Origin of the sequence: Pseudomonas sp. NFACC13-1 (assembly GCF_900104425.1) — a bacterium.
GTDB lineage: Bacteria > Pseudomonadota > Gammaproteobacteria > Pseudomonadales > Pseudomonadaceae > Aquipseudomonas > Aquipseudomonas fluorescens_AA.
In genome coordinates this window covers 1-113,353 of the sequence record NZ_FMXV01000007.1, presented here as the reverse complement: position 1 = coordinate 113,353, position 113,353 = coordinate 1, and the positions used below count along the sequence as shown (strand labels likewise).

Genomic DNA, 113,353 nt, shown 5'->3' with positions numbered 1-113,353 from the left:
ATAAATCCCCTCGCCACAGGTTCTGTGTGGGACCGGCTATCTTTTACTGACCGACATTGAGGCCATCCTGCCGCCGTTTTCTTGCCCGCAGATTTCCGGAATATTGCCCGCTGGCAACTTTATTACCGGGTTGAAATATATGACGCGGGCCTTGGATTGACCCTAGTATCCGCTCCTGTATTCATTACCCTGCGTGCCCGCCGTGAGCCATTTATTACTGGTGGACGATGACCTCGAAGTCCTCGCCCTCTTGCGCAAGTTCCTCGAACAACATGGCTACAGCGTGGATGTGGCCGCCGACGGCAACGCCCTGTGGCAGGCGGTGGAGCGCCGGGTACCAGACCTGATCATCCTCGACGTCATGTTGCCGGGCGACAACGGGCTGGTGCTGTGCCAACGGCTGCGGGCCGAGCACACGGTCGGCATCATCATGCTCACCGCCATGGGCGAGTTGAGTGATCGCGTCGTCGGCCTGGAGCTGGGGGCGGACGATTACCTGACCAAGCCCTTCGATGCGCGGGAGCTGTTGGCCCGGGTGCGTGCCGTGCTGCGGCGCACCGGTGAAGCCAGGGCCGCGTCGAGCGACGCCTCCCGGCCCATCCTGGAGTTCGAAAACTGGCAACTGGACGTCACCCGCCGCGAGCTGCGCTCACCGGACAAGGTCATGATCCCGCTGTCCACCGGCGAGTTCGAACTGCTGCTGGTGTTTGCCGAACACCCGCGCCGGGTGCTGACTCGCCAACAGTTGCTGGACCTGGCCCGCGGCGAAACCTTCGAGGCGTTCGACCGCAGCATCGACGTCCAGGTCAGCCGCCTGCGGCGCAAATTGGAGACCGACATCACCGGTGCATCGATGATCCGCACGGTGCGCAACAGCGGCTACCTCTTCAGCCCTCACGTGGTGAAACGATGAAACCCTCGCGCTCGAGCGCTCAACGTCCACGGGACACGGTGGCGCGCTGGATCGCCCTGACCACCATGATCGCCATGCTGACCTTGCTGGCCCTCAACGAACTGTTCAGCCTGCTGGCCGGTGCCTGGGCGCGCCCTCCCCTCATGGAAACCGGCCTGATGGAAAGGGCCGCCGCCATCACCCGCATCATCGACTCCGTCGCCCCCGCACAACGCCCCGCGATTGCCGCGGCCGCCAGCGACCAGGCGTTCGACGCGCACTGGTTGCAGCGGCATGAAGAGGCGCGCTTGCCGGTGATCGACGACCCGGAGTTCAGTGAGGGTTCGGTGCTCCTGCGCCAGCAATTGGGCCGGCCGGACGCCAGGATCGAGGCCTACGAACCGGGCGACTGGCCGGCCGGCCAACCGGATGCGCGCTACGCGGTGATCATCGAACTGACCGACCATTCGTGGGTGATCTTCTCCGTGCCGTCGCGCAGTTGGGGGCTGAGCGAATGGGCGCGCAACGGGATCATCATCGCGCTGATTCTGCTCTCGACCTTGATCGTCGCGCTGATCGCCACCCGGCACCTGGCCGCACCGCTGGAACGCTTCGCCGAAGGCGCCCGACGCTTTGGCGTCGATCACCAGGCGCCACCGATTCCGGTCATCGGCCCCCACGAAATCCGCCAGGCGATCCTCGCGTTCAACGCCATGCAGGCCCAGCTCAAGCACTTCCTGCAGGACCGCACCCAGATGCTCGCCGCCATCTCCCATGACTTGCGCGCGCCGCTGACCCGCATGCGCCTGCGCGGGGAGTTCATCGAGGATGCCGAGCAGCAATCGCGTTTGTTCAGGGACGTGGACGAAATGCAGGCGATGGTCAACTCGGCCCTGGAGTTCTTTCGCGACGATGCCCGGCTTGAACATGCCACCGCGTTCGACCTGGCCGAGCTGCTGCACACCCTCGTCGATGATCTCAAGGACGCCGGCACGGAGGTTGGGTTCGAAGGCACCCAGCGCTTGGTGTATGTCGGTCGGCCCATCGGCATCAAGCGTGCCTTGGTCAACCTGATCGACAATGCGATCAAATATGGCGGCGAGCCGACGGTTCGACTCGAAGCCGACGCCCACCGTGTGGACATCCGCATCCTGGACCGAGGACCTGGCATCGCCGCCCAATACCTTGAGCAAGTCTTCACGCCGTTCTTTCGCATCGAAGGTTCTCGCAACAAGCACACCGGCGGCGTCGGGCTCGGCCTGTCGGCGGCCCGGGCGACGGTGCTGGAGCATGGCGGGACGCTGACCCTGCGCAATCGCAAGGGTGGCGGATTGGAGGCCAGGGTCTCGCTGCCGCTTGACTGAAAGTCCCGATGTGTCGATCCGCGCTAAACAATCGGCGCCTTCCTCGGTAGGATGTCCGGCCTTTCCGGCCTCTCCCCTGTCCCGGGAAGGCGCTCTTGTTTGTATCGCTCGACCCAGTGCCATCGTTCGCGCCCACGACAGACAAGAATCGACGGAGCCAAACCAAGGAGTTCACCGATGATTCTTATCATTTACGCGCACCCCTACCCCGACCAGTCGCGGGTCAATCAGCAGATGCTCAAGCGAGCATCGAGCCACCCGGACGTGGTCATACGTTCGCTCTATGCGCTTTATCCCGACTTCGATATCGACGTCGAGGCGGAACAGCGCGCGGTGGAACAAGCAGAGCTTGTCGTCCTCCAGCACCCGATGTACTGGTACAGCTCCCCGCCCTTGCTGAAACTGTGGATCGATAAAGTCTTCACCCACGGCTGGGCCTATGGCAAAGGCACCACGGTTCTCAAGGACAAGCGCCTGCTGTGGGCCGTGACCACCGGCGGCGATCAGGCGCATTTCCAGATCGGCGACTACCCGGGTTTTGCCGCGCTGGCCCAACCCCTCCACGCCACGGCCATCTATTGCGGCATGCGCTGGCTGGAACCGGTCGTCGTGCATGGCGCCTATGCCGCCGAAGCGGATGCCCAACACGCCCAGATCGAACACTATGCCGCTCGCCTGGCCGCCTGGAAGGAAGATTGAAGTGGAAACTCACAGCCTGATTGAAATGCTCATCTACCTGGCCTCGGCGACGCTGATCGTACCGATTGCCGTTCGATTCGGCCTGGGCCCGGTGTTGGGTTATCTATTGGCCGGGTGCATCATCGGCCCGTGGGGGCTGAAGCTGATTACCGACGTCAAGGCCATCCTGGAGTTCGCTGAAATCGGCGTAGTGCTGATGCTTTTCATCATCGGCCTCGAGCTCGACCCCAAACGGCTCTGGGCCCTGCGCCGGATGGTGTTTGGTGGCGGTGCCCTGCAGATGCTCGCTTGTGGCACTGCCATTGGCTTGTTCTGCACGGCCTTGGGCCTGAATTGGACGGCAGCGTTGCTGGTCGGCCTGACCCTGAGCCTGTCCTCCACGGCCATTGCCATGCAGGCCATGAGCGAACGCAACCTGACCGCCACCGCGGTCGGGCGCAGCAGCTTTGCCGTGCTGCTGTTCCAGGACATCGCGGCGATTCCGCTGGTGGCGATGATCCCGTTGTTGTCGGCCCACGGTGATACACCTTCGGGCACCGCGCTGTTGCTATCAATTGGCAAAATCGTCGCCGCCATCGCCATCGTCGTGCTGTTGGGGCGCTACGTGACGCGACCGCTGCTGCGCTTCGCCGCACGCTCAGGCTTGCGGGAGATTTTCAGTGCCGTCGCGCTTTTTCTGGTGTTCGGCTTCGGCTTTCTGCTGGAGGAAGCTGGCCTGTCGATGGCCATGGGCGCGTTCCTCGCCGGGGTGCTGCTCGCCAGCTCCGAATACCGACATGCCCTGGAGAGCGACATCGAGCCCTTCAAGGGCCTGCTGTTGGGTCTGTTTTTCATCGGCGTCGGCATGTCGATCGATTTCGGCACCCTGGTCGACGCACCGCTGAAAGTCATCACCCTGACCCTGGGTTTCATCCTGATCAAGCTGCTGGTGATCAAGATGGCGGGCCGCTTCCTCAACGTCCCCGCCGGCCAGCGCTCCTGGCAGGCGGTGTTGCTGGGCCAGGGCAGCGAGTTCGCCTTCGTGGTGTTTGGCGCGGCGACCGTGGCCGGCATCCTGACCGATCAATGGGGCAAGAGCCTGACCCTGGCGGTGGCCTTGTCCATGTGCCTGACGCCCTTGTTGATCCTGCTGCTGGATCGCTTCGAGTCCGTCACCCGGAAAAACAAACGCGAATCCGACCTCGTCGACCAGCAGACCCCACGGGTGATCATCGCCGGGTTCGGCCGCTTCGGGCAGATCGCCGGACGCCTGCTGATGTCCTGCGGCGTCGACGTGGTGGTACTGGATCACGACCCTGACAACATCGAGACGCTACGCAAGTTCGGGGTGAAAGTCTTTTATGGCGATGCCACGCGCCTCGACTTGCTGCATGCGGCCGGCGCGGCCCAAGCGGTGGTGTTGATCAACGCGATCGACAACCAGGAAGACAACCTGACGCTGACCCGGCTGGCCCAGGAGCACTTCCCCGCCTTGCAACTGATCGTGCGGGCGCGGGACATGAGCCACCTCATCACCCTGCGGCAGATGGGTGTGGAGGCGGCCGAGCGGGAAACCTTCGAGAGTGCGCTGGCATTGGGTCGCAGTGCGCTGGAGCACATGGGGGTCGGGGCTTACGAAGCGCGTGAACGGGCGGATCAGTTCCGGCGGCTGAACCTCAAGATGCTGGCGGAGATCGTCGCCCAGCCGGAAGACGACCTCACGTTCCGCCACGACGCCTACCGACGCGCCAATGCGCTGCTCACGGAGATGTTCAACGAAGACCGTGCCCACCCCGTCGACAGCTGGCCGGAACACCATCGCAACGAAACCGACAAGACGCCGGATTGACCGGCGTCATACGCGCCCGAACTTGCGCCGGTATCCCGCCGGCGTCAGCCCGGTCAGCGCCGTTGCTGGCGAGACGCTGGTCTTTCAGGCCACTAAACCAACGCGTCCAGCTCGGCAATCATCGGCGCGGGGATCTTCAGCTCACTCGCCGTGAGGTTTTCCCGCAGGTGCGCCAGGGACGACGTGCCGGGAATCAGCAGCAGGTTCGGCGCACGTTGCAGCAACCACGCCAGGGCCACGCACAGCGGTGACGCCTGCAAGCGCGCCGCCACGCTGGAAAGGGTTTGCGACTGCAACGGTGTGAAGCCGCCCAAGGGGAAGAACGGCACATAGGCGATGCCCTGCCGGCCCAGGTCGGCGATGAGGTGTTCGTCGTCGCGATGGGTCAGGTTGTAGTGGTTCTGCACGCAGACCACCTTGGCAATGCCCTGGGCCTGCTTGACCTGCGTGGCCGTGACGTTGCTCAGGCCCAGGTGACGGATAAGGCCCTGGCTCTGCAGCTGCGCCAGTGTCGTGAACGATTCTTCGATGGAGTCTTCCGTGGGCGAATGCATATCGCCCCATACCCGCAGGTTGACCACGTCCAGGACCTCCACCCCCAGGTTGCGCAGATTGTCGTGGACCGCCCGGGTCAGCTCGGCGGGGCTGTGGGCCGGGTTCCAGGATGCATCGGCACCGCGCACGGCACCGACCTTGGTCACGATGACCAGGTCCTGGGCATAAGGGTGCAGCGCTTCGCGGATCAGTTGGTTGGTGACATGGGGCCCGTAGAAATCGGCGGTGTCGATGTGGTTGACCCCGCTCGCCAAGGCTTCGCGCAGCACGGCGATGGCGGCCGCCGGGTCTTTGGGCGGGCCGAAGACCTGGGGCCCCGCCAACTGCATCGCACCGTAGCCCATGCGATTGACCGTGCGATCGCCCAGTAAAAAGCTGCCTGCCTTGCTTGCAATGTTCATCTCGTCGCCCTCGGATCAATGTGAGTGGGCCGACTATAGGCGTTGACCATTCCCTTGATAATCAGGTGCAATCAGCACGGGTTGTACGGCGGAGAGAACAATGGCGACGGACATTCAAGACTTGCTGGCCTTTGTGGCCGTGGTCAATGCGAAGGGCTTCCGTGAAGGCGCGCGGCTGAGCGGCAAGTCCGCGTCGAGCCTCAGCGATGCCGTACGCCGAATGGAAAGCCGGCTCGGCGTGCGCCTGCTCAACCGCACCACCCGCAGCGTGGTACCGACCGAGGCCGGTGCCCGGTTGATGGAGCGCATCGTCCCGGCCCTGGGCGAGGTCGAGGCGGCGATGGACGTGGTCAACGACTTTCGCGACCGTCCTTCGGGCACCCTCAGGCTGAACGTACCGGTCAGCGCGGCCCGGCTGGTGTTGCCGGCGATCATCACGCCGTTCCTGAACAGCTATCCCGACATTCGCCTGGAAGTGGTTACCGAAGAGAGCTTCGTCGACATGCTCGCGGCCGGCTGTGACGCGGGCATTCGCTACGACGAACGCCTTGAGCAGGACATGATCGCCATCCCCATCGGCCCCCGCTTCCAGCGCTTCGCCACGGCCGCCGCACCGGCGTACCTCGATGCCCGGGGCAGGCCGGAACATCCCAGAGACCTGCTGGAACACGCGTGCCTGCGGGGCAAGTTCCCCAGCGGCGCCATGCCGTTGTGGGAGTATGAACGTGACGGCGAAACCATTAGCGTCGACCCGAGCGGCCCGTTGATCACGCGCATTGGCGGTGCGGTTGACCTGTCGGTGCAAGCCGCTGTAGACGGTCTGGGCATCGTCTACCTGTTCGAAGATTGGCTGCGACCGTACCTGGACAGCGGTGTCCTCGAACCGGTGCTCGAACCCTGGTGGCAGCGCTTCACCGGGCCCTTCCTCTACTACCCCGGTCGTCGCTACCTGCCCTCGCCGTTGCGGGCGTTCGTGGACTTCATCAATGCACAACGGTATGGGAGCGAGCTTGGGCGCGATGGCGTCAGCACAGCCAACACCCCCGCAAGCTGATACACCGCTATCGCGAGCAAGCTCGCTCCCACCGGGGGTCGGCTGTGTACCCGAAAATCCCGACCCACCCCACATCCATTGTGGGCGAGCTTGCTCGCGATGGTGCTCCCTCATCGTCCGCTCGTCTCCCCGCCGTGAGGATTTTCGAACCAAGCCATTCGCTACGCCTCGGACCTACATGACACCGCTGAAAGCCACGCTGACGCGCTTCGACGTCACGGCTTGAACAACGGGTATATCAAGGCTTCTTTGCGATTCACTGCCGGGAGTTTTCGTTATGTGTGACGGTCTTGTTCAACACGGTTCTTCAAAAGACTCCCTGGCGTATTTCGCCCAGCGGGACACGTCCGGCAGCCGTTTCGGTACCCGCGTGACACCCTTGGACCTGTACGTAACGACGCCGCCCAAGGCCCAAGAGCGGCACAGCCTGATCAAGCCAAACATGCAGGTCAGCGCCATTCGCCGTCGCCGTGGGCACTTGGAGTGCATCAAGGTTCGCTGGGGCTGGTCGCCGATCTGGTCGGTGGGAACGATGCCGCCGCTGACGCACCTGCCCTTGCATCTGGTCATGCGCTCCAAAGTCTTCGATTCCATCAAGCACGAAGGCCGCGTACTGGTCGCCGTGGAAGGCTGGTATGAGGCGCAAGCCCCGGCCTCGCCCTCCCAGGCGCAACGCCTCATCTACACGACCACCCGGCAGTCGACCCCGATCTTCCTGGCCGCCCTGGCCCAGGCCAGCGAGACGCCGTTTGGCTGTGACGGCCTGGCCCTGGTGACGTATGGCGACATCGCCAACCAGCAGCAGCGGGTACTGGCCTTCAGCGCCGAAGATGCACTCGATTGGCTGGAGCCCGAGCTGGGATGGGAGCAGGCACAACAACTGGCCGCACGCCTGAACGGCGCGCAACCGACCCTTGAACCGGCGCTGACAGCCCAACGGCCAGCCCAGGGCGGACGTTGATTCGGGGGCCCGCGGCGGCGCAGTCCTATAGGCGCATCAGCGCCGTCAGACTCGACAGTGGCTTCGCCGTGGCCGACGTGGCCCTGTGTGGCATCACGACGCTGGAGGCCGACATCAGACGCGGGTGCAAAGCGATGGGCTGGGAGCGTGCGGATAAAGGAATGCAGGAACGACGCAGCAAGGGACGGTAAACTGCGGCGGTTATTTTTCTTTTCCAGCATGAGGCTTTGCATGAGCAACCCAGACATCACGTTTATTCCAGATCCGGATGCGGACGCCATTTCCTCCGACGTCGCCGGTTTCGGCGGCCTGCTGGTTTCCACGCAAATCCCCACCCACGCCGACGGCAGCCTGGAACTGGGTGACATCACCCGGCAGAGTGAATGCACACTGCAAGCCCTCAAGAAGGCCCTGGAGGGCGCCGGCAGTTCCATGGACCGGGTCCTGCATCTGACCATCTACCTGACCGACATGGCTGACCGCGCCGCGTTCAACGAGGTCTACAAACGCTTCTTCGCCAAGCCTTGGCCGGTGCGTGCGGCGGTGGGTGTGGCGGCGCTGGCGGTTGAAGGCATGAAAGTGGAAGTGACCGCGATGGCGGCGAAGGGCTGAACGAGCGCCTTGCACCTTTGTAGCGCTGCACCGCTTTTGTGGCGAGGGAGCTTGCTCCCTGCCACAAAAGCCGCTCGAACATGCCCCAAATGCGCGATTGCCACGCAAATCGTCATTTTCGCACCTAGCCCGTTCCCTGCATGGGGTCTAGAGTGCGCCGTTTTCCCTCTTCACGGCCCTGCTTATGAATCTCTGGTTCCGACTGTTGCTGATGCTGTTCCGCCGCCCGTGGCGCAAGCCGGCGGCGCCCTTGGGCACCACGGTGGTGCGCATGCGGGTATGGCCGCTGGACCTGGACTTCAATCGCCACGTCACCAACGGACGCTACTTCACGTTGGCCGATGTGGGACGCATGGATTACGTGCTGCGCAGCGGCGCCTACAAAGTGGCGTTACGCAACCGGGCGGTGCCGATCGTGGGGGATGTCTGGGGCAAGTTCAGGCGGGAATTGAAACTGTTCGAGATGTTCGAGGTGCACACCCGCCTGCTCGGCTGGGACGAAAAATGGACGTTCATGGAGCACCGTTTCATCAGCCAGGGACGTGTGGTCGGGGTGGTGATCATGCGCGGCCTGTTCCGCTCGGCCAAAGGCACGATCGCACCGGCTGAGTTCATCCGCGAGCTGGGCCTGGCCGAACAATCGCCCGCCATGCCCGACTGGCTGGTCGCCTGGTCGCAAAACTGCGATGACTTGAGCCTCGGGCTTCGCCTGGAGGAAGGTGAGCGTTGATCCGCGCTAGCCACAGGTGCTTTGTCAACCCAGCGGATTGCTGGCGAACCGCGCGTTGGACAACGTCGAAGCACACCCGTCGACATAGCGCATCCCCCTGAGCAGGAACATAGGCAAAAAATGTGGGAGCGAGCTTGCTCGCGATAGCGGTGCTTCAGCCAATCAGCACGCAACTGACCCACCGCTATCGCGAGCAAGTTCGCTCCCACACTTAATAACCAGAGCCATAAGGTCCCAATCCCCTTCCCCAATCCCCGCCTATACTTTTCTGCCAATCCCCCCTGGGGCCTGCACTTCCAACAATAAAAAGCAGAGGTGGAACATGGTCTGGCAACAAGTCTACGATCCCTTCGGTAATGCGGTGCTGTCCACGCTCCTGGCGGCGGTTCCGGTGGTGGTGATGCTGGCGTCCCTGGCGTTTTTTCATGTCAAGGCACACCTGGCGGCCTTGCTGGCCCTGGCCTCGGCCTTGCTGATCGCGATTTTCGCCTTCGGCATGCCCGCTGGCATGGCCGGTTCGGCGGCGCTGTATGGCGCGGCCAACGGCCTGCTGCCCATCGGCTGGATCGTGCTCAACATCATTTTCCTGCACCGGCTGACCACCGAGAACGGTTCGTTCAAGGTCCTGCAGGACTCCCTCGCGCGCATCACCGACGACCGGCGCTTGCAACTGCTGTTGATCGCCTTTTGCTTCGGCGCGTTTTTCGAGGGCGCGGCGGGCTTCGGCACGCCGGTGGCGGTGACCGGCGCGATCCTGATCGGGCTGGGGTTTTCCCCCTTGGCCGCCTCGGGTCTGGCGCTGATCGCCAACACCGCGCCCGTGGCCTTCGGCGCCCTGGGCACGCCCATCATCACCTTGGCCAAAGTCACCGGGCTGGATGAAATGGAGCTGTCGATGATGGTCGGTCGGCAGTTGCCGTTTTTCTCGGTACTGGTGCCGTTCTGGTTGATCTGGGCTTTCGCCGGCTGGCGCAAGATGCTGGAAGTCTGGCCGGCGATCCTGGTGGCCGGAGTCAGCTTCGCCATCCCGCAGTTCCTGGTGTCGAACTACCACGGGCCGATGCTGGTGGACGTCATCGCCGCGCTGATTTCCATGGCCTGTCTCACCGGTTTCCTCAAGGTCTGGAAACCGGCCACGGTGCACACCTCCGCCGCGTTGTCCGGGCGGGTCGACGACTCGAAGATCGACGCCAGCGAGAATGAAAAACCCACCGCCAGCGCGGCGTTTTCCAACGAGGCCCGCCCCGCCGTGGGACGGGCCTGGATGCCGTGGATCATCCTCACGGTGTTCGTGTTCGCCTGGGGCACCCAGAGCTTCAAGAACCTGTTCGACACCCGTCCGGCGCTGGACCCGCAGACCCAATCAGCCAAGCTTGATCCCCAAGGCAAGCCGATGCGCGAGGCCAATCCGATCTTCTCGCCCCTGGTGACCTTCGGCACCATTCACCAGCAGATCGAAAAAGTCCCGCCCGTGGTGCCCCAGCCTAAAACCGAGGAAGCGGTCTACAAGTTCAACTGGTTCACCGCCACGGGCAGCGGCATTTTCCTGGCAGCGATTCTCGGTGGCTTGCTGATGGGCTATTCCATTCCACAACTGCTGCATCACTACCTGCGAACGCTCTGGGTGGTGCGCTACTCGCTGATCACCATCGTCGCGATGTTGGCCCTGGGGTTCCTCACGCGGTATTCGGGCCTGGACGCGACCATGGGCCTGGCCTTCGCCGCCACGGGCATTTTCTACCCCATGTTCGGCACCCTGCTGGGCTGGCTCGGGGTGGCGCTGACCGGCTCGGATACGGCCTCCAACGTGTTGTTCGGCGGCTTGCAACGGGTCACGTCCGAGCAATTGGGCATCAGCCCGGTGTTGATGGCCGCGGCCAACAGTTCCGGTGGGGTGATGGGCAAGATGGTCGACGCCCAGTCGATCGTGGTCGCCTCCACCGCGACCCGTTGGTACGGTCACGAAGGCGAAATCCTGCGCTACGTGTTTTTCCACTCGGTGGTGCTGGCGATTCTGGTGGGCGGGCTGGTGACGTTGCAGGCGTATGTGGCGCCGTTCACGCATATGGTGGTGGGAGGAGGTTGATTGAAGGCTTGTGTGGCGAGGAAGCTTGCTCCCACCGGGCCCGTAGGAGCTGACGAGTGAAGCGAGGCTGCGATCTTTGCGCTGACACTTGAGTCCCCAGCGAAAAATCAAAAGATCGCAGCCTTCGGCAGCTCCTACGGCGCTTACCTGCTGCTTCAAAGGTAAGCTCGCCCACTTTAGAGCTGGGTGTTACTGAACGCTTTTCAGCTTGACCACATCACCGGACACCGAGGTGGTGTAGCCGGTCAGGACCCAGGCCCAGAACCAGTTTTCCTGGACTTGAGTGTTGATCATGGCGTCGCCGCCCTTGGCCTTGATCGCCGCGGTCTGGGCGCGCACGAAACGGTTGTTCTGCTGGATCGGGATCAGGCCGAACAGCAGCAGGCCGGTGGCCTTGGCTTCACTGTGGCCGACAACGGTGTACTGGGTGCTGTCGTATTGCTGGGTTTTCATCGGGGTGCCGGTGCAACCCGCCAGGGCCAGGCCGAACAGTGCGCAGGCGACAACTTTGCTGATGTGGTTCATTTAACGCTCCATGGGAAGACGCCCGGGATCCGTCTCTCGGGCGGCGCGTACTCTAACCGATCAGCCATGAATTGACACACCATAATCCGCCCAATTCAGTGCCTGAAAGGCTCGCCGCAGAGCCATCCGTCAGGTGCGCCTCCAGCGAAACAGACCCTTGTCGATAACATGAAAACTGCGCCACGGAAGGCAGTTTCTGTCTTGACGGCCGCCAGGTAGCGGCCGGTCCCGTTGGAGGGTTTTATCGTGATTGACCTGACTGTCTGGAACATTACCCTGCCGGTGCAAACGCCGGCGCAGGTCGTGGCGACCAAAGCCATGCCGGCGCTGAAAAACAAGTATTTCGACAATGACGGCCAGCGGATCGTCTTCTGGGCGCCGGTCACCGGTTCCCATACCGGTAAAAGCGAATACCCGCGATCCGAGCTGCGGGAAACCAGCAAGGACGGCAAACTGCGCAACTGGCGCTATAACAGCGGCACCAATGCCCTCAAGGGCACCCTGGCGGTGAACCAGGTACCTTCCGAAGGTCGGGTGGTGGTGGCGCAGATCCACGCCAAGGATGCACCGACGCCGTTGTTGAAACTGGTGTACCGCTACGCCAAGGGCACCGGCAATATCGACGTGGAATACCGGGTCAAGCCCAAGGACCAGAAAAGCCCGGTGATCTACACCGTGCCAAACGTACCGTTGAACAAGGCCTTCTCCTATTCGCTGCAAATGGACAAGCAAGGCCTGCTCTCGGTGCTGATCGGCAGCACAGGCAAACAGGTGAAGTTGGACCCGTCCTGGTACGGCTATGACTTCTATTTCAAGGCCGGCGTCTACACCCTGGACAACGTCGGTTATGCCAGCGAAGGTGGGAAAGTGACCTACACCAAACTGGACGTCAGCCACAAATGACTGACGCCCAACCCTGCTTCAGGCCTTTGACGGCGCAACGAGCGCCTGCTGGCCACGGAAGGTAAACAGGAAGCAGACCAACACCAGTAGCGCGAAACCGGCTGGGAACAGCCAGATGCTCTGCCAGTCATGACCGCCCGCCACGACAAAGTGATCGGTCACCTGCCCCGCCACCCAGAAGCCGATCAGCATCCCCACGCCATAGGTCGCCAGGGTAATCAGGCCCTGGGCCGAGCTGCGAAAGCGCTCCGGTGCCTTGGCGTCGGTGTAGATCTGCCCCGAGACAAAAAAGAAGTCGTAGCAAACGCCGTGCAAGGCAATGCCGGTGAACAGCATGAACGCCAGGTCGCCGTTATTGCCGTAGGCGAACAACACGTAGCGCAGCGCCCACGCCAACATGCCCACCAACAGTGCCAGCTTGATGCCGAAGCGCTGGATGAACAGCGGCAACAGCAGCATGAACAACACTTCCGAGACCTGCCCGATGGCCATCTTCGCCGTTGGGTTGGTCATCCCGGTTTCGGCCAGGAACGGGTTGGCATTCTGGTAATAGAACGCCAGGGGAATGCAGATCAGGATCGAGGCGATGAAGAACACCAAGTAGCTGCGATCTTTCAACAGGCCCAACGCGTCCAGCCCCAGCAGTTGCTTGACGCCGCCCGCGCTGGCCTGTTCCCTGAGCGGCGCCGTGGCCGGCAGCGAGAAGCTGTAGAGCCCCAAGACCAAGGACGCGATGGCCGCCATCAGGAACGTATTGCGCAAGGCGCCTGCCGAGATCGCTTCGCGCGAATCCCAGGCGAACACGAAGCTGATCACCACGCCCGCGACGATCCAGCCAAGGGTGCCCCACACCCGGATGCGGGAGAACTCCAGCGCCGGATCGCGCATCTGCCGGAACGCCACGGAATTGACCAGGGCCAGCGTCGGCATGTAGACCACCATGTACACCAGTACGTATGGGTAGAACATGCTGAAATCCGCCGCCGAATACAGTTGATACAGCAATACCGCGCCGAGCAGGTGCAACACCGCCAGGATCCGTTCGGCGTTGAAAAAGCGGTCGGCGATCAGGCCGATGACGAACGGCGCAATGATCGCCCCCCACGATTGCGTGGAGAACGCCATGCCGATCTGCCCACCGCTGGCGCCCAGCGTGCTGGACAGGAAGGTGCCGAGGGTGACGAACCAGCCACCCCAGATAAAGAACTGCAGGAACATCATCACGCTGAGGCGTGCATTCATCGTGGTCATGAGCGTCACCGTTTTATTGTTGTTCTTGTGGAAATGGCGTTTTGCAGAGCTCCTGTGGCGAGGGGATTTATCCCCGCTGGGCTGCGAAGCAGCCCCAAAAAACAGTCGACTCAATCAACCTGGGCGAACCGGGATGCCAGGGTTTAGGACTGCTTCGCAGCCCAACGGGGATAAATCCCCTCGCCACAGGGTTATGTCATTGGCATTGGGGGCAAGCCCAACAACCGCCGGTTGGAGTCCTCATCCGCCGTGACGCTGGCGAAATCGTCGAACGCCTTGCCGGTCTTGCTGATCATGTGCCGCTGGATGAACGCCGCCCCTTCTGCGGCGCCCTGTTGCGAATCCTTCAGGCAACATTCCCATTCCAGGACCGCCCAACCGCTGAAATCGTATTGGGTCAGCTTGCTGAAGATCGATTTGAAATCGATCTGGCCATCGCCCAGCGAACGGAACCGCCCGGGACGATCGACCCAGCCCTGGTAGCCGCCGTACACCCCGGATCGGGCATCGGGGCGGAACTCGGCGTCCTTGACGTGGAACATGCGGATCCGTGCGTGGTAACGGTCGATGAAGCCCAGGTAGTCCATCTGTTGCAGCAGCAGATGACTGGGGTCGTAGAGAATCGCCGCCCGCGGGTGATGATCGACCGCCTCCAGGAAACGTTCGAACGAGGCACCGTCGTGGAGGTCTTCGCCGGGGTGGATTTCGTAGCACAGGTCCACCCCCGCCGCGTCGAAGGCATCGAGAATCGGCAACCAGCGCCGAGCCAGTTCGGCGAAACCCTGCTCCACCAGGCCCGCCGGTCGCTGCGGCCAGGGGTAGAAATACGGCCACAGCAGCGCGCCGGAAAACGTCGCATGGGCCTTGAGACCCAACCTCTGGCTGGCGCGGGCGGCCAGCTTGAGTTGCTCGATCGCCCACTCGGTCCGTGCCTGGGGCTGGCCGCGCAAATGGGCTGGGGCGAAATCATCGAACAGCGCGTCGAACGCCGGGTGCACCGCCACCAACTGGCCTTGCAGATGCGTCGATAATTCGCTGATCTCGACACCGGCCTGGGCACAGGTGGCCTTGAGCTCATCGCAATAGGCCTGGCTCTCGGCGGCCCGGGCCAGGTCTATGTATTGGGTGCCCGATGTCGGCAGCTGAATGGCCTTGTAGCCTTGTGAAGCGGCCCACTGGGCGATGTTGGCCAGGGTGTCGAACGGGACTTCGGCGGACATGAACTGCGCCAGGAAAATGCCCGGGCCGCGCAGGCCGCTCGGTGTCTTGTCGAGGGTATTCACAACAGGGATGCTCCGGTTTGCACGGCGGTCCATTTCGCCTCGCCACGGTGATTGAGAATGGCGGCCTCGATGAATGCCATGCCACGCAAGCCGATCTCGATGCCGGGTACGCCCGGGGCGTCGGGGCCTTCGACATGGCTGCGAATGGCGTGGGCGAAATCGCCGTAGAGGTTGGCCATGGCTTCCAGGTAGCCTTCGGGATGCCCGGCCGGCAGACGCATGCGCCGCGTGGCCGCCTCGCACAGCCACGGCTGGCCGAGGCCACTACGCAGGGTGCGCAACGGCTGGTCGAAGGCGCGATGGATCAGGCTCGCCGGCTCTTCCTGGCGCCACTCCAAGGCGCCCTTGTCGCCATAGACGCGAATCTTCAGCGGGTTCTCTTCGCCGGTGCAGACCTGGCTGGCGATCAACACGCCGCTGGCGCCACCCGCCATCTTGAACAGCATCGCCGCATCGTCATCCAGTTGCCGCCCCGGAATGTGCGTGCCCAACGCAGCACATAGTTGCTGGATCGGTTGGTCCGCGACGAACTCGGCCAGGGAAAACGCATGGGTACCAATGTCGCCGATGCAACCGCCCAGGCCGGACTGGTCGGGATCGTCGCGCCACTCGGCCTGTTTATTGCCCTTGGCGGCGACATCCTGGCTGAGCCAGCCTTGGGGGTACTCGACCAGCACTTTGCGCACCTGGCCGATCACGCCCGAGCGCACCATGTCCCGGGCCTGCCACACCATGGGATAGCCCAGGTAGGTGTGGGCCAGGCCATAGAGGCAACGGCTGCCGTGCAGCACCTCGCGCAGGTCCAGCAATTGCTTGAGGTCCAGCGCGGCGGGCTTCTCGCTGAACACATGGAAACCGGCTTTCAAGGCCTGGCTGGCGATGGGTGCATGAAGATGATTGGGGGTGACGATGACCAGCAACTCCATGCGCTGATCAAGCGGCAGCAGTGCTTCGGTGTCGAGCATTTGCTGCCAGTCGTGATAACAACGGGATGCGACCAGGCCCAGGGCCGTGCCCGTCTGCCGAGTGTTGTGCGGGTCGCGGCTGAACGCGCCGCACACCAGTTCGAAACCGCCGTCCAGGCCCGCGGCCTGACGGTGAGCCTGGCCGATGAAAGCGCCCTCTCCACCGCCGACGAAGCCCATTCTTATTTTCGGTGCTACAGGATTCATCGCGATTCTCTTCCTGTCAGGATGATAATGTAACCGGTTACATCATGGCGGAAATCTAGGCTCAGTTTCCCCGCGTGTCAAACCCACAGGGTCACCCTGGAATATTTGTGAGGCGCTCAACCTGCGGTAAGCTCCCCACCGTACCCCCTGTTCCCGAGGTGATTTTGTCCAACATTCGTGAGGTGGCCCGGCTGGCGGGTGTTTCGGTGGCCACGGTGTCCAGAACCCTGAAATCGCCCGAGCGGGTACTCCCCGAAACACGGGACAAGGTCAACGCGGCAGTGGAACAGGCCGGCTATCGGCCCAACCTGATGGCGGTGCAGTTTCGCTCCCGCCGGACCGGCAACCTGGTGATCCTGGTGCCGGCCATCGCCAACACGTTTTTCGCCCGGGTCATCAGTGGCGCGCAACAGGCGGCGCAGGCGGCGGGTTATCGATTGCTGTTGTGCGACACCCAGGGTCGGGCGCAGATCGAGCGGGAATTCGCCGCCCTGGTCTACGCCCACCAGGCCGACGGGGTGATCCAGTTGCGTGCCAGCGATCCGTTCGAATCGATGCCCACTGGCGCCGACAGCCTGCCGCTGGTCAACGCCTGCGAAGTGGTCAAGAACGCCCCCTACCCGACCATCAGTCTCGACAACCGCGCCGCCGCCCAGGCCATGACCGAGCACCTGATCGGCCTCGGCCATCGCCGCATCGGCATCATCAAGGGACCACGCAGCAGCCCCCTGACCCTGGACCGCGTGGCCGGCTACCAGGATGCCCTGCACCAGGCCGGCATCGCCGTCGACCCCAGCCTGATCTGCCATGGCGACTTCACCTTGAAGGCCGGTGACGACGGTGCCGGCGCGATGCTGGCGTTGGCCGATCGCCCCAGTGCGCTGTTCTGTGAAAACGACGAAATGGCCATCGGCGCGCTCAGGCGCATCAAGCGAATGGGCTTGCGAGTGCCCGAGGACATTTCCCTGGTGGGCTTTGACGACATCCCGTTCGCCGCCTACTGCGACCCGCCCCTGACGACCATTTCGCAGCCTGCCGAGATGTTTGGGCAAAAAGCGGTGCAGATGCTGATTGCCCTGATCGAGAAAAAGCCGATTGCCGAACGGCATGTGGTGTTGCCGTTTGAGTTGACGGTGCGGGGCAGTACAGCCCCTTTGGCATGACAAGGAACCTGTGGCGAGGGGATTTATCCCCGCTGGCCGCGAAGCGGCCCTAAAGCCTGGCATCTCGTGCATCAGGCTCATGAGGTTGACTGAGCTCAGGGCTGCTTCGCAGCCCAGCGGGGATAAATCCCCTCGCCACAATGGTCAACAGGCTGAAGATCAGTTGTTGCATCAGGCAAACGTCGCCCCCCGCGTATTCACGAACAGCGAATACAACGAGTGGCTGCCGGCCATGAACAACCGATTGCCTTCCCGGCCGCCGAAGCAGACGTTGGGGCAACGCTCCGGCAGGGAGATGTGCCCGATGGCCTTGCCTTCGGGGTTGAACACCCTTACGCCGTCGAGTTTTTCCAGGTCGGCCTTGGGGTCGCCATTGCCGCCCCAGCCGCACCAGAGGTTGCCGCTTTCATCGCACTTGATCCCATCGATCGCCGCGTAATCCAGGCCTTCGATGTGCTTGCGCCGCTCGCCCAGGGTGCCGTCGTCCTTGACGGTAATGGCCCAGATCAAGCGGTTGGGCTTGGCCCGGCCTTCGACCACATAGAGGATTTTTTCGTCCGGGGAAAAACACAACCCGTTCGGCCCCGCCAGGTCGTCGATCACCCGGCTGACCTTGCCGGTTTCGCCGTCGATGCGGTACACCGCGTGGGGCTGGACGGGCGTGACTTTGTGCCCCTCGTAGTTGTTGCCGGTCTGGAACGGTGGGTCGGTGAACCAGACCGAACCGTCCCGCTTGCAGACGATGTCGTTGGGCGAGTTGAAAGGCTTGCCCTCGAAACTGTCCGCCAGCACGGTGAGGGTGCCGTTGTGTTCGGTGCGGGTGATGCGCCGGCCTTCGCTGGAGGTGGTGGAGCCTTCGCACACCAGCAGCCGCCCCTGGCGATCGCGGCACATGCCGTTGGAGAAATTGGCATTTTCTCGGTACACCGACAGCCCGCCGGTGATTTCATCCCAGCGCACGATGCGGTTGTTGGGAATGTCACTGACCAGCAGGTAACGCCCGTCACCGACCCACACGGGCCCTTCTGCCCAACGCAGGCCGGTGGCGAGCTTCTCCACGCTGGCGTTGAAGATGCGCAAGTCCATGAAGCTGGGGTCAAGAATGTTGATCAGCGGGTCTGGGTAACGCTGGCTCAAGGGCTCGGCCTGGGCGAGCCCGGGCAGGTTGCCAAGGGTGGCGGCGGCGGCCGAGACCACCAGGGATTTTTTCAGGAACACTCGGCGGCCCTGATCGGCGGCGGTTGCAGATTGCGAAACATCCATCGTGCGTCTCCGTTAATTATTATTGGACGGGACGACAGTTTTACTCCGTGATAAGACATCGTACAAGTATATGAAAAGGCTCATTCATACAGTCGATCAGTCCGGGTGCAGCGGTATACGCACTGTAAAGGTCGTGCCGACTCGCGCCTTCGAGTGAACCTCGATGGTGCCCTCATGGGCCGATACGATCGCCGAGGCGATGTGCAGGCCCAGCCCGAGCCCGGCCGTGGAACCGTACTGCATCTCCCCGCTGCGCAGATGCCGGATCATCGGGTTGAAAATGCTGGCCATGGCATCTTTCTCGATGGGCTTGCCCTGGTTGTTGATCGCGATCGCTGCCACATCCTCTTCAGCGCTCATCGAAACGGTAATTGGCGTGCCTTCGGTGCCATGCTGCACGGCGTTGCCAATCAGGTTGGCGAAGACCTGCTCCATTCGGGCCTGATCGAACAGCCCCTCCAGGGCACCGGTCGCTTCAAAGATAATTTCGCTTTCCGGGTGATAGGCCCGCGCCTCCTCCACCATGCCTTCGCAGGCCGCCACCAGATCGCCGTTGAAGCGTCGCACCGGAATGCCGGAGCCGAGTTGGGTACGGGTGAAATCCAGCAGATCGCCGACGATTTTGTTGGCCCGCTTGACGCTGGTGTAGATGCGCGAAGTGATCTTGGTGGCTTTGGCGGGCAGGTCCACCGCCCGCAGCAGCACTTCGGAACTCAGCAGGATCGCACCCAAGGGGCTGCGCAGGTCGTGCCCGAGAATCCCGAGAAAGATGTTGCGCGACGCATCCACCGCCCCGGAGTAGCTGACGACAGACTCGGCCAAGGCCTGGTCCACGGCTTCGTTGAATCGAATCAGATCGTCCATGACTTGCTTGTGGTCCAACTGCGTGTGCGGCATCCAGAGCATAAGCACGCTGGTGCGCAGGGCCCGGTATTCGGAGACCATTTGCTCCACGGTAAAACCCGAAGACTGGCGGATGACCGCATGGGTTTCGGCGGCGGTTTCGACATCGGTCGCTGGCGCCTCCCCATGGGATTTGGCAATCGCCTCCTTGCGCGTTTGCGAGGTACGCAGGTCGGCGGCGATGGTGCGCAACATCTGTTCGGCATGGTCGCGCAGGGCAATGGAATCCATGCCAATGGACGCGGGGGTGATGGTTTTGGCGAAGTCTTCCCACGCCTGAAGAATCGGCTCGATATTGTCGAGAATGAAATCAGCCAGGCGCATGAGTTGTTCCGCAAGGAGGGCAAGGCTGTAAACGACACAGCGGCAAGATTGTTGTACAGCAAAGCGCCGGACAATGTGCGAGGCATACGCTGTGGCGAGGGAGCGTGCTCCCGCTTGGGTGCGAAGCGCTCATAAAAAAGGGCTGCTACGCAGCCCAGCGGGAGCAAGCTCCCTCGCCACAGGTTTTCCGACGGTCTCTTGAGTGGGCCTTGTCTGTTACCACCCCATGGGGTAAAAAGCCTCTAGTTGTACGACAACCTATAACTAAAAATAACCGCTCCGAGGCCTTTGGCCTTGGCGGCCGCCTTCGAGACACCTGCCATGACCCGTTCCACTGCCACACCTGATACCCCGGCGCCGTTACCCCGCCATCTCGCGGTGCTCGTCCTGCTGTGCATGGGCTGTGCCTTCGCCGGCAACCACGTCGCTGCCCGGGCCGCCTTCGACGACGGAGCCGGTGTGCTGCTGGCGATCCTGCTGCGCTCGGGTGGGACGCTGCTGGTATTGGCGGCGATGGTGCTCTGGCAACGCCAGCGTCTGCGCCTGCCGCCCGGTGCGTGGCGTTGGCAGTTGGCCCTGGGGTTGTTGATCGGCGCCCAGAGCCTGTGCCTTTACTCCGCCGTGGCGCGCGTGCCAGTGGCGTTGGCGCTGTTGGTGGGCAACGTGTTTCCGATCCTGCTGGCGTTGCTGACCTGGGCGCTGGGCGGGCCACGCCCGACGGCGCGCACCGCCGCGTTGATGGGCATGATCCTGGTGGGGCTGGTGTTCGTGCTGGAAGTGCCGGCACGCTTATCCTCCGCACAGGACGTCGGCCCGCAATGGTTGCTCGGGGTGGGCCTGGCCTTCTGCGCCGCCTGCGTGTTCGCCTGCGCGCTGTGGATCACCGACCACAAGTTGTCCCAGGTACGCGGTTCGGTACGCAGCCTGTTGACGATTTTCATCGTGTTCAGCAGCGTCAACCTCGCCGGCCTGACCGGTGCCCTGCCCGGCGGTTTCGATCTGCCAGCCAGCAGTACCGGCTGGCTCGCCCTGGCGACCCTGGTGGTGCTCTATGGCACCGGGTTCATCGTGCTGTTCATTTCCGTGCCCCGCCTGGACATGCCGCGCAACGCTCCGGTGATGAACATCGAACCGCTGGCGACACTGCTGATCGGCTGGCTGGTGCTGGACCAGATGCTCAACCCGGGCCAGGTGATGGGCGGCGCGATTGTGGTGACCGGCATCGTGCTGCTGACCTATCGCAAGGTTGAGCACGCCAAGGTGCCTGTGGCTGAAACGGCGAATTGAACAGGCTACAGGCGGATTTCAGCAGCCGGCATTACATCAATCCGCGACACCGCACTGCTCAGTCGCCCCAGCCGGTTGTTGTGGTTGGCGATGATCTGCTCGGCCGCCATGCTGCCGTTGTCCACGGTGGAGTGGGCATCGGCCACCAGGACCACGTCGTACCCCAGGGCATGGGCCTGGCGCACGGTGGCATTGATGCAATAGTCGGTTTGCAGCCCGCAGATCACCAGGCGGTCGATGCCTCGGGCCTGCAACAACGGTTGCAGGTCGGTCTGGTAGAAAGCATCGGCGGTGGTCTTGCGCACCCGCAGGTCATCCGCCGCGGTCGACAGGCCGACGGCCAGTTGCCAGCCGGCGGCGCCATGGGTCAGCGCCCCTTCCAGCTCTTCATGCTGGATCAGGATCACCGTCCGGCCGGCAGCCCTGGCCCTGGCACCGAGGTCGCTGATGGTCCGGATGATGCGCTGGCTGTCGAAGCATTCCTCTTCACCGCTGCACAGCGCGTTCTGGACATCGATAATCAGCAATGCGCTGTTCATGACCTTCCCTCTTCAAACAGTGTCGCAGCCGCGCAACCCATCAATAACCCAGCGACAACCCGGTGTTGCGACGGGGGTCGTTGGCGCCATAGAAGCGGTTCTTGCCCACCGGCTTGCCGCCCAATGACGGCGCGCCGACCAGGATCGCGGCAATGTGATTGGGGTCCTGCGGGCCGGCAAACTTGTGCCCCCAGCTCTCCAGCAGCTTCTGGGTATCGGGGCTGGCCGCGAACGTCTCCAGGTTGGTTTCCTCCGGCATCCATTGCTGGTGGAAACGCGGCGCATCGACCGCCTCCTGGAGGTTCATGCCGTAGTCGATCACGTTGAGGATGGTCAGCAACGTCGCGGTGATGATCCGGCTGCCGCCCGGGGTGCCCACCACCATGACCGTCTTGCCATCCTTGGTGACGATGGTCGGGCTCATGGATGACAGCGGTGCCTTGCCCGGCGCGATGGCGTTGGCCTCGCCCTGAACCAGGCCATACATGTTGGGCACGCCGACCTTGGCGGTGAAGTCGTCCATCTCATCGTTGAGGATCACCCCGGTCTTGCTCGCCATGACGCCCGCGCCGAACCAGTCGTTCAAGGTGTAGGTGACCGAAACGGCATTGCCCCACTTGTCGACGATGGAGTAATGGGTGGTGTTGCTGCCCTCATGGGGCGCCACGCCAGGCTTGATTTTCTGCGAGTCGCCGGCTTTTTGCGGCTCGATCGCGGCCCGCAGCCTGGCGGCGTAGGTCTTGTCCAGCAGATGGTCGATGGGGTTCTTCACGAAGTCCGGATCACCCAGGTAGCTGTTGCGGTCCACGTAGGCGTGGCGCATGGCTTCGATCTGATAGTGCATGCCCTGGGCCGAATGGAACCCCAACTCCTTCATCGGATAGCCGTCGAGGATGTTCATGATCTGGCACAGCACCACCCCGCCGGAACTGGGCGGCGGCGCCGAGATGATGTGGTAGCCACGGTAGTCGCACTCCACCGGGGCGAGCTCGCGGGTCTTGTACTTGTCCAGGTCGGCCTGGGTGATGATGCCTTTGTTGGCCTGGCTGGAGGTGACCAGGGCATCGGCGACCCAGCCCTTGTAGAAACCGTCGGCGCCCTTGGCGGAGATTTCCCGCAGGGTCTTGGCGAGATCCTTTTGCACCAGCTTCTGGCCGACCTGCATGGGCTCGCCGTTGTGCAGGAAAATCGCCCCGGAGTCGCGCATGTCCTTCTTGAACACATCGGTGGCGGTTTCCAGCAGATCGACATCTCCCTGCTCCAGGGCGAAGCCTTCCTCGGCGAACTTGATGGCCGGGGCGATCAATTCCGCCCGCGGTTTGCTGCCGTACTTGCTCAACGCCAGCTCCATGCCGGACACGGTGCCGGGCACGCCGACCGCCAGGTGGCCGCGGGTGCTGAGTTCGGGCACGACGTTGCCGTCCTTGTCCAGGTACATGTTGGCGGTGGCGGCCAGGGGGGCCTTTTCGCGGAAATCCAGGAACGTTTTGCGACCGTCGGCCAATTGCAGGGTCATGAAACCACCCCCGCCCAGGTTGCCCGCCGCCGGATACACCACCGCCAGGGCATAGCCCACCGCCACCGCCGCATCCACGGCATTGCCACCGTTCTTGAGCACGTCGACGCCAACATGGGTCGCCAGGTGCTGGGCGGTGACCACCATGCCGTTCTCGGCCGCCACCGGCGCCTGGGAAGCGGCGTACGCCGATAAACAACCGAGGGTCAATGACGTGGCGATGAGGGTCCGGGCCAAGGATTCGAACTTCATGAGTCGGTCTCTTCTTGTTTTTTGGGATAGGGATCGCTTCAAAAGCATTAGGCAGTATGGCTTGGTTTGCGTAATGCGCCTGTTTCCCCGCCGACCGGATGACGTCACGCCAGCCTTTGGGATAGGCTCCTGCGCTTGATCTTGACTGAATAGGGACATCGCCGATGACGCTACGAATCGAACGCACGGACACGCCCACCGACGAAGAACGCCAAGCCATCCTCGCCCCGCTACGCGCCTTCAACACCGCCAAGACCGGTGGCAGTGCACCTGAACTGGTGGCCTGGCTGGTGCGGGACGAACAGGGCGAAATTGTCGGTGGGCTCTACGGCCGAGTGTTCTTTCGCTGGCTGTATATCGAGCTGCTGGTGGTGCCGGAACAGGCCCGGGGCCAGGGCACCGGCTCGACCCTGATGCAGATGGCCGAAGCACTGGCCCGGGAGAAAAACTGCGTGGGCATCTGGCTGGACACCTTCGACTTCCAGGCCCCGGCGTTCTACCGCAGACACGGTTTCACCGAGTGCGGCCAGATCGACGACTACCCGCCGGGCCACCAGCGCTTCTTCTTCCAGAAGCGCCTGGACACGGCTTGAAACGCAGCCCCTGTGGGAGCGAGCTTGCTCGCGATAGCCATTTAACAGTCAACATTTCTGTCGTCTGACCCGCCGCTATCGCGAGCAAGCTCGCTCCCACTTATGATCCGGGGCGTTAGTGCCAGCTGCTTACAAGCAAGTCGCCAACGCCGCCAACCGGCGCTTGGCCACGAAGTCGTCATGCTTGGCGTAATAACTCAACTCGGTGCCCGTCGCACCGGCGTGCAGATCGACAAACGATTCGGCGGAGCGGGTGTAGACCGTAGAGCCGCCTTTCTTACCCGGTTGCAGGTAGGCGCCGGCATCGACACCGAATACCGCTTCGTCCTGCCAGGAAAACTGCACGCACTGGGCCACGACCTGTTCCGGCTTGTCCGAGGTCAGGGTCTTGTAAGGGGCCTGGGTCCGCGCCTCGTTCATCGCCGAACCCGCGCAGCCGACCAGCAAAGTGGCGGCCAGGGCCACCGTCAACATTCGCATTGCGTTCACTCATCGAAAAAAAACGGACTGTAGCACTGCGGCCCGAGCCATCGTGCTGCTTTACTGAAATTTACCCGCGACAGCGAGCACCGATTCACGCAATCTGTCGCGCCATCGCCACCAGCCACGCGGAACACCCATGACCCCCAACGCCGAGTTCTACAAACCCACCCCGGAATATGCCGACAAACTGATCAGCCAGATCGGCCAGACACCTTCGTGGATCGCCAAGCGAATCGGCGTCACCGACAAGCGGATTCGCTACATCCTCGACGGCGAACGCACCGTCAAGGGCGAAACCACGCCGATCCAGATGACCTACACCGAACAATTCGCCCTCGAATGCCTGGCGGCTGCGGCCAAGGCCAGCAAGAAGCAGTCTTCGTCTCCCAAGGAGTGACCATGGCGGCAACCGAACAGCAACACGAACGGGCCCTGGCGAAGTTCCTCGACGAGCACCCCGAACTGCGCCACGAACTGGACCACCTCAACCCGCTGCTGGCCCAGGCCAAGGGCGAGACCGCCGCGCAGTACCGCGACGAGCGCTTGCACGAAGCGTTCGAAGCCGAGGCCGAGCGCCTGGGCCTGTTTGCCTGGGAACTGACTTTGCAACTGACCGCCACCTCGCCCGAGGCGTACCAGGCCCAGCGCCTGGAGGTGCATAAGGAAGTGGCGGAGATGGCGGGGATGGCGTGGGCGGAGTATTGCCAGTTGCATGGCCTGAAGGCCAAGCCCTGACCCCTGTGGCGAGGAGCTTGCTCCCGCTGGGCCCGTAGGAGCTGCCGAGCGAAGCGAGGCTGCGATCTTTTGATCTTTCGCTTGAGACTCAATTGAATTCGAAAAGATCGCAGCCTCGCTTCGCTCGGCAGCTCCTACCATGCAATCGAGCAGGAGCAATCTTTGAATCCCCCTGATACAAACAGGTCTAGCCCCCTTTCCTGACAATCGCCCCACCGCCCATAAAGCTTTATCATGGCCGCAGTTTTGCTGATCGGGTCTGTCATGAAGTTCGCCATCGCGCTGTTTTCCGCCGCCCATGCGCCCTCCTCGCGCCGTGCCTTGCTGTTTGCCCAGGCGGCGCTGGCGGGTGGACATGAGATCGTGCGGCTGTTTTTCTATCAGGACGGCGTCTATAACGCCTGCGCCAGTGTCGTCACGCCCCAGGACGAACAGGACCTGCCCCAGCAGTGGCGCGCATTCGTCAGCGACAACCGGCTCGACGGCGTGGTCTGCATCGCCGCGGCGTTGCGTCGTGGCGTGTTGAACGAGGAAGAAGCCCAGCGTTACCAGCGTGCGGCGGCCAGTGTCGAAGCGCCCTGGGCCTTGTCCGGGCTCGGCCAGTTGCACGATGCGATCCAGGACGCCGACCGCTTGATCTGTTTTGGAGGCGCGTGATGGCCAAGTCTTTATTGCTGATCAGCCGCCAGGCCCCCTGGTCCGGCCCCGGCGCCCGTGAAGCCCTGGACATCGTCCTGGCCGGCGGTGCGTTCGACCTGCCCATCGGCCTGCTGTTTCTCGATGACGGCGTGTTCCAGCTCACCGCCGGCCAAAACGCCAAGGCGGTCCAGCAGAAAGACCTGAGCGCCAACCTGCAGGCATTGCCGATGTTCGGCGTCGAAGACCTGTTCCTCTGCGCCGACAGCGCCGCCGAACGCGGCATCGCCAGCACTGCCCTGGCGCTGGGCGAGGTGAAAGTACTGAGTGCGCCGGACATCGCCGCGCTCATCGACCGTTACGACCAGGTGATCACCCTCTGATGTCGACTTTGCATGTGTTGTCTCATTCGCCCTTCGGCGATAACCGCCTCGCCAGTTGCCTGCGCGTGCTGGGCAATCAGGATGCGCTGCTGCTGTGCGGCGACGCGACGTACGCGTTGCAACCGGGCAGCCCACCGTTCGAACGGCTGCAGGCCGCCGGCGTGAAGCTGTTCGTGCTCGCCGAAGACCTCCAGGCCCGCGCCCTGGACACACCAGACTGGGCCGAAGCCATCAACTACTCAGGCTTCGTCGAGCTATCGATCGAGCACGACAAGGTCAACACCTGGTTATGAACACGCTGAACGTGGGCGACCGCGCCATCGCGCTGGACAAGGATGGCTACCTGACCGACCTGGACGACTGGTCGGCCGAAGTCGCCACGGCCCTGGCCAGCGCCGAAGACATCGAGTTGAGCCCCGAACACTGGGAAATCCTTGAACTGCTACGGGGTTTCTACGACGAATTCCAGCTCTCCCCCGCGACCCGGCCGCTGATCAAGTACACGGCGCTGAAACTGGGGGCGGACAAAGGCAACAGCCTGCACCTGAACCGATTGTTCAAAGGCACTCCCGCCAAACTCGCCGCCAAGCTGGCGGGCCTGCCCAAACCGACGAATTGCTTATGACCGATTTTCCTGCACTGACCCTTGAGACCCCGGCCGAACACCCGTTCGCCCAGTTCGTGCGCATCCTTGGCAAAGGCAAGCGCGGCGCCCGCAACCTGACCCGCGAAGAAGCCCGCGAGGCCATGGGCATGGTGCTCGATGAAAAGGTCGAGGACACCCAACTGGGCGCCTTCCTGATGCTGCTGCGGCACAAGGAGGAAAGCGCCGAGGAAATGGCCGGCTTCACCGAAGCCCTGCGTGAACGCTTGGTGGCCCCGGCGTTGACGGTGGACCTCGACTGGCCGACCTACGCCGGCAAGAAGCGCCATTTGCCGTGGTACCTGCTGGCGGCCAAGTGCCTGGGGCAGAACGGCGTGCGGATTTTCATGCACGGCGGCGGCGCTCACACGGCCGGTCGCCTCTACACCGAACAATTGCTGGGCTTGCTGCAGATCCCGCTGTGCCGGGATTGGCAACAGGTCGGCAGCGCGCTGGACAACGGCGGCCTGGCCTTCATGCCGCTGGTGGACTGGGCGCCGCAAATGCAGCGGATGATCGACCTGCGCAACACCCTGGGCCTGCGCTCGCCGATCCATTCCCTGGCCCGGATTCTCAACCCACTGGCCGCCCGTTGCGGCTTGCAAAGTATCTTCCACCCGGGCTACCAGGCCGTGCACCGCGATGCCAGCGGCTTGCTCGGTGACACCGCCATCGTGATCAAGGGCGACGGCGGCGAAGTCGAGATCAACCCGGACGCCGACAGCCACCTGTATGGCACCACCGGCGGCGCCAGTTGGGACGAAGAATGGCCGCGCCTGGCCGAGCAGCGCCATGTCAAGCCGGAGAGCCTCGACCCCGAGCATTTGAAGGCGATCTGGCGCGGTGACGTCGAGGACAGCTACCCGCAACTGGCGCTGATCGCCACCATGGCACTGGCCTTGCGCGGCCTGGGCCTGGCTCGCGAAGAAGCGTTCGATAAAGCCCGGCAGTATTGGGACGCGCGGGATCGTTCGATTTAACCGATCATTAACGCCCAACCTTTGCGCTTTTAGTTCGAACCTATGGGAATAGACTCGTCTCCAATGATCATTGAGCGAGGATATCCAGATGGGTTTGTTGGTCGAGGGCCGCTGGCAGGACCAGTGGTATGAAAGCAAGGACGGCACCTTCCAGCGCGAACAGGCGCAGCGCCGTCATTGGGTGACCGCCGATGGCAGCGCCGGCCCCTCGGGCGAGAGCGGCTTTGCCGCCGAGGCCGGACGCTACCATTTGTATGTCTCCCTGGCCTGCCCCTGGGCCCACCGCACGCTGATTTTCCGCAAGCTCAAAGGCCTGGAAGACCTGATCGATGTCTCGGTGGTCAGCTACCTGATGCTGGAAAACGGCTGGACCTTCGACAAGGCCCACGGCTCCACAGGCGACAAACTCGGCCCTCTGCAATTCCTGCATCAGCGCTACACCGCCGACACGCCGGACTACACCGGCCGCGTCACCGTGCCAGTGCTGTGGGACAAACGCCAGCAGCGCATCGTCAACAACGAATCGGCGGAAATCATCCGCATGTTCAACAGTGCCTTCGATGGTTTGACCGGCAACGACCTGGACCTGTATCCCGAGCACCTGCGCCGCGATATCGATGCCTTGAACGAGCGGATCTACCCGGCGGTCAACAACGGTGTGTATCGCGCCGGGTTCGCCACCACCCAAGCGGCCTACGAAGAAGCGTTCGACGGTTTATTCGCCGAACTGGACCGGCTGGAGACCTTGCTTGCGACCAAACGCTACTTGGCTGGCGAATACCTGACCGAGGCGGATATCCGCCTGTTCACCACGATCATCCGTTTCGACGCGGTGTATTTCGGTCACTTCAAATGCAACCTGCGGCGCATCGCCGATTATCCGAACCTGTCGAACTGGCTGCGGGAGCTGTACCAGTGGCCGGGCATTGCCGAAACCGTGGACTTCACCCATATCCAGGGCCATTACTACGGCAGCCACAAGACCATCAACCCTAACGGGATCGTGCCCAAGGGGCCGAAGCAGGACTTTACGGTCGCCCATGATCGGGAAAAATTGAGTGGGAAAGGGATCTGGCGGCAGACTGAGGATTGATCCGGAAAATCCGTTGTAGCTGAGGGCCTCATCGCGAGCAAGCTCAGCTCCCACATTGGATCTGCAGTGCGCCAAAAATCCCCTGTGGGAGCCGAGCTTGCTCACGATAGCGGTGGGTCAGCAGAGGTCATGTTGAGTGGGCCGCCCGCATCGCGAGCAAGCTCGCTCCCACACTGGATCTTCAGTACGCCAAAGGTCCCTGTGGGAGCGAGCTTGCTCGTGATCGGGGCGACGCGGTCTCTAGACCTGCCCCTGAGCCCCTTCAAACCAGGCCAGTTTCTCGCGTAACTGCACCACTTCCCCAACGATCACCAGCGTCGGCGCATGCACCTCATGCTCGGCCACCAGCCGTGGCAAGTCCGCCAAAGTACCGGTAAAGACCCGCTGGTTCGACGTGGTGCCCTGCTGGATCAATGCCGCCGGCGTATTCGCCGCGCGACCGTGCTTGATCAGCTCGTCGCAGATCATCGGCAGGCCGACCAAACCCATGTAGAACACCAGCGTCTGCGCTGGCGACACCAGGTCGGCCCACGGCAAGTCGCTGGTGCCGTCCTTGAGATGGCCGGTGATGAAACGCACCGATTGGGCGTAGTCGCGATGGGTCAGCGGGATCCCGGCGTAGGCCGCGCAACCACTGGCGGCGGTGATGCCCGGGACGACCTGGAACGGGATGCCATGGGCCGCCAGCTCTTCGATCTCCTCGCCACCACGGCCGAAGATGAACGGATCGCCGCCCTTCAACCGCACCACGCGCTTGCCCTGGCGAGCCAGGTCGACCAATTGCTGGTTGATCTGGTCCTGGGGTACGGCGTGGTCGGCGCGGCGCTTGCCGACGTAGATGCGCTCGGCGTCGCGTCGGCACAGTTCGAGGATTGCCGGCGCCACCAGGCGGTCGTACAGCACCACGTCCGCCTGCTGCATCAAGCGCAAGGCGCGGAAGGTCAGCAGGTCCGGATCACCCGGCCCGGCCCCCACCAGATAGACTTCGCCCGGCGCGTTCGGCGCCTGGCCGTCGATCTTTTCCCGTAGCAAGCGCTCGGCTTCGCCGCCCTGCCCGGCCAGTTGGCGGTCGGCGATAGGGCCTTGGAACACCTCTTCCCAGAACGCCCGGCGCTGCTGGACATCGGGAAACAGTTGCTTGACCTGATTGCGAAAACGCGCCGCCAGCCCAGCCAACTGCCCATAGGTCGAGGGAATCCAGGTTTCCAGCTTGGCCCGGATCAGCCGCGCCAACACCGGCGCGTCGCCACCACTGGACACCGCGATCACCAAGGGCGAGCGGTCGACGATTGCCGGGAAGATCACGCTGCACAGGGCCGGCGCGTCCACCACGTTGACCGGCACGCAACGCTTGTGGGCGTCGGCCGAGACCTGGGCATTGAGCGGTTCGTCGTCGGTGGCGGCAATGATCAGCCCGCAACCGTCCAGATCCGACTCAAGGTAACCGCGCTGGACACACTCGCCGCCGCTGCCACTGACCAGATCCCGCAACTGTGGTTCGATGTCGGGGGCGACCACCCGCAGCAACGCGCCGGCATCGGCCAGCAGGCGGGACTTGCGCAAGGCAATCTCCCCGCCGCCGACCACCAGCACGCGGCTGCCGCGCAGGTTGTGGAACAGTGGCAAATAGTCCATTTAGCCGATGACCTCGATACCACCCATGTAGGGTTTCAACACCTCGGGCACACGGATCGAACCGTCGGCCTGCTGGTAGTTCTCCAGCACCGCCACCAGGGTACGCCCCACCGCCAGGCCGGAGCCATTGAGGGTGTGGACCAGTTCCGGCTTGCCGGTTTCCGGGTTGCGGAAACGCGCCTGCATGCGGCGGGCCTGGAAGTCGCCGCAGTTGGAGCACGACGAAATCTCGCGGTATTTGTCCTGGCTCGGAATCCAGACTTCCAGGTCGTAGGTCTTGACCGCGCTGAAGCCCATGTCGCCGGTGCACAGCGCCAGGGTGCGATACGGCAGTTCCAGCAACTGCAGGACCTTCTCGGCGTTGGCGGTCAGGCTTTCCAGCGCTTCCATGGATTTCGACGGTTCGACAATCTGGACCATCTCGACCTTGTCGAACTGGTGCTGGCGGATCATGCCGCGGGTATCACGGCCCGACGCCCCGGCTTCACTGCGGAAGCACGGCGTGTGGGCGACGAATTTGATCGGCAGTTGCTTGGCGTCGACGATCTCGCCGGCCACGATGTTGGTCAGCGACACTTCGGCGGTCGGGATCAGGTACAGGTCGGCCTCGCCATCGCGGCTGATCTTGAACAGGTCCTCCTCGAACTTCGGCAACTGACCGGTGCCTTGCAAGGCCGGGGCCTGGACCAGGTACGGGGTGTAGGCTTCTTCGTAGCCGTGTTCGGTGACATGCAGGTTGATCATGAACTGCGCCAGGGCCCGATGCAGGCGCGCGATCGGCCCGCGCAACAGGGCAAAACGGGCGCCCGACAGCTTGGCGGCGGTTTCGAAGTCGAGCCAGCCGAACTTCTCGCCCAGGGCCACGTGGTCCTGCACCGGGAAATCGAAGGTTGTCGGCGTGCCCCAGCGGCGCACTTCGACGTTGCCGTCTTCGTCTTCACCCACCGGTACCGATTCGTGAGGCAGGTTCGGGATGCCCAGCAGGATCGAATCCAACTCGGTCTGGATCGCGTCCAGCTCGACCTTGCCCGCGCTCAATTCGCCCGCCATGCGCTCGACATCGGCCATCAGCGGTGCGATGTCTTCGCCACGCTGTTTGGCCTGGCCGATGGACTTGGAGCGCGCGTTACGTTCAGCCTGCAGGGCTTCGGTGCGGGTCTGGACGGTCTTGCGCTGTTCTTCCAGCGCTTCGATGCGCGCGACGTCCAGGGCAAAGCCACGGGAAGCCAGGCGGTCCGCTACGTCCTGGAGGTTGCTACGTAACAGTTTGGAATCGAGCATGTCGGTCTCTCGTTATCAAAGTTTGGTCAAGGACAGGCCAGCCCAGGTGGCGAGCAGCCCGCCGAATACGCTGATGGCCGCATAGCCCAGGGCCAGCGGCACCTGCCCGCTTTCCAGCAGGCGCACCGTATCCAGTGAAAAGGATGAAAAAGTCGTCAGGCCGCCGAGAAAGCCAACCATCAGCCCGGCCCGCACCTCGATGGGCACTTCCGGGCGAATCAAAAACAGACCGTATAGAACGCCGATCAGCAGACAGCCCACGATATTAACGGCCAGCGTCGCGGTATAGAAGTGCCGGGGCCAATTTGCGTTGATCCAGTTGCCCGTGGCGAAACGCAACAACGTGCCAGCGACACCGCCAGCGGAAACGGCGAGTATCAGGGGGATCAAGGTTTTCTCCGCTGTCGTGGACTCAGGCGGTCCAGTTGTGCCAGGTGGTTGAGCTTCTCGCCGATCTTCAGTTCAAGGCCCCGGGGCACCGGCTGGTAGAAGCGCTGGGGTTCGAGTTCATCGGGGAAATAATCTTCGCCAGCGGCATAGGCGTCCGGCTCGTCATGGGCATAACGGTATTCTTCGCCATAGCCCAGCTGCTTCATGAGCTTGGTCGGCGCGTTGCGCAGGTGCAGCGGCACTTCGAGGGAGCCGTGCTCGGTAGCGCTGCGCATCGCCGCCTTGAAGCCCATGTACACGGCGTTGCTCTTCGGCGCACAGGCCAGGTACGTGATGGCCTGGGCCACGGCGAGTTCACCTTCCGGGCTGCCGAGGCGCTCCTGCACGTCCCATGCCGCCAGGCACAGGCTCAGGGCCCGGGGATCGGCATTGCCGATGTCTTCGCTGGCCATGCGCACGACGCGCCGCGCCAGGTACAGCGGATCGCAACCGCCGTCGATCATGCGCGCAAACCAGTACAGGGCCGCGTCGGGGTTGGAACCGCGAATGGATTTGTGCAGCGCCGAAATCTGGTCGTAGAACGCCTCGCCGCCCTTGTCGAAGCGGCGCCGGGTATCGCCCAGCAGGCTTTGCAGCAGCTCGACGCCAATCTCGCTGTCGTCTTCGGCCAGGTCCGAGGCGTTTTCCAGCAGGTTGAGCAAGCGCCGGCCGTCGCCATCGGCGGCTGAAAACAGGATCTGGAAGCCTTCATCGCTGAGGCTCAAATGCCGCCTGCCCAAGCCGCGCTCCTCGGTCAGCGCCCGATGCACCAGCTTGCGCATCGCCGTCTCGTCGAGGCTCTTGAGTACATAGACCCGTGCCCGCGAGAGCAAGGCGTTGTTGAGTTCGAACGAAGGGTTTTCGGTGGTGGCACCGATGAAGATCAGCGTGCCGTCTTCGACGTAGGGCAGGAATGCGTCCTGCTGGGACTTGTTGAACCGGTGCACTTCGTCGACGAACAGGATCGTGCGCTTGCCGTACTGCCCAGCCTGCTGCTTGGCCACTTCCACCGCCTGGCGGATCTCCTTGACCCCGGCCAGCACCGCCGACACCGTTTCGAAGTGAGCGTCCGAGACTTCCGCCAGCAGCCGCGCCAGGGTGGTCTTGCCCACGCCCGGCGGGCCCCAGAAGATCATCGAGTGCAGGGCGCCCTGCTCCAGGGCCTCGCGCAGAGGCTTGCCGCGAGCGAGCACATGTTCCTGGCCGACGTACTCGTCCAGGTTGGTCGCGCGCAGGCGGGCCGCCAGTGGCTGGGCAATCGGGGCGCTTCGAAACAGGTCCATGATTACTACAAAACCTCCGCTGGGTCCTGTTGCCATTCCTCTCTGCCAGAGCAGATCCATGGGAGCCAATCTGTGGGAGCAAGGCTTGCCCGCGATTGCATCGTCTCGGTCCACCAGATGCACCGAGATGTTTGTATCGCGGGCAAGCCTTGCTCCCACAGACCTTTTCCCATAGGCCATTTCCAACAGGGGGCCAGTGTTTATTCCTGGATCACATCGGCACCCTTGGGGATGTCGAACTTGAACTTGGACGCGGCGATCGGCTCGTTGGCCTTGACCCCGGTGAACAGGATATTGGTGCGCTGGCCGACACTGTCGATCAATTGCATGTCGTTGACCAGGCCATTGCGGAACGACAGGCGCAGGCTGTCGAACAGGCTGTCCTTGGTCTTGGGCTTGAGGGTGAAGTCAATCACGCCGCCCGCTTCCTTGGCGCTGATGTCGAAGCTCTGGCTGATCTCGGAGATGTCGCCGGAGAGCAGCAACGCCGGTGTCTGGGTCAGGCGCTGGTCGAGGGTCTTGATGGTCACCTGTTCCAGGTCCGGGTCCCACAGGGAGACTTTCTTGCCGTCGGACACCATCAGTTGTTCGGCTGGCGCATCCGTGTGCCAGTAGAACAGGCCCGGGCGCTGCAGCGCCATGTCGCCGGCGGTTTCCTGCAATTGGGTGCCACTGCCATCGAGGGTCAACTGGGAGAAACGTGCAGTCAGGGTCTGGGAGCCGCCCAGCAATTGGGTCAGGCGAGCCACGTCCTTTTCGCCGGCGTGGGCCGACAAGGTAGACAAGGCCAGTACGGGCAACAGCAACATGCGAATCAGGCGCATGGGAGTCCTCATGAAGTCGTGGGGGTTCGAGCGGCGCTTCGGCAGGCCGCCCGGGTCATTAGTCGCGCATCGGGCCCGGCGCCAGTACTTCGCGCGAGCCGTTGGTGTTCATGGCCGTCACCACCCCGGCCATTTCCATGGCTTCGATCATGCGGGCGGCGCGGTTGTAGCCAATCTTCAGCTTGCGCTGGACGGCGGAAATGGAGGCCCGGCGGCTTTCCAGGACGAACTGCACCGCTTCGTCATAGAGCGCATCGGTTTCAGCGTCGTCGTCACCGCCGCCACTGCTGCCCTCGAAACCGCTACCGGCTTCTTCGACACCGTTGAGGATGTCGTCGTTGTATTCTGGGGCGCCACGCAACTTCCAGGCTTCCACCACGCGGTGCACTTCGTCATCGGAAACGAACGCACCGTGCACACGAATCGGCAGGCTGGTGCCCGGCGGCATGTAGAGCATGTCACCATGCCCCAGCAACTGCTCGGCGCCACCCTGGTCGATGATGGTCCGCGAGTCGATCTTGCTCGATACCTGGAACGCCATGCGGGTCGGGATGTTGGCCTTGATCAGGCCGGTGATCACGTCCACCGACGGCCGCTGCGTGGCGAGGATCAGGTGGATACCGGCCGCACGGGCCTTCTGGGCGATACGGGCGATCAGTTCTTCGACCTTCTTGCCGACGATCATCATCATGTCGGCGAATTCGTCCACCACCACCACGATGGTCGGCAGCTTGTGCAGCAGCGGCGCCTCGTCGTGGATGCTCTCGCGGTGATACAACGGGTCGCTCAATGGCGTACCGGCCTCTTCGGCCTCCTTGACCTTGGCGTTGAAGCCCGACAGGTTGCGCACGCCCATCTTCGCCATCAGCTTGTAGCGGCGCTCCATCTCGGCGACGCTCCAGCGCAGGGCGTTGGCGGCGTCCTTCATGTCGGTGACCACCGGGCACAGCAAGTGCGGGATGCCCTCGTAGATCGACAGTTCGAGCATTTTCGGGTCGATCATGATCAGCTTGGCGTCTTCCGGACCGGACTTGAACAGGATCGACAGGATCATCGCGTTCACGCCCACCGACTTACCGGAACCGGTGGTACCGGCCACCAGCAGGTGGGGCATCTTCGCCAGATCGGTGATGACCGGCTTGCCGCCGATGTCGTGGCCCAGGGCCAGGGTGACCGGCGACTTGTGGTTGTCATACTCAGGCGTCGACAGCACCTCGGAGAAACGCACGATCTGGCGGTCTTCGTTGGGAATCTCGATACCCACGGTGGTCTTGCCGGGAATCACCTCCACCACTCGCACGCTGGTCACGGCCAGGGAACGCGCCAGGTCCTTCGCCAGGTTGGCGATGCGGCTGACCTTCACGCCGGCGGCGGGCTGGATTTCGTAGCGGGTGATCACCGGGCCCGGGTGGATCGAATCCACCGACACCTCGACCCCGAACTCCTTGAGCTTGATCTCCAGCAGGTGGCCGACGGCCGCCAGGGATTCGGGGGAATAATTGAGCTGCTTCTTCTCGGCCGGGTCCAGGATCGAGATCGGCGGCAAGGTGCCTTCCACCGCACTGTCGACGAACAGCGGCGCCTGTTTCTCTTTCTGCACCCGCTTGCTCTGCTCCGGCGGCTTGGCCGGGGCCATGGTGATGACCGGCGGCACCTGTTTTTCGCGCTCGGACATGTGCTTGCTCAAGGCCTGCTCACGCTCGATCAGGCGTTCCTTGACCTTGGCCTGCTCACGCTTGTCCGGCGTCGTCGGGGCCACCACGTCGTGGACGCGGTCGTCGACTTCACGCAGTTGCGCCACCAGTTGCTTGCGCTCGGTGCGCGCCGCCCACCAGCGGTTGACGGCGCCATGGATCAGTTCGATCAGGTCGAGGGTGATCTTGCCGGTGACGTCCATGACCTTGAACCAGGACAGGTCGGTGAATACCGTCAGGCCAAACAGGAACAGGGCGATGAACAACAACGTGCTGCCCTGGATGTTCAGGGCGTTCCTGGCCAGGTCGCCGAGGCTTTCCCCCAGCGCGCCACCCGCCCCGGCCGGCAAGCCGGTGGGCGTATGGAAATGGATATGGGCCAGCGCGGCCCCCGACAACACCAGGAACACCAGGCCGATCAGGCGCCAGGAGAACAGCCAGCCGCTCCACTGCCACGGCTCGTGGCGCTGGCGGAAGATCTGGTAGGCCTTGATCGCCAGCAGCAACGGGAAAATGTAGGCGAAATAGCCCAGCACCATGAACAGGATGTCGGCGCTGTAGGAACCGGCCGGACCGCCGAAATTCTGCACGTCGTCGATCTTGCTGTTATGGCTCCAGCCCGGGTCGTCCTTGCCGTAGGTCAGCAAGGCCATCATCAGGAACAGGCACAGGGCACCGATGGCGATCAATGCACCTTCCTTGAGCCGGTAGTGCAATTGCTGGCGCCAGAGCGGAACGACTGGTTTGGGTGCTGCGGTGGATTTCTTCAAAACGCTTCTTTTCCTGCGCCAACGGCGCGTCCATCTGTTGAATGACTATAAAAAACTGCCCATGACGAGCAGGTAAAAAAGTGAATGTGCACAACCGGTACTACTTTTACCACTGTGAGGTGCATCCAGAAAACTGCAGGCGTGGCCGAAAATGTTGATCTTTAGCCCATCCCGCGTTCAAAACCCCGGCATTGTACGGGTTTGTCTGCACCAATTGGACCATGCATTCTCTTTTGTGACAAAGGCTTATGAGGTGTTTTTATGAGCGAAGTGAAGCATTCACGCCTGATCATTCTGGGTTCCGGCCCTGCGGGGTACAGCGCGGCTGTCTATGCCGCCCGCGCCAACCTCAAACCCGTTGTCATTACTGGCCTGCAGGCCGGTGGCCAGCTCACCACCACCGTGGAAGTCGATAACTGGCCCGGCGATGTCGAAGGCCTGACCGGCCCGGTCCTGATGGAGCGCATGCAACGGCACGCCGAGCGTTTCGACACGCAGATCGTCTACGACCATATCCACACCGCCAAGTTGCAGCAGCGCCCCTTCGAATTGATCGGCGACAGCGGCATCTACACCTGTGATGCGCTGATCATTGCCACCGGCGCCTCGGCCCAGTACCTGGGGCTGCCCTCGGAAGAAAGCTTCGCCGGCAAAGGGGTTTCGGCGTGCGCGACGTGCGACGGCTTTTTCTATCGCAACCAGGTGGTAGCGGTCGTCGGCGGCGGCAATACCGCGGTCGAGGAAGCCCTGTACCTGTCGAACATCGCCAGGGAAGTGCACCTGATCCACCGCCGCGACAAGCTGCGCGCCGAGAAAATCCTCCAGGACAAACTCTTCGAAAAGGCCACCAGCGGCAACATCAAGCTGCACTGGAACCAGAACCTGGATGAAGTCCTGGGCGACGCCAGCGGCGTGACCGGCGCGCGCCTGCGGCACAGCGAGACCGGCGAAACCAGCACCTTGTCCCTCGCCGGGGTGTTCATCGCCATCGGCCATAAACCCAATACCGATCTGTTCCAGGGCCAGTTGACGATGCGCGACGGCTACCTGCTCGTGCACGGCGGCAGCGAAGGCAACGCCACCGCGACCGATATCGAAGGTGTATTCGCCGCAGGCGACGTGGCCGACCATGTCTATCGCCAGGCGATTACCTCCGCTGGCGCCGGCTGCATGGCCGCACTCGACGCGGAGAAGTATCTCGATGACATCCCTGCCGTTTGACGGTTAACCTTCCAGGCGGGTGCTCGCTGACGGGCGAGCCCCGCATCTGCCGCCCTCCCCTTCTACAAAGCCGGACACCCATGCTGACCTGGTTACAACGCAACAGCCTCGAATTTCCGCCACTGGCAAAAGCCATGCGCGATCCCAACGGATTATTGGCCGCCGGTGGCGATCTATCCGCCGACCGGCTGATCCAGGCCTACCGCCACGGCTGCTTCCCATGGTTTTCCGAGGGGCAACCAATCCTGTGGTGGTCGCCGGATCCACGCACGGTGTTGTTTCCCGACGAACTGCACATATCCCGCAGCCTGGGCAAACTGTTGCGCAAGCAGCGTTATGAAGTGACGTTCGATCGGGATTTTGCCGCGGTCATCCAGGCCTGCGCGGCGCCGCGAGACTATGCCGAAGGCACCTGGATCACCGACGCCATGCAAACCGCTTATCTGGAACTGCACCGACGCGGCTTCGCTCATTCGGTGGAAGTCTGGGACCAAGGTCTGCTGGTGGGCGGCCTGTATGGCTTGGCCATGGGCCAGTTGTTTTTTGGCGAATCCATGTTCAGCCGGGCCGACAATGCGTCGAAATTCGGCTTCGCCACCCTGGTCCAACACCTCAAGGCCGCCGGGTTCGTGCTGATCGACTGTCAGATGCCCACCGAGCACCTGCACAGCCTGGGCGCTCGGTCAATTCCACGCACCGAATTTGCGGGCTATCTAAAGGCGCATCTGGACCTGCCCAACCAGGCAACATGGGTTTGCTGAGCGACATTCGCGCTCCTGGCTTACAATTAAATCCAAAGCTTATTCCGAGGGCCGATCATGACCGAGTTGGCGCGTTTGAAGTTCTATGCCACTCAGCCCCACTCTTGCAGTTACCTGCCGGAGGAGCAGGCCACGACGCTGTTCCTCGACCCTAGCCAGCCCATGGATGTGCATGTCTACGCAGACCTGTCGGAAATGGGCTTTCGTCGCAGTGGCGATCATCTCTACCGGCCCCATTGCCAGCATTGCAACGCCTGCGTCCCGGCGCGCATTCCCGTGGCGCAATTTTTACCCAATCGCCAGCAGAAACGCATTTTCAAGCGCAACGCCGACCTTCAGGTCCGCCCGGTCAAGCCGCAGTTCACCGAGGAATACTTCGACCTGTACCAACGCTACATCGAACAACGCCATGCCGATGGCGACATGTACCCGCCCAGCCGGGATCAGTTCTCGACCTTCCTGGTGCGCGACCTGCCGTTTTCCCGCTTCTATGAGTTCCGGCTGGAGGGGCGACTGGTCGCCATCGCTGTCACAGACCTGCTGCCCAACGGCCTTTCAGCGGTCTACACCTTCTATGAGCCGCAAGAAGAACGGCGCAGCCTGGGGCGCTTCGCCATTCTCTGGCAAATCAACGAAGCCCGGCGCCTGGGGCTGGAAGCGGTGTACTTGGGCTACTGGATCAAGAACTGCAAGAAAATGAACTACAAGACCCAATATCGGCCTATCGAATTGCTGATTAACCAGCGATGGGTCGTCCTGAGTTAGAACCCTTTGGCTTAAAAGCTAGAACCCCTTGGCTTGACCCCCCTTTTTCGGGCACAATGCACGCCGCTTTTGCCTGGCGCAGTTGCACCGGGCCATTCACTGGACACCGAGGGCTTTACTGCATGTCGAAAGAAGACAGCTTCGAAATGGAAGGCACTGTCGTCGACACCCTGCCCAACACCATGTTTCGTGTGGAGTTGGAAAATGGGCACGTCGTAACCGCGCATATCTCCGGCAAGATGCGCAAGAACTACATTCGTATTCTTACCGGTGACAAAGTGCGCGTCGAGCTGACGCCCTATGACTTGAGCAAAGGGCGCATCACTTACCGCGCTCGCTAACAAGTCAATGCAAGACGCCCGGCTAGATGCCGGGCGTTTTTGTTTGCCTGCGATTTGCCCAATCTTCAGAAACATACAGCCTCCCCTGTGGGAGCGAGCTTGCTCGCGATGGTGGCGGTACATTCGGCATTGATGCAAGCTGATCCGCCGCTATCGCGAGCAAGCTCGCTCCTCCCACAAGGGATTAGCGGTGAAACACAATCTTGTGCCATGCCCACAACAGCCAGCAACAGCAAAAAGGCGCCTTTCGGCGCCTTTTGCTTTGTTGCAGTCAACGATCAGGCCATTTCGGCCGTGGTTTCGAAGTCGAAGGTCAGTTCGCCGTCCTTGATGTCGATGTGAACCACACCGCCATGCTCGGCCAGCTCGCCAAAGAGGATCTCCTCCGCCAGCGGACGCTTGATCTTGTCCTGGATCAAGCGAGCCATCGGCCGCGCACCCATCGTCACATCGTAACCACCTTCGGCCAGCCAACTGCGAGCCGCATCGGTAACCTCCAGCAACACACGCTTGTCTTCGAGCTGCGCCTGAAGTTCGGTAAGGAACTTGTCCACCACGCTCTTGATGACTTCATGACTGAGGCGACCGAACTGGATAATGGTGTCCAGGCGATTGCGGAACTCAGGCGTGAAGCTCTTCTTGATCACTTCCATCGCATCGGACGAGTGGTCCTGATGAGTGAAACCGATCGAAGCGCGAGCTGCGGTTTCAGCACCGGCGTTCGTGGTCATGATGAGGATCACGTTGCGGAAGTCCGCCTTGCGCCCGTTGTTATCGGTCAGCGTACCGTGGTCCATTACCTGCAGGAGCAGATTGAAGACTTCCGGATGCGCCTTCTCGATTTCGTCGAGCAGCAATACGCAGTGCGGTTGCTTGGTGATGGCTTCGGTCAACAGGCCGCCCTGGTCGAAACCGACATAACCCGGAGGCGCACCGATCAGACGCGATACGGTATGGCGCTCCATGTACTCGGACATGTCGAAGCGCACCAGCTCGATGCCCATCGCCTTGGCCAACTGTCGCGCCGCCTCGGTCTTGCCGACCCCGGTAGGACCGGCGAACAGGAACGAGCCCACCGGTTTGTCCGGCGACTTGAGACCGGCGCGGGACAGCTTGATGGCGGTCGACAGCGAGTCGATGGCCGCATCCTGGCCGAACACCGTCAGCTTCAGGTCACGCTCCAGGTTACGCAGCAGTTCCTTGTCGGAACTGGTGACGTGCTTGGGCGGAATACGCGCGATTTTCGCCACGATATCCTCGACCTGAGGCACTTCGATGCGCTTGACGCGTTTCTCCACGGGCTGCAGGCGCTGGTAGGCACCCGCTTCGTCGATGACGTCGATGGCCTTGTCCGGCATGTGCCGGTCGTTGATGTAGCGCGAGGCCAGTTCAGCCGCCGCACGCAAGGCTTCATCGCTGTATTCGATGTTGTGGTGCAGCTCGAAACGCCCTTTCAGGCCGCGCAGGATGCCAATGGTGTCCTCCACCGACGGTTCCGACACATCGACCTTCTGGAAACGCCGGGCCAGGGCGCGGTCTTTCTCGAAGATCCCGCGAAATTCCTGGAACGTGGTCGAGCCGATGCAACGGATATCACCCGACGACAGCAGCGGCTTGAGCAGGTTCGACGCATCCATGACCCCGCCCGACGCCGCCCCGGCACCGATAATGGTATGGATTTCGTCGATGAACAGGATCGCCTGCGGACGTTTTTTCAGTTCACCGAGCAACGCCTTGAAGCGCTTCTCGAAATCGCCGCGGTATTTGGTACCGGCCAGCAAGGCGCCCAGGTCGAGGGAGTACACCACGCTGTTGGCCAGCAGGTCCGGCACCTGGTTATCGACGATGCGCTTGGCCAGGCCTTCGGCAATCGCGGTCTTGCCCACGCCTGCCTCGCCCACCAGCAATGGATTGTTCTTGCGACGCCGGGCCAGGATCTGGGCCACGCGCTCGACTTCCGCCTCGCGCCCGACCAACGGATCGATCCGGCCCTGGCGCGCCAGTTCGTTCAGGTTGCTGGCATAGGCATCCAATGGGTTGCCTGAAGAAGAAGACTCACCGCCCTCGTCGTCCTGCATATCCTGCTCACCTTCGGAATGATCGCCATGCCCCGGCACCTTGGAGATGCCATGGGCGATGTAGTTGACGACATCGATACGCGCAACGCTCTGCTGCTTGAGCAGGAACACCGCCTGGCTTTCCTGCTCGCTGAAGATGGCAACCAGCACGTTGGCGCCGGTGACTTCACGCTTGCCCGAGCTCTGTACGTGGAAGACAGCACGCTGCAGGACACGCTGGAAGCCCAGGGTTGGCTGGGTTTCACGATCCTCGTCATGCACGGGGATCAATGGCGTGGTGGAGTCGATGAACTCCTGCAGATCATGCTTGAGTTTATCGAGGTTCGCGCCGCAGGCACGCAAAACGGTGGCGGCAGCCTCGTTATCCAATAGGGCCAGCAGCAGGTGCTCGACGGTCATGAACTCATGACGCTTCGAACGAGCCTCCTTGAAGGCAAGATTGAGGGTGACTTCGAGCTCGCGGTTTAACATAGCTTCACCTCATACCCAAGTGGTCGGCGTTAACCGTCCTTCTCGATTTCACAGAGTAGCGGATGCTGGCTTTCCCGGGCGTACTGGTTGACCTGCATGGCCTTCGTCTCGGCGATGTCGCGGGTAAACACTCCACATACTGCCCGTCCCTCTGTATGGACGGCCAGCATGACCTTGGTCGCCAGCTCCCGATTCAGGTTAAAAAACACCTCGAGCACTTCGACGACGAAATCCATCGGTGTGTAGTCATCGTTGAACAAAACCACCTTGTACATCGGTGGCGCCTGTAATGCGGGCTTTGCTTCCTGAACAGCAATGCCTGCGGAATCGTCGTCGTGTAGATCCGGGCGATCCTGATTGAATGTTAGTCGAATCTGGCTGACTGCATGCATGGAAAGAAAGGTTCGTTTAGTTGGCGAATACAGTGATGGGGGCGCTTGTGGGCGATTTCAACCACGACCACCGGAGCCACCTTGACTATCGGGAAAACGGTGTTACAACCAATAGAGCCCATCGTGGGTTAAAAAGGTCCGTGGAATCTATCCTGTTAACAAGATTAGCCTGCGGATGGACTGGATGATACTCCAGTGATGGAGTGCGTTGCAGAGGGAAATGGGTTATGTCGGTCGTCAAGATGAAGGGTAAGGTGAAATGGTTCAATAATGCCAAGGGTTACGGTTTCATTCTTGCGGACGGCAAGGATATTGGAGACCTGTTCGCCCATTTTTCGGCGATCGAGATGGACGGCTACAAGACCCTGAAGGCTGGGCAGCCTGTGACATTCAACGTCATCCAGGGGCCCAAGGGCCTGCACGCGGTCAACATCAAGGTTGTCCTCGCCGAAGACTCGCCCGCCCCTGTCAATGCCATTGCCAGGGTCACCGAGCCCCATTGACCGGCAGTCGCCACCCCGCCTGAATGAAAATGCCCGGCTCGATCACTCGAGCCGGGCATTCGCGCTATGCGCCGATTCGCTTACATGTGCGAGATCAGGGCATCACCGAAGCCCGAGGACGATACCAGCTTGGCGCCCTCCATCAGGCGTTCGAAGTCATAGGTCACGGTCTTGGCCGAAATCGCGCCGTTGGTGCCCTTGATGATCAGGTCGGCCGCTTCGGTCCAACCCATGTGGCGCAGCATCATTTCCGCCGACAGGATCAGCGAGCCCGGGTTGACCTGGTCCTTGCCGGCATACTTGGGCGCGGTACCGTGGGTGGCTTCGAACATCGCCACGGTGTCGGACAGGTTGGCACCCGGCGCGATACCGATACCGCCCACTTCCGCCGCCAGGGCGTCGGACAGGTAGTCACCGTTCAGGTTCAGGGTGGCGATCACGTCATACTCGGCCGGACGCAACAGGATCTGCTGCAACATCGCATCGGCGATGGCGTCCTTGACGATGACGTTCTTGCCGGTCCGCGGGTTCTTGAACTGCATCCACGGCCCGCCGTCGAGCAGGGTCGCGCCGAACTCTTCGGCCGCCACTTCGTAGGCCCATTCCTTGAAGGCACCTTCGGTGAACTTCATGATGTTGCCTTTATGCACGATGGTCAGCGAATCGCGGTCGTTGTCGACCACATATTGCAGGGCCTTGCGAGCCAGGCGCTTGGTGCCCTGTTTGGAAACCGGCTTGACGCCGATGCCGCAATCCTCGTCGAAACGGATCTTGGTCACGCCCATTTCTTCTTTCAGGAACTTGATGACCTTGGTGGCTTCGGGCGAGCCGGCTTTCCACTCGATGCCCGCGTAGATGTCCTCGGAGTTCTCGCGGAAGATCGTCATGTCCACGTCGCCAGGCTTCTTGACCGGGCTTGGCACACCTTCGAACCAGCGCACCGGCCGCAGGCAGACATACAGGTCGAGCTGCTGGCGCAGCGCTACGTTCAACGAACGGATACCGCCACCGACCGGCGTGGTCAGCGGGCCCTTGATGGAAACCACGTAGTCCTTGACCGCATCCAGGGTTTCCTGGGGCAACCAGGTGTCCTGGTCGTAGACCTGGGTCGCTTTCTCACCGGCATAGACTTCCATCCAGGAAATCTTGCGCTTGCCGCCATAGGCCTTCTGAACCGCAGCGTCCACAACCTTGATCATGACCGGGCTGATATCGACGCCAATGCCGTCGCCTTCGATGAAGGGGATGATCGGGTTGTCGGGAACATTAAGAGAATGGTCTGCATTGACGGTGATTTTGTCACCGACGGCTGGAACCTGAATCTTTTGATACCCCATGCTGAACTCCATTGCTTGGATTGAACATCTGGCTGCGTTCGAGCGTACCCCAGTTGAATCGGCACGCAAACCCTACGTTAGGCCCATCGGCGGCAAAGCGTTGCACTTCGCCGCGTACAACCCTGAAAACCAAGGGAAAAGCGCCAAACATGAGCATAGTCCGCCCCAGGGGTACTGCGACGTTTAGACCAATGGACGTGTACGGAAGTCTATGAACCATCGGCAGATCGCCAGCTACCTATGTATAATGCCGCCGCTGACCACAGGGTCACGACGGCTGACGGCTCTATCACAGGACTTTCCGCCAACTTAAAAGCCGGACCGTTACCGCGGCCCAACCGCTTGACGCTCGACTGATGCACCCAACATCACCGCGAAGAAACCTCGACATTCGGTTCACGGATGACTTTGAACGAACGCGCTTACCCGGCGCCCCTCGAGTTTCTGCGCATGCTTTAGCAAAGAAGAGAGTTAATCCGAATATGCCCACCCGCTCGAAGATCATCTATACCTTCACCGACGAAGCGCCTGCCCTCGCCACCTATTCGCTGCTGCCGATCGTCGAAGCCTTTACCGCTTCGGCCGATATCGCCGTGGAAACCCGCGATATCTCCCTCGCAGGGCGCATCCTGGCCAGCTTCCCCGAGCAACTGGGTGACAAAGCCGTAGCCGACCACCTCGCCGAACTGGGCGACCTGGCCGTTACGCCTGAAGCCAACATCATCAAGCTGCCGAACATCAGCGCCTCGGTGCCGCAACTGCAGGCCGCGATCAAGGAATTGCAGGCCCAGGGCTACGCGCTGCCGGACTACCCGGAAACCGTGACCACCGACGCCGAGAAAGACGCTCGTGCCCGTTACGACAAGGTCAAGGGCAGCGCCGTGAACCCGGTCCTGCGCGAAGGCAACTCCGACCGCCGCGCACCGCTGTCGGTCAAGAACTACGCACGCAAGCACCCACACAAGATGGGCGCCTGGGCCGCGGACTCCAAGTCCCACGTAGCCCACATGAGCACCGGCGATTTCTACGGCAGCGAAAAAGCCGCCCTGATCGACGCCGCCGGCAGTGTGAAAATCGAGCTGATCGCCCAGGACGGCACTGCCACTGTCCTGAAGGAAAAAACCACCGTACAAGCCGGTGAGATCCTCGACTGCGCCGTGATGAGCAAGAACGCCCTGCGCGACTTCATCGCCGCTGAAATCGAAGACGCCAAGCAAAAAGGCGTGCTGCTGTCGGTTCACCTCAAGGCCACCATGATGAAGGTCTCCGACCCGATCATGTTCGGCCAGATCGTTGCCGAGTTCTATAAAGACGCCCTGGCCAAGCACGCACAAGTGCTGGAGCAGATCGGCTTCAACCTGAACAACGGCATCGGCGACCTGTACGCCCGCATCAAGGCCCTGCCGGCCGAGCAACAGGCGCAGATCGAAGCCGACATCCAGGCGGTCTACGCGGCGCGCCCCTCCCTGGCGATGGTCAACTCCGACAAAGGCATCACCAACCTGCACGTGCCGAGCGACGTGATCGTCGACGCCTCGATGCCGGCCATGATCCGTGACTCCGGCAAGATGTGGGGCACCGACGGCCAACTGCACGACACCAAGGCCGTGATCCCGGATCGCTGCTACGCCACCATCTACCAGGCGGTGATCGAAGACTGCAAGCAACACGGCGCCTTCGACCCTACCACCATGGGCAGCGTGCCGAACGTCGGCCTGATGGCCAAGAAAGCCGAAGAATACGGCTCCCACGACAAGACCTTCCAGATCAAGGCCGACGGCGTGGTCCGCGTTTCGGACAACACCGGTCGCACGTTGCTGGAGCAGAACGTCGAGGCTGGCGACATCTTCCGCATGTGCCAGACCAAGGACGCGCCGATCCAGGACTGGGTCAAACTGGCCGTCAACCGTGCCCGCGCCAGCAGCACCCCGGCGATCTTCTGGCTGGACCCGATGCGCGCCCACGACGGCGTCGTCATCGAGAAAGTCCAGACCTACCTGAAGGACCACGACACCAGCGGCCTGGACATTCGCATCATGTCGCCTGTCGACGCGATGAAGTTCACCCTGGGCCGCACCCGCGAAGGCAAGGACACCATCTCGGTGACCGGCAACGTGCTGCGCGACTACCTGACCGACCTGTTCCCGATCATGGAACTGGGCACCAGCGCCAAGATGCTGTCGATCGTGCCGCTGATGAACGGCGGTGGCCTGTTCGAAACCGGCGCTGGCGGCTCGGCGCCCAAGCACGTTCAGCAGTTGCTGGAAGAGAACTTCCTGCGCTGGGATTCCCTGGGCGAGTTCCTGGCCCTGGCCGCGTCCCTCGAACACCTGGGCGTGACCTACAACAACCCGAAAGCCCTGGTGCTGGCCAAGACCCTCGACCAGGCCACCGGTGAGTTCCTGGACCGCAACAAGTCGCCTTCGCGCAAGGTCGGCGGCATCGACAACCGCGGCAGCCACTTCTACCTGACCCTGTTCTGGGCCCAGGCACTGGCCGCCCAGGACGACGACGCAGCCCTCAAGGCCCAGTTCGCTTCCCTGGCCAAGACATTGACCGACAACGAAGAAAAGATCGTTGCCGAACTCAATGCCGTGCAGGGCAAGCCCGTGGACATCGGCGGTTACTACTTCGCCAACCCCGAGCTGACCAGCAAGGCCATGCGCCCGAGCAGCACCTTCAACGCGGCGATTGCTGCGCTGGTGTAAGGTTGTAAGGGAACACCACGAACCCCGGCCTTGTGCCGGGGTTTGTGTTTCCGACCCCAGCACTTCCTGCCTGTGGGAGCCAAGCTTGCTCGCGATGACGGCTGCACATTCAACATCGATGCAAGCAGCCCCACCCTATCGCGAGCAAGCTCGACTCCCACAGAAGGCACAGCCGCCCTTCACCCTCTTTTGACTCACTCATGCTGGCTACCCAGGCTCGCCTTGACAGAACAACGAGACAGCCTAGCCTTAAAAGCATCGTTCTAAGTACGCCCTCTTCACTGAAGGCGCATGAAGTAAAGCATGAGCGCCGAAAGCCCCGGCTTGATCCAAGCACACCCTTTCAGCGTTTGTGGATGCGGGATGTCTCGGCAAGAGAACGAGAGAGCGTCAGATCGGGCAGCATTCTGAACTGCCTGCAGCGGTATCGACCTCAAGTGGAGCGAAACCGGGTTGCTCGAATCGCCTGTGTAGCGATAGCAATCCTTCCTGGTTTGAGTTTTTAACGAACGACACGCTAAAAACTCATTACCTGATTCGCATCCGTTGAGGAAGCACACCATGAAAAACAATGCGCAAGTAACCCTCCCCGCCCAAAGGCACTTCTCTATTGGTAACTGGAGCTTTCTGGAGCTGACAGTTTCCCCAACCCTCTATAAAAGAGACCATGACAATGAGCCCTTCGCCTATTATGAAGTGAGCAAGATCAGCTCTACGGGTGGAAGATACTCTACCGACGTTCGTACCAATGACCATGGCCAGCGATACAGCTACGCCACTGCCTCCCATGAATTACTGTTTAAAAGCGCATCCGCCGAATACCGATTCAATGCGACCAAGTTTGGAAATCAAGTCACCTACTCAACCAACTCACCGGGCGCCTCGGTCGAAGCGTTCTATTTTATCTTCGATGATTTTCTCCGCATGATCGAACTTACAATGCGCAAGCCGGGAGAGCCCACCGAGCAAGCGAGAGATGAGGCCGACAGGGAGTCCGAGGTTCAGATCAACGGCCAGATCATTCAATGCCCTTCAGCCGACCCTGTGCATCCCGCCCCCCAAAAAAAAGTGTCGCAAATCGTTTTCGCAGACACGGATAAATTTTCTTTTTTATCCAACGTCAATCTCTATTTTTCGGGCTGCGACGTATACCTGGAAGAGTCTCCAGAGAAAATAAAAAAAATTGATCGACACGGCGAGGGCAATCCAAGTGCGGCCACCGGATACTACCTCACACCGGACAAGAACTACCCTCCCGGAATCACAACCCTGACTATAAAAGACGGGTTTTCGGAAACGACGGCTGTCGTCGAGTTCGATCACGACACACTCGACAAACAGGTCACCATGACAATTAAATCATTCACAAGCAAACTGTGCGATATCCGAGCATTCACCTACAACGAACACCACTTTCCCAATGCGATATGCCTTGCCCTTTAAGGGCGTCCAAACCTTGCATGGGCCAGCATCGCTGACAAGGGAAACATAACCATAGGCGTGGGCATTTGCTCGGGACGGCGATTGGTCATTCATTTAATATCGATTGACCCGCCGCTATCGCGAGCAAGCTCGCTCCACGGTGGCCCATATTCCCTCCGAGAAATTAAAGGAACCCCATGGACTGGCAACCCCACATCACCGTCGCCACCATCGTCGAGGACAACGGCCGTTTCCTGATGGTGGAAGAATCCAAGGGCGGACGCGCGGTGCTCAACCAGCCCGCCGGACACCTGGACCCGAACGAAACGCTGATCGAAGCCGCCGTGCGCGAAACCCTGGAAGAAACCGGCTGGGACGTCGAGCCCACCGGCGTGACCGGCATTTACCTGTACACCGCCCCCAGCAACGGTGTGACCTACCAACGTGTCTGTTTCGCCGCCAAGGCCTTGCAACACCACCCCGAGTATCAATTGGACGACGGCATCCTCGGCGCCAAATGGCTGACCCGCGACGAACTGCTCGAGCGGCGCGAGCACTGGCGCAGCGAGCTGATCATCCGTTGCATCGACGATTATCTGGCCGGCCATTGCCACAGTCTGACGCTGATCCGTCCTTCTCTTTAGCCTTGCGCGCCCGGGCCTGATAGAATCGCGTCCTTTTTCAAGACACTCATTGAATTCCTATGCGTGATCCAGCCCCTTCTGACACACCCAAGAAGCGCGTCATTGTCGGCATGTCCGGCGGCGTGGACTCTTCCGTTTCCGCCCTTCTGCTGATCGAGCAGGGTTATGAGGTGGAAGGCCTGTTCATGAAGAACTGGGAAGAAGACGACGGAACCGAATACTGCACCGCCATGGATGACCTGGCGGACGCCCAGGCCGTGTGCGACAAGATCGGCATCAAGCTGCACACCGCCAACTTCGCCGCCGAGTACTGGGATAACGTGTTCGAGCACTTCCTGGCCGAATACAAGGCCGGTCGCACGCCGAACCCGGACATCCTCTGCAACCGCGAAATCAAGTTCAAGGCGTTCCTCGACTACGCCATGATGCTGGGCGCCGACCTGATCGCAACCGGCCACTACGTGCGCCGCCGCGACATCGATGGCCGCACCGAACTGCTCAAGGGCCTGGACCCGAACAAGGACCAGAGCTACTTCCTGCATGCCGTCGGTGGCGAGCAGATCGCCAAGACCCTGTTCCCGGTAGGCGAACTGGAAAAGCCCGAAGTGCGCGCGATTGCTGAAAAACACCAGCTCGCCACCGCCAAGAAGAAGGACTCCACCGGGATCTGCTTCATTGGCGAGCGCCGTTTCAGCGACTTCCTCAAGCAATACCTGCCAGCCCAGCCGGGCGAGATCAAGACGACCGAAGGCGAAGTCATCGGCCGCCACCATGGCCTGATGTACCACACCATCGGCCAGCGCCAGGGCCTGGGCATCGGCGGGCTGAAAGACGCCGGGGAAGAGCCGTGGTACGTGCTGGTCAAGGACCTGGAGCACAACGAGTTGATCGTCGGCCAGGGCAACGACCATCCCTGGCTGTTTTCCCGCGCCCTGCTCGCCTCCGACATCTACTGGGTCAACCCGATCGACCTCAGCGAACCACGCCGCCTGACGGCCAAGGTTCGCTACCGCCAGAGCGACCAACCCTGCACCCTGGAAAAAACCGCCACGGGCTACCGCGCCACCTTCGATGACCCGCAGCGAGCGGTCACACCCGGCCAATCCGTGGTGTTCTACGACGGCGATATCTGCCTGGGCGGCGGCGTGATCGAAGTCGCAGAGCCCTGGAGCAACCAGGCATGAACCCGATCCAGGAACAACTGACGGCATTGGGTGGCGTGTTTCTCGCCGCCGTGCTGGTGGACAGGATCGCCAAGACCGGCCAGGCCACCGAGGCGGGCGTGGCCTGCATGCTCGGCAGCCTGCTGGTTCGCGACCCCAAGGACACCCTGGAAGTCTATGGCGGCGACGACCTGAACCTGCGCGAAGGCTACCGTGCGCTGATCGGCGCCCTGGAGCGCGATCCCAGCGCCCTGCAACGCGAGCCGCTGCGTTATGCCCTGTCGATGCTAGGCCTCGAGCGCCAGTTGGCCAAGCGCGACGACCTGCTGGAGACCATCGGCAAACGCTTGCCGCAGATCCAGTCCCAGGTCGAGCACTTCGGCCCGGCTCACGAAAACGTCGTCGCGGCCTGCGGTTCGCTGTATCAGGACACCTTGAGCACCTTGCGCCAGCGCATCCAGGTGCATGGCGACATGCGCAACCTGCAACAGCCAAGCAATGCCTCGAAGATCCGCGCCCTGCTGCTGGCCGGGATTCGCTCGGCACGACTTTGGCGGCAGTTGGGTGGCCATCGCTGGCAACTGGTGATCAGCCGCCGCAAATTGCTGAAAGAGCTTTACCCGTTGATGCGCAACGAATAAGTCGCCTCGACCTGCTTTTTTGTGGCGAAGGCGCTTGCTCCTTCGCCACAGGTAATAAACAGTTTTAGCTTGTTACGCGTAGCACGCCGGTCAGTTGGCGACGGACCGGCACTTGTTTTCATGTATGATACGCGCCCCATTTCGTTGCCCGACTGTCCGAGAACACCCCATGCAGCTCTCTTCGCTCACTGCGGTTTCCCCTGTTGACGGCCGCTACGCCGGCAAAACCCAGGCCCTGCGCCCGATTTTCAGCGAGTACGGCCTGATCCGTGCCCGTGTCCTGGTTGAAGTGCGCTGGCTCCAGCGCCTGGCCGCCCACCCTGCCATCGGCGAAGTGCCGGCGTTTTCCGCCGAAGCCAACGCGGTGTTGAACGCGCTGGCAGAAAACTTTGTGCTGGAGCACGCCGAGCGCGTCAAAGAGATCGAGCGCACCACCAACCACGACGTCAAGGCCATCGAATACCTGCTCAAGGAGCAGGCGGCCAAGCTGCCGGAACTGGCCAATGTCAGCGAGTTCATCCACTTTGCCTGCACCAGCGAGGACATCAACAACCTGTCCCACGCCCTGATGCTGCGCGAAGGCCGCGATGAGGTGATGCTGCCCCTGATGCGCCAGACCGCCCAAGCCATCCGCGAACTGGCGATCCGCTTCGCCGACGTGCCGATGCTCTCGCGTACCCACGGTCAACCGGCTTCGCCGACCACCCTGGGCAAGGAGCTGGCAAACGTGGTCTACCGTCTGGAGCGACAGATCGCCCAAGTGGCCGCCGTGCCGCTACTGGGCAAGATCAACGGCGCCGTGGGCAACTATAACGCCCACCTGTCGGCCTACCCGGACATCGACTGGGAAGCCAATGCCCGCGCCTTCATCGAAGACGAACTGGGCCTGAGCTTCAACCCGTACACCACCCAGATCGAACCGCACGACTACATCGCCGAACTGTTCGATGCGATCGCGCGCTTCAACACTATCCTGATCGACTTCGACCGTGACATCTGGGGCTACATCTCCCTGGGCTACTTCAAGCAGCGCACCATTGCCGGCGAAATCGGTTCTTCGACCATGCCGCACAAGGTCAACCCGATCGATTTCGAAAACTCCGAAGGCAACCTGGGCATCGCCAACGCGCTGTTCCAGCACCTGGCGAGCAAACTGCCGATCTCCCGCTGGCAGCGCGACCTGACCGACTCCACCGTGCTGCGCAACCTGGGCGTGGGCTTTGCCCATAGCGTCATTGCCTACGAAGCCAGCCTCAAGGGCATCAGCAAGCTGGAACTGAACGAGCAGAAGATCGCCGCCGACCTCGACGCTTGCTGGGAAGTTCTCGCCGAGCCGATCCAGACCGTGATGCGTCGCTACAACATCGAAAACCCGTATGAAAAGCTGAAAGAGCTGACCCGTGGCAAGGGCATCAGCCCTGAAGCGCTGCAGACTTTCATCGATGGCCTGGACATGCCTGCCGAGGCCAAGGCAGAGCTGAAGAAACTCACGCCGGCCAGCTACATCGGCAACGCGGCGGCGCAAGCCAAGCGCATCTGATCCACGGCCTTACCTTTGAGACGCCCGGCCGCGCCGGGCGTTTTTATTCGCGTCTGAAAAGTATATTTTTTCAATAGGTTACACATGAATCCTGATATTCCTCTGCAACTCCTGGGCGGCATCACGGCACGGGAATTCCTGCGCGACTACTGGCAGAAAAAACCCCTACTGATCCGTCAGGCGATTCCTGACTTCCAAAGCCCGATCGACGCCGATGAACTGGCCGGCCTGGCCCTGGAAGAAGAAGTCGAATCGCGCCTGGTGATCGAACACGGCCAGACCCCTTGGGAAATGCGTCGCGGCCCGTTCGCCGAAGACGAATTCAGCAAGTTGCCGGAGCGCGAGTGGACCCTGCTGGTTCAGGCGGTCGATCAGTTCGTACCGGAAGTCAGCGAACTGCTGGAGAACTTCCGCTTCCTGCCGAGCTGGCGCATCGACGATGTGATGATCAGCTTCGCCGCCCCCGGTGGCAGCGTGGGTCCGCATTTCGATAACTATGACGTGTTCCTGCTGCAAGGCCATGGCCAGCGCAACTGGAAAATCGGCCAAATGTGCGACTCCGAAAGCCCGCTGCTGCAGCACGCCGACCTGCGCATCCTCGCCGACTTCGAAGCCACAGACGAGTGGACCCTGGCACCGGGCGACATGCTCTACCTGCCGCCGCGCCTGGCGCACTGCGGCGTGGCCGTGGACGACTGCATGACCTACTCGGTGGGTTTCCGTGCGCCAAGCGCCGCTGAAGTGCTGACCCACTTCACCGACTTCCTGAGCCAGTTCCTGCCGGACGAAGAACGCTACACCGACGCCGACGCGCGCCCGGTGACCGACCCGCACCAGATCCAGCAAGACGCCCTCGACCGCCTCAAGGGCCTGCTGGCCGAGCACATGAGCGACGAGCGCCTGCTGCTGACCTGGTTCGGCCAGTTCATGACCGAGCCGCGCTACCCGGAACTGGTGGTGGGTCCGGAAATGGAAGATGACGAGCTGTTGGCCGGCCTGGAGCAAGGCGCAGTGATCATCCGCAACCCAAGCGCCCGCCTGGCCTGGTCGGAAGTCGACGACGACCTGTTGCTGTTCGCCAGCGGCCAGAGCCGTTACCTGCCGGGCAAGCTGCGTGAACTGCTGAAGATGATCTGCGCCGCCGACGCCCTGCACAGCGAAAACCTCGGCCCATGGTTGGCCGACGAAGACGGTCGCAGCCTGGTCTGCGAGCTGGTCAAGCAAGGCAGCCTGGGGTTCGCCGATGAATAAAATTCACGTTCGTGTCGCAGACTGGCAAAAGGATAACGCCGAGATCCGGCGCATTCGTGAGACCGTGTTCATCGCCGAGCAATCCGTCCCGCCCGAGCTGGAATGGGATGCCGACGACCAGGGTGCGGTGCATTTCCTGGCGTTTGAAGGCGATTTCCCCATCGGCACCGCGCGCCTGTTGACCGACGGCCACATCGGCCGTGTCTCGGTCCTCAAGGACTGGCGCGGCCTGAAGGTGGGCGATGCGTTGATGCACGCCGTGATCGCCGAAGCCGAGAAACGCGGGCTCGAGCAACAAATGCTCAGCGCCCAGGTGCATGCCACGCCGTTCTACGAGCGGCTGGGTTTTGCAGTGGTCAGCGAGGAGTTCCTGGAAGCCGGGATTCCCCATGTGGACATGGTGCGGCGCTCGGCCTGAAACCGCAGCGCGGCCATCGCGAGCAAGCTCGCTCCCACAGGAGGCCGGCGGTGAACCTATGATTCATATACGCCTGCCTCCCATGTGGGAGCGAGCTTGCTCGCGATGAGGCCCTCAAGCCTTACCAAAAAACGCCCCGCCATCCCCCGATGCCGGGGCGTTTTGCCGTCTACCATTCAACTTGCCCCACCCCGGGCCGACAAACTGGCAATATCAAGCCTTTGTCTCGCGGAGAAATGGACATGCCTCTACGCACCCTCCTGGTCACCCTGCTGCTCGGTTGCAGCCTGTCGGTCATGGCCGACACGCAAATCGTGCCGCTGAACTACCGCACCAGCGCCGACCTGTTGCCGGTGGCGCAGAATTTCATCGGCAAGGACGGCCAGGTCAGCGCCTACGGCAACCAACTGATCGTCAACGCCGAGCCCGGCAAAATCGAAGAACTCCGGCAATTCCTGGCCCAATTGGACACCGCGCCCAAGCGCCTGCTGATCACGGTCGATACCAACGAAAACAACCTCCAGGGCGACCAGGGTTACTCGATCAACGGTGCCGCCCCCAGCCAGACCCGCATCATCAACCGCAGCACCGCCAGCCGCGACGGCGGCGTACAGCAGGTGCAGGCCAGTGAAGGCCAGCCGGCGCTGATCCAGGTAGGCCAGAGCGTGCCGTTCACCAGCAGCCAGACCGACAACTATGGCCGGATGCAAAGCCAGACCGAATACCGCAACGTCACCCAGGGTTTCTATGTGACTGCGAGCGTCACCGGCGACACCGTCCACCTGAACATCAGTACCAACCGTGACCGCATGAGCCAGGAGCGTCCCGATGTAGTGAACGTTCAGAGTACCGACACAACTGTCAGCGGACGCCTCGGCGAATGGATCACCCTGGCCGGCGTGAATCGCCAGACTCAGGCCGACAAACAGGGCCTGACCCGCAGCTACTCGACCCAGGGCCGCGACGACATGATTTTGCGGGTCAAGGTCGACACCCTGAACTGAAGCACCAAAAACTGACTGATGAGTCGTATTAGACCAAAGATGTAGTGCTATAAAAAAAGCACTACAAAACGTTTGACGAGCCAAAAAACCGAAGGCATGATGGCCTCGCTCCCGCTAATCAGGGGCCCTGGCAAGGGCCTTCGGGTCGACGCTTGCAACTACCCTGCGAGCCGATTCGTGTCTGTACCGCCCATAAGGTGTGTTTGACGAGGTTGCGACTGGAACGAAGTTGTCCCGAGGGACGGAAGCGTAACTAGGTAACCCGGCATCACTCTGAGTTCGTATTGAAGGCCCACGACGCCCGAATGCGCCCGCAGTTCGCCCCTACCTGCTCACTTTCCCCTCGAGCCCATCGTTCATCCCGTCGCCGCCTCGCCTGAACCGACTTGTACGCCAACCCCCGGTCGGCAGGAGCAGGAATTTTCCACCAAGACCTATGCGACGAGGTTTATCTCCATGGCACTGACACGCGAACAGCAAATTGCAGCCCTTGAAAAAGACTGGGCTGAAAACCCGCGCTGGAAAGGCGTGAAGCGCAATTATTCCGCTGCTGACGTCGTCCGTCTGCGTGGCTCGGTTCAACCTGAGCACACCTTTGCGAAAATGGGCGCCGAGAAGCTGTGGAACCTGGTCACCCAGGGCGCCAAGCCAGCCTTCCGTCCCGAGAAAGATTTCGTCAACTGCATGGGCGCCCTGACCGGCGGCCAGGCTGTGCAGCAAGTCAAGGCGGGCATCCAGGCAATCTACCTGTCGGGCTGGCAAGTGGCTGCGGACAACAACTCCGCCGAGTCGATGTACCCCGACCAGTCGCTGTACCCGGTGGATTCGGTTCCAACCGTGGTCAAGCGCATCAACAACTCGTTCCGTCGCGCCGACCAGATCCAGTGGAAAGCCGGCAAGAACCCGGGCGACGAAGGCTACATCGACTACTTCGCACCGATCGTGGCTGACGCCGAAGCTGGTTTCGGCGGCGTTCTGAACGCCTACGAGCTGATGAAGAGCATGATCGAAGCAGGCGCCGCCGGCGTTCACTTCGAAGACCAACTGGCCTCGGTGAAGAAATGCGGCCACATGGGCGGCAAGGTTCTGGTTCCAACCCAGGAAGCCGTGCAGAAGCTGACGGCTGCTCGCCTGGCCGCCGACGTTGCCGGTGTACCGACCATCATCCTGGCCCGTACCGACGCCAACGCCGCTGACCTGCTGACCTCCGACTGCGACCCGTACGACCAGCCGTTCGTGACCGGTACCCGCACCCAGGAAGGCTTCTACAAGGTGCGCGCCGGTCTCGACCAGGCCATCGCCCGTGGCCTGGCCTACGCGCCGTACGCCGACCTGATCTGGTGCGAAACCGCCAAGCCGGACCTGGACGAAGCCCGTCGCTTCGCCGAAGCGATCAAGAAGGAATACCCGGACCAACTGCTGTCGTACAACTGCTCGCCTTCCTTCAACTGGAAGAAAAACCTGGACGACGCGACCATCGCCAAGTTCCAGCGCGAACTGTCCGCCATGGGCTACAAGCACCAGTTCATCACCCTGGCCGGTATCCACAACATGTGGCACAGCATGTTCAACCTGGCGCACGACTACGCCCGCAACGACATGACCGCCTACGTGAAACTGCAAGAGCAGGAGTTCGCCGATGCCGCCAAGGGCTATACCTTCGTGGCTCACCAGCAGGAAGTGGGCACCGGTTACTTCGACGACATGACCACCGTGATCCAGGGCGGCACTTCGTCGGTGACCGCACTGACCGGCTCCACCGAAGAAGAACAGTTCCACTGATTCACACGCTTGCCTCGAGTAAGCGGCCCTTGCGGACCGGATAAAAACTAACCGCAAAGCCGACGATCTGAAGCCCCGACTGGTTCGGGGCTTTTTTTTGCCGGTTTTTACACTTTGAAGTGACTGACCAACTGCTGCAACTGGTTACCCAGGCGCGCCAGCTCGATGCTGGAGGCTGCGGTTTCTTCGCTGGCCGAAGCGGTCTGTTCGGATACATCGCGTACGCTCAGGATACTGCGGCTGATGTCCTCGGCCACCGAGCTTTGTTGCACCGCGGCAGCGGCAATCTGCTGATTCATGGCCTGGATGCCGGAAACCGCCTGGGTGATGTTGCCCAGGGAGATGCCAGCCTTGCCGGCCAGTTCCACGCTGCTGTCGGTCAGTTCGCGGCTGTTTCGCATGATACTCGACACCTGGCGCGTGCCGTTCTGCAGGCCCGCCACCAGGCTTTCAATCTCTTCGGTGGAATGCTGGGTACGCTGAGCCAGCCCACGCACTTCGTCGGCGACCACGGCAAAACCGCGTCCGGCGTCACCCGCGCGGGCGGCCTCGATGGCGGCGTTAAGGGCCAACAAGTTGGTCTGCTCGGCCACCGCCTTGATCACGTCCATGATCTTGCCGATACGCGCGCTTTCATGTTCCAACTCATCCATGGCGTCGACGGAGCGCCCGACTTCGCCGGCCAAACGCTCGATCTGAACGATGGCCTGCGCGACCACCTGGTCGCCGATACGGGCCTGTGCATCGGCCTCCGATGCGGCAGTGCAAGCCTGTTCGGCATTACGCGCGACTTCATGCACGGTGGCCGACATTTCGTGCATGGCGGTGGCCACCTGGTCGGTCTCGGTCTTCTGACTGTTGACCCCGGCACTGGTCTGCTCGGTGACGGCCGATAACTCTTCGGCGGCGCTGGCGATTTGGGTGACGCCATCGCGGATGCCACCGATCAGGTCGCGCAACGTGGTGCCCATGCGCTGGATGCCTTGCTGCAGGACACCCAGTTCATCACCACGGGTCACGACCATGTCTTGCGTAAGGTCCCCTGCTGCGATGCGATCGACCACCGCCAATGTGTCCTGCAACGGCCGCGTAATCTGGCGGGTGATGATCATGGCCGCAAGAATTCCCAACAGCATCGCCAAGGCCGTACAGCTCAGTTGCAGGATGCGGGCCTGGGCGCTGTCTTCGTCGCGGGAGACCAGTTGGCTGGCATACATTTCGTCAGACAGGCGGGTGATGGTGTCACCCAAATCGATGGTGTCCTGCACGGCCTTGCCAATGGCCTGGTTACTGGCGGTGAAGTCCTGCACCGAACGACGGTAAGCAATCAGTGCGGTTTCCAGCTGCTTGATGGTGTCGGCATAGGTCGGGCCGAAAGCGCTGTTGAGGGTTTCGATGCCCTTGAGGGTATTTTCGAGCTGGCGGGTGGCGGCTTGTTCGGTGGTGCTGTTGGGGTTGCCGGTGTAGCCACGCACTTCATAACGCACCAGCGCCAAGTCCTCCTTGGCCTTGAGGATGATCCTGTACAACTCGAAACGGCGCTCATCCGAGGCAGGCATTGCTTCTACGTCATTGATGACCTTGGCAATCAGCGCGGCGCCCTTGACCGCATTGACGCCCATCTCCTTGCGCATGGCTGCGTCATTGCGATACGCCTCGCGCATCGTATTCAGTGCCACTTGATACTGCTTGCTGGCCTGCTCGATCAACGCAAGTTTTTTCAGGTTTTCAGGTTTTTTCAACTCGTTCGCAAGGCTTTTCTGCTTGGCGACAAACTGCTCCAGCGACGCCTGGATCAATGCCCCCTTTTGTTCATCGCCCTTGTCCAGCTGGTATTGCAAACGAGCCCTGCGCAGGTGATCAAGACGGTCGCCGAGTTCGGTAATGCTGGTCATTCGATCAGTGCGCTCGACCATTTTTCCCAGGCTGAACCAGCCGGTGGCGGCAAGGATAGCGGTCAGAAGCAGCACAACGGCGAAACCCAAAGCCAACTTGAGCATGACGCTCATATTCGCGAACCAAGAATTCATGACATTCCTTTGGTAATCAGCCGCGAACGATGGGAACTGACGCAGCTATCTATGAAGGGGAGCGATTGTCTAATCAATATTGATATAGATGATTAGATGAGCGAGCGGCAAAGATAGCTATTTGCCATCAATCCTTCAAGGCTCTAGGCCAAGCCTCTTGCCGATTTTTTTGCTGGCAAAGGGGTTTCGCTTGAACGCGCTGATCACCGGCCACAGGTTTTGCGCTGGCTCAACTGATCGACATCGATCCGACGACCGCGGCTTTTTTCACCCGTTTTCTTTGAAGCAACCTACGCTATTAGAGCAAGCCTGCATCTGTGGGAGTCGGGCTTGGCCGCAATGCACGATAAGGCAGTCTGCCTCGGGACCGCGTTGCCGGCATCGCGAGCAAGCCTGGCTCCCACGGGAGCAGTCCCCATGCAGATCCCCCCCTCACCGAGCCCTTCCCTTCGGCGCACCGATAGAAAAATTGATCGAACGCAGCATTGGGCAGTCCGAAAAGGAGTAAAACGTCCGAGGCTGACAATTGCAGTAGCGACGATGTAAGACAGCCGTTCAGACACGACACTAAGTGCACTGTAGAAAAGGCCGGCACAGATAATAATAATTATCATTTGGAAGTCGTTATCATTGTTACATTCCGCACGAAATATTATTGATCAATAGCCGGCCAACGCCCACGGGGCCGGGGCCGCAGGGTCCTGGAGGCAAGCTATGTCCTTATTCCAATAAATAATTTCGCTATAGGAATTTTACTTGCCCGGTGTTTAGCCATAAAATCACCGCGATTGATTGCTGCGACATATCGTCACTGCGTTATTTCATTCAAGCTCAGAGACCTTTGCTCTCTGTTAAGGATTTCCAGCATGTCCGAAGCGACAGGACTCATGGCCCACAATTGGGGCTTTGCCATTTTCCTTCTGGGCGTTGTTGGCCTGTGTGCTTTCATGCTCGGTGTGTCGAGCCTGCTTGGGTCAAAAGCCTGGGGCCGCAGCAAAAATGAACCGTTCGAGTCCGGCATGCTGCCTACCGGTGGCGCCCGCTTGCGGCTCTCAGCCAAATTCTATCTGGTCGCGATGCTGTTCGTGATCTTCGATATCGAAGCCCTCTTTCTCTTTGCATGGTCTGTGTCCGTCCGCGAAAGCGGCTGGACCGGATTCGTCGAAGCGCTCGTTTTCATAGCAATTCTGTTGGCAGGTCTTGTCTACCTTTACCGGGTGGGGGCACTTGATTGGGCTCCGGAAGCTCGGCGCAAGCGGCAAGCGAAGCTGAAACAATGAGGCTTTGGCAATGCAATACAATCTCACCAGGATCGACCCCGATGCTCCTAACGAGCAGTATCCGATTGGCAAGCGGGAAACCGTCGCCGATCCGTTAGAAGATCAAGTCCACAAGAACATCTTCATGGGCAAGCTCGAAGACGTGCTGAACAGCACGGTCAACTGGGGTCGCAAGAACTCCCTGTGGCCGTACAACTTCGGCCTTTCGTGCTGCTACGTGGAAATGACCACCGCCTTCACGGCGCCCCACGACATCGCGCGCTTTGGTGCCGAGGTGATCCGGGCATCGCCACGCCAGGCGGATTTCATGGTTATCGCCGGTACCTGCTTCATCAAGATGGCGCCGATCATCCAGCGTCTCTACGAGCAAATGCTCGAGCCCAAGTGGGTCATCTCCATGGGTTCGTGCGCCAACTCCGGTGGCATGTACGACATCTACTCTGTCGTTCAAGGGGTGGACAAGTTCCTGCCCGTGGACGTCTACGTGCCCGGCTGCCCGCCTCGCCCTGAAGCTTTCCTGCAAGGCTTGATGCTGTTGCAGGAGTCGATTGGCCAGGAGCGTCGCCCACTGTCCTGGGTCGTTGGCGATCAAGGCGTCTATCGCGCCGAGATGCCGTCGCAAAAGGAACAGCGCCGCGAACAGCGTATCGCAGTCACCAACCTGCGCAGCCCCGACGAAGTCTGATCCAGCTCTGCTCTGTACAAGAAACGAGAACCTGGCTTCATTCTTTACGTTGACCGAAAGCGATAAATAACCATGACTACAGGCAGTGCTCTGTACATCCCGCCTTACAAGGCAGACGACCAGGATGTGGTCGTCGAACTGAACAACCGTTTTGGCCCCGAGGCGTTCACCGCCCAGCCGACCCGTACCGGCATGCCGGTGCTTTGGGTCGCCCGTGCCAAACTCGTCGAAGTCCTGACTTTCCTGCGCAACCTGCCCAAGCCGTACGTCATGCTCTATGACCTGCACGGCGTGGACGAGCGCCTGCGCACCAAGCGTCAAGGGCTGCCCGACGGCGTCGATTTCACCGTGTTCTATCACTTGATGTCGATCGAGCGTAATAGTGACGTAATGATCAAGGTCGCCTTGTCCGAGAGCGACCTCAGCGTGCCGACCGTGACCGGCATCTGGCCGAACGCCAACTGGTACGAGCGTGAAGTGTGGGACATGTTCGGGATCGATTTCCCCGGCCACCCGCACCTGTCGCGCATCATGATGCCACCGACCTGGGAAGGTCACCCGCTGCGCAAGGACTTCCCGGCCCGTGCCACCGAGTTCGACCCGTTCAGCCTGTCCCTGGCCAAGCAACAGCTCGAGGAAGAAGCCGCGCGCTTCAAGCCTGAAGACTGGGGCATGAAGCGTTCGGGCGCCAACGAGGACTACATGTTCCTCAACCTGGGCCCGAACCACCCTTCGGCCCACGGTGCGTTCCGCATCATCCTGCAACTGGACGGCGAAGAGATCGTCGACTGCGTGCCGGACATCGGCTACCACCACCGTGGCGCCGAGAAAATGGCCGAGCGCCAGTCCTGGCACAGCTTCATCCCGTACACCGACCGTATCGACTACCTCGGCGGCGTGATGAACAACCTGCCGTACGTACTGTCGGTGGAGAAACTGGCCGGGATCAAGGTCCCGGAGAAGGTCGACGTCATCCGCATCATGATGGCCGAGTTCTTCCGCATCACCAGCCACCTGCTGTTCCTGGGTACCTATATCCAGGACGTGGGGGCGATGACGCCGGTGTTCTTCACCTTCACCGACCGCCAGAAGGCCTACACGGTGATCGAAGCCATCACCGGTTTCCGCCTGCACCCGGCCTGGTACCGCATCGGTGGCGTGGCCCACGACCTGCCGCGCGGCTGGGAAAAGCTGGTCAAGGACTTCGTCGAGTGGATGCCCAAGCGCCTGGACGAATACACCAAGGCCGCCCTGCAGAACAGCATCCTCAAGGGTCGTACCATCGGGGTCGCCGCCTACAACACCAAGGAGGCCCTGGAATGGGGCGTCACCGGTGCCGGCCTGCGTTCCACCGGTTGCGACTTCGACCTGCGCAAGGCGCGCCCCTACTCCGGCTACGAAAACTTCGAGTTCGAAGTCCCGCTGGCGGCCAACGGTGACGCCTATGACCGCTGCATGGTGCGCGTCGAGGAAATGCGCCAGAGCATCAAGATCATCGACCAATGCCTGCGCAACATGCCGGAAGGCCCGTACAAGGCGGATCACCCGCTGACCACGCCGCCGCCCAAAGAGCGCACGCTGCAGCACATCGAGACCCTGATCACGCACTTCCTGCAGGTTTCGTGGGGCCCGGTCATGCCGGCCAACGAATCCTTCCAGATGATCGAAGCGACCAAGGGCATCAACAGTTATTACCTGACGAGCGATGGCGGCACCATGAGCTACCGCACCCGGATTCGCACCCCAAGCTACCCGCACCTGCAGCAGATCCCTTCGGTGATCAAGGGCAGCATGGTCGCGGACTTGATCGCGTACCTGGGTAGTATCGATTTCGTTATGGCCGACGTGGACCGCTAAGCATGAACAGCACGCTTATCCAGACTGACCGTTTCGCCCTGAGCGAAACCGAGCGCTCGGCCATCGAGCACGAGCTGCATCACTACGAAGACCCGCGCGCGGCGTCGATCGAAGCCCTGAAGATCGTCCAGAAGGAACGTGGCTGGGTGCCCGACGGCGCGCTCTACGCCATCGGCGAGATCCTCGGCATCCCGGCCAGCGACGTCGAAGGCGTCGCCACCTTCTATAGCCAGATTTTCCGCCAGCCAGTGGGCCGTCACATCATTCGCGTCTGCGACAGCATGGTCTGCTACATCGGCGGCCACGAATCGGTGGTCGGCGAGCTCCAGAGCAAGCTGGGCATCGGCCTGGGCCAGACCACCGCCGACGGCCGCTTCACCCTGCTGCCGGTGTGCTGCCTGGGCAACTGCGACAAGGCTCCGGCGCTGATGATCGATGACGACACCTTCGGTGACGTTACGCCCGCCGGCGTCGCCAAACTGCTGGAGGGCTACGTATGACCCTGACTTCCTTCGGGCCCGCCAACCGCATCCAGCGTTCGGCCGAAACCCATCCCCTGACCTGGCGTCTGCGTGACGACGGCGAAGCGGTGTGGCTGGACGAGTACCAGGCCAAGAACGGCTACGCCGCCGCGCGCAAGGCGTTCGCCGACATGGCCGGCGACGACATCGTCCAGACCGTGAAAGACTCCGGCCTCAAGGGCCGTGGCGGCGCGGGCTTCCCCACGGGCGTGAAGTGGGGCCTGATGCCCAAGGACGAATCCATCAACATCCGCTACCTGCTGTGCAACGCGGATGAAATGGAACCCAACACCTGGAAAGACCGCATGTTGATGGAGCAACTGCCCCATCTGCTGATCGAGGGCATGCTGATCAGCGCCCGTGCGCTGAAGACCTACCGAGGCTACATCTTCCTGCGTGGCGAATACACCACCGCCGCCAAGCACCTGAACCGTGCCGTGGAAGAAGCCAAGGCCGCGGGCCTGCTGGGCAAGAACATCCTGGGCAGCGGCTTCGATTTCGAGCTGTTCGTCCACACCGGCGCCGGGCGCTACATCTGCGGTGAAGAAACCGCGCTGATCAACTCCCTGGAAGGCCGCCGCGCCAACCCGCGCTCCAAGCCGCCCTTCCCTGCCGCCGTGGGTGTGTGGGGCAAGCCGACCTGCGTGAACAACGTCGAGACCCTGTGCAACGTGCCGGCGATCATTGCCGACGGCGTGGACTGGTACAAATCCCTGGCCCGCGACGGCAGCGAAGACATGGGCACCAAGCTCATGGGCTTCTCCGGCAAGGTCAAGAACCCTGGCCTGTGGGAACTGCCGTTCGGCATCACCGGTCGCGAGCTGTTCGAAGACTACGCCGGCGGCATGCGCGACGGCTACACGCTCAAGTGCTGGCAGCCCGGCGGCGCCGGTACCGGTTTCCTGTTGCCGGAACACCTGGACGCACAAATGTACGCCGGCGGCATCGCCAAGGTGGGCACCCGCATGGGGACCGGCCTGGCCATGGCGGTGGACGACAGCGTCAACATGGTGTCGCTGCTGCGCAACATGGAAGAATTCTTTTCCCGTGAGTCGTGCGGCTTCTGCACCCCTTGCCGCGACGGCCTGCCGTGGAGCGTCAAGCTGCTGCGGGCCATTGAAAACGGCGAAGGCCAGGCCGGCGACATCGAGACCCTGCTGGGTCTGGTGGGTTTCCTCGGCCCAGGCAAGACCTTCTGTGCTCACGCACCGGGTGCCGTGGAGCCGTTGGGCAGCGCGATCAAATACTTCCGCCCTGAATTCGAGGCCGGCATCGCGCCAACGCGCGCCGGGGACCTCAATCAGGTGGTCACGCCGACCATGGTCGGCGCGTAACGACGCTTTAAAAGGCGAAGGGTCCGTGCCCTTCGCCTTTCGTCCGATGACGCCTTTACCCAGGCTGTTTGGATTCGGACGAACAACAAGATTCCATTAGCCACGCCCGCTGACACCGGGCCAACGAAGAACTTTGAACCATGGCCACTATCCACGTAGACGGCAAAGAGCTCGAAGTCGATGGCGCAGACAACCTGTTACAGGCATGTCTGTCGCTGGGCCTCGACATTCCTTATTTCTGCTGGCACCCCGCCCTTGGCAGCGTTGGCGCTTGTCGCCAGTGCGCGGTCAAGCAGTACACCGACGAAAACGACAAGCGTGGTCGGATCGTCATGTCCTGCATGACCCCCGCCACCGACGGCAGCTGGATCTCCATCGACGACGAAGAGGCGAAAGTGTTTCGCGCCAGCGTCGTCGAATGGCTGATGACCAACCACCCTCACGACTGCCCGGTCTGTGAGGAAGGCGGCCACTGCCACCTGCAAGACATGACGGTGATGACCGGCCACAACGAGCGTCGCTATCGCTTCACCAAGCGCACCCACCAGAACCAGGACCTCGGCCCGTTCATCTCCCACGAGATGAACCGCTGCATCGCCTGCTACCGTTGCGTGCGTTTCTACAAGGACTACGCCGGCGGCACCGACCTGGGCGTGTTCGGTGCCCACGACAACGTGTACTTCGGTCGCGTCGAAGACGGCACCCTGGAAAGCGAGTTCTCCGGCAACCTCACCGAGGTCTGTCCGACCGGTGTGTTCACCGACAAGACTCACTCCGAGCGCTACAACCGCAAGTGGGACATGCAGTTCTCGCCGAGCATCTGCCATGGCTGCTCCAGCGGCTGCAACATTTCCCCGGGCGAGCGCTACGGTGAACTGCGGCGCATCGAAAACCGTTTCAACGGCTCGGTCAACCAGTACTTCCTGTGTGACCGTGGCCGTTTCGGCTATGGCTACGTCAACCGCAAGGATCGCCCACGCCAACCGCAGCTGGCGGGCGGCGCCAAGCTGAACCTGGACGAAGCGCTGGACAAGGCCGCCGAGCTGCTGCGCGGGCGCAACATCGTCGGCATCGGTTCGCCACGGGCCAGCCTGGAAAGCAACTACGCCCTGCGTGAACTGGTCGGCGCCGAGCACTTCTACAGTGGCATCGAAGCCGGCGAGCTGGAACGCATCCGCCTGGTGCTGCAGGTGCTCAAGGACAGCCCGCTGCCGGTGCCGACGATGCGCGACATCGAAGACCACGACGCGGTGTTCGTCCTTGGCGAAGACCTGACCCAGACCGCCGCCCGCATGGCCCTGGCCCTGCGCCAATCGGTCAAGGGCAAGGCCGAGGACATGGCCGACGCCATGCGCGTGCAGCCATGGCTCGACGCCGCCGTGAAGAACATCGGCCAGCACGCGCTGAACCCGCTGTTCATCGCCAGCCTCGCTGAAACCAAGCTCGACGACGTCGCCGAAGAATGCGTCCACGCCGCTCCGGACGACCTGGCCCGCATCGGTTTCGCCGTGGCCCACGCCCTGGACGCCAGCGCCCCGGCCGTCGACGGCCTGGACAGCGAAGCGGCCGCCCTGGCCCAACGCATCGCCGACGCCCTGCTGGCGGCCAAGCGCCCATTGATCATCGCCGGCACCTCCCTGGGCTCCAAGGCCTTGATCGAAGCCGCCGCCAACATCGCCAAGGCCTTGAAACTGCGCGAGAAGAACGGCTCCATCAGCCTGATCGTGCCGGAAGCCAACAGCCTCGGCCTGGCCATGCTCGGTGGCGAATCGGTGGACGCGGCCCTGCAAGCGGTGATCGACGGCAGTGCCGACGCCATCGTCGTGCTGGAAAACGATCTCTACACCCGCACCGACAAAGCCCGCGTGGACGCCGCCCTGAACGCCGCGAAAGTGGTGATCGTCGCCGACCACCAGAAAACCGCCACCACCGACCGCGCCCACCTGGTGCTGCCGGCGGCGAGCTTCGCCGAAGGCGACGGTACGCTGGTCAGCCAGGAAGGCCGCGCCCAGCGCTTCTTCCAAGTGTTCGATCCGACTTACCTGGACGCCAGCATCCTGGTCCACGAAGGCTGGCGCTGGCTGCACGCCCTGCGCTCGACCCTGCTGAACCAGCCGGTGGACTGGACGCAACTGGACCATGCCACCGCTGCCTGCGCCGAGAGCAACCCGCAACTGGCGCGCATCGTCGATGCCGCCCCGTCGGCTTCGTTCCGCATCAAAGGCCTGAAACTGGCGCGCGAACCGCTGCGCTACAGTGGCCGTACCGCCATGCGCGCAAATATCAGCGTCCACGAACCGCGCACCTCCCAGGACACGGATACCGCGTTCTCGTTTTCCATGGAAGGTTACTCGGGCTCCGCCGAACCGCGCTCGCAAGTGCCGTTCGCCTGGTCCCCGGGCTGGAACTCGCCGCAAGCCTGGAACAAGTTCCAGGACGAAGTGGGTGGTCACCTGCGTGCTGGCGACCCGGGCACCCGCCTGATCGAAAGCCAGGGCGATGGCCTGAGCTGGTTCGCCAGCGTGCCACGCGCCTTCAACCCGGCACCGGGCACCTGGCAGGTCGTGCCGTTCCATCACCTGTTCGGCAGCGAAGAGAACTCTTCCAAGGCCGCACCGGTGCAGGAACGCATCCCGGCCGCCTACGTGGCGCTGGCCAAGTCCGAAGCCGACCGCCTGGGCATCAATGACGGCGCCCTGCTGAGCCTGAACGTGGCCGGTCAGACCCTGCGTCTGCCGCTGCGTATCAATGAAGAACTGGGCGCCGGCCTGGTGGCCCTGCCGGCCGGCCTGGCGGGCATTCCACCGGCGATATTCGGCAAAACCGTCGACGGTCTGCAGGAGGCAGCGCAATGAGCTGGTTCACCCCTGAAGTGATCGATGTGATCCTGACGGTCCTCAAGGCCATCGTGATCCTGCTGGCCGTGGTGGTCTGCGGGGCACTGCTGAGCTTCGTCGAACGTCGCTTGCTGGGCTGGTGGCAGGACCGCTACGGTCCGAACCGCGTCGGCCCGTTCGGCATGTTCCAGATCGCCGCCGACATGATCAAGATGTTCTTCAAGGAAGACTGGACGCCGCCGTTTGCCGACAAGGTGATTTTCACCCTGGCACCGGTCGTGGCCATGAGCGCCTTGCTGATCGCCTTCGCGATCATCCCGATCACTCCGACCTGGGGCGTGGCGGACCTGAACATCGGCCTGCTGTTCTTCTTCGCCATGGCCGGCCTGTCGGTGTACGCGGTGCTGTTCGCCGGCTGGTCGAGCAACAACAAGTTCGCCCTGCTGGGCAGCCTGCGGGCCTCGGCCCAGACCGTGTCCTACGAAGTGTTCATGGGCCTGGCGCTCATGGGCATCGTGATCCAGGCCGGCTCGTTCAACATGCGCGACATCGTCGAGTACCAGGCCCAGAACCTGTGGTTCATCATTCCGCAGTTCTTCGGTTTCTGTACCTTCTTCATCGCTGGCGTGGCCGTGACTCACCGTCACCCCTTCGACCAGCCGGAAGCGGAGCAGGAACTGGCCGACGGTTACCACATTGAATATGCCGGCATGAAATGGGGCATGTTCTTCGTCGGTGAGTACATCGGCATCATCCTGATCTCGGCGCTGCTGGTGACGCTGTTCTTCGGTGGCTGGCACGGTCCGTTCGGCATCCTGCCGCAACTGTCCTTCGTCTGGTTCGCCCTGAAGACCGCGTTCTTCATCATGCTGTTCGTCCTGCTGCGCGCCTCGATCCCGCGCCCACGCTACGACCAGGTGATGGATTTCAGCTGGAAATTCTGCCTGCCGCTGACCCTGATCAATATGCTGGTGACCGCAGCGATCGTTTTGATGAACGCGCCAGCGGCCGCGGTTCAGTGAGGATTTGACCCATGTTCAAATATATTGGCGACATCGTTAAGGGTACCGGTACCCAACTGCGAAGCCTGGTCATGATCTTCGGCCATGGCTTTCGCAAGCGCGACACCCTGCAATACCCGGAAGAACCGGTCTACCTGGCCCCCCGTTACCGTGGCCGCATCGTCCTGACCCGCGACCCCGACGGCGAGGAGCGCTGCGTGGCCTGCAACCTGTGCGCCGTGGCGTGCCCGGTGGGTTGCATCTCGCTGCAGAAAGCTGAAACCGAAGACGGTCGCTGGTACCCGGACTTCTTCCGCATCAACTTCTCGCGCTGCATTTTCTGCGGCCTCTGCGAGGAAGCCTGCCCGACCACCGCGATCCAGCTCACGCCGGATTTCGAAATGGCCGAGTTCAAACGTCAGGACCTGGTGTACGAGAAAGAAGATCTGCTGATTTCCGGTCCCGGTAAAAACCCTGATTACAACTTCTATCGTGTTGCAGGTATGGCCATTGCCGGTAAGCCAAAAGGCGCCGCGCAGAACGAAGCCGAACCGATCAACGTGAAGAGCTTGCTGCCTTAAGGAAGAAAGATGGAATTCGCTTTCTATTTCGCATCGGGTATCGCGGTGGTGTCCACGCTTCGTGTGGTCACCAATACCAATCCCGTGCACGCCCTGCTCTACCTGATCATTTCGCTGATCGCCGTGGCCATGACCTTCTTCGCCCTCGGCGCGCCGTTCGCCGGTGCCCTGGAAGTGATCGCCTACGCTGGCGCCATCATGGTGCTGTTCGTGTTCGTGGTGATGATGCTCAACCTCGGCCCGGCCGCGGTCCAGCAGGAACGCTCCTGGCTCAAGCCCGGCATCTGGGCGGGACCTGTGATCCTGTCCGCCCTGCTGCTGGGTGAACTGCTGTATGTGCTGTTCGCTCACCAAAGCGGCCAGGCCATCGGCCACACCACCGTAGGCGCCAAGGCCGTGGGCATCAGCCTGTTCGGTCCGTACCTGCTGGTGGTCGAACTCGCCTCGATGCTGCTGCTTGCCGCAGCCGTCACGGCGTTCCATTTGGGCCGTAACGAGGCGAAGGAGTAATCACATGCCTGCTATCCCTCTCGAACATGGCCTGGCGGTTGCCGGCATCCTGTTCTGTCTCGGTCTGGTCGGCCTGATGGTCCGCCGCAACATCCTGTTCGTGTTGATGAGCCTGGAGGTCATGATGAATGCCTCCGCCCTGGCCTTCATCGTCGCGGGCGCTCGCTGGGCGCAGCCGGATGGACAGATCATGTTCATCCTGGTGATCAGCCTGGCAGCCGCCGAGGCCAGTATCGGCCTGGCGATCTTGTTGCAGCTGTATCGCCGCTTCCACACTCTCGATATTGACGCTGCCAGCGAGATGCGCGGATGAACCTTCTCTTCCTGACTTTCATATTTCCTCTTGTCGGTTTCCTGCTGCTGTCGTTCTCCCGTGGACGCTGGTCGGAAAACCTGTCGGCGCTGGTTGGCGTGGGCTCCATCGGCCTGTCTGCCATCGTCACGGCCTACGTGATCTGGCAATTCAACGTCGCCCCGCCGGAAGGTGGCCGGTACGTGCAAGTGCTGTGGCAGTGGATGGCGGTGGAAGGCTTCACGCCGAACTTCGCCCTGTACCTGGACGGTCTCTCGGTCACCATGCTCGGCGTGGTGGTCGGCGTGGGTTTCCTGATCCACCTGTTCGCGTCCTGGTACATGCGCGGTGAAGCCGGTTATTCGCGCTTCTTCGCCTACACCAACCTGTTCATCGCCAGCATGCTGTTCCTGGTGCTCGGCGATAACCTGTTGTTCCTGTACTTCGGCTGGGAAGGCGTGGGCCTGTGCTCGTACCTGTTGATCGGTTTCTACTACAGCAACCGCAACAACGGCAACGCGGCACTCAAGGCGTTCATCGTGACCCGGATCGGCGACGTGTTCATGGCCATCGGCCTGTTCATCCTGTTCCAGCAACTGGGCACGCTGAATATCCAGGAACTGCTGGTCAAGGCACCCGAGCACTTCAAGGTCGGTGACTTCTGGATCGTCCTGGCGACCCTGCTGCTGCTGGGCGGTGCCGTCGGTAAATCCGCGCAACTGCCGCTGCAGACCTGGCTGGCGGACGCGATGGCCGGCCCTACGCCGGTCTCGGCCCTGATCCACGCCGCGACCATGGTGACCGCCGGTGTCTACCTGATCGCCCGTACCCACGGCCTGTTCGCCCTGGCGCCGGACATCCTGCACCTGGTCGGCATTGTCGGCGGTGTGACCCTGGTGCTGGCCGGTTTTGCCGCCCTGGTGCAGACCGACATCAAGCGCATCCTCGCCTACTCGACCATGAGCCAGATCGGCTACATGTTCCTGGCCCTGGGCGTCGGTGCCTGGGAAGGCGCGATCTTCCACCTGATGACCCACGCCTTCTTCAAGGCCCTGCTATTCCTGGCGTCCGGTGCGGTGATCGTGGCCTGCCACCACGAGCAGAACATCTTCAAGATGGGCGGCCTGTGGAAGAAGCTGCCGCTGGCCTACGCCAGTTTCATCGTCGGCGGCGCGGCCCTGGCGGCCCTGCCACTGGTCACCGCCGGTTTCTACTCCAAGGACGAGATCCTCTGGGAAGCGTTCGCCAGCGGTAACCAAGGCCTGCTCTATGCCGGCCTGGTGGGTGCGTTCATGACCTCGCTGTACACCTTCCGCCTGATCTTCATCGCATTCCACGGTGAAGCCAAGACCGAAGCCCACGCCGGCCACGGCATTGCCCATTGGCTGCCACTGTCGGTGCTGATCGTGCTGTCGACCTTCGTCGGCGCCCTGATCACTCCACCGCTGGCCGATGTGCTGCCGCAAAGCGTCGGCCATGCCGGCGGCGAAGCCAAGCACAGCCTGGAAATCGCCTCCGGCGCCATCGCCCTGGCGGGTATCCTGCTGGCCGCCCTGCTGTTCCTGGGCAAGCGTCGTTTCGTCACGGCGGTCGCCAACAGCGGCATCGGGCGGTTCCTTTCGGCCTGGTGGTTCGCCGCCTGGGGCTTCGACTGGATCTACGACAAACTGTTCGTCAAGCCATACCTTGCGATCAGCCACATTCTGCGCAAAGACCCGCTCGACCAGACCATTGGCCTGATCCCGCGCATGGCCAAGGGCGGCCACACCGCCCTGAGCCGTACCGAGACCGGTCAATTGCGTTGGTATGCGGCTTCCATGGCGGCTGGCGCCGTGCTGGTTATCGGCGCCATCGTGCTGGTAGCGGTCTGATATGAACCTTGCGAACTTGCGAAAGGAAACGAGCCCGTCATGATTCTGCCCTGGCTAATCCTGATCCCCTTCATCGGCGGCCTGCTGTGCTGGATCGCGGAGCGCTCCAGCTCCACGCTCCCGCGCTGGATTGCGCTGCTGACCATGTCCCTGGAACTCGCGCTCGGCCTCTGGCTGTGGGCGACCGGCGACTATTCATTCGCTCCGGCCCCTGGCGCCGATCCGACCTGGGCACTTGAGTTCAAGCACGCCTGGATCGCGCGCTTCGGCATCAGCGTGCACCTGGCCCTCGACGGCCTGTCGTTGCTGATGATCCTGCTGACCGGCCTGTTGGGTATTCTCTCGGTCCTCTGCTCCTGGAAAGAGATCCAGCGTCACGTCGGTTTCTTCCACCTGAATCTGATGTGGATCCTGGGCGGCGTCGTCGGCGTGTTCCTGGCGCTGGACCTGTTCATGTTCTTCTTCTTCTGGGAAATGATGCTGGTGCCGATGTACTTCCTCATCGCGCTCTGGGGTCACAGTTCTTCGGACGGCAAGAAGACCCGGATCTACGCGGCGACCAAGTTCTTCATCTTCACCCAGGCTTCCGGCCTGATCATGTTGGTGGCGATCCTTGGCCTGGTGCTGGTCAACTTCAACAACACCGGCGTGATTACCTTCAACTACGCCGACCTGTTGAAAGTGCAGATGTCGCGCACCACCGAGTACGTGCTGATGCTGGGCTTCTTCATCGCGTTCGCGGTGAAGCTGCCGGTGGTGCCGTTCCACTCCTGGCTGCCGGACGCCCACGCCCAGGCGCCGACCGCCGGTTCCGTGGACCTGGCGGGTATCCTGCTGAAGACTGCGGCCTACGGCCTGCTGCGCTTTGCCTTGCCGCTGTTCCCCAATGCCTCGGCGGAGTTCGCGCCGATTGCCATGACCCTGGGCCTGATCGGGATTTTCTACGGTGCGTTCCTGGCGTTCGCCCAGACCGACATCAAGCGCCTGATCGCGTTCTCCAGCGTTTCGCACATGGGCTTCGTGCTGATCGGGATCTATTCCGGCAGCCAGCTGGCCCTGCAAGGCGCGGTGATCCAGATGCTCGCCCACGGTCTGTCGGCCGCCGCACTGTTTATCCTCAGCGGTCAGTTGTACGAGCGCCTGCACACCCGGGACATGCGTGAAATGGGTGGCGTCTGGTCGCGCATCGCCTACCTGCCGGCCATCAGCCTGTTCTTCGCAGCCGCGTCCCTGGGCCTGCCGGGCACCGGCAACTTCGTCGGCGAGTTCCTGATCCTGATCGGCTCGTTCGTCAGTGCGCCTTGGATCACGGCGATTGCCACCTCTGGCCTGGTGTTCGGTTCGGTCTACTCGCTGATCATGATCCACCGCGCCTACTTCGGTCCGGCCAAGTCGGATGAAGTGTTGCGTGGCATGGACGGTCGCGAACTGATCATGGTGCTCGGCCTTGCGGTGCTGCTGGTTTACCTCGGCGTGTACCCGCAACCGTTCCTCGACACCTCTGCCGCCACGATGCATGGCGTGCAGCAGTGGCTCGGCACCGCCTTCTCTCAACTCGCTTCGGCCCGGTAAGAGCGCTATGGAATTCACGATTCAACACTTTATCGCGCTTGCGCCGCTGTTGATCACCAGCGCCACGATCATCGTGGTGATGCTGGCGATCGCCTGGCGGCGCAATCACTCGCAGACCTTCCTGCTGTCGGTGGCGGGGCTGAACCTGGCCCTGCTGTCGATTTTGCCGGCCCTGAAAGTCGCGCCACTGGCGGTCACGCCGCTGATGCAGATCGACAGCTTCGCCTGCCTCTACATGGCGTTGATCCTGGTCGCCACCCTGGCCTGCGTCACCCTCGCCCACGCCTACCTCGGCGATGGCGGCTCGGGTTACCCGGGCAACCGCGAAGAACTGTACCTGCTGATCCTGATGGCCGCCGCCGGTGGCCTGGTGCTGGTCAGCTCGCAGCACCTGGCCAGCCTGTTCATCGGCCTGGAACTGCTGTCGGTACCGGTCTACGGCCTGGTGGCCTACGCCTTCTTCAACAAGCGTTCCCTGGAAGCCGGCATCAAGTACATGGTGCTGTCGGCGGCCGGTTCCGCGTTCCTGTTGTTCGGCATGGCCCTGCTCTACGCCGAAGCCGGCACCCTGAGCTTCGTCGGCATCGGCCAGGCCCTGGCGGCCACCGGCCTGCCTAGTCCGATCGCGCAACTGGGCCTGGGCATGATGCTGATCGGCCTGGCGTTCAAGCTGTCGCTGGTACCGTTCCACCTCTGGACCCCGGACGTCTACGAAGGCGCCCCGGCGCCAGTGGCGGCGTTCCTGGCCACCGCGTCGAAAGTGGCGGTGTTCGCGGTCATGGTGCGGCTGTTCCAGATATCGCCCGTGGCCAGCAGCGGTGTACTGAGCAACGTGCTGACCCTCATCGCCATCGCGTCGATCCTGTTCGGTAACCTGCTGGCACTGACCCAGAGCAACCTCAAGCGTCTGCTGGGTTACTCGTCCATCGCCCACTTCGGCTACCTGCTGATCGCCCTGATCGCCAGCAAGGGCCTGGCCGTGGAAGCCATCGGCGTGTACCTGGTGACCTACGTGATCACCAGCCTCGGCGCCTTCGGCGTGATCACCCTGATGTCCTCGCCGTACAACGGCCGCGACGCCGACGCCCTGTACGAATACCGCGGCCTGTTCTGGCGCCGTCCGTACCTGACCGCCGTGCTGACCGTGATGATGCTGTCCCTGGCCGGCATCCCGCTGACCGCCGGCTTCATCGGCAAGTTCTACATCATCGCCACCGGCGTCGAGGCTCACCAATGGTGGCTGGTCGGCTCCCTGGTGCTGGGCAGTGCCATCGGCGTGTTCTATTACCTGCGCGTGATGGTCACCCTGTACCTGATGGAACCGAACCTGCGTCGTCACGATGCCGAGCTGCACTGGGAACAGAAGGCAGGCGGCGTGATGCTGCTGGCCATCGCCGTGTTGGCGTTCTTCCTTGGCGTATACCCGCAGCCGTTGCTGACCCTGGTTCAGCAGGCGGGCTTGACGGGCTGATCGCCCAAGCGTCGTAACCACTGAAAATGCCCGTATCGCGAGATACGGGCATTTTTTTTGGCTCTGAATCACGAGGAGTGGCAGGCCATCAACGCAAAGTGCAACGCGTTTCTTGCCCCGCTCATGCAGCTTGCACGACGCTGAAAATAATGACTCTCTCAACCCATTGTTTTTAAAAGGCTTTAAAACCCTGTTCGGCTGGCACAGCTGATGCAATTCAGCTTTTACGCGGCGTCGGCGCTTGAAGCCTGCCCGCATCCGTGAATTGCCGAGGAGCTACCCATGAATGCCATCGATCTGTTGAAAGCCGACCATGAGCGCGTCAAAGCCATCCTGACTCAACTGAGCGAGTCGACCGAACGCGCCGTGAAAAAACGCACCGACCTGTTGGCGAAACTGGAAATGGAAATTTCCATCCATACCCGCCTGGAAGAAGAAATACTTTATCCGGCTTTCAAGCAGGCAGGTGGCAAGGAGGAGGCACAGATGTACTACGAAGCCAAGGAAGAGCACCGCACCGTCGACTCGCTGGTGCTGCCTGACCTGAAGGCGACCGACCCATCCACGCCTGAATTTTCCGGCCGGGCAAAAGTGGTCAAGGAGCTGCTTGAGCACCACATCGAGGAGGAAGAAAAAGAAATGTTCCCCCACGCGAAAAAACTGCTGGGCAAGGCAAAACTGGACGCCTTGGGTGCGGAAATGGAAACCATGAAAGCGCAGTACAAAAAAGAACTGAGCAGCGCCAGCCTCGCCGCCTGATCGCACGCCGCGGGTGCGTCGCCGTCGCCCGACGGCTGCACGCCCGCGGTGTTATTGCATGTGTTCGCGCAAGAACTCCACCAACGCCTGCACCGGGCGTGAGCCTTGGCGATGTTGCGGGTAGACCGCCGACAGCGCCAGGGGCTCGGTTTCAAACCCCTCCAACACCTTGATCAACCGACCATCCTGTAAGGCATCGCCGAGGATGAAGGTAGGCAAGTAGGTGACCCCCATGGCGGCGATGGCCGCGTCCCTGAGTACATCGCCGTTGTTGGCGCGCATGCGCCCCGTGACCTCCAGGGTCAACGGTTTGCCGGCCCCCGCGAAACGCCACTGCACCTGGCGGCTGTGACCATAGGGCAGGCAGTCATGATGGCGCAGGTCTTCCGGTCGCGTGGGTGTGCCTTTTAGCGCCAGGTAGGCGGGACTGGCGCAGTACACCCGTTCGATGGTCGCGATGCGCCGGGCAATCAGCGTCGAGTCCTCCAGCACGCCGATGCGCAGCGCCAGGTCATAGCCCTCCCCCAGCAGGTCCACCGAACGGTCGCTCAGGTCCACTTCGACGCTGACGCCCGGATAGCGCTGCAGGAACTGCGGCAACAGGCTGCCCAGATGCGCCATGGCGAAGGACAGCGGTGCGCTGAGCCGAATCGTGCCACGGGGCTCAGTGGTCTGGCCGCTGATCCCCTGCTCCACCTGTTCGACGTCATTGAGCAGGCGCAGCGACGCTTCGTAATAGCGCTGGCCCAACGGGGTGACGTCCAGCCGGCGGGTCGAACGATTGAGCAGGCGTACGCCCAGGCGCTGTTCCAACGCCATGAGCTTGCGGCTGACGAACTGCTTGGACAGCCCCAGCTTGTCCGCCGCGGCGGTGAAACTGCCTGACTCCATGACCTGGGCAAAGATACGCATTTCTTCGAAGGGGTTCATTGTCATTCCTGGGGTGGACAGTCAGGGAGATGAGTTGGGCATTGTGGATGGAGCAAGGCAGGTTGGAAAGGTGTTGGATGGGCTGACGCTATCGCGAGCAAGCTCGCTCCCACATGGGTTCCCAGTGATTACAGAGCCTGAATACACCTGAAACCCTGTGGGAGCGAGCTTGCTCGCGATAGCGGCGGATCAGCTTGCAATAACCTGATGCCAGGCACAAAAACGCCCGCACAAGGCGGGCGTCATTGAGCATGAACCGCTTACTTGGCCGTCAGCGCCGAGTAGCTGTTCATCAGGTTGCGGTAGTTCGGAATGCGCTGGGACAGCAGGTTGCCCAGGCCTTCGATGTCGTTGCGCCAGTCGCGGTGCAGCTCACAGGCCACCGAGAACCAGTTCATCATCTGCGCGCCGGCGGCGGTCATGCGGACCCAGGCGGCCTGTTGCACGGTTTCGTTGAAGGTGCCCGAGGCATCGGTCACGACGAACACATCGAAACCTTCAGCCAGCGCCGACAGGGTCGGGAACGCTACGCAGACATCGGTGACCACGCCCGCGATGATCAATTGCTTGCGGCCGGTGGCCTTGATCGCCTTGACGAAATCTTCGTTGTCCCAGGCATTGATCTGGCCTGGACGCGGGATGTATGGCGCGTCCGGGAACATTTCCTTGAGCTCCGGCACGATCGGGCCGTTGGGGCCTTTTTCGAAGCTGGTGGTCAGGATGGTCGGCAGTTCGAAGAACTTCGCCAGGTCGGCCAAGGCCAGCACGTTGTTCTTGAACTCGTTGGGCGAGAAGTCCTGGACCAGGGAAATCAGGCCGGTCTGGTGATCGACCAGCAGGACGACCGCGTCGTCTTTGTTCAGACGGTTGTAGGCGGGAACGTTGCTCATGGGATGACTCCTTTGGGATGGATAGTAAAGCCTGTGGGAGCGAGCTTGCTCCGGGCGGCGTTCCGACGATGGCGGAGTGTCAGGCGACGGCAGTGCTGAATGTGCAACCGCATCGCGAGCAAGCTCGCTCCCACAGAGGGGGTTTGTGTGTTAGTTAAAAGGCAAAGCAGGAACAGCCAAACGCGCCCCAGAAGCCTTGGAAATCGCTGACCGGAACGTTCGACAGTCGTGCGCGTTCATGGCTGTGGGCATGCACCGTGCACGGGCCGCTGCACTGGTGGACCTGAGCCTGCAACGGTGAAGTCGGGCGCCAGTGGCCCGGGACCTTGACCACCGGCGACCAGTCGGGCAGCACCGGGACGCTGGCCGGGCCGAGTTTTTCGAAGTCACCGGCGGCGTACACCACCTTGCCGTCCACAACGGTCAGCACCGACTCGATCCACTTGATGGCTTCTTCCTCGACGCTGAAGAAGTCCGCGCTCAGGGCCGCCAGGTCCGCCAGTTGGCCGACCTTGATCTGGCCCTTCTTGCCCTGCTCCGACGAGAACCAGGCGCTGCCATGGGTAAACAGTTCCAACGCGGTCAGGCGCGGCAGGCCCTCTTCGTGCAACGAAAGACCACCGACCGTGCGGCCGCTGACCATCCAGTACAACGAGGTCCAGGGGTTGTAGCTGGAGACGCGGGTGGCATCGGTGCCGGCGCCCACCGGTACGCCTTCGGCCAACATGCGCTTGATCGGCGGCGTGGCTTCGGCGGCCTTGGCACCGTAGCGGTCGACGAAGTATTCGCCCTGGAAGGCCATGCGGTCCTGGATCGCAATGCCACCGCCCAACGCCCGCACACGTTCGATGTTCTTCGGCGTGATGGTCTCGGCGTGGTCGAAGAACCACGGCAGGCCGTTGAACGGAATATCGCGATTGACCTTCTCGAACACGTCGAGCATGCGGCTGATGGATTCGTCATAAGTGGCGTGCAAGCGGAACGGCCAGCGTTGCTCCACCAGGTGCCGGACCACCGGTTCCAGGTCCTGCTCCATGCCCGGCGGCAGGTCCGGACGCGGCTCCAGGAAGTCCTCGAAATCCGCCGCCGAGAACACCAGCATTTCGCCGGCGCCGTTGTGCCGCAGGAAATCGTCGCCCTGGTGCAGCTTGACGCTGCCGGTCCAGTTCTTGAAGTCGCTGAGTTCTTCCTTGGGCTTCTGGGTGAACAGGTTGTAGGCGATGCGCACCGTCAACTGCTGCTCCCGGGCCAACTGCTCGATCACCGCGTAGTCGTCCGGGTAGTTCTGGAAACCGCCGCCGGCATCGATGGCGCTGGTCAGGCCCAGGCGATTGAGTTCCCGCATGAACTGGCGAGTGGAGTTGACCTGGTATTCCAGCGGCAGCTTCGGCCCTTTCGCCAGCGTCGAGTAAAGGATCATCGCATTGGGCCGCGCCACCAGCATGCCGGTGGGCTCGCCCTTGCTGTCACGCACGATCTCGCCACCTGGCGGGTTCGGTGTGTCACGGGTGTAGCCGGCGACCCGCAGCGCGGCGCGGTTGAGCAAGGCGCGGTCATACAGATGCAACACGAATACCGGCGTATCGGGGGCCGCCTGGTTGAGTTCTTCCAGGGTCGGCATGCGCTTTTCGGCGAACTGGAATTCGTTCCAGCCGCCGACCACGCGCACCCATTGTGGCGTTGGCGTGCGGTCGGCCTGATCCTTGAGCATGCGCAAGGCATCGGCCAGGGACGGCACGCCTTCCCAGCGCAGTTCCAGGTTGTAGTTCAGACCGCCACGGATCAGGTGCAGGTGCGAGTCGTTGAGGCCGGGAATGACCGTGCGGCCCTTGAGGTCGATGACCTGGGTGCCGCTGCCCCGCAGGGCCATGGCCTCGGCATCGGTGCCCACCGCGACGAAGCGGCCCTGGCTGATGGCGACTGCACTGGCCCGGGGCTTCTCGCGGTCGACGGTATGGAATTGACCGTTGAATAGAATCAGATCGGCGTTCATCGGATTTCCTTCTGGATGAGTAGAGGCAAGGGACAGACGAGGCCAAAAAGCCGCCGCCGCGCTGAGCAGGGACCCGGCGGCCAACAGTTGGCGGCGCAGCGGGTCGGTCGGATCGTCCTTATTGGCCATGACCGGGCTCCAGGTGCTCATGGGTCTTGGGTTGCAGCCAAGGCGCGAACAGGCGTGTCGCCAAAGGCATGCACACGTAGACCACCGAGAGCACGATGGTCAGGGTGATCAGGAACGTGGCCACCACGTAGTTGGAAAGGAAGGCATCGAGTTGCAGCACCGGCCCCCAGAGCAACGGCACCAGCAGCGTGTGGGGCAGGATCACCAGCAGCGTCACCACGGCCTGTTTCCAGCGCGGCGGCGGTGTGGCGGCGTCGGCCAGCGGGGCGAACCAGAACTCCTTGTGCGACCCGACTTCGGTCTGGTCGCCGTCGGCCAGCATGGGAGCGGCTTGCGCGACCAGCTCGCGGCGTTCGGGGGAGTCCAGCCAGCGTTGCATGGTCTCGGTGGAGCAAAAACGCAGCACGCAGGTGAAAAGCGACAACCCGCCCTGCTTGCCCCGCACCACATCCACGCCCAAGTGTCCGGGCCACTGACCGGCCAGGCTCACGATGCGACGCAGCCAGGCTTCGTAGGCCGCGTCCTGGCCGGCCTTGATCCGGTGCTTGACCACCAGGGTCACGATTTCATCGAAGCCGGGTTTGGCCGGGCTCCCAGGGGAGTCGATGATTTGAGATTCAGACATGGCGAAGCACTCCAACAAAACGCGTGTTCATCGCCAGGCGCCCGGGCCCGGCGATCAATACGCTGGTAAATATGATCAACAGCAACCAACCGAACTGCCCCTCTTCCAGGCTCCACTGCGGATGCACCACCAGCAGCGCCACGGCCAGCAGAAACAGGATCGGCAAGCACGCCAGGCGCACCAGCACACCGGCCATGATCAGCAGCGGACACAGCACCTCGGCGAAAATCGCCAGGATCAGGGTTGGCGCCGCGCCGAGGTGAAACGGGTCTTCGATCCGGGTCAGCTCGACGCTGTAGTGCAACAGCTTCGGCAACCCATGGACCCACAGCAGGAACAACGCGCCACTCAGGCGCAGGAACAACAGACCCAGGTCCTGCCACGGGCGCTCATCGGTCATGTTCATCGGTGGGCTCCGTCCGGGGCGGCCGAGGCAGCGGCCGGTAATGGTTGGGACATGTGGCTGGCAATGCGCGAGCGCAGCCAGCGCTCGGCCGGGTCGTTGTCATGCACGCCGCTCCAGACCATCGACAGTTCAGCCGCATTGATCTCGAACGGCGGGTCCTCGGCGCGCAAGGCACAGCCTTCTACCAAGGCACAGGCGGCATAGTCAGGCACGGTGGCGATCAGCTCGGTACCCGCCAGCAAGGCTCGCAGCCCGCTGAATTGCGGCACCGCCAGCACCACTTTGCGGGTCCGGCCGATGCGGGCCAGGTCCAGGTCGATGTTGCCGCTCAAGTCGCCCGAAAACGAAACCATGGCGTGGGGCCGCGAGCAGTACTCGTCCAGGGTCAGCGGCCCCGGGCGCTTGTCGCCACGCAAGACCTTGCAAGGAATGTCCCGCAGTTTCTTACGCTTGGCATTGGCCGGCAGATCGGTGGTGTAGCTCACGCCGACGCTGATTTCACCGCTGGCTAACAGCGACGACATCAGCAGGAAATTGGCCCGGCGCACCACCACGATGATCCCCGGCGCCTCTTCGCGCAGTTGGCTCAGCAATGGAGGAAACAGGCCGAATTCGGCATCGTCGGACAACCCGATGCGAAACACATCGCAACTGGTGGACGGGTCGAACGCCTTGGCCCGGCTGACCGCGCCGGAGATGGTGTCCATGGCCGGTTGCAGCTCTCGCAGGATCGCCAGGGCTCGCGGGGTCGGTTCCATGCCACGACCGTGACGGATCAGCAGCGGGTCATCGAACAGATCCCGCAGCCGCCCCAGCGCCGCGCTCACCGCCGGTTGGCCCATGAACAGCTTTTCGGCGACGCGGGTCAGGTTTTTCTCGAACATCAGCGCCTCGAAGATCACCAGCAGGTTCATGTCGAGACGGCGTAAATCGTTGCGGTTCATCGGTTTGGGTCCTGTTGGGTGCCAATCCTGTGGGAGCGAGCTTGCTCGCGATAGCCGGGTGTCAGTCGGCGGCAATGTTGACTGTTGCATCGCCGTCGCGAGCAAGCTCGCCCCTACAGGTTTGTGGCTTGATCAGCCCCGGATGAACGCCAGCAGGTCCGCGTTCAGCCGGTCCTTGTGGGTATCGGTCAGGCCATGGGGCGCGCCCGGGTACACCAGCAACTGCGAGTTCTTCAGCAATTTGGCGGCGGCGATTCCGGCGGTTTCGATGGGGACCACCTGGTCGTCATCGCCATGGACCACCAGGGTCGGCACGTCGATGTTGCGCAGGTCTTCGGAAAGATCGGTCTCCGAGAACGCCTTGATGCAGTCGTAGGCGTTCTTGTGGCCGGCGAGCATGCCCTGCATCCAGAACCAGTCGATCATGCCTTGGGAGACTTTGGCGCCCGGACGGTTGGCGCCGAAAAACGCACTGGCCACATCTTTGTATAGCTGAGAACGATCGGCGAGGGAGGCCTGGCGGAAACCGTCGAAGACTTCGATGGGCAAGCCGCCAGGATTGGCCGCGGTCCTGACCATCAGCGGCGTCACCGCCGAGATCAGGCCGAGCTTGGCGACCCGGGCGGCGCCATGGCGACCGATGTAGCGCGCCACTTCGCCACCGCCGGTGGAGAAGCCGAGCAGCACCGCGTCCTTCAAATCCAGGCGTTCGATCAGCTCGGCCAGGTCATCGGCGTAGGTGTCCATGTCGTTGCCGTCCCAAGGCTGGCTGGAACGCCCGTGTCCACGGCGGTCATGGGCGATCACCCGATACCCGTTGGACGCCAGGAACATCATCTGCGCCTCCCAACTGTCCGAGTTCAACGGCCAGCCGTGGCTGAAGACCACCGGTTGACCACTGCCCCAATCCTTGTAGTAAATCTCGGTGCCGTCGCGGGTGATGAAGGTGCTCATGACATGACTCCTTGAGATGGGTGGATCGCTTTATGGTCTGGTCAGAGGGGGCATGGGCGTGAGTTAAACGTTGTTAATTTTTTCGGGACTGAAGTGTTAAAAAACCCGCTTTTGTGGAGAGGGAGCTTGCTCCCGCTGGGCCTGTAGGAGCTGTCGAGCGGAGCGAGGCTGCGATCTTTCCCCAGACACTTGAGTCGCAAGCGAAAGATCGAAAGATCAAAAGATCGCAGGCTTCGCCAGCTCCTACAGAAACCCAGCGGGAGCAAGCTCCCTCGCCACAGGGTCCGGCGACTGGAAGGCTCGGAGCAGAGCCCGCGCCGTTGCGCTTGAAGCCAAACCTGAGGAATATGCTCGGGTAAAGCCCAGGCATCGGGCCCAGAACATTGAGAGCACCATGAGCCAATACCTCAGCCTGCCCGTCGAACAGACGGTGCATTTCGGCCCTTACCGGGTCCATCCGCGCCAGCGCCTGGTGCTGGAGGGCGAGCAACCGTTGCGCCTGGGACGGCGGGCCGTGGAGATTCTGCTGGTGTTGCTCGAACACGCAGGCGAGGTGGTGAGCAAGCAGCAACTGATCGCCCGGGTCTGGCCCAGGAGCGTGGTGGAAGACACCAACCTGCGCGTACACGTCGCGGCACTGCGCAAGGCCCTCGGGGACGGCCAGGCCGGGCAGCGCTACATCGTCACCGTGGCGCAGCGCGGCTACAGCTTTGTCGCGCCGGTGTCATTCGGATCCCTCGACCCATTGGCGCGCATTCCTCATCCGTCCCTGGCGCGCAACCTGCCGCTGCAGCGCACGCGCCTGATCGGACGCCAGGCCCTGGTGGAAAACCTGGTGACCCAGTTGCCCCGGAAGCGTTTCATTACCCTGGTCGGCACCGGCGGCATCGGCAAGACCACCGTCGCCCTGCGGGTCGCTGAACGGCTGATCGGCCACTACCGTGACGGCACCCATCTGCTGGACCTGGCATCGCTCAACGATGCGGCCATGATCGTCCCCAACCTGTGCGCATTGCTCGACCTGCCGCTGCAGGACGGTGATCCGTTGGACACCGTCGCCCGACAGCTCAAAGAGCGGCACCTTCTGCTGGTGATCGACAACTGCGAGCACCTGATCGACGCCATCGCCCAGCTCAGCGAAATCTTGCTGCGCGGCGCCCCTCACCTGCACATCCTGGCCACCAGCCGCGAAGGCCTGCGCGCCGAAGGCGAACACGTGCAGCGCCTGGATGCCCTGGCATGCCCGCCCCGGGAAATGCCCATCGAGGGGTATCCCGCCCTGGAGTACCCGGCGCTGCAACTGTTTGCCGAGCGTGCGATGGCCAGCCGTGACGACTTCGAACTGACCGACCGCGAGGTGCCGTTGGTGGTCGACATCTGCCAGCGGCTGGACGGGATTCCCCTGGCCATCGAGCTGGCCGCCGGACAGATCGGCCGCTTCAGCCTCGAGGCACTGCACCGGCAACTGCAAGACAGCGTCGCCCTGCTCCACAACGACACCGGCGCCGCCCCACGCCAGCAGACCCTGCGCGCCACGCTGGACTGGAGCTTCGCGCTGCTCACGGCCTGCGAGCAGACCTGCCTGCGGCGGCTGGCGGTGTTCATGGGCAGTTTCAACCTGGCCTCGGCCGCTGCGGTGATCGTCGGCCAGCATGTCGCCCCCGACCAGGTGTTGGTGTCGGTCAGCCAGTTGGTCGCCAAGTCGTTGCTCAACGTCGAGATCGGCGATGAAGAGGTGCGCTATCGCCTGCTGGACACCACCCGCCGTTATGCCTTGGAAAAACTGGCCGAAGCCGGGGAATTGGCGGCCAGCCAGCAACGCCACGCCGAACGCTGCCTGGCGCTCATGGGGCAAGCGGAAAACGATTGGGAGAACACCCCCACCCGACTGTGGATCGCTCGCTACGCCGACTATCGCGACGACATCCGCGCAGCGCTCGACCGCGGCTTGGGCCCGCAAAGCTCACACGCCGTGGCGATCCGCCTGACCGCCCGCACCCTGCCCCTCTGGCAAGAGCTGTCGCTGCTCAAGGAGCACGGCCTCTACGTCAACAAGGCGCTGCAATTGTTGCGGGCCAGCCCCACACCATGTCCACGCCTGACCCTGGCCCTGGAGCTGGCCCACGCCAGTTTCAACTACCACACCGAGGGTGGCACGCCGGCCACGGTCCGTGCCTTCGCCACCGCCCGACAACTGGCCCGGCAATGCCAGGACCTGGCCAGCGAGCTGCGGGCCGTGTCCGGGCAAATGACCGTGGACCTCAGCTGTGGCAACTACCAACAGGCCCTGGCACACAGCCTGGATTTCGACCGGCTCGGGTTGCAGGGCGACCCGATCCTGTCCTTGAGCACCCAACGCCTGCGGGTGCTGGCGCTGCATTTCACCGGCGACCAGGGCGCGGCGCGGCGTGAGGCCGAACAGGTGATCCAGCGCCTGGCCCAGAGCGGCCACCTCAGCCGCTTCAGCCACGGCTTCGGCGTGCAATACGACCAGAGCGTGGCCGCGCTGACGATTCTGGCGCGCATCCTCTGGCTGCAAGGTTTCGCCGAGAAAGCCCGGCGTACCGCCAACCTGGCGCTGCAGATCGCCTTGCAGATCAATCACGGCATTTCGATCTGCTACACCTTGGCGCTGGCCGGTTGCGTGATCGCCCACTACACCGGCGATCATCCGACTGCCCGGGATAGGCTCGACCTGTTGAAGCAGCAGGCCAAGAAACATTCGGTGATGCTGTTCCATGACTGGGCCTGTCATTACGACAGCGTATTCAACGACCAGCCCCTGGAGACGAGCCCGACAAACGGGCTGATCCAGGACATCGCCGTCACCCTGCGCTCTGACGTTGTCAGCCCGGCGCAACTGGAACGGGCCCGCAGTGGCGCCGCGGGCTGGTGTTCGGCGGAGCTCCTGCGGGCCGGCGCCGAAACCTGGCTGGCCCGGAACGAGCCCTCCTTGGAAGGCCCTGCCGAAACGCAACTGCTGGCCGCCCTGGCCGTCGCCCGTCGTCATCATGCCCTGGCCTGGGAACTGCGCTGCGCCACGTCCCTGGCCCGCTTGTGGCAACGCCGCGGACAAGTCCAAACCGCGCAAGAACTGCTCGGGCCGGTCTACCGACGCTTCAGCGAGGGGTTCGACACTCCCGACCTATTGGAAGCCGGCGCGCTGCTCCAGGGGCTGACTCGCCGGTTGGGGCCTTGAATGGCGCGCGCCCCAAGCGCCTTGCAGCACATAACGCCGATGAAACACGGGCCACTGACCACTGCGCCGCAATTTGTCCAAGGCATAGGCGCGAGTGGTGTGCAGCAGTCGAAAACACCCTCCGTCGGCCAGTGGCTCGACCATCAGCAATGACACGCTCGCCAGCCGCAATAGCAACGAAGGCAATCGCCCGACACTCAGCTCAGCGCAACTGATCACTGCCAGCGCCGCCCTGAGCGTAAACGGCCCCTCGAACACCGCCAGGCGCTGGAACACGGTTTGTTCGTCAGCACTCAAACGCTCGACACTCGAATCCAGCACGGCCTCCAGGCTTCGATGCCGGGCCACCGCCGTACGCCGCCCGAGGCTCAAGAGTGACAAGCCGTAATCCAATTGCTCGAGGACCCCGGCCAGCCCCAAGGCGTCGACCTGGGCCGCCGCCAGTTCCAACGCCAGCGGCAAACCGTCCAGGCGCTGGCAGATCTGGGCCAGGATCAACCAGTCGCGGCCAGCGGGCTGGAAACCCTGTTGCCGGGCGCCCACCCGCTCGATGAGCAACTGCACCGCCGGGCACGCTACGATCTGGTGCTCGGGTTCCAGGGGCGATGCCACGGCCAGGCCCGGCAGCGGCACGATTTTTTCGCCCGCCAGGGCCAGGGGCTCGCGACTGCTGCACAACAACGACACCCCAGGCGCCGCCGTAGCCAGTGCCTGGGCCAGTTCCCGACAGGCATCGAGCACGTGCTCGCAACCGTCGAGCACCAGCAACATGCGGCAGGACTCAAGGCGCCGGCCCAAAGAATCGGGCGCCAGGCCCAGCGTGCCGGCCACCCGCGCCCTCACCTGTGAAGAATCGCTGACGTCCGCCAGGTCAACGAACCAGGCCCCGTCGTCAAAGTGCTCAAGCAGCAGCTCCGCTACCCGCAACACCACGGTGGTCTTGCCGACTCCACCCGGGCCGCTCACGGTGGTCAGGGCTTGACGGGGCACTTGCGCCAGCAGCCGCCCCAGGACTCTGTCGCGGCCGACTACCGGGCTCAAGCGCGTGGGCAGGTTGTGTCGCTCGGCCCTGGGACTCAAAGGCGACTCAACACCTTCTTGCACCACCAGGGGCATCGCCAGGCAATAGCCTTGTCGCGGATGGTTGAGGATATAGCGAGCGCCATCCCGCCCGTCGCCGAAGGCCCGCCGCAGCGCCGCGATGTGCACCCGCAGGTTGATGGCTTCCACGACGCTGTCAGGCCAGACGTGGGCGATGAGGGTTTGCTTGCTGACGTAGTGGCCGGCGTGCTCCACCAGTACCTGCAAAACATCCAGGGCCCGGCCACCCAGCGCGAGGGGCTGGCCGTCACGGGTGACCAGCCGTTGCTGCCGGTAGAAGGCGAACGGACCGAAGCTTACCGCCGGCTCGCTATCGGGTTTGACGAAACTGTTCATGGGCGATGCAGCGCGGGATAACCGGTACGGGCGTCAGCGTGCGGATCACCGAACACGTCTGCCCCGGGCTCCTGCGCATCCTTTCCAAGGGGTTCGCCGTAATCTTGGCAGGCGCAGATCTCAGGACAATGCTGGCACTGGGAGCGTCACGGACATCACGGTGCCCTGGACGGACACCGATGCCTCAACTGAACTGCTGACGATATTGCACCGGGGTCAGGCCGAGCTTTTCACCGAACAAAAAGCGCATGTGCCGCACACTGCCGAAGCCGCTGCGAAACGCCACGGTCTTGAGCGGCAGGTCCGTGGTTTCCAACAGTTGACGCGCCCGGTCGATGCGCGCGCCCTGCAGGAACTCCATGGGCGTCATTTTCACTTCACGGGCGAAGACCCGGGCGAAATGCCGCGCGCTCATGGAGGCCAGGGCGGCCATACGCTCGATGGTGAAGGGTTCTTCCAGGTGCTCCATCACATGATTCTGCACCCGGGTGATGGCCGATTCCTGCGTCGACACTGCCGCCACCGAGGGGCTGAACTGTGCCTGGCCGCCCTGGCGCTTCATCACCACCAGCAACACCTTGGCCACGTCCAACGCGACTTTGCGGCCGTGATCCTGAGCCACGATGGACAAGGCCAGGTCGATCCCGGCGGTGACACCGCCCGAGGTGATCAGGCGGCGGTCCTGCAGGAAGATCTTGTCGGTTTCCACCTGGGCCTTGGGGAAACGCTGTATCAGGCGTTCGGTGTAATGCCAGTGGGTCGTGACGCGATAACCGTCGAGCAAGCCCGCCTCACCGAGCACGAAAGCACCGGTGCAGATGGAGCCGTAGCGCGTAGCCCGTTGTGCCGCGGCCCGCAGCCAGGTGTGCAGCCCCGGATGCCGGTCGTTATAGGCCCCCGGCCCACCCGGCACCAGCAACACGTCATAGGCTGCCCATGCCTGGTCGATATGGATATCGGCCTGCACCGCCACGCCGTTGGACGCCCGCAACGGCCCGCGCTCGGTCCCCAGGGTCAACAGTTGATAACGCAGGTCCCCTTCGAGGTAACGATTGGCGATGGAAAACACTTCCATAGGCCCGGCCATGTCGAGCAGTAAAAAATCCGGGAACAGCACCATTGCAACGGTTTTCATTAAAAAGACGCCAAAAAAATCCAGAAACGATAAATGCCCCCTGTGGGAGCGAGCTTGCTCGCGATAGCGGTGTGTCAGTTACTTCAATCCCAACTGATCCGACGCTATCGCGAGCAAGCTCACTCCCACAGGGTTTATCGTCAGCATTATGGCGAAGCCAGGCATCCGCTGGTAGGCATTCTCGATTGTCCACCAATAACGGACAGTCTTTCGTTTTCTGCCTGCTTATTGAACCTCAGGATAACCATTAACCTTCTTCTGAACCCGGCGAACGGCCCCAGCCGCCGCCCATAGACATCAGGAGAATCATCATGCTGACCCTTCGCAAAGCTTCGGACCGCGGCATTGCCCGCCACGGCTGGCTGACTTCGTTCCACACCTTCTCGTTCGCCAGCTACCGCAACCTCAACGAACAGGGCTTCTCCGATCTGCTGGTCATCAACGACGACCGGGTCGCCGCGGCCAAGGGTTTCGGCCAGCATCCCCACCGGGACATGGAGATCTTTTCCTACGTGCTTGAAGGGGCGCTGGAACACAAGGACACCCTGGGCACGGGCTCGGTCATTCGCCCCGGTGACGTGCAGTTGATGAGCGCCGGCAGCGGCGTGGCCCACAGCGAGTTCAACCACAGTGCGGACGAGCCGGTGCACTTCCTGCAGATCTGGATCGTGCCCAACGTCAGCGGCGCCACGCCACGCTATCAACAGGAGCATTTCAGCAGCGAGCAGAAACGCGGTCGCCTGCAATTGATCATTTCCCCGGACGGCGCCGGCGGCTCGCTCCAGGTGCGCCAGGATGCACGGGTCTACGCCGGGCTGTTCGATGGCGAACAAAGCGCCACCTTGACCCTGGCCCCGGATCGCTATGCCTATGTGCATGTGGCCCGAGGCGCTGTCGAGCTCAATGGTGTGCAATTGCAGGAAGGTGATGGTGTGCGGGTGCGCGAGGAGCAGGTCCTGACCTTGAGTCACGGCCAGGATGCCGAGGTGCTCGTGTTCGATCTGAGGCCGCAGGAACTGCCACAGATGCCATGAAACACCCTTTAGGCCCTGTAGGAGAAATTGTCACAGAGGCTATGAGACACCCATTGTGGGAGCGAGCTTGCTCGCGATGGCGGAGTGTCAGCCAGATGAGTATCGGCTGACCTGACGCCATCGCGAGCAAGCTCGCTCCCACAGTGGCTACAGGGTATTTCGTAATGGAGCCTCCACATTCCCCCGACGCTTCACTCATTCTCCTGTGCAAACACCGCGACAATCTCATCGATCACCGCCCGCACCCGTGCGGTATGGCGCAGGTCCGCGTGGGTGACCAGCCAGACCTCGTAAGGCAGCGCACGTGTGCGCTCCGGCCAGATTCTCAGCAACCCGTCACGCGCGCCCATGTACAGCGGAATTTCCCCGACACCCAGGCCTGCGGCAATCGACCGGCGCACCAACAGGCTCGAACTCAGGCTGGCCACGATCCGTCCGCGATTGATCGGCTCCGAGACCAGGGTGAAATCCTTGCTGTCCTGCCAATACGGCTGATAAACCACCAAGTCATGCCCCTCGAACTCGCTGCCGGGCGACGGTGCGCCACGGGCTTCGACATAAGCTTGGGACGCAAACAATCCTACCGGCCAACGGGCGATTCGCCGAGCGATCAGGTCAGGGTTGTCGGGCCGGGTGTTGCGCACGGCGATGTCCGCTTCGCGCTTGACCAGGCTGAGGATCTGCGTGGACGCATCCAGTTGCACGCGCACATCGGGATGGCGCCCATGCAGGCTGGCAATGGCCGGAATCAAGAAGTCGATGGCCAATGAGTCGGTGGTGGCGACCCGGACATTGCCGAGCAGGCGATCATCCAGGCCCTGTATCCGGCGCTCCAGCTCCAGCGCCGAATGCTCCATCTTCTCCACCGCCTTGAGTGCCGCCTCGCCGACGGCCGTCAGTGCGTAACCGTCTGAAGTACGCAGGAACAACGCGGCATCCAAGGACTTCTCCAACGCCGTAACGCGCCGCCCCACAGTCGCCTGATCCACCCCCAATACCCGCGCGGCACCGCGCAAGGTCGACGCTCGACAGACAGCCAGAAACACCCGTGCATCATCCCAATTCACTCGCCCTCCTCCGATGCACATATGCATCACTCTGACGCTAAATCGCTGCACAAACGCAGCAACGATAGCCGATATGCTGGACGCTATAAACCTTTCACAGGAACGCTGTCATGCCCTCCTCATCCGCTGCACTCGAATCACCGCCCACGAGCATCTGGCTGCCCATTTTCGCCGGCCTCTGCGCCAGCCTCGTCAGCATCGGCCTGGCGCGTTTCGCCTATACGCCACTGATCCCGGCATTGATCGAGGCCCGTTGGTTTTCCGCCAACGACGTGGTCTACCTGGGGGCGGCGAACCTGGTCGGTTACCTGATCGGCGCTCTGCTCGGCCGTCCCATGGCCCACCGACTGACCAACCGGAACGCGTTGCGGCTGATGATGCTCGTCGTGACCGGCGCATTTTTCGCCTGTGCCTTCCCGGTGTCGGTGACTTGGTATTTCGCCTGGCGACTGCTGTCGGGGATCGCCGGCGGCGCGATCATGGTACTGGTGGCGGCGACTGTATTGCCCCATGTACCGGCGGCACGCAAAGGCTTGGCCAGTGGCGCGATTTTCCTTGGCATCGGCCTTGGCATCGCCGGCTCAGGCACGATTGTGCCGCCGCTGTTGAGCCTAGGCCTGCCGTCTACCTGGCTGGGGCTTGGTGTCCTGTCGCTGGCATTGACCGGGTTGAGCTGGTTCGGCTGGCCCCGGGACACGGTGCAGGTAACAACCAGCGCTGCGCCCGACGAGCCCATGCCCCCTGCGGTTTTCCAGTTGTTCGCCCAGTATGCGTTCATGGCCGCGGGGCTGGTGCCTGCGATGGTCTTTTTGGTCGACTACGTGGCGCGTGGCCTCGGGGCCGGGGCACATGTCGGGGCGATGGTCTGGGTAATGTATGGCCTCGGGGCGATCATCGGGCCGGTGAGCTATGGTTTTCTCGCCGATCACCTCGGCGCGCGCAAGAGCATCCGACTGGTCCTGGCCGTGCAAGCGATTGCTCTCGGCTTGCTGGCGGTTTCACACACCTTCATGGCACTGGCGCCGCTAGCCGTGATCATCGGTTCGTTTCCGCCGGGCATCGTGCCCTTGGCCCTGGCCCGAGTGCATGAACTGGTCCCTGACCCTCATCGCCAACAACTGGCCTGGAGCCGGGCCACTGTTTCGTTCGCCACCTTCCAGGCGCTGGCCGGGTTTGCCTACTCGGCCCTGTTCAATGCCAGTGGCGGACACCACGGATTGCTTTTCCTGATCTCCGCCGGGGCGATTCTTTTTGCGTTGATGCTCGATTTCCCTTTCGGGGCAGAAAAACGCTCGAAAATCCTGAAACCGTGATTATCGATGCAGCTCAGACGAAAAACTTCTAAAAAAATCAGGCGATTGGCCGAATTCAGGCTTTGATCTAACAGAGCTGCAATGCATTTCGGGCAGGGCCTATTACCCAAGTGAAATGCACTCGTATGTTGCCACGAGCTGGAAGGATCTATAAAGTTCCCGAAAAGATTTCGCTTCTGACCGGCGGTCATCGAGGCCGCCCGACGAAAATTGACCCTATGCATGAATCCCGGCAAACTGATCTCAATTTGCCACTAATATTACTGACTTGCTTATTCACGGAAGAAAGCATGAAAATCGTCATGTCCCTCGCCTTAATCTCGATTGCGTGTAGTGCGGTCGCGGAAGTTCAGAACATCAAATACCTTTACGATGATTCGGATGCCGTGTACTCCATTGTGTCGTTTATCGACAGCGGCTCAGCCATCCAGGCCACCGTACAGAGATCGGGTGCTTACTTCACCAACTACACAAAACTCGAACTCGACTGCGCCAGCCGCAATGTACGGCACATGGGGATGTACAACAGCCTCGCAGTTCTGGAAAAAGCCCAGTTCGACCAGATGCAAGGGCGAATCATCGACGGTTCGATAGCCGACGAAGTAGGCAAGGTACTGTGCAAGGAGACGACTTTGACCGCATCACAAGCCGCTCCGCAAACCGAAGACCTGCCCACCGAAACACAGACCGACGATAACAGCTGATTTGTGTCCGTGACGCGGGAGCTTGCTCCCGCTCAGCTGCGTAGCCCCCCCCAAAAAACTCTCTTCCCTAGCCGGCAGCGTCTTTAGCGCAAGGCTTGCTTGCGCTCCGATTTCGAACGATAACTGCCAGGCGGCACACCAAAGAAATCCCGGAAACGACGCTGGAAGTGCGGGGAACTGACAAAGCCTGTCGCCACGGCGATTTCGGTCACGGACCGATTGGTTTGCTGGATGAGCTGGCGAGCACGCGTCAGGCGCAGCTCCAGGTAATAGCGCGTCGGAGTCGCGCCGAGAAAACTGCAGAACCGTCGCTCCAACTGGCGCTTGGAAATCTTCACGCACGCCGCCAGCTCATCGATGGTCAAGGGCTCCTCCACGTTCTGCCACATCAGCTCCAGCGCCAACTTGAGACTTTCCGGCAGCGTCGGGTCGGTCTCGACGAAAACCGGTGGCAAGTCCGTCGCATCGTCGCCGGACTCGTCACAACGCAGAATTTCCTCGATGGCCCCCACCAGCGCCGCTCCGCCCGTCTGGCGAATCAATTGGAGCATCATGCGCAGCGAACTGTTGGCGCCCGCGCAACTGACCCGCTCCCGATCCACCACATAGGCCCGGCTGGACACCTTCACATGGGGGAACACCTCCACCATCATGGCGCGGCTCTCCGGGTGGACAGCGCATTCGAAACCATCCAGCAGATTGGCATCGGCGACGAAAAAAACACCGTTCCACAAGCCACCCAGGATCGCCCCGGACGCCGCATTGGCGCGCAGCTTGCGGCGCAGCAACGGATGGCCTTGCAACTTCACGCGAAAGCCCCCGGCGACAATCAGCACGTCCTGGTTTTCCGGCATCTGCGCCAGTTCGACGTCCGTCGAGATGACAATCCCCAGGTCGCTCGTCACCTGCCCACCTGAAACCCCCACCGTCAACACCTCGTAGAGGGGCATGTCGCTCATCAGGTTGGCGGTCACCAGCGCGTCCACCGCACCGGTGAAGGACATCATCGAGAAGTTGTCCATCAATACGAACGCGACACGGATCGGTGCCTGGCTGGCGGGCGCCGCTCCGAGCGGTCGATAAGCCATGTTCTTGTTTTTGAGTACGCTCTCGAATGCGCTTGGCATAGGGCCTCGTTAATACATTAAAGACAATGAGGATTTACTGCACGTGAGTGCCCGAGCCGCAGGGCGAAGGCGCAGAGCAAACCACGCTATCTTCCAGGCTACTCAAGTCGGCTGCAATCGCGCCTGCGCCCTCCACCGATCGTCCCGCGCCAAAATGGCAAGCCTCAAGTGCCTACGACTTTGGTCGATACACTGACAGTAGGCATAGGCGCTTTTCCCTTCCAGAGACTCGCAACGCCAACCACTGCTGTTTCTGCCGTTCCAACACTTAAAATATTCCGCGGGAGAAGTCATGAATATCAAACAGAAGCTGACATGGGCGTTCGCGGCCATCGCCTGCCTCCCGGTCATCCTGGTGGCGGTGCTTGTCGTGATGAACCTGCGCGACGCCGCGAAGGCCAACTTCCTGGATAGCAGCGGCCGTGAAATCCGCCAGATCGACAACGGCATGAAGCAGTTCTTCGATGGCATCAGCCAGAACGTCGAATACATCGCCAAGGATCCACGGATCATCGCCGCCAAAGGGTTGAAAAACTACTCCCTGGCCGATGCGGCACAAACACCGCTCCCCGAGATCAACCAACAGCTTCTGGAAATATTCGACCGATTCGCCAAGAGCCATCCGACCACCGCCTATCTGTCCGTGGGAACGAGCGACGGTGGCTACGCCAGTTGGCCTGACGACCCGAAGATGACCAACTATGACCCGCGCGTGCGCCCCTGGTACAAGGCGGCCATCGCCGCACCGGGTACTACCGTGCGCACGGACGCCTATTACTGGGCGCCGGACGATGTGTCTCTGATCGGCACCGTTCACACGGTCGCCGACGCCAGCGGCAACGTCGTGGGCGTGGTCGGCCTGGACGTGTCGCTCAAGCAGCTCACCGAACTGGTCAAGAACATCAAGCTGGGCGACAGCGGCTACCTGATGCTGGTGGAAGCCAACGGCAACGTGCTGGTGGACGCCGCCGATGCCAAGCACAACTTCAAGCCGCTGGCCGACCTTGGCCCCAACTATGCCGAGCTGGCCAAAAGCAGCGATGGCGTGACTCAGATCGAGATCGACGGCGTGCCCTACATGGCCAACGTGGTCAGCTCCAAAGGGTTGGGCTGGCGTTTCATCGGCCTGATCAAGCGCGATGAAGTGATGGCCGAGGCCGCGAGCCTGACCTGGCTGATCGCCGCCATCGCCGCCGCGCTGGCCGTGGTCTTCGCCGTGGTGGGCGCCAGTTTCGCCAGCGTGATCGTGCGGCCGATTCGCGGCGTTGCCAATGGCCTGCAGGAAATCGCCGAAGGTGAAGGCGACCTCACCCGCAAACTCATCGTGCAAGGCAAGGACGAAACAGCCACCCTGGCGGGCTGGTTCAACCAGTTCCTGGGCATGATCGCGCAACTGATGCAACGCATCGGCAGCGCCTCTTCCGACCTGCAAACCGCCGCGGCCGATACCAGCCACGTGGCCCAGAACATGAACGATGCCGCCGGGCGCCAGCGCCAGGCCGTGGAACTGGTGAGCACCGCGTTCAACGAAATGGTTGCCACCGCCAACGAAGTGGCCCGTTCTTGCAGCCAGGCCGCCTCCAGTGCGGACGAAGGCTACCGCGATGTGCACGACGGCCAGCATCACATCGGCGAAGCCACCGGCAGCGTGCTGAAACTGAGCGAAGACCTGCAACAATCGACCCAGACCATGCAGGCGTTGGAGCAGGACAGCAAGAACATCAACACCATCCTCGACACCATTCGCTCGATTGCCGAACAGACCAACCTGTTGGCCCTCAACGCCGCGATCGAAGCCGCACGGGCCGGCGATCAAGGCCGTGGGTTCGCCGTGGTGGCCGACGAAGTGCGGGCCCTGGCACGGCGCACCGCCGACTCCACCGGCGAGATCGACAGCCTGCTGGGCAACCTCGCCCGGCGCACCCAGGAAGTCACCCAGCAGATGCAAAGCAGCCTGCAGGTGTCGCACACCAGCGTCGAGCGAATTCAGCAGGCCCGTGACAGCTTCGACAAGATCCGCAATTCGGTGGACTCGATTCGCGACCAGAACACCCAGATCGCCACGGCGGCAGAGGAGCAGCACCAGGTGGCCGAAGACATCAACCGGCACATCGCGCAGATTCATGCCGATGCCCAGTTGGTCGAGGAATTCGCTCACTCGGCACAGACCGGCTCGGGGCGTTTGACGGATATTTCCGGGCAGCTCAAGGGTTTGGTTGGGCGCTTCAAGTTCTAGCGTGTTCGAGGTGGAGAGCCAGGGACGGCTCGCCGCTCAGGATGATACGAACGAAAAGCCGCGATTGGCCGCACTGCGCTTATACTGCAAAAGACACGCATAGTCAGCCTCACTGGCCGGCAGCACTTCCCTGATCGCCAGGTCACGGGAAATCTCGGGAAGCTGGCTCAAGGCTTCGTTCATTGCGCGCCGGATAGACTCTGCCTGCGTCGCCGTTCGAAGAATCGACGTTATGTAAGGCAGGCAGGGACTGCGCACACTTCGCACCAGGATCCTGAGGCCTTCGATCTCGTCACTGTTGTCTCTCGCCAGATAGTCATAGGTGACGCTGTCGATGGAGGCCAAATCGCCCTCGCCCTTTTTCAGTCTTCGCATGCTCTCCCTGTGGGATCCGGTGAAGGTGAGTTTCGAGAAAAAACCACGGTCGCTGATCCCCGCCAACGTGTGGCGCAATAAGTTCATTCCAGAGTTGGAATCCCGGGCGTTGATCAGTCCATGGCTGCCCTGCAAACCTGCCAGATCAGTCACGGGCGAACCAGCCCTGCACAGCAGCAAACTGCAATGGTCACCCCCCGAGCTATGAGCAAGCTCATAGCTCGGACGCCCTATCAGCCTCACCTTCCCCCGCAGTGACGTGACGAATGGATAGCCGCAGGTCTGGGATAACAACAGACCAGGGGACAGCCAATGGGACACGGGATCGACGATCGGCTTTCGCTCATGGCGCTCACCCAGAATCTCCAGGGTGCGCTGGAGCCAGGCGTCCTGTGCCTGTAAAACCCTGGCGGGAGCGAGGTACATAGATAAATCGCTGGTCATATGAAAGCCACCCAGAGGATTGTGAGTGACGCTGATCACAGCAGGAAGCGGTTGGCAGGCGTCTTCAAACCCAAGCGATCCCTCAAGGTCCCGGGTTCATATTCCTTGCGGAAAACCCCTCTGGCTTGCAGCAAAGGCACCACGCCACGGGTGAATGTTTCGAAGTCAGTGGGCAGAAACGGAAACATGAGGTTGTAGCCATCGACGGCATTCGACTCATATAACGCTGAAAGCTTATCGGCAATATGCTCCGCCGTTCCGATCAGCAGCCAGGTACTGGAGCTCTTGACCAACCGGCGTCCTATTTCACGGATGGACAAGGTCGTGTCGTACTTCTTGAGCAGGGCCAGCTCGGTTCGAATGCCATCGAATTCAGACTCATCCGGCAACGCGGGTAGCGGGCTGTCTGGCGACAGCCCCGTCAGATCAAGACGGGTGTAGCTGGAGACCAGATCAATCGCCACGGCATCGATAATGAGGCTGTCCTCCAGTTGCCGACGTCGCGCCTCCTCGGTCTCATTCTCCAGAACCACCGGAAGCACCCCGGTAATGATTTTCAGATCACTGGAATGCCGGCCCTTCAACTCGAGACGGCGATTCAAATCGGCCCTGTACGCCAGTCCCTCTTCGACCGAATCGATGAAACAGAAATGCACGTCCCCATGGGCGGCGGCCAGATCCTTGCCCGCTTCAGAAGACCCCGCCTGGGCGAGGACCGGGTGGCCTTGGGGTGGACGCGGCACGTTAAGCGGCCCACGTACGCTGAAATGTTCGCCTTTGTGATGGATCGGGTGAATTTTCGAGGGGTCGGCAAAGTCGCCGGTACCCTTGTCAAATTCAAGCGCCCCCTCCTCCCAGGAGTCCCAAAGCTGCTTGACGACATGAATGAACTCCTCGGCCCGCCGATAACGATCGCCGTGTTTCGTCACGCCTGACAGTCCGAAATTCGAAGCCTCCTCTTCCAACCAGGAGGTCACGATATTCCAGCTGGCTCGCCCGGCGCTGAGGTAGTCCAGCGAAGCAAAATATCGCGCAATGTTGAAGGGCTCGTTATAGGACGTTGAAGCGGTGCCCATCAGCCCGATGTGTTCGGTGACAGCCGCCAATGCGGACAAGAGCGTAATCGGTTCAAGGCGGGCGTTGGCATAGTGCCTCAACCCACTGGCGACGGAATCCCAGACCGCGACGTGATCCGCGACAAAAACCGCATCGAACTTCGCCGCCTCGGCCGCCTGCACCAGTTTTACGTAGTAGCCCAGGGTCAATATTTCCTTGGTCGGCGACAGCGGGTGGCGCCAGGAAAAACGATGATCCCCTTGGGGATTAAAAAAGAACAAATTCAAAATCATGCTTTTATTGGACATAACGCCTCCGCGACCTGACCCACATCGCATTCATGTTCAGTTGGCCGCCTTGACGGTATTTTCAGCGACCCACTGCGCCGCGACTTTTGCGGGATCCTTGTGATCGATATCAACCAGGCGATTGAGTTGCTTGAGGTCGTCATCGGTCAGTTTGGCGGAGACCTCGTTGAGCACCTGGGTGACTTCTGGGGTTAGCAACGCCTTGCGTCCCAGTGGCGTAATGTTTTGCAGGGGCTGTTGGTGCTTGTCGTCCTCAAGCACAACCCAAGGTTCTTTTGCCAGGATGCCTTGCGTGGAAACCACCGTGGCGACGTCGATAGCGCCTGAGTTCAGCGCCAGCCGCGACAAGGGCCCGCCCATGTCCAGCGATTTGACGCTCTTGAAGTTGATGCCGTAGACCGCCTTCAACCCGGGCAGGCCCAAGGCGGCAGTGGTGACTTCGGGAGGCCCGCCCAGCGTGAGTTCACCTGAGACGGGCGCCAGGTCGGACAAGGTGTGCAGGTTGTACTTTTCTGCGGTTTTCTGGGTGACGGCCCAAGCGGTAATAGAGCCCGCGGCCGACGGTTCAAGCAACTGGAGGCCCGCCGGCAACTTCTGTTGCAAGGCGCTGACAATCTCCTTTTGGCTGGTCAGGGCGCTCTTGTCGTCATAGAAACTCAACAGTGATCCTATGTACTCGGGTACAACGTCTATATCCCCGTTTTCCAGCGCCTTGGCGATGATCTGGCGGTTCCCCAGATTGAGCCGGGTCTTGACCTCAATCCCTTCCTTTTTCAAAGCGGACGCATAGATGTTTGCAAGAATCGTCTGCTCGGAAAAATTGGCCCCGCCTATGGTGATGGACTGGGCACTGGCAAATGCGCTGCCCACCAGCAAGCCTAACCCCAGCAACAATGAAACCGAGTGCGCTGAGCGAATCTTCGTACGTTGTTTGTTTTTCATTTGGATTTGCACCTCTGCAGAATTAATACGCACTTTCAAATGTCCTGATCATGTAGCGCTCAGTTCAACATTCCCCGCTCGCCATTTTCGAACCATGAGTGTTTCGATCATTGAACAAACCCACTCGCTGACAATCGCAAGTGCCGACACCACCAGTGCGCCGCCAATGATTTGAGGGATGTCATTGCGACCCAGCCCGTCAATGAGAAACCTGCCCAGCCCGCCAAACCCTGCATAGGCGGCGATGGTGGCCGTGGCAATAAGTTGCACCAGGGCTGATCGGAATCCAGAAAAGATCAGCGGAAAAGCCAACGGTAATTCCAGTTGGATAAACATCTGCCATCTGCGCATCCCCATGGATTTAGCAGCATGCTTCAGAGACGAATCCACCTGATCGATACCAACATAGGTATTGGTCAATATCGGCGGGATGCTCAGGGTGACCAAGGCGATAATTACCGTGCTGGTTTCATAGCCAATGACCATGATTGCAAGTATCACAATACCCAGGGAAGGCAATGCTCGCCCAATATTGAACAGCCCGATCGCCACCTGCGCGCCTTTGCGGTAGTTAGCCATGAGTACGCCGAGCGGCAACGCTATCGCACAAGCAATAGCCAGGCTCAAAGACACATAATAAATATGCTCCGCCAGCCGAGTCAGTATTCCGTCTTCGCCCAACCAGTGTTCAGGAAGAGAAAACCAGAGGTAGACATCTGCGATCCTATTCATTAGCGCACCCAAGGGACCAGCCATTTATTGATTGAATAGAACAGAAAATCAAAACATAACGCCAACATCACCGTCAGGACCAAACTGACCGCCACAGGCGTGGTGAAACTTTGAGCCAACCCGGTAATGAACAACTGCCCCAATCCGCCTTGACCAATTAACGCAGTAACCGTCACCAGCCCTACCAATGTCACCGCGGTCGTTCGTAGCCCTGCCAATAACGAAGGCAGCGCCAGGGGAAGTTCAACCCCCAGGAATCTCTGCATGCGCGTGTACCCTAGCGCACGGGCTTCTTCCAGCACGTCAGGAGGGTTACTCGCAAGGCCCGCCAAAGTGTTCTGTAACACAATCAGCAAGGCATACAGGCTCAAACCAATCACCGCCGTCGTCTTGGACAAACCGGTAAAGGGCATGATCAAAATGAACAGTGCCAGGGACGGAATGGTAAAAAGTATTCCGCTGACATAAATCATGGGCTGCGCCAACCCTGGCTTCCACAACGTCAAGAGCACCATTGCGCCCGCCAACAACATTCCTATAAACAGGCCCAGGGTCACCAGTTGGATATGATCAAATAACAGCTGACCGATCTGCTGCCAGTTTTCAACGATCCAGGACCAGTCAATCATTGCGCACTTCCAAAGCGGCGCTCATTGAGTGCGCTGTGAAAGCTGGCAATCGACAGGCAACCTTCGTAACCGCCCGCCTCGTCCACTCGAACAACCACACCGAGCGGAGCCGTTAGAATTTTAACCAGTGCGTGATGCAACGAGTCATTATTCGACACCGTGGTAAGTTCAGGAACAGGCAAGTCCGATTCACTGACCCACTTCAGCGGATTGGACTTATCGTCCAGCAGAAGTTTGAATTCGCAATTGACTTCATCCACAGGAAGATCAGAAACTTTCATCAGCGACAGTCTTTTCAACAGCGGGTCCTTGCCGATGAAGTTCTTTACAAACTCGCTGGCAGGATGGGCAAGGATATTGTGAGGTGTATCGAACTGAGCAAGCTTTCCTTCGCCCTCGAAGATGGCAATGCGATCACCAATCTTGATGGCCTCTTCCATGTCATGGGTCACCAGGATAATGGTTTTATGCAAACGCCTCTGCAGCGCAACCAGTTCGTCCTGCAGTCGCTCGCGGATCACCGGATCAAGCGCGGCAAAGGGTTCGTCCATCAATACAACCGGTGGGTCCGAGGCCAATGCCCTCGCCAAGGCAACACGACTTTGCTGCCCGCCCGACAGTTGATTAGGGTACCTGTCCAGAAATTCCGGCTGAAGCCCGACCAGGGAAATGAGCTCGCTCACGCGCTGGCGGATCTTATGCTTGCTCCAACCCAAGAGCCGCGGCACAGCACCAATATTTTCCGCAACGGTTTGATGAGGAAACAAGGCTGAGCTTTGCATCATGAAACCGATGCCACGGCGAAGCGTCACGACGTCAAGCTCATCGGTCGCCACCCCATTGACACAGATGCGGCCACTGTCCTGAGTGTCCAGTCTATTGATCATTCGCAAAATGGTCGTTTTGCCACACCCACTTGGCCCGACAAATACGCAGATCTCCCCCTCCCGGACATGAAGCGTTAAATCGCTCACGGCCATTCGCGGGCTGCCTTTATGAGTTTTCTTGATGGCTTCAAAACGTATCATTTTCCGACGCCCAGATTAGCTTGAGTATTTTCAGTGCCTGGCAGGATGGCGAGGACAATCCACGGGATTGATCAGATGCCTCTGCAATAACTGGAAGTAGCCATGAATGACATAGCCATTGTTTCGCGCGATCCATTGTTCACGCCTGGCTCTATACACCCGGGGCAAATAAAACCAGGGCAAACCGGGAAGATCATGATGAACCAAGTGAAGATTGAGGTTCAGAAAGAGCCAGCTCAAAAGCCCTGAGGATTCATTGATCACCGTGCGGTGTTCTGGCAGCGTTGACGGCCGATGCTCGTAAAACGACCTGATCATTGCAATGGACAAGGCCGGCAGCGAAACTAAAAATACGTACTGCACAGCGCTGATGGCGCTGTATTGTTCAACCAGGGTCAGCACCACGACGACACTTAGCACGTGAGCTATCCACACTCGTCCAGCACTTCGCCCCGCGAGAAACAAGCCCCTGATCTCGCTACCCAGAAGGGCTATCACCGCCAATGGCGCTCCCATGAGCAAGCGCCCCCCCAAGGTCTTATTTACCCAAAGCAATGCTTTCACATAGCGGGGTGACTGCAACCAGAAGGCACGTGTGACATAGCGACTTTCTGGATCTTGGCCAGGCACCGTCAGCACCTCGTCGTTGTGATGTGCCAAATGCGTGTCCCTATAGATGTCGTAGGGATACCAAACGGCAAACGGCAGAAACCCCAAGGCTTTATTTATCGCAGGCCAACGCGTTGGGTGACCGTGAATAAGTTCATGCTGGATCGACATCCAGAGCACGACCAGTGGAATCAACAGGGCAATGCTGATGAGTTGGCCAAGTGCCTGCCCATGAAAAACAACAAGCGCCCAAGCCAGATAAAAGCCGACCAGTAAAAGCCAGGTGGGCCATTCAGTCTGGCTGGTCAAGGTCCTGCTGAGCTTGACGATTTCAACTCGATGAGCTTCATCCAAATAATTGGGCATGGTGGTAAGTCGCGATAGGCTGCGCTGAACAGACGCCCACTCACTCACACTTCAAGCACCACCCGGGACCGGGTATTACCTGGAGATGACTGACTGGCGTTACGGTATGGAAGTGCCGACAGCGGTGCGTCACATGGCGTAGAGCAGAAACGCCAGGCCTTCGCTGATTGCGCTGCAGGCTTCGCTGTTGGCCTGACAGGGGAGAGGTTTGCCGGTCACGAATGGAACGGCAATGGCGGCACAAGAACTGATGCGCAGAGTGCCGGACTGAGAAATCACTGCATGGGCCCCATCATGCGACAGAGCCTCAAGGCTGATTTGGAAGATTCGGGCGCCGGACATAGTCGTACCATAGAGTAGGGTTGAACATATCCGGCGGTCCGGTAGCGTCAACTTAACATGCCAACTAATTCGATCAAGGAATATATTCTATTATGCTTATTCCAAAATCGAATTAATTAAACAGGCTCCCTACCCTTTCGCCTTGATCGCATACAGCCCACCGGCAATCACCATGCACGCTCCCACGACGGTCCATGGGTCAGGCAGTTCGCCAAAGACGAACAGGCCGATGAATGTGGCGAACACCAACAGCGTGTAGTTGAACGGTTGAAGCGTACCTGCCGTTGCATACTTGAGCGCCTGGAGGAGCAGCAACTGCGCCACCATGCCGATCGTCGACAGCACGGCGATCAGGCCCCACTGTGTCGGATTCGGCGAAACCCACCCTGGCAAGCCAGAGAACGTGATGGCCAGGGCGCCGAAAAAGCCCATGTAGAGCATGTTCGTCGCGAACGAATCATCCCGGCTGATCCGGCGTGTCAGTACACTGAAGAGCGCGAATCCCAGGGCCGACAACAGCGGAATCAACGCCGCCAACTCGAAGACGCCGGTTCCCGGACGGAGGATCACCAGAGTCCCCAAGAACCCTATGACCGCAGCGATCCAGCGGCGGACGCCGATGAACTCACCCAGGAACGCACCTGCCAAGGCCAGGGTCATCAGCGGAAACACCGCATACAGGGCGTGCATCTCAGCCATGCCAAGGTAGCGCAGCCCCAATCCGAACAACGCGCTTTCGCCCACTCCCAGCAAGGCACGAATGACCTGCAAGACAGGATGATGGCTTCGACAGGCCGCTCCCAGGTGGCCGCGATAAAGGCCATAGCCGACAGCGAATGCCAGGAATACCCAGTAACGCACCATGACGAGCTGGGCGACGGGAAGGTCCTTGACCAGCACTTTGGTGATCCCGTCCTGGCTTGCAAAGAGCAGCATGGAAAGCAGGCACAAGAGGATTCCAAGTTGAGGCCGTGGGGCATCACCCACGGCGTGCATCGCCCGTGGCCGGCTCAAGCGCAGGGCTCATGGAGCAATCCCCACAGCGCCAGGAGTGGCGCTTGCGTTGATCTCATCGCATGGGTGCAGGACGGTGGGTTTATGACAATGCCCCCTGCCCCGGGCGTCCACCAGCCTACGTCCTCGCGATACCAGTCACCTGGGGACAACACCAGATAGAACTCAGCCGGAGGATGCTGGTGGAACGGATAACAGGTTTCAGGCGCCATGAGGGCCAAGCCCAGGGTCATGCCGGGGCAGTCGAACAATCCCCCTGGACCGGTGACCATGCCATGGCGATGCCGCTCCACGAACCGATCGTCCTGGCCGGCCTGGGCCTGACGATTGATCCAGGGAACATGGGGCACCAGCGCGCTCAATGCCTCCAATACCCCTGCCAGGTGTTCGGGGACGCTTGGCGCAGCGTCGAATGCCTGGGCCAAATAGGGCGCCAGGACTGTCGGTAACGCCCGGGGCGTTGCCGGCGGCTTCTTGAGGGACCACTCGGTCGGGCCCAGGGCGGCGGCATAGGCCTGTGTCGTCCCGGATGTACCGTCTCCCAGGTGGTTCGAGAGGATTTCATGCAGCGATCGCCGGAGCCACTGCGCGCTGCGGGTGACAGACGGATCCAACGACAAAGGCTCGCGGCGGGTGATCATCGTTTTCGACCTCATTCCTGAGTCAGACGCAGAAGAAGATGACAGGCTGCTCAATGTATCCCAGCGATACTGGAAGCGGGTCCCGGCATGTTCCAAGGGTAGCCCGAACGGTATCGATGACAGCCGACGCCCTTCACTTTGCGTCAAGGGCACCGAACTGCAAACACCTGTCAAGCAGCGGCGGCGATTACTGGCTGACGGTTGCCGAGGCGGTCTGACTGCCAAACATGGCCTCGAAGCGAGGTTTGTTGGCGGCGTAGTACTCGGCAACGACCTTGTCTGCCGAACTGTCGCGGGCGCTCGCCATCAGCTTCTCAAGGTCGGCCTTGGGAATCTTGAAGTTGGCGAAGAACCGGGCGACATCGGGATGTTCGGCGCTAAAGCCTTTGCGGGCAATCGCGTGAATCTGCTCGGCGCCGCCGAAAATCTGCTTCGGATCATCCAGGTAGCGCAGCGGCCACTTGGCGAACATCCAGTGGGGGCTCCAGGCGTTGATCAACGCCCATTTGTCACGTTTAAGGTTGCGATCCAGCTCGCTCAACATGCCAGACTCTGAAGAGGCGACCATCTTGTAGCCTTCGAGCTTGTATTCCTTGATGGCCTTTTCCGTGAGTTTGTATTGGCCGTTGCCCACTTCCGAGGTCAGGATCTTGCCGTCGAGCTTTTGCCGCACTTCAGGCTTGTTGAGGTCTTCGACAGTGGCGAGTTCGCTGGTGGGAATGGACGTTGGCACGGCCATGCCGATGCGACCTTCATACAGCACGCCGAGGTCTTCGAGCTTATCCTGGTATTTGTCATAGAACGCCTTGTGAGTGTTCGGCAGCCAGACCATCGGGATCAGGTCGATATTGCCGTTGGCCAAGGCCTGGAACTGAATGCCAATGTCGGCGAGCACCAATTTGACCGGTTGCTTCAAGTGGTCGCGCAATGCGGTATCCGCCAGCTTTACAGCGATTTCCGTATCCGACCAATTCACCCAACCGATACGGATGGGCGTGGGTTCCTCGGCATGGGCCATCAGGCTGCCGGCGGCCATCGCCAGGCCGGCAAGCCAGCCGATACGGGTTTTACTGGAAAACGTCATCATGGTGCATCTCCGCGTACTGTATTAATAGTTATTGGCAGGGCAGCAGAAGAATTCACGTTCCCTCATCAAAGCAGAGTGCCATTACACTCCTCAAGGGATTTTATGGTGTGCATGGATAAGTTCTGGTTATGCGAAAACCTTTCATGTATCCGGGTCATCCGGCCCTCCTCCGCCCTTTGGCGGAACTTATTGATGTAAGCACTCACAATGCTTTTTCGAGCGCCGGCAAGGCCTCGAACAGATCCGCCCTCCACATGTAATCCGCCACCTGGGCAATCGGCGCTTCAGCGTCTTGGTTGATCGCAACGATGACCTTTGAACCACGCATGCCCGCCAAATGTTGAATGGCGCCACTGATACCCGCCGCGATGTAAAGCGGTTCCTGGCATAGCGCTTCGCACAGCCTCCTTGCACTTTGGATCGACGCGCGATGGCCGGCCGCACGAGCCGGACCACCCCTGTTTCGGCTGGATGGTAATCCTGGTTTTTACGTCGCGCAAGGAAAATGTACACATGTGTCCCAATCGTTGACACACATGAACATTCAACATACCGTTATGTCAAACCAAGCCTGATGTCCTGTTCCCGGAGCGCAACACCATGTCCAGCGATCCTCTGCTGCAGCCCTATAAGATCAAACACCTGACCCTCAAAAACCGGATCATGACCACCTCCCATGAGCCCGCTTATCCTGTCGACGGCATGCCGAAGGATCTGTACCGCGCCTATCACGTCGAACGCGCCAAGGCCGGCGTGGCGCTGACCATGACGGCGGGCTCCGCCGCCGTTTCCCGCGACAGCCCGCCGGTGTTCAACAACGTGCTGGCGTACAAGGACGAAGTGGTCAAATGGATGAAGGACATCACCGACGAGTGCCACGAACACGGCGCCGCGGTGATGATCCAACTGACCCACCTGGGGCGACGCACGCGCTGGGACAAGGCTGATTGGCTGCCGGTCGTCTCGCCGTCCCATCGCCGCGAAGCGTCCCACCGGGCCTTCCCGAAAAAACTGGAAGACTGGGACATCGACCGGATCATCAAGGATTACGTGGACGCCGCCGAACGCATGAAGGCCGCCGGTCTCGATGGCCTGGAACTGCAGGCCTACGGGCACCTCATGGATCAGTTCTGGTCACCGTTGACCAACGATCTCGACGGGCCCTACGGTGGTTCGCTGGAAAACCGGATGCGCTTCACTTTTGATGTGTTACGCGGCATCCGCCAGCGCTGTGGCGAGGACTTCCTGCTCGGGGTGCGCTACACCGGCGATGAGGACCTGCCCGGCGGCTTCGGTGCCAGCGACGGTCTCCAGATTTCCCACATGCTCAAGGACAGCGGGCTGGTGGATTTCCTCAACGTCGTGCGCGGGCACATCGACACCGATGCCGGCCTCACCGACGTGATCCCCATCCAGGGCATGCGCAACTCGCCGCACCTGGACTTTGCCGGCGAAATCCGCTCGGCCACCGGTTTCCCGACGTTCCATGCGGCCAAGATTCCGGACGTCGCCACGGCACGACATGCCATCGCCTCCGGCAAAGTGGACATGATCGGCATGACCCGCGCGCACATGACCGACCCGCACATCGTGCGCAAGATCATCGAGAAACGTGAAGAAGAGATCCGCCCCTGCGTCGGTGCCAACTATTGCCTGGACCGCATCTATCAGGGCGGCGCCGCGTACTGCATCCACAACGCCGCCACCGGCCGCGAAACCACCATGCCCCACGAAATTCCCAAGGCGTCGGTCAAGCGCAAGGTGGTGGTGATCGGCACCGGCCCGGCGGGCCTGGAAGCGGCACGGGTAGCCGGCGAACGTGGCCACGACGTCACGGTGTTCGAAGTGGCGGATCAGCCCGGCGGGCAGATCCGCCTGACGGCGCAGAGCGAGCGGCGGCGCGAGATGATCAGCATCATCGATTGGCGCATGGCGCAATGCGAACGGCTGGGGGTGAGGTTCCAATTCAACACCTGGGCCGAAGCCGAGACCGTCATGGCCGAGGCGCCGGACGTGGTGATCGTCGCCACGGGCGGCTTGCCCCATACCGAAGTGCTCAAGCACGGCAATGAACTGGTGGTGTCGACCTGGGACATCATTTCCGGCGACGTCAAGCCCGGCCAGAACGTGCTGATATTCGACGACGCAGGCGACCACGCGGCGCTGCAAGCAGCCGAGGTCATCGCCAACAGCGGTGCGAAACTGGAGATCGTCACGCCGGACCGGTCGTTCGCGCCGGAGGTGATGGCGATGAACCTGGTGCCTTACATGCGCAGCCTGCAAGACCTGAACGTCACCTTCACAGTCACCTATCGGGTCGACTCCGTGGAGAAGCGCGACGGTCAATTGGTGGCCAACTTCGGCAGCGATTATGGTCAGGTGCACAAGCAGCGCGTGGTCGATCAGGTGGTGGTCAACCACGGCACCCTGCCCCTGGACGATTTGTACTTCGAACTGCGCCCGCACTCGAGCAATAACGGCGCGGTGGAACAGCACAATCTGATCGCCGGGAAAACCCAAAATATCGTGACCAATCCGGCGGGCCGTTTCCAGCTGTTCCGGATTGGCGACGCGGTGTCGGCGCGTAATACCCATGCGGCTATCTACGATGCGCTGCGGCTGGTCAAGGACATTTGAAGTGATGGCCTTGATTTGAGGGTCAGGGCCACTTTCCCATTCAACAGGTCATGCTGTTGCGCTTGAGGCGTTCGATCACCTGTGATGAGAGAGCTCGCTCCCACAGAAATTGTGGATGTTCGTGAGCTTTGCATTCAGCGCAGGAGCAGTGTGGGAGCGAGCTTGCTCGCGATGGCGGCGGCACAATCAGCATTGATTCAAGCTGACCCACCGCTTTCGCGAGCAAGCTCGCTCCCACAGGGTTGTGGATGTTCAAAAGTTTTGCATTCAGCGCAGGAACATTGTGGGAGCGAGCTTGCTCGCGATGGCGCCGGCACACCTGGCATCGATGCCAACTGACTCTCCCCTATCGCGAGCAAGCTCGCTCCCACGGGGATTTACAGTGATCAGGGATTGAGCCGCTCCAGCCAGGCCCGCAGGTCCTGCACCTCCAGGGCACTGATGCTGTGGCCGACGCCGGGGTAGGCATGGAATTCCGGTTCCAGCGCCAGGGTCTTGAGGAAGGTGTTGGCCTCGGTGCCATCGTGGTAGGGAATGATCGGGTCGGCCGTGCCATGGCCGATGAATACCGCCAGCGTCCGTCGTGACTCGTCGGGGGTCAGTTCCGCCTGCAGCACCGACAGGACCCGCCCGCCCATCGCGGCGATGCCGCCGACAGCTTCGGGGTGTCGCAAGGCCACTTCGTAGCTCATCATCGCGCCCTGGCTGAACCCCACCAGATAGACCTTGCTCGCGTCGGTCGAATACTTGGCCCGGGCCTTGTCGATGAACTCCAGCAGCATCTGGCCGCTGGCCTTCAGGTCGGAGGGGTCACCGTCGTAGGCGCCCTCGCCCTTTTTGGCGAACCATTGGTAACGGTCCTGCTCCATGCTCTTGGGCGCCCGCACCGAGAGGTAGTTGTAATCGCGCGGCAACTCGTCCTTGAGTGCGAACAGGTCCTGCTCGTTACTGCCGGAACCGTGCAGGAAGATCACCAGCGGTCGATTCCGAACCTGCTCATCGACTTGGGCCAAGTAGTTGAGCGGCAAGTCCGTGTGCAGCGAAGGTTGGGCCTGCAACCCGGACGAGACCAGCAACAGGAACAGGGCGAGCGCTTTGAACATCGATCTTCCTCCATCGTTTCGATAGCCGCACGGCAAGGCGCGTGCGGTGAGGTAGACAGCAGTTATCAGTCGTTGATCAATTTCCCCGTACGAATCGGTTCACGCCCAGCGACTTTTGCCTGCCAGATCCCCGGCTGCGTGTAGCGCCCGCGGTCCAGGGCAAACAGCACGCCACTGGTGCCGGCCCGCACGGTGGTGACCCGATCATTCAGCGGATCGACCACTTCGAACAGCGGATCCCCCCGCTCCACCCATTCGCCAGCCTCCCGCAGGAAACTCACCACGCCATGGTGCGGCGCGAACAGGTATTGCGTGCCTTCGAACGGAAAGCCCTCGCAGCACTCGCTGGGGGCGGGCGGCCAGTCCCCAGCGATAAGTCCCTGCTCGGCGAGAAACCCGAGGATGGCTTCACAATTGGCCTGGGCCTGCTCCACACGGGTATCGCCCATGCTGCCCAACTCCAGCGTCGTCGCCAGGTTCGCCGCGGGGATCGCCGCCGCAGGAAAGGCCTTGGCCAGGCGCAACCAAGGCGAGGAGCAGGACTCATCGAACGAACTGCCGCCCGAATCCTCGCTCAGCAACGCCACACCGGCTTTCAAGCGTGCGGCCAGAGAACGCCACTGCGGCCACTGCTGTGGCAAGGCATACAAATGGATCGCCGCCTCGAAATCGCAATGCAGGTCCAAGGTGATGTCGGCGTCGCAGGCATAGCGCAGCAGCAGGCGATGCAGCGCTTCGAGTTGCGAAGGGGGTGGCGGCAAGTCATCGAGGACCTCGGCCATGACCTGGCGGATCAAGGTGATATTGGCGGCCGGGTCGTCCCCCAGGCGATCTCCGATGCGTTGCGCCACCGGTGCACTGAGTTCCACGAAGGACCGGTTGAAATTCTTGCCGCTGCCCAGTTCGAAACGCCCCATGTGGGCGCTTTGCAGGTGTTGATCCAGGCCGATGGGGTTGGCCACCGGCACCAGCTCGATCACACCCTTGAGCAACCCCTGGGCCTCAAGATCGTTGAGCCGCTGCTTCAGCTCCCAGGCGGTGCGCATGCCCGGCAGTTCATCGGCGTGCAGGCTGGCCTGGATGTAGGCCTTGCGCGGCCCATGGCCGTAGCGAAACACACTGAGCCGGCGCTCGGTGCCCAGGTGGCTCCATGGCAGGGTATGGTCGATACGTTGCATGAAATCTCCGAATGGCTAGGTGTAGGAGCTCCTACCGATTAATGCCCGTAGACGTCAAAGGCGAAGTATTTGTCCTGCACTTTCTTGTACGTGCCGTTGGCGCGGATTTCGGTGATGGCCGCGTTGAATTGATCGGCCAGGGCCTTATCACCCTTGCGCACCGCAATGCCGGCACCGCCGCCGAAGTATTTCGCGTCTTCATAGGTCGGGCCGACGAAGGCGAAACCTTTGCCTGCGTCGGTTTTCAGGAAGCCTTCGTCGAGGTTCACCGAGTCGGCCAGCATGGCGTCGAGGCGGCCGGCGACCATGTCCAGGTTGGCTTCCTGTTGGGAGCTGTAGCGCACCAGGTCGATACCGGCGGGCACCAGCACTTCGGTGGCGAAACGGTCATGGGTGCTGGCGCGCAGCACACCGACTTTCTTGCCCTTGAGTTCGGTCAGCGGGTCCTTGACGTTGGCGCCTTCCTTCATTACGAAACGCGCTGGGGTGTGGTAGTACTTGATGGTGAAATCGACATTTTTCTTGCGGTCGTCGGTGATGGTCATGGACGACAGGATCGCGTCGATCTTCTTCACTTTCAGCGCAGGGATCAGGCCATCGAACTCCTGCTCGACCCAGACGCACTTGACCTTCATCTGTTCACACAGCGCATCGCCGATATCGACATCGAAGCCAGCCAGCTTGCCGTCGGGGGTTTTCATCGAAAAAGGCGGGTAACCGGCTTCGATTCCGAGGCGGATCGGCTTGGCGTCTTCGGCCACGGCCGACAGGGACAACACGGACAGTGCCAGGGCACCGAACATGGCTAGCTTCTTCATTTTCGCTCCTGAGTGTGCAGGGGTTTTATTGGTCATTATTGGCAGATTCGTAGGCAGCGTCCGGTCAGTGAGGAACCGAAGTGGGCGGGAGTCTAGAGGGGTGCCCAGGAGGGGAATTGTGTAGAGGCGACAATTAGTTATAAAAATAGCTTGGTTTGTGTATATCCGTTGCTGCGGTAACGGCTACTTAGGGTTCCGCCCTGACGGCGGGTCACTTTCGAAAAGCCGGAATGCCGGCCCAGACGAAAGTAACCAAAAACGCTCTGCCCAGGTAAAAGGCCAAAGCGAGGCGACCTTATAGCTGACCTGTCTCTTTTGTCGTACTCCGATCCAACTGTGGGAGCGAGCTTGCTCGCGAAAGCGGAGGGCCAGTTTGCGGTGATGTTGGCTGTGCCTACGTCATCGTGAACAAGCTCGCTCCCACAAGTTTTTTGACGCTCCGCGTTCCGTTTCTGAAATCAATTGCTCCCCCTGGCCTTCTGAAAATCTCGTAGGAATTCACTCACCGTGGCGAGGGAGCTTGCTCCCGCTGGGCTGCGAAGCAGCCCCCTCTTTTCCTCAGACCAACCCCATGCCCAGGGTTTACGGCGGCTGCGCCACCGAGCGGGAGCAAGCTTCCTCGCCACGGGGTTTGTGGGCGTCCTACAGGTCGGTTGTTGCCTCAAAAATCCCCTTCTATAGTCTGGTTCACCTGCTGGCTTTGGTCAGTGGGGAGGGTTTCGCAGCCCTAACAACGGATGAGACTTTGCACCGTCGAATGAAAACTCAGGCAAACTTGCCCGCGTTCATTTTATGGCGGTTGCGCGTGGGAGACCTTCGGGTCTGCCGGGTTTGGTCTCTTCCTCGGTCTGCGAACCCGCGCGCAACTGCCACCCGTTTGATTCGCAGCAAACAAGGTGGCAATCATTTTCCTTGATAGAGCCCAACCTTATGACGACAAATCAATCATCTAACCGCTTTACCCCGCTAACCCCCATCGCCACCACCCAACCCATCCTGTTCATCGACCGCACCGCCCCATTACCCGAACTCCATGCCTGCGTCAGCGAACGCCTGCACGCCACCCTCGACTACCTGACGCTCATGGCCTGTACTACCCTGCGTGATTCAGCCGAGACCGACATCAACACCATCACCAACATCGCCCGGATCATGGTCCAGGATGTAGCGGATGTTTTTGGAGTGATTGAACAGCGCGGGCTCGAAGGGCAATAAAGCTTCCCTGAAAAGCGAGCTTGCTCAATATCCTCATCGACAGTGAAATCGCCTTCGCGAGCAAGCTCGCTCCCACAGGGTGAACGCGTTCACTCTGAACCAGGTCGGCTATAAGGCCGCCTCGCGTTTGATTTTGATCTGAGGCGCCCCGTTAACCACGCTGGCCGAACGCAGGCATTGCGTAGTGGGCATCCCGGCATGGATGCCGGGATAGCCGCGCTGGGCCATGGATGGCCCTTCGCGGCGGGCCCACGGAGCAATGCCGGAGTGAGGGCACACCGAGCCAAAGCGAGGTGCCAAGTGGTGGGGCTGTACGGGACAACCACATGGGTTACAAAAAAGTGCATTCACATAGGTGACACTTTTATTGAAACATAGCCGTTCTTTGCGTCCCTGGCATTGACGTGACCTAGGATCACCGGACCGAAGATCACATTCCATACCCCGTCCTTGATCATCTCCATTCCAATGTTCTGATGCCTGAGCAGATTCCCCACGTATATCCGCAGACCGGCTCGATTAATAATTCCGCTACCATCTGCCAGGTAACACTCAATGTGGCTCGCATACCCCATTTCCGGTAGCTTCTCCGGATAAGCTCGAGTGGAGGGTGTGTAGCAAGAGGCGGGAGTTTTCTG

The 113,353-nt window shown here is 61.5% G+C and carries 102 protein-coding genes and 4 pseudogenes; 58 read left to right on the top strand and 48 right to left on the bottom strand.

Features of this window, described 5'->3' with window-relative positions; genetic code table 11:
• Positions 1–202 precede the first annotated feature (202 nt).
• The 4 genes from BLQ55_RS11895 (at position 203) to kefC (ending at position 4,783) form a co-directional block, all read left to right on the top strand.
• Positions 203–913, top strand: coding sequence for a response regulator (locus tag BLQ55_RS11895; protein WP_092197771.1), 711 nt, complete (start codon positions 203–205; stop codon positions 911–913).
• A complete protein-coding gene (locus BLQ55_RS11890) occupies positions 910–2,256 on the top strand; it encodes a sensor histidine kinase (RefSeq protein WP_092196859.1) in 1,347 nt (448 codons plus the stop codon). The genes BLQ55_RS11895 and BLQ55_RS11890 overlap by 4 nt, the downstream gene beginning before the upstream one ends.
• A gap of 177 nt (positions 2,257–2,433) precedes the next feature.
• Positions 2,434–2,955, top strand: coding sequence for a glutathione-regulated potassium-efflux system oxidoreductase KefF (gene kefF, locus BLQ55_RS11885; RefSeq protein ID WP_092196862.1), 522 nt, complete (start codon positions 2,434–2,436; stop codon positions 2,953–2,955).
• A gap of 1 nt (position 2,956) precedes the next feature.
• Positions 2,957–4,783 carry a glutathione-regulated potassium-efflux system protein KefC gene (gene kefC, locus BLQ55_RS11880; RefSeq protein WP_092253961.1) on the top strand — a complete coding sequence of 609 codons (1,827 nt, stop codon included), beginning with the start codon at positions 2,957–2,959 and terminating at the stop codon, positions 4,781–4,783.
• Positions 4,784–4,875: 92 nt separating this feature from the next.
• Here the strand turns inward: kefC and BLQ55_RS11875 are convergent, their stop codons facing one another.
• The gene (locus BLQ55_RS11875; RefSeq protein ID WP_092196868.1) at positions 4,876–5,739 is read right to left on the bottom strand and encodes an aldo/keto reductase family oxidoreductase; all 864 of its coding nucleotides are present in this window, start codon (positions 5,737–5,739) and stop codon (positions 4,876–4,878) included.
• A 100-nt stretch (positions 5,740–5,839) separates the two neighbouring features.
• Here BLQ55_RS11875 and BLQ55_RS11870 point away from each other — a divergent pair, with 100 nt between their 5' ends.
• The 5 genes from BLQ55_RS11870 (at position 5,840) to BLQ55_RS11845 (ending at position 11,182) form a co-directional block, all read left to right on the top strand.
• The gene (locus BLQ55_RS11870) at positions 5,840–6,793 is read left to right on the top strand and encodes a LysR family transcriptional regulator (RefSeq protein ID WP_092253959.1); all 954 of its coding nucleotides are present in this window, start codon (positions 5,840–5,842) and stop codon (positions 6,791–6,793) included.
• A 277-nt stretch (positions 6,794–7,070) separates the two neighbouring features.
• On the top strand, positions 7,071–7,754 hold the full coding sequence (locus tag BLQ55_RS11865) for an SOS response-associated peptidase family protein (RefSeq protein WP_092196874.1): 684 nt from the start codon (positions 7,071–7,073) through the stop codon (positions 7,752–7,754).
• A 231-nt stretch (positions 7,755–7,985) separates the two neighbouring features.
• Complete coding sequence (locus BLQ55_RS11855; RefSeq protein WP_092196880.1) at positions 7,986–8,366, top strand: RidA family protein; 381 nt, start codon at positions 7,986–7,988, stop codon at positions 8,364–8,366.
• A 184-nt stretch (positions 8,367–8,550) separates the two neighbouring features.
• A complete protein-coding gene (locus BLQ55_RS11850) occupies positions 8,551–9,096 on the top strand; it encodes a thioesterase family protein (protein WP_092253957.1) in 546 nt (181 codons plus the stop codon).
• A gap of 322 nt (positions 9,097–9,418) precedes the next feature.
• Entirely contained in the window at positions 9,419–11,182 is a 1,764-nt protein-coding gene (locus tag BLQ55_RS11845) for an L-lactate permease (RefSeq protein ID WP_092253955.1), read from the top strand.
• A gap of 189 nt (positions 11,183–11,371) precedes the next feature.
• On the opposite strand, the gene BLQ55_RS11840 is transcribed toward BLQ55_RS11845, so the two are convergent.
• Positions 11,372–11,707 carry a hypothetical protein gene (locus BLQ55_RS11840; RefSeq protein WP_060741587.1) on the bottom strand — a complete coding sequence of 112 codons (336 nt, stop codon included), beginning with the start codon at positions 11,705–11,707 and terminating at the stop codon, positions 11,372–11,374.
• A 246-nt stretch (positions 11,708–11,953) separates the two neighbouring features.
• On the opposite strand from BLQ55_RS11840, the gene BLQ55_RS11835 reads away from it, so the two are divergent.
• Entirely contained in the window at positions 11,954–12,610 is a 657-nt protein-coding gene (locus BLQ55_RS11835; RefSeq protein ID WP_092196889.1) for a polysaccharide lyase family 7 protein, read from the top strand.
• 18 nt (positions 12,611–12,628) lie between these two features.
• Here the strand turns inward: BLQ55_RS11835 and BLQ55_RS11830 are convergent, their stop codons facing one another.
• The 3 genes from BLQ55_RS11830 to BLQ55_RS11820 all read right to left on the bottom strand — a co-directional run bounded on the left by BLQ55_RS11830 (position 12,629) and on the right by BLQ55_RS11820 (position 16,316).
• Positions 12,629–13,861: a nucleoside permease gene (locus BLQ55_RS11830; RefSeq protein WP_092253953.1), complete on the bottom strand. Its 1,233-nt coding sequence runs from the start codon at positions 13,859–13,861 to the stop codon at positions 12,629–12,631.
• A 191-nt stretch (positions 13,862–14,052) separates the two neighbouring features.
• A complete protein-coding gene (locus BLQ55_RS11825; RefSeq protein ID WP_092253951.1) occupies positions 14,053–15,177 on the bottom strand; it encodes a sugar phosphate isomerase/epimerase family protein in 1,125 nt (374 codons plus the stop codon).
• Positions 15,141–16,316 carry a Gfo/Idh/MocA family protein gene (locus BLQ55_RS11820; RefSeq protein WP_092253949.1) on the bottom strand — a complete coding sequence of 392 codons (1,176 nt, stop codon included), beginning with the start codon at positions 16,314–16,316 and terminating at the stop codon, positions 15,141–15,143. The genes BLQ55_RS11825 and BLQ55_RS11820 overlap by 37 nt, the downstream gene beginning before the upstream one ends.
• A gap of 164 nt (positions 16,317–16,480) precedes the next feature.
• On the opposite strand from BLQ55_RS11820, the gene BLQ55_RS11815 reads away from it, so the two are divergent.
• Entirely contained in the window at positions 16,481–17,479 is a 999-nt protein-coding gene (locus tag BLQ55_RS11815; RefSeq protein ID WP_092253947.1) for a LacI family DNA-binding transcriptional regulator, read from the top strand.
• 171 nt (positions 17,480–17,650) lie between these two features.
• On the opposite strand, the gene BLQ55_RS11810 is transcribed toward BLQ55_RS11815, so the two are convergent.
• Entirely contained in the window at positions 17,651–18,742 is a 1,092-nt protein-coding gene (locus BLQ55_RS11810; RefSeq protein ID WP_092253945.1) for an SMP-30/gluconolactonase/LRE family protein, read from the bottom strand.
• A gap of 96 nt (positions 18,743–18,838) precedes the next feature.
• Complete coding sequence (locus BLQ55_RS11805) at positions 18,839–19,969, bottom strand: sensor histidine kinase (protein WP_092253943.1); 1,131 nt, start codon at positions 19,967–19,969, stop codon at positions 18,839–18,841.
• 321 nt (positions 19,970–20,290) lie between these two features.
• Between BLQ55_RS11805 and BLQ55_RS11800 the strand changes: the two genes are divergently transcribed.
• Complete coding sequence (locus BLQ55_RS11800; RefSeq protein WP_092253941.1) at positions 20,291–21,256, top strand: EamA family transporter; 966 nt, start codon at positions 20,291–20,293, stop codon at positions 21,254–21,256.
• A gap of 5 nt (positions 21,257–21,261) precedes the next feature.
• Here the strand turns inward: BLQ55_RS11800 and BLQ55_RS11795 are convergent, their stop codons facing one another.
• Entirely contained in the window at positions 21,262–21,795 is a 534-nt protein-coding gene (locus BLQ55_RS11795; protein WP_092253939.1) for a cysteine hydrolase family protein, read from the bottom strand.
• 40 nt (positions 21,796–21,835) lie between these two features.
• A complete protein-coding gene (gene ggt, locus BLQ55_RS11790; RefSeq protein WP_092196916.1) occupies positions 21,836–23,563 on the bottom strand; it encodes a gamma-glutamyltransferase in 1,728 nt (575 codons plus the stop codon).
• 164 nt (positions 23,564–23,727) lie between these two features.
• Between ggt and BLQ55_RS11785 the strand changes: the two genes are divergently transcribed.
• Complete coding sequence (locus tag BLQ55_RS11785; RefSeq protein ID WP_092196919.1) at positions 23,728–24,156, top strand: GNAT family N-acetyltransferase; 429 nt, start codon at positions 23,728–23,730, stop codon at positions 24,154–24,156.
• Positions 24,157–24,285: 129 nt separating this feature from the next.
• Here BLQ55_RS11785 and BLQ55_RS11780 read toward each other — a convergent pair whose 3' ends face one another.
• Positions 24,286–24,636, bottom strand: a complete 351-nt coding sequence (locus BLQ55_RS11780; protein WP_060741574.1) for a hypothetical protein — start codon at positions 24,634–24,636, stop codon at positions 24,286–24,288.
• Between the two features lie 139 nt (positions 24,637–24,775).
• Between BLQ55_RS11780 and BLQ55_RS11775 the strand changes: the two genes are divergently transcribed.
• The 8 genes from BLQ55_RS11775 to BLQ55_RS11740 all read left to right on the top strand — a co-directional run bounded on the left by BLQ55_RS11775 (position 24,776) and on the right by BLQ55_RS11740 (position 29,109).
• Positions 24,776–25,036, top strand: coding sequence for a hypothetical protein (locus tag BLQ55_RS11775; protein WP_060741573.1), 261 nt, complete (start codon positions 24,776–24,778; stop codon positions 25,034–25,036).
• A 2-nt stretch (positions 25,037–25,038) separates the two neighbouring features.
• On the top strand, positions 25,039–25,374 hold the full coding sequence (locus BLQ55_RS11770; protein ID WP_092196925.1) for a DUF6388 family protein: 336 nt from the start codon (positions 25,039–25,041) through the stop codon (positions 25,372–25,374).
• Positions 25,375–25,638: 264 nt separating this feature from the next.
• Positions 25,639–26,031, top strand: coding sequence for a sulfurtransferase complex subunit TusD (tusD, locus tag BLQ55_RS11765; protein ID WP_060743167.1), 393 nt, complete (start codon positions 25,639–25,641; stop codon positions 26,029–26,031).
• Entirely contained in the window at positions 26,031–26,393 is a 363-nt protein-coding gene (gene tusC / locus BLQ55_RS11760) for a sulfurtransferase complex subunit TusC (RefSeq protein ID WP_092253937.1), read from the top strand. Before tusD ends, tusC begins: the two co-directional genes overlap by 1 nt.
• Complete coding sequence (gene tusB / locus BLQ55_RS11755; RefSeq protein WP_092196930.1) at positions 26,393–26,686, top strand: sulfurtransferase complex subunit TusB; 294 nt, start codon at positions 26,393–26,395, stop codon at positions 26,684–26,686. The genes tusC and tusB overlap by 1 nt, the downstream gene beginning before the upstream one ends.
• Positions 26,683–27,018: a TusE/DsrC/DsvC family sulfur relay protein gene (locus BLQ55_RS11750; protein WP_092253935.1), complete on the top strand. Its 336-nt coding sequence runs from the start codon at positions 26,683–26,685 to the stop codon at positions 27,016–27,018. Before tusB ends, BLQ55_RS11750 begins: the two co-directional genes overlap by 4 nt.
• On the top strand, positions 27,015–28,016 hold the full coding sequence (locus BLQ55_RS11745; RefSeq protein ID WP_092253933.1) for a glycosyl transferase family protein: 1,002 nt from the start codon (positions 27,015–27,017) through the stop codon (positions 28,014–28,016). Before BLQ55_RS11750 ends, BLQ55_RS11745 begins: the two co-directional genes overlap by 4 nt.
• Positions 28,017–28,104: 88 nt before the next feature.
• A complete protein-coding gene (locus BLQ55_RS11740) occupies positions 28,105–29,109 on the top strand; it encodes a glutathione S-transferase family protein (protein ID WP_092253931.1) in 1,005 nt (334 codons plus the stop codon).
• Positions 29,110–29,349: 240 nt separating this feature from the next.
• On the opposite strand, the gene cysG is transcribed toward BLQ55_RS11740, so the two are convergent.
• The 6 genes from cysG to BLQ55_RS11710 all read right to left on the bottom strand — a co-directional run bounded on the left by cysG (position 29,350) and on the right by BLQ55_RS11710 (position 37,025).
• Complete coding sequence (gene cysG / locus BLQ55_RS11735) at positions 29,350–30,744, bottom strand: siroheme synthase CysG (protein ID WP_092196937.1); 1,395 nt, start codon at positions 30,742–30,744, stop codon at positions 29,350–29,352.
• On the bottom strand, positions 30,745–32,025 hold the full coding sequence (serS, locus tag BLQ55_RS11730; protein WP_025213005.1) for a serine--tRNA ligase: 1,281 nt from the start codon (positions 32,023–32,025) through the stop codon (positions 30,745–30,747). It lies immediately after the preceding gene.
• A gap of 15 nt (positions 32,026–32,040) precedes the next feature.
• Entirely contained in the window at positions 32,041–32,415 is a 375-nt protein-coding gene (gene crcB / locus BLQ55_RS11725; protein ID WP_018608522.1) for a fluoride efflux transporter CrcB, read from the bottom strand.
• Positions 32,412–33,737 carry a replication-associated recombination protein A gene (locus tag BLQ55_RS11720; RefSeq protein ID WP_092196940.1) on the bottom strand — a complete coding sequence of 442 codons (1,326 nt, stop codon included), beginning with the start codon at positions 33,735–33,737 and terminating at the stop codon, positions 32,412–32,414. Before BLQ55_RS11720 ends, crcB begins: the two co-directional genes overlap by 4 nt.
• 200 nt (positions 33,738–33,937) lie before the next feature.
• Positions 33,938–34,561 carry an outer membrane lipoprotein periplasmic chaperone LolA gene (gene lolA / locus BLQ55_RS11715; RefSeq protein WP_092196943.1) on the bottom strand — a complete coding sequence of 208 codons (624 nt, stop codon included), beginning with the start codon at positions 34,559–34,561 and terminating at the stop codon, positions 33,938–33,940.
• Between the two features lie 58 nt (positions 34,562–34,619).
• Positions 34,620–37,025, bottom strand: a complete 2,406-nt coding sequence (locus tag BLQ55_RS11710; RefSeq protein ID WP_092196945.1) for a DNA translocase FtsK — start codon at positions 37,023–37,025, stop codon at positions 34,620–34,622.
• A 261-nt stretch (positions 37,026–37,286) separates the two neighbouring features.
• On the opposite strand from BLQ55_RS11710, the gene trxB reads away from it, so the two are divergent.
• From trxB to infA, 4 genes are all read left to right on the top strand, one after another.
• Positions 37,287–38,246, top strand: a complete 960-nt coding sequence (gene trxB, locus BLQ55_RS11705) for a thioredoxin-disulfide reductase (protein ID WP_092196948.1) — start codon at positions 37,287–37,289, stop codon at positions 38,244–38,246.
• Between the two features lie 80 nt (positions 38,247–38,326).
• Positions 38,327–39,007: a leucyl/phenylalanyl-tRNA--protein transferase gene (gene aat, locus BLQ55_RS11700; protein WP_092196951.1), complete on the top strand. Its 681-nt coding sequence runs from the start codon at positions 38,327–38,329 to the stop codon at positions 39,005–39,007.
• Positions 39,008–39,064: 57 nt separating this feature from the next.
• The gene (locus BLQ55_RS11695) at positions 39,065–39,772 is read left to right on the top strand and encodes an arginyltransferase (RefSeq protein WP_092196954.1); all 708 of its coding nucleotides are present in this window, start codon (positions 39,065–39,067) and stop codon (positions 39,770–39,772) included.
• 122 nt (positions 39,773–39,894) lie between these two features.
• Positions 39,895–40,113 (top strand): translation initiation factor IF-1, encoded by a 219-nt coding sequence (gene infA, locus BLQ55_RS11690; protein ID WP_002553999.1) that lies wholly within the window; start codon positions 39,895–39,897, stop codon positions 40,111–40,113.
• A gap of 278 nt (positions 40,114–40,391) precedes the next feature.
• Here infA and clpA read toward each other — a convergent pair whose 3' ends face one another.
• Together clpA and clpS are read right to left on the bottom strand one after the other, a co-directional pair.
• Positions 40,392–42,662, bottom strand: a complete 2,271-nt coding sequence (gene clpA, locus BLQ55_RS11685) for an ATP-dependent Clp protease ATP-binding subunit ClpA (RefSeq protein ID WP_072406802.1) — start codon at positions 42,660–42,662, stop codon at positions 40,392–40,394.
• 29 nt (positions 42,663–42,691) lie between these two features.
• Complete coding sequence (gene clpS, locus BLQ55_RS11680) at positions 42,692–43,054, bottom strand: ATP-dependent Clp protease adapter ClpS (protein WP_003180089.1); 363 nt, start codon at positions 43,052–43,054, stop codon at positions 42,692–42,694.
• Positions 43,055–43,281: 227 nt separating this feature from the next.
• Between clpS and cspD the strand changes: the two genes are divergently transcribed.
• A complete protein-coding gene (gene cspD, locus BLQ55_RS11675; RefSeq protein ID WP_092196957.1) occupies positions 43,282–43,557 on the top strand; it encodes a cold shock domain-containing protein CspD in 276 nt (91 codons plus the stop codon).
• Between the two features lie 80 nt (positions 43,558–43,637).
• Here cspD and icd read toward each other — a convergent pair whose 3' ends face one another.
• Positions 43,638–44,894 (bottom strand): NADP-dependent isocitrate dehydrogenase, encoded by a 1,257-nt coding sequence (gene icd, locus BLQ55_RS11670; RefSeq protein WP_060741560.1) that lies wholly within the window; start codon positions 44,892–44,894, stop codon positions 43,638–43,640.
• A 482-nt stretch (positions 44,895–45,376) separates the two neighbouring features.
• Between icd and BLQ55_RS11660 the strand changes: the two genes are divergently transcribed.
• From BLQ55_RS11660 to aceA, 10 genes are all read left to right on the top strand, one after another.
• Positions 45,377–47,602: an NADP-dependent isocitrate dehydrogenase gene (locus tag BLQ55_RS11660; RefSeq protein WP_092253929.1), complete on the top strand. Its 2,226-nt coding sequence runs from the start codon at positions 45,377–45,379 to the stop codon at positions 47,600–47,602.
• Between the two features lie 561 nt (positions 47,603–48,163).
• Complete coding sequence (locus BLQ55_RS11655; RefSeq protein ID WP_092253927.1) at positions 48,164–49,045, top strand: hypothetical protein; 882 nt, start codon at positions 48,164–48,166, stop codon at positions 49,043–49,045.
• Between the two features lie 176 nt (positions 49,046–49,221).
• Positions 49,222–49,668, top strand: a complete 447-nt coding sequence (locus tag BLQ55_RS11650; protein ID WP_092196969.1) for an NUDIX hydrolase — start codon at positions 49,222–49,224, stop codon at positions 49,666–49,668.
• Positions 49,669–49,727: 59 nt separating this feature from the next.
• Complete coding sequence (gene mnmA / locus BLQ55_RS11645; RefSeq protein ID WP_092253925.1) at positions 49,728–50,852, top strand: tRNA 2-thiouridine(34) synthase MnmA; 1,125 nt, start codon at positions 49,728–49,730, stop codon at positions 50,850–50,852.
• Positions 50,849–51,472, top strand: coding sequence for a high frequency lysogenization protein HflD (gene hflD, locus BLQ55_RS11640; RefSeq protein ID WP_060741554.1), 624 nt, complete (start codon positions 50,849–50,851; stop codon positions 51,470–51,472). The genes mnmA and hflD overlap by 4 nt, the downstream gene beginning before the upstream one ends.
• A gap of 169 nt (positions 51,473–51,641) precedes the next feature.
• Positions 51,642–53,012 carry an adenylosuccinate lyase gene (purB, locus tag BLQ55_RS11635; protein ID WP_053123194.1) on the top strand — a complete coding sequence of 457 codons (1,371 nt, stop codon included), beginning with the start codon at positions 51,642–51,644 and terminating at the stop codon, positions 53,010–53,012.
• An 84-nt stretch (positions 53,013–53,096) separates the two neighbouring features.
• Positions 53,097–54,263: a ribosomal protein uL16 3-hydroxylase gene (locus tag BLQ55_RS11630; RefSeq protein WP_092253923.1), complete on the top strand. Its 1,167-nt coding sequence runs from the start codon at positions 53,097–53,099 to the stop codon at positions 54,261–54,263.
• Entirely contained in the window at positions 54,256–54,681 is a 426-nt protein-coding gene (locus tag BLQ55_RS11625) for a GNAT family N-acetyltransferase (RefSeq protein WP_092196978.1), read from the top strand. The genes BLQ55_RS11630 and BLQ55_RS11625 overlap by 8 nt, the downstream gene beginning before the upstream one ends.
• Positions 54,682–54,923: 242 nt before the next feature.
• The gene (locus tag BLQ55_RS11620; RefSeq protein ID WP_092196981.1) at positions 54,924–55,685 is read left to right on the top strand and encodes a secretin N-terminal domain-containing protein; all 762 of its coding nucleotides are present in this window, start codon (positions 54,924–54,926) and stop codon (positions 55,683–55,685) included.
• A 456-nt stretch (positions 55,686–56,141) separates the two neighbouring features.
• Positions 56,142–57,467 (top strand): isocitrate lyase, encoded by a 1,326-nt coding sequence (aceA, locus tag BLQ55_RS11615; protein WP_014337679.1) that lies wholly within the window; start codon positions 56,142–56,144, stop codon positions 57,465–57,467.
• 107 nt (positions 57,468–57,574) lie between these two features.
• Here the strand turns inward: aceA and BLQ55_RS32800 are convergent, their stop codons facing one another.
• Together BLQ55_RS32800 and BLQ55_RS32795 are read right to left on the bottom strand one after the other, a co-directional pair.
• Positions 57,575–58,279: a methyl-accepting chemotaxis protein gene (locus BLQ55_RS32800; protein ID WP_371128531.1), complete on the bottom strand. Its 705-nt coding sequence runs from the start codon at positions 58,277–58,279 to the stop codon at positions 57,575–57,577.
• Between the two features lie 198 nt (positions 58,280–58,477).
• Positions 58,478–59,362: pseudogene (locus BLQ55_RS32795) on the bottom strand (methyl-accepting chemotaxis protein); the annotation flags it as partial.
• A 1,001-nt stretch (positions 59,363–60,363) separates the two neighbouring features.
• Here BLQ55_RS32795 and BLQ55_RS11605 point away from each other — a divergent pair.
• The 14 genes from BLQ55_RS11605 to BLQ55_RS11540 all read left to right on the top strand — a co-directional run bounded on the left by BLQ55_RS11605 (position 60,364) and on the right by BLQ55_RS11540 (position 76,068).
• Positions 60,364–60,777, top strand: a complete 414-nt coding sequence (locus BLQ55_RS11605) for an NADH-quinone oxidoreductase subunit A (protein ID WP_003203367.1) — start codon at positions 60,364–60,366, stop codon at positions 60,775–60,777.
• A 10-nt stretch (positions 60,778–60,787) separates the two neighbouring features.
• On the top strand, positions 60,788–61,462 hold the full coding sequence (locus BLQ55_RS11600; protein ID WP_030141322.1) for a NuoB/complex I 20 kDa subunit family protein: 675 nt from the start codon (positions 60,788–60,790) through the stop codon (positions 61,460–61,462).
• Positions 61,463–61,534: 72 nt separating this feature from the next.
• Positions 61,535–63,319, top strand: a complete 1,785-nt coding sequence (gene nuoC / locus BLQ55_RS11595) for an NADH-quinone oxidoreductase subunit C/D (protein ID WP_092196987.1) — start codon at positions 61,535–61,537, stop codon at positions 63,317–63,319.
• Between the two features lie 2 nt (positions 63,320–63,321).
• A complete protein-coding gene (nuoE, locus tag BLQ55_RS11590) occupies positions 63,322–63,819 on the top strand; it encodes an NADH-quinone oxidoreductase subunit NuoE (RefSeq protein ID WP_072392829.1) in 498 nt (165 codons plus the stop codon).
• The gene (nuoF, locus tag BLQ55_RS11585) at positions 63,816–65,174 is read left to right on the top strand and encodes an NADH-quinone oxidoreductase subunit NuoF (protein WP_092196993.1); all 1,359 of its coding nucleotides are present in this window, start codon (positions 63,816–63,818) and stop codon (positions 65,172–65,174) included. The genes nuoE and nuoF overlap by 4 nt, the downstream gene beginning before the upstream one ends.
• A 140-nt stretch (positions 65,175–65,314) precedes the next feature.
• Positions 65,315–68,029 carry an NADH-quinone oxidoreductase subunit NuoG gene (gene nuoG / locus BLQ55_RS11580; RefSeq protein WP_092253920.1) on the top strand — a complete coding sequence of 905 codons (2,715 nt, stop codon included), beginning with the start codon at positions 65,315–65,317 and terminating at the stop codon, positions 68,027–68,029.
• Complete coding sequence (nuoH, locus tag BLQ55_RS11575; RefSeq protein ID WP_092196998.1) at positions 68,026–69,033, top strand: NADH-quinone oxidoreductase subunit NuoH; 1,008 nt, start codon at positions 68,026–68,028, stop codon at positions 69,031–69,033. Before nuoG ends, nuoH begins: the two co-directional genes overlap by 4 nt.
• 11 nt (positions 69,034–69,044) lie before the next feature.
• The gene (nuoI, locus tag BLQ55_RS11570) at positions 69,045–69,593 is read left to right on the top strand and encodes an NADH-quinone oxidoreductase subunit NuoI (RefSeq protein WP_003180051.1); all 549 of its coding nucleotides are present in this window, start codon (positions 69,045–69,047) and stop codon (positions 69,591–69,593) included.
• Positions 69,594–69,602: 9 nt separating this feature from the next.
• Entirely contained in the window at positions 69,603–70,103 is a 501-nt protein-coding gene (gene nuoJ, locus BLQ55_RS11565) for an NADH-quinone oxidoreductase subunit J (RefSeq protein ID WP_003180049.1), read from the top strand.
• Positions 70,104–70,107: 4 nt separating this feature from the next.
• Entirely contained in the window at positions 70,108–70,416 is a 309-nt protein-coding gene (gene nuoK / locus BLQ55_RS11560) for an NADH-quinone oxidoreductase subunit NuoK (RefSeq protein WP_003180046.1), read from the top strand.
• Complete coding sequence (gene nuoL, locus BLQ55_RS11555; protein WP_092197001.1) at positions 70,413–72,266, top strand: NADH-quinone oxidoreductase subunit L; 1,854 nt, start codon at positions 70,413–70,415, stop codon at positions 72,264–72,266. Before nuoK ends, nuoL begins: the two co-directional genes overlap by 4 nt.
• Before the next feature lie 39 nt (positions 72,267–72,305).
• Complete coding sequence (gene nuoM / locus BLQ55_RS11550) at positions 72,306–73,838, top strand: NADH-quinone oxidoreductase subunit M (protein ID WP_092197004.1); 1,533 nt, start codon at positions 72,306–72,308, stop codon at positions 73,836–73,838.
• A gap of 7 nt (positions 73,839–73,845) precedes the next feature.
• On the top strand, positions 73,846–75,309 hold the full coding sequence (gene nuoN, locus BLQ55_RS11545) for an NADH-quinone oxidoreductase subunit NuoN (protein ID WP_092197007.1): 1,464 nt from the start codon (positions 73,846–73,848) through the stop codon (positions 75,307–75,309).
• A gap of 282 nt (positions 75,310–75,591) precedes the next feature.
• A complete protein-coding gene (locus BLQ55_RS11540) occupies positions 75,592–76,068 on the top strand; it encodes a hemerythrin domain-containing protein (protein ID WP_092197010.1) in 477 nt (158 codons plus the stop codon).
• Positions 76,069–76,119: 51 nt separating this feature from the next.
• On the opposite strand, the gene BLQ55_RS11535 is transcribed toward BLQ55_RS11540, so the two are convergent.
• From BLQ55_RS11535 to BLQ55_RS11505, 7 genes are all read right to left on the bottom strand, one after another.
• Positions 76,120–76,998: a LysR family transcriptional regulator gene (locus tag BLQ55_RS11535; protein ID WP_092253918.1), complete on the bottom strand. Its 879-nt coding sequence runs from the start codon at positions 76,996–76,998 to the stop codon at positions 76,120–76,122.
• 260 nt (positions 76,999–77,258) lie between these two features.
• On the bottom strand, positions 77,259–77,888 hold the full coding sequence (gene ycaC, locus BLQ55_RS11530; protein ID WP_003203400.1) for an isochorismate family cysteine hydrolase YcaC: 630 nt from the start codon (positions 77,886–77,888) through the stop codon (positions 77,259–77,261).
• Positions 77,889–78,042: 154 nt separating this feature from the next.
• The gene (locus BLQ55_RS11525; protein WP_024617381.1) at positions 78,043–79,881 is read right to left on the bottom strand and encodes an amidohydrolase; all 1,839 of its coding nucleotides are present in this window, start codon (positions 79,879–79,881) and stop codon (positions 78,043–78,045) included.
• Positions 79,882–79,999: 118 nt separating this feature from the next.
• Positions 80,000–80,635 (bottom strand): antibiotic biosynthesis monooxygenase, encoded by a 636-nt coding sequence (locus tag BLQ55_RS11520; RefSeq protein ID WP_092253916.1) that lies wholly within the window; start codon positions 80,633–80,635, stop codon positions 80,000–80,002.
• On the bottom strand, positions 80,628–81,041 hold the full coding sequence (locus tag BLQ55_RS11515; protein WP_092253914.1) for a DoxX family protein: 414 nt from the start codon (positions 81,039–81,041) through the stop codon (positions 80,628–80,630). Before BLQ55_RS11515 ends, BLQ55_RS11520 begins: the two co-directional genes overlap by 8 nt.
• Complete coding sequence (locus BLQ55_RS11510; RefSeq protein WP_060741535.1) at positions 81,038–81,985, bottom strand: LysR family transcriptional regulator; 948 nt, start codon at positions 81,983–81,985, stop codon at positions 81,038–81,040. Before BLQ55_RS11510 ends, BLQ55_RS11515 begins: the two co-directional genes overlap by 4 nt.
• A gap of 132 nt (positions 81,986–82,117) precedes the next feature.
• Complete coding sequence (locus BLQ55_RS11505; RefSeq protein WP_092197022.1) at positions 82,118–82,939, bottom strand: alpha/beta fold hydrolase; 822 nt, start codon at positions 82,937–82,939, stop codon at positions 82,118–82,120.
• 394 nt (positions 82,940–83,333) lie between these two features.
• On the opposite strand from BLQ55_RS11505, the gene BLQ55_RS11500 reads away from it, so the two are divergent.
• Positions 83,334–86,138 carry an ATP-binding protein gene (locus tag BLQ55_RS11500; protein ID WP_092253912.1) on the top strand — a complete coding sequence of 935 codons (2,805 nt, stop codon included), beginning with the start codon at positions 83,334–83,336 and terminating at the stop codon, positions 86,136–86,138.
• Here BLQ55_RS11500 and BLQ55_RS11495 read toward each other — a convergent pair.
• Both BLQ55_RS11495 and BLQ55_RS11490 read right to left on the bottom strand, forming a co-directional pair.
• A complete protein-coding gene (locus BLQ55_RS11495; RefSeq protein WP_092253910.1) occupies positions 86,085–87,575 on the bottom strand; it encodes an ATP-binding protein in 1,491 nt (496 codons plus the stop codon). The two genes, BLQ55_RS11500 and BLQ55_RS11495, sit on opposite strands and share 54 nt — an antisense overlap.
• 184 nt (positions 87,576–87,759) lie before the next feature.
• Positions 87,760–88,710, bottom strand: a complete 951-nt coding sequence (locus tag BLQ55_RS11490) for a GlxA family transcriptional regulator (protein ID WP_092197031.1) — start codon at positions 88,708–88,710, stop codon at positions 87,760–87,762.
• 311 nt (positions 88,711–89,021) lie between these two features.
• Here BLQ55_RS11490 and BLQ55_RS11485 point away from each other — a divergent pair, with 311 nt between their 5' ends.
• Positions 89,022–89,744, top strand: a complete 723-nt coding sequence (locus tag BLQ55_RS11485; protein ID WP_092197034.1) for a pirin family protein — start codon at positions 89,022–89,024, stop codon at positions 89,742–89,744.
• Between the two features lie 191 nt (positions 89,745–89,935).
• Here the strand turns inward: BLQ55_RS11485 and BLQ55_RS11480 are convergent, their stop codons facing one another.
• Positions 89,936–90,811: a LysR family transcriptional regulator gene (locus tag BLQ55_RS11480; RefSeq protein ID WP_092253908.1), complete on the bottom strand. Its 876-nt coding sequence runs from the start codon at positions 90,809–90,811 to the stop codon at positions 89,936–89,938.
• Between the two features lie 110 nt (positions 90,812–90,921).
• Here BLQ55_RS11480 and BLQ55_RS11475 point away from each other — a divergent pair, with 110 nt between their 5' ends.
• Positions 90,922–92,124 (top strand): YbfB/YjiJ family MFS transporter, encoded by a 1,203-nt coding sequence (locus tag BLQ55_RS11475; protein ID WP_092253906.1) that lies wholly within the window; start codon positions 90,922–90,924, stop codon positions 92,122–92,124.
• A gap of 290 nt (positions 92,125–92,414) precedes the next feature.
• On the top strand, positions 92,415–92,828 hold the full coding sequence (locus tag BLQ55_RS11470) for a hypothetical protein (RefSeq protein ID WP_092253904.1): 414 nt from the start codon (positions 92,415–92,417) through the stop codon (positions 92,826–92,828).
• Between the two features lie 83 nt (positions 92,829–92,911).
• On the opposite strand, the gene BLQ55_RS11465 is transcribed toward BLQ55_RS11470, so the two are convergent.
• A complete protein-coding gene (locus tag BLQ55_RS11465; protein ID WP_092253902.1) occupies positions 92,912–93,955 on the bottom strand; it encodes a GlxA family transcriptional regulator in 1,044 nt (347 codons plus the stop codon).
• Positions 93,956–94,247: 292 nt separating this feature from the next.
• Here BLQ55_RS11465 and BLQ55_RS32790 point away from each other — a divergent pair.
• A pseudogene (locus BLQ55_RS32790) lies at positions 94,248–95,330 on the top strand (cache domain-containing protein); the annotation flags it as partial.
• A gap of 6 nt (positions 95,331–95,336) precedes the next feature.
• Complete coding sequence (locus BLQ55_RS32785; RefSeq protein ID WP_371128530.1) at positions 95,337–96,191, top strand: methyl-accepting chemotaxis protein; 855 nt, start codon at positions 95,337–95,339, stop codon at positions 96,189–96,191.
• A 36-nt stretch (positions 96,192–96,227) separates the two neighbouring features.
• On the opposite strand, the gene BLQ55_RS11455 is transcribed toward BLQ55_RS32785, so the two are convergent.
• The 12 genes and pseudogenes from BLQ55_RS11455 to BLQ55_RS11400 all read right to left on the bottom strand — a co-directional run.
• Complete coding sequence (locus BLQ55_RS11455) at positions 96,228–97,010, bottom strand: phosphate/phosphite/phosphonate ABC transporter substrate-binding protein (protein ID WP_092253898.1); 783 nt, start codon at positions 97,008–97,010, stop codon at positions 96,228–96,230.
• A gap of 35 nt (positions 97,011–97,045) precedes the next feature.
• Positions 97,046–98,374, bottom strand: coding sequence for an LLM class flavin-dependent oxidoreductase (locus tag BLQ55_RS11450; RefSeq protein WP_092253896.1), 1,329 nt, complete (start codon positions 98,372–98,374; stop codon positions 97,046–97,048).
• Between the two features lie 36 nt (positions 98,375–98,410).
• Complete coding sequence (locus tag BLQ55_RS11445; RefSeq protein WP_256326567.1) at positions 98,411–99,349, bottom strand: ABC transporter substrate-binding protein; 939 nt, start codon at positions 99,347–99,349, stop codon at positions 98,411–98,413.
• Positions 99,350–99,364: 15 nt separating this feature from the next.
• Entirely contained in the window at positions 99,365–100,048 is a 684-nt protein-coding gene (locus tag BLQ55_RS11440; protein WP_092197057.1) for an ABC transporter permease, read from the bottom strand.
• Positions 100,048–100,677: an ABC transporter permease gene (locus tag BLQ55_RS11435; protein WP_092197060.1), complete on the bottom strand. Its 630-nt coding sequence runs from the start codon at positions 100,675–100,677 to the stop codon at positions 100,048–100,050. Before BLQ55_RS11435 ends, BLQ55_RS11440 begins: the two co-directional genes overlap by 1 nt.
• Positions 100,674–101,705, bottom strand: coding sequence for an ABC transporter ATP-binding protein (locus tag BLQ55_RS11430; RefSeq protein WP_092253892.1), 1,032 nt, complete (start codon positions 101,703–101,705; stop codon positions 100,674–100,676). Before BLQ55_RS11430 ends, BLQ55_RS11435 begins: the two co-directional genes overlap by 4 nt.
• 30 nt (positions 101,706–101,735) lie before the next feature.
• On the bottom strand, positions 101,736–102,680 hold the full coding sequence (locus BLQ55_RS11425; RefSeq protein WP_092253890.1) for a fatty acid desaturase: 945 nt from the start codon (positions 102,678–102,680) through the stop codon (positions 101,736–101,738).
• A gap of 129 nt (positions 102,681–102,809) precedes the next feature.
• Positions 102,810–102,959, bottom strand: a complete 150-nt coding sequence (locus BLQ55_RS32145; protein WP_158249658.1) for a hypothetical protein — start codon at positions 102,957–102,959, stop codon at positions 102,810–102,812.
• A gap of 192 nt (positions 102,960–103,151) precedes the next feature.
• The gene (locus BLQ55_RS11415) at positions 103,152–104,018 is read right to left on the bottom strand and encodes a DMT family transporter (protein ID WP_092253888.1); all 867 of its coding nucleotides are present in this window, start codon (positions 104,016–104,018) and stop codon (positions 103,152–103,154) included.
• A 14-nt stretch (positions 104,019–104,032) separates the two neighbouring features.
• Positions 104,033–104,677: a dimethylsulfonioproprionate lyase family protein gene (locus BLQ55_RS11410; protein WP_256326561.1), complete on the bottom strand. Its 645-nt coding sequence runs from the start codon at positions 104,675–104,677 to the stop codon at positions 104,033–104,035.
• Positions 104,678–104,864: 187 nt separating this feature from the next.
• Entirely contained in the window at positions 104,865–105,764 is a 900-nt protein-coding gene (locus BLQ55_RS11405; protein WP_092197077.1) for a glycine betaine ABC transporter substrate-binding protein, read from the bottom strand.
• Positions 105,765–105,966: 202 nt separating this feature from the next.
• Positions 105,967–106,140 (bottom strand): annotated as a pseudogene (locus BLQ55_RS11400) (electron transfer flavoprotein subunit alpha/FixB family protein); the annotation flags it as partial.
• Between the two features lie 224 nt (positions 106,141–106,364).
• Between BLQ55_RS11400 and BLQ55_RS11395 the strand changes: the two are divergent.
• Positions 106,365–108,401: an NADH:flavin oxidoreductase gene (locus BLQ55_RS11395; RefSeq protein ID WP_092253884.1), complete on the top strand. Its 2,037-nt coding sequence runs from the start codon at positions 106,365–106,367 to the stop codon at positions 108,399–108,401.
• A gap of 386 nt (positions 108,402–108,787) precedes the next feature.
• Here BLQ55_RS11395 and BLQ55_RS11390 read toward each other — a convergent pair whose 3' ends face one another.
• From BLQ55_RS11390 to BLQ55_RS11380, 3 genes are all read right to left on the bottom strand, one after another.
• The gene (locus BLQ55_RS11390; protein ID WP_092253882.1) at positions 108,788–109,504 is read right to left on the bottom strand and encodes an alpha/beta hydrolase; all 717 of its coding nucleotides are present in this window, start codon (positions 109,502–109,504) and stop codon (positions 108,788–108,790) included.
• Positions 109,505–109,569: 65 nt separating this feature from the next.
• The gene (locus BLQ55_RS11385; RefSeq protein WP_092253880.1) at positions 109,570–110,682 is read right to left on the bottom strand and encodes a M14 family metallopeptidase; all 1,113 of its coding nucleotides are present in this window, start codon (positions 110,680–110,682) and stop codon (positions 109,570–109,572) included.
• 38 nt (positions 110,683–110,720) lie between these two features.
• Entirely contained in the window at positions 110,721–111,500 is a 780-nt protein-coding gene (locus BLQ55_RS11380; RefSeq protein ID WP_092197090.1) for an ABC transporter substrate-binding protein, read from the bottom strand.
• Positions 111,501–112,430: 930 nt separating this feature from the next.
• Between BLQ55_RS11380 and BLQ55_RS11375 the strand changes: the two genes are divergently transcribed.
• Entirely contained in the window at positions 112,431–112,715 is a 285-nt protein-coding gene (locus tag BLQ55_RS11375) for a fructose-bisphosphate aldolase (RefSeq protein ID WP_092197093.1), read from the top strand.
• Between the two features lie 347 nt (positions 112,716–113,062).
• Here BLQ55_RS11375 and BLQ55_RS32290 read toward each other — a convergent pair.
• Positions 113,063–113,353: pseudogene (locus tag BLQ55_RS32290) on the bottom strand (IS481 family transposase); the annotation flags it as partial.

Excerpts from the sequence above, each read along its gene's own strand:
- BLQ55_RS11810 (WP_092253945.1), bottom strand. The coding sequence starts at position 18,742 with ATGGATGTTTCGCAATCTGCAACCGCCGCCGATCAGGGCCGCCGAGTG.
- ggt (WP_092196916.1), bottom strand. The coding sequence starts at position 23,563 with ATGAAGTTCGAATCCTTGGCCCGGACCCTCATCGCCACGTCATTGACC.
- BLQ55_RS11655 (WP_092253927.1), top strand. The coding sequence starts at position 48,164 with ATGAAAAACAATGCGCAAGTAACCCTCCCCGCCCAAAGGCACTTCTCT.
- BLQ55_RS11785 (WP_092196919.1), top strand. The coding sequence starts at position 23,728 with ATGACGCTACGAATCGAACGCACGGACACGCCCACCGACGAAGAACGC.
- BLQ55_RS11475 (WP_092253906.1), top strand. The coding sequence starts at position 90,922 with ATGCCCTCCTCATCCGCTGCACTCGAATCACCGCCCACGAGCATCTGG.
- nuoN (WP_092197007.1), top strand. The coding sequence starts at position 73,846 with ATGGAATTCACGATTCAACACTTTATCGCGCTTGCGCCGCTGTTGATC.
- BLQ55_RS11745 (WP_092253933.1), top strand. The coding sequence starts at position 27,015 with ATGACCGATTTTCCTGCACTGACCCTTGAGACCCCGGCCGAACACCCG.
- clpA (WP_072406802.1), bottom strand. The coding sequence starts at position 42,662 with ATGTTAAACCGCGAGCTCGAAGTCACCCTCAATCTTGCCTTCAAGGAG.
- BLQ55_RS11395 (WP_092253884.1), top strand. The coding sequence starts at position 106,365 with ATGTCCAGCGATCCTCTGCTGCAGCCCTATAAGATCAAACACCTGACC.
- ycaC (WP_003203400.1), bottom strand. The coding sequence starts at position 77,888 with ATGAGCAACGTTCCCGCCTACAACCGTCTGAACAAAGACGACGCGGTC.
- nuoL (WP_092197001.1), top strand. The coding sequence starts at position 70,413 with ATGAACCTTCTCTTCCTGACTTTCATATTTCCTCTTGTCGGTTTCCTG.
- kefF (WP_092196862.1), top strand. The coding sequence starts at position 2,434 with ATGATTCTTATCATTTACGCGCACCCCTACCCCGACCAGTCGCGGGTC.
- BLQ55_RS11490 (WP_092197031.1), bottom strand. The coding sequence starts at position 88,710 with ATGAAAACCGTTGCAATGGTGCTGTTCCCGGATTTTTTACTGCTCGAC.
- aceA (WP_014337679.1), top strand. The coding sequence starts at position 56,142 with ATGGCACTGACACGCGAACAGCAAATTGCAGCCCTTGAAAAAGACTGG.
- BLQ55_RS11495 (WP_092253910.1), bottom strand. The coding sequence starts at position 87,575 with ATGAACAGTTTCGTCAAACCCGATAGCGAGCCGGCGGTAAGCTTCGGT.
- BLQ55_RS11780 (WP_060741574.1), bottom strand. The coding sequence starts at position 24,636 with ATGCGAATGTTGACGGTGGCCCTGGCCGCCACTTTGCTGGTCGGCTGC.
- serS (WP_025213005.1), bottom strand. The coding sequence starts at position 32,025 with ATGCTCGATTCCAAACTGTTACGTAGCAACCTCCAGGACGTAGCGGAC.
- BLQ55_RS11600 (WP_030141322.1), top strand. The coding sequence starts at position 60,788 with ATGCAATACAATCTCACCAGGATCGACCCCGATGCTCCTAACGAGCAG.
- nuoC (WP_092196987.1), top strand. The coding sequence starts at position 61,535 with ATGACTACAGGCAGTGCTCTGTACATCCCGCCTTACAAGGCAGACGAC.
- BLQ55_RS11865 (WP_092196874.1), top strand. The coding sequence starts at position 7,071 with ATGTGTGACGGTCTTGTTCAACACGGTTCTTCAAAAGACTCCCTGGCG.
- nuoK (WP_003180046.1), top strand. The coding sequence starts at position 70,108 with ATGCCTGCTATCCCTCTCGAACATGGCCTGGCGGTTGCCGGCATCCTG.
- tusC (WP_092253937.1), top strand. The coding sequence starts at position 26,031 with ATGGCCAAGTCTTTATTGCTGATCAGCCGCCAGGCCCCCTGGTCCGGC.
- BLQ55_RS11770 (WP_092196925.1), top strand. The coding sequence starts at position 25,039 with ATGGCGGCAACCGAACAGCAACACGAACGGGCCCTGGCGAAGTTCCTC.
- BLQ55_RS11405 (WP_092197077.1), bottom strand. The coding sequence starts at position 105,764 with ATGATGACGTTTTCCAGTAAAACCCGTATCGGCTGGCTTGCCGGCCTG.
- BLQ55_RS11525 (WP_024617381.1), bottom strand. The coding sequence starts at position 79,881 with ATGAACGCCGATCTGATTCTATTCAACGGTCAATTCCATACCGTCGAC.
- BLQ55_RS11825 (WP_092253951.1), bottom strand. The coding sequence starts at position 15,177 with ATGGACCGCCGTGCAAACCGGAGCATCCCTGTTGTGAATACCCTCGAC.
- BLQ55_RS32800 (WP_371128531.1), bottom strand. The coding sequence starts at position 58,279 with ATGTCGGCCACCGTGCATGAAGTCGCGCGTAATGCCGAACAGGCTTGC.
- hflD (WP_060741554.1), top strand. The coding sequence starts at position 50,849 with ATGAACCCGATCCAGGAACAACTGACGGCATTGGGTGGCGTGTTTCTC.
- BLQ55_RS11540 (WP_092197010.1), top strand. The coding sequence starts at position 75,592 with ATGAATGCCATCGATCTGTTGAAAGCCGACCATGAGCGCGTCAAAGCC.
- BLQ55_RS11510 (WP_060741535.1), bottom strand. The coding sequence starts at position 81,985 with ATGAACCGCAACGATTTACGCCGTCTCGACATGAACCTGCTGGTGATC.
- BLQ55_RS11470 (WP_092253904.1), top strand. The coding sequence starts at position 92,415 with ATGAAAATCGTCATGTCCCTCGCCTTAATCTCGATTGCGTGTAGTGCG.
- BLQ55_RS11425 (WP_092253890.1), bottom strand. The coding sequence starts at position 102,680 with ATGCCCAATTATTTGGATGAAGCTCATCGAGTTGAAATCGTCAAGCTC.
- BLQ55_RS11380 (WP_092197090.1), bottom strand. The coding sequence starts at position 111,500 with ATGAAGAAGCTAGCCATGTTCGGTGCCCTGGCACTGTCCGTGTTGTCC.
- nuoJ (WP_003180049.1), top strand. The coding sequence starts at position 69,603 with ATGGAATTCGCTTTCTATTTCGCATCGGGTATCGCGGTGGTGTCCACG.
- cysG (WP_092196937.1), bottom strand. The coding sequence starts at position 30,744 with ATGGACTATTTGCCACTGTTCCACAACCTGCGCGGCAGCCGCGTGCTG.
- BLQ55_RS11840 (WP_060741587.1), bottom strand. The coding sequence starts at position 11,707 with ATGAACCACATCAGCAAAGTTGTCGCCTGCGCACTGTTCGGCCTGGCC.
- BLQ55_RS11845 (WP_092253955.1), top strand. The coding sequence starts at position 9,419 with ATGGTCTGGCAACAAGTCTACGATCCCTTCGGTAATGCGGTGCTGTCC.
- BLQ55_RS11505 (WP_092197022.1), bottom strand. The coding sequence starts at position 82,939 with ATGAGCACCTTCATCACCCGCGACGGCACCGAGATTTACTACAAGGAT.
- BLQ55_RS11830 (WP_092253953.1), bottom strand. The coding sequence starts at position 13,861 with ATGACCACGATGAATGCACGCCTCAGCGTGATGATGTTCCTGCAGTTC.
- mnmA (WP_092253925.1), top strand. The coding sequence starts at position 49,728 with ATGCGTGATCCAGCCCCTTCTGACACACCCAAGAAGCGCGTCATTGTC.
- BLQ55_RS11465 (WP_092253902.1), bottom strand. The coding sequence starts at position 93,955 with ATGCCAAGCGCATTCGAGAGCGTACTCAAAAACAAGAACATGGCTTAT.
- cspD (WP_092196957.1), top strand. The coding sequence starts at position 43,282 with ATGTCGGTCGTCAAGATGAAGGGTAAGGTGAAATGGTTCAATAATGCC.
- purB (WP_053123194.1), top strand. The coding sequence starts at position 51,642 with ATGCAGCTCTCTTCGCTCACTGCGGTTTCCCCTGTTGACGGCCGCTAC.
- BLQ55_RS11650 (WP_092196969.1), top strand. The coding sequence starts at position 49,222 with ATGGACTGGCAACCCCACATCACCGTCGCCACCATCGTCGAGGACAAC.
- BLQ55_RS11875 (WP_092196868.1), bottom strand. The coding sequence starts at position 5,739 with ATGAACATTGCAAGCAAGGCAGGCAGCTTTTTACTGGGCGATCGCACG.
- nuoG (WP_092253920.1), top strand. The coding sequence starts at position 65,315 with ATGGCCACTATCCACGTAGACGGCAAAGAGCTCGAAGTCGATGGCGCA.
- BLQ55_RS11800 (WP_092253941.1), top strand. The coding sequence starts at position 20,291 with ATGACCCGTTCCACTGCCACACCTGATACCCCGGCGCCGTTACCCCGC.
- BLQ55_RS11850 (WP_092253957.1), top strand. The coding sequence starts at position 8,551 with ATGAATCTCTGGTTCCGACTGTTGCTGATGCTGTTCCGCCGCCCGTGG.
- BLQ55_RS11485 (WP_092197034.1), top strand. The coding sequence starts at position 89,022 with ATGCTGACCCTTCGCAAAGCTTCGGACCGCGGCATTGCCCGCCACGGC.
- BLQ55_RS11450 (WP_092253896.1), bottom strand. The coding sequence starts at position 98,374 with ATGTCCAATAAAAGCATGATTTTGAATTTGTTCTTTTTTAATCCCCAA.
- BLQ55_RS11795 (WP_092253939.1), bottom strand. The coding sequence starts at position 21,795 with ATGAACAGCGCATTGCTGATTATCGATGTCCAGAACGCGCTGTGCAGC.
- nuoI (WP_003180051.1), top strand. The coding sequence starts at position 69,045 with ATGTTCAAATATATTGGCGACATCGTTAAGGGTACCGGTACCCAACTG.
- BLQ55_RS11720 (WP_092196940.1), bottom strand. The coding sequence starts at position 33,737 with ATGGACCTGTTTCGAAGCGCCCCGATTGCCCAGCCACTGGCGGCCCGC.
- BLQ55_RS11820 (WP_092253949.1), bottom strand. The coding sequence starts at position 16,316 with ATGAATCCTGTAGCACCGAAAATAAGAATGGGCTTCGTCGGCGGTGGA.
- lolA (WP_092196943.1), bottom strand. The coding sequence starts at position 34,561 with ATGCGCCTGATTCGCATGTTGCTGTTGCCCGTACTGGCCTTGTCTACC.
- BLQ55_RS11855 (WP_092196880.1), top strand. The coding sequence starts at position 7,986 with ATGAGCAACCCAGACATCACGTTTATTCCAGATCCGGATGCGGACGCC.
- BLQ55_RS11500 (WP_092253912.1), top strand. The coding sequence starts at position 83,334 with ATGAGCCAATACCTCAGCCTGCCCGTCGAACAGACGGTGCATTTCGGC.
- nuoH (WP_092196998.1), top strand. The coding sequence starts at position 68,026 with ATGAGCTGGTTCACCCCTGAAGTGATCGATGTGATCCTGACGGTCCTC.
- BLQ55_RS11890 (WP_092196859.1), top strand. The coding sequence starts at position 910 with ATGAAACCCTCGCGCTCGAGCGCTCAACGTCCACGGGACACGGTGGCG.
- BLQ55_RS11740 (WP_092253931.1), top strand. The coding sequence starts at position 28,105 with ATGGGTTTGTTGGTCGAGGGCCGCTGGCAGGACCAGTGGTATGAAAGC.
- tusB (WP_092196930.1), top strand. The coding sequence starts at position 26,393 with ATGTCGACTTTGCATGTGTTGTCTCATTCGCCCTTCGGCGATAACCGC.
- clpS (WP_003180089.1), bottom strand. The coding sequence starts at position 43,054 with ATGCATGCAGTCAGCCAGATTCGACTAACATTCAATCAGGATCGCCCG.
- BLQ55_RS11625 (WP_092196978.1), top strand. The coding sequence starts at position 54,256 with ATGAATAAAATTCACGTTCGTGTCGCAGACTGGCAAAAGGATAACGCC.
- infA (WP_002553999.1), top strand. The coding sequence starts at position 39,895 with ATGTCGAAAGAAGACAGCTTCGAAATGGAAGGCACTGTCGTCGACACC.
- BLQ55_RS11775 (WP_060741573.1), top strand. The coding sequence starts at position 24,776 with ATGACCCCCAACGCCGAGTTCTACAAACCCACCCCGGAATATGCCGAC.
- BLQ55_RS11430 (WP_092253892.1), bottom strand. The coding sequence starts at position 101,705 with ATGATACGTTTTGAAGCCATCAAGAAAACTCATAAAGGCAGCCCGCGA.
- BLQ55_RS11805 (WP_092253943.1), bottom strand. The coding sequence starts at position 19,969 with ATGCGCCTGGCTGATTTCATTCTCGACAATATCGAGCCGATTCTTCAG.
- BLQ55_RS11435 (WP_092197060.1), bottom strand. The coding sequence starts at position 100,677 with ATGATTGACTGGTCCTGGATCGTTGAAAACTGGCAGCAGATCGGTCAG.
- BLQ55_RS11440 (WP_092197057.1), bottom strand. The coding sequence starts at position 100,048 with ATGAATAGGATCGCAGATGTCTACCTCTGGTTTTCTCTTCCTGAACAC.
- tusD (WP_060743167.1), top strand. The coding sequence starts at position 25,639 with ATGAAGTTCGCCATCGCGCTGTTTTCCGCCGCCCATGCGCCCTCCTCG.
- trxB (WP_092196948.1), top strand. The coding sequence starts at position 37,287 with ATGAGCGAAGTGAAGCATTCACGCCTGATCATTCTGGGTTCCGGCCCT.
- BLQ55_RS11385 (WP_092253880.1), bottom strand. The coding sequence starts at position 110,682 with ATGCAACGTATCGACCATACCCTGCCATGGAGCCACCTGGGCACCGAG.
- BLQ55_RS32785 (WP_371128530.1), top strand. The coding sequence starts at position 95,337 with ATGATCGCGCAACTGATGCAACGCATCGGCAGCGCCTCTTCCGACCTG.
- icd (WP_060741560.1), bottom strand. The coding sequence starts at position 44,894 with ATGGGGTATCAAAAGATTCAGGTTCCAGCCGTCGGTGACAAAATCACC.
- BLQ55_RS11520 (WP_092253916.1), bottom strand. The coding sequence starts at position 80,635 with ATGTCTGAATCTCAAATCATCGACTCCCCTGGGAGCCCGGCCAAACCC.
- nuoF (WP_092196993.1), top strand. The coding sequence starts at position 63,816 with ATGACCCTGACTTCCTTCGGGCCCGCCAACCGCATCCAGCGTTCGGCC.
- BLQ55_RS11515 (WP_092253914.1), bottom strand. The coding sequence starts at position 81,041 with ATGAACATGACCGATGAGCGCCCGTGGCAGGACCTGGGTCTGTTGTTC.
- BLQ55_RS11390 (WP_092253882.1), bottom strand. The coding sequence starts at position 109,504 with ATGTTCAAAGCGCTCGCCCTGTTCCTGTTGCTGGTCTCGTCCGGGTTG.
- BLQ55_RS11375 (WP_092197093.1), top strand. The coding sequence starts at position 112,431 with ATGACGACAAATCAATCATCTAACCGCTTTACCCCGCTAACCCCCATC.
- BLQ55_RS11750 (WP_092253935.1), top strand. The coding sequence starts at position 26,683 with ATGAACACGCTGAACGTGGGCGACCGCGCCATCGCGCTGGACAAGGAT.
- BLQ55_RS11415 (WP_092253888.1), bottom strand. The coding sequence starts at position 104,018 with ATGCACGCCGTGGGTGATGCCCCACGGCCTCAACTTGGAATCCTCTTG.
- BLQ55_RS11605 (WP_003203367.1), top strand. The coding sequence starts at position 60,364 with ATGTCCGAAGCGACAGGACTCATGGCCCACAATTGGGGCTTTGCCATT.
- BLQ55_RS11620 (WP_092196981.1), top strand. The coding sequence starts at position 54,924 with ATGCCTCTACGCACCCTCCTGGTCACCCTGCTGCTCGGTTGCAGCCTG.
- aat (WP_092196951.1), top strand. The coding sequence starts at position 38,327 with ATGCTGACCTGGTTACAACGCAACAGCCTCGAATTTCCGCCACTGGCA.
- BLQ55_RS11870 (WP_092253959.1), top strand. The coding sequence starts at position 5,840 with ATGGCGACGGACATTCAAGACTTGCTGGCCTTTGTGGCCGTGGTCAAT.
- BLQ55_RS11410 (WP_256326561.1), bottom strand. The coding sequence starts at position 104,677 with ATGATCACCCGCCGCGAGCCTTTGTCGTTGGATCCGTCTGTCACCCGC.
- nuoM (WP_092197004.1), top strand. The coding sequence starts at position 72,306 with ATGATTCTGCCCTGGCTAATCCTGATCCCCTTCATCGGCGGCCTGCTG.
- BLQ55_RS11630 (WP_092253923.1), top strand. The coding sequence starts at position 53,097 with ATGAATCCTGATATTCCTCTGCAACTCCTGGGCGGCATCACGGCACGG.
- nuoE (WP_072392829.1), top strand. The coding sequence starts at position 63,322 with ATGAACAGCACGCTTATCCAGACTGACCGTTTCGCCCTGAGCGAAACC.
- BLQ55_RS11535 (WP_092253918.1), bottom strand. The coding sequence starts at position 76,998 with ATGAACCCCTTCGAAGAAATGCGTATCTTTGCCCAGGTCATGGAGTCA.
- BLQ55_RS11695 (WP_092196954.1), top strand. The coding sequence starts at position 39,065 with ATGACCGAGTTGGCGCGTTTGAAGTTCTATGCCACTCAGCCCCACTCT.
- BLQ55_RS11660 (WP_092253929.1), top strand. The coding sequence starts at position 45,377 with ATGCCCACCCGCTCGAAGATCATCTATACCTTCACCGACGAAGCGCCT.
- BLQ55_RS11455 (WP_092253898.1), bottom strand. The coding sequence starts at position 97,010 with ATGACCAGCGATTTATCTATGTACCTCGCTCCCGCCAGGGTTTTACAG.